Source organism: Streptomyces sp. NPDC093252, from assembly GCF_040683675.1.
Taxonomy (GTDB): Bacteria; Actinomycetota; Actinomycetes; order Streptomycetales; family Streptomycetaceae; genus Streptomyces.
In genome coordinates this window covers 79,899-195,241 of sequence record NZ_JBFBEM010000018.1, presented here as the reverse complement: position 1 = coordinate 195,241, position 115,343 = coordinate 79,899, and the positions used below count along the sequence as shown (strand labels likewise).

The window sequence follows — 115,343 nt, the reverse complement described above, 5'->3', positions numbered from 1 at the left end:
GGTCAGCGGGTAGTTGGTGCGGTCCCGTGCGGAGACGGTCCGGACGCCTTCCAGATGCTGGGGCCGGGCGTTGTCCGTGCCGGTGCGGCTGCCGTGGTGCCAGTAGTTGAAGAGGGAGGTGAAGAGCGGGGTGTTCCCGGCGACTCCGGCGGCCTGCTGGGCGACCGCCAGGGGGGCGTGCTCGTGCTCCAGCAGGGCCGCCAACTGGTCCCGCATCGCGTGCACCGCGGCGCGCACACCGACGCCGCCGGTCCGGACGCGGACCGGGAGGGTGTTGATGAAGGGGCCGAGGACGCGGTCCGCTCCGGCGCCCGCGTTCATCCGGCCGAAGAGCACGGTCCCGAAGACCACGTCGTCGCGCCCGGAGAGGGCCGCCACCACGCGGGCCCACACCACGTGCAGGACGGTCGCCGGGCTGACGCCCAGGTGCCGGGTCACCTCCTGGAGCCGGTCGACGGCTGCCGCGGACAGGGGGAAGGATCCGGTGGCCACTCCGCTGCCGTCACGCCGCACATCGAGCAGCCCGTACGGCGCCGTCGGTTCCGTCACATCGCCCAGGAGCCCGGCGAAGAACCGCTCGTGCTCGGCGCGCGGGACCCGCCGGGTCTGCGCCACGAAGGCGCGGAAGGGCAGGGCCGGTGTCAGGTGCTCGGTCTCGCCGGTGAGCACCGCTCGCAGTTCGCGCAGCAGTACGTCCTTGCCCAAGTGGTCCTGGAGCATGTGGTGCATGCGGATCAGGGCCAGCCAGCGGCCTTGCGGCAGGGCTGTCAGGTGGAGGTCCATCAGCGGAGCGCGGCCCAGGTCCATCGCCAGTCCCGCCGCGGCGAGGAGGGCGTCCGAGGCCGTCGCCGGGTCGGGGTGGTCGAGGGCGGGGTCGAGGGTGTGCACGGTGATGGTGAGTTCCGCGTGGCGCCGGACGACCTGGACGGGTTCGCGCAGGCCCTCCCAGACCACCCCGGTCCGGTAGATGTCGTGCCGGTCCACCACCTGCTGGAGTGCCTGGGTGAACTCGTCCAGGCGGGCCCGTGAGTCGAACTCCATGGTCCGCGCGGTGACGTACACGTCCGCGCCCTCGTCGGCCATGAGGTGGTGGAAGAGCATGCCTTCCTGGAGCGGCGCGAGCGGGTAGATGTCGGCGATGTTCGGTGCGCCGCCCTCGACCGAGGCCACCACCACGTCGATCTCGTCCTGGTCCAGCTCGACCAGCGGGAGCATCTCGGAGGTGAGGTGCCGGGCGTCCGCCGGGATCAGGTTCTCCGGCACCTCCACCGATCCGGCGCCCGCCGTCCGCGCCAGCCCGGCCGGGGTCGGCGACTCGAACAGCGCCCGCACCGACACCGGTACACCCCGGGCGCGCAGCCGCTCCACCAGGGACACGGCGACCAGTGAGTGCCCGCCGAGGCGGAAGAAGTCGTCGTCGACACCGACCGACTCCAGTCCGAGCACCTCCGCGAACACCGCGCAGACGGTCTCCTCCTGGACGGTCGCCGGGGCCCGGCCCGCACCCGTGGCGTACTCGGGCTCCGGGAGGGCGCGGCGGTCGAGCTTGCCGTTGGCGGTCAGCGGCAGCTCGTCCAGGGTGACGAAGGCGGACGGGACCATGTACTCGGGCAGTCGGGATGCCACCAGGTCGCGCAGTGCGTCCACGTCCTGGGCCTGGGCCTGGAGTACGACGTACGCCACCAGTACCTCGTCCCGAGCCACTACGGCGGCCCGGGCGACATCGGCGTGCGTCAGCAGCACGGTCTCGATCTCACCGGGCTCGATCCGGAACCCGCGCACCTTGACCTGCTGGTCGGCGCGCCCGTCGAACATCAACTGCCCGTCCGGCGTCCACCGGGCGAGGTCCCCGGTGCGGTACATCCGCCGCCCGCTGTCGAACGGCGACGCGACGAACCGCTCCCCGGTCAGCCCCGGACGGTTCACGTACCCGCGCGCCAGCCCGGCACCCGACACATACAGCTCACCCGTCACCCCGACCGGCACCGGCTCCAGGCCGTCGTCCAGCACATACACCCGCGTGTTGGCGATCGGCCGCCCGAACGGCACCTGCCCGGCCCGCCCACCGTCCACGTCCCCGATGGCCGCGATCACCGTGCTCTCGGTCGGTCCGTACGCATGCACCAGACGCCGGCCGGCCGACCAGTCCCGTGCCAGCGCCTCACTGACCGCCTCGGAACCCACCACCATCGGACCCACATGTGCCAGATCGGCCGGGTCCAGGACACCGAGCAGCGACGGCACGACGCTGGCGGTCGTCACACCCTCCAGCTCCGCCAACCGCCGCGGCTGCTCCCGCTGCTCCTCACTCGCGATCCACAGCGACGAACCCGACGACAACGCCACCGCCACATCCAGTACGGAGGCGTCGAAACTGAACGACGCGAACTGCAACAGGCCCTCACCCGGACCCGCACCCATCACCGACCCGAACACCGACACCAGATTCGCCAGACCGGTGTGCGGGACCGCGACACCCTTCGGTGTCCCCGTGGAACCGGAGGTGTAGATCACATAGGCCAGGTCGCCGGCGATACCGGGGGCGTCCGCCGACTCGCCCGGCTGATCCAGGTCCTCCACCCCGAGGACCAGTGAGACACCGGCGTCCGTGAGCATGAACTCCACTCGTTCGGAGGGGAGTTGGGCGTCGACCGGCAGGTACGCCGCCCCCGCCTTCCACACACCCAGGATGCCGACGATCATCTCCGGGCCGCGCGGCAGCCGCAGCCCCACCACCGACTCGGGGGTGACACCCCGGCCGCGCAGAGCGTGCGCCAGCCGGTTCGCCGCCGCGTCGAGGTCGCCGTACGACAGCTCCGTGCCCCCGCCGACGACGGCCGGGGCGTTCGGGGTGGTCACTGCCCAGTGCTCGAAGAGTTCCACCACCGAGGCGTCCGGTACGTCGGTCGTCGTGTCGTTCCAGTCCCGGAGCAGGCGGTCGCGTTCGCGGGGGGCGAGGACGTGGACATGGTCCAGGGCGCTGTCGGGGCCGGTGGCGAGGGCGCGCAGGACGTTGTCGGTGGTCGTGGCGAGGAGTCGGCCCACTTCGGTGGCGTCGATGGGGGCCACGGCTTCGACGGTGAAGGTGAAGCTGTCCGGGCCGAGGTCGTTGACGGCGACGGACAGGGGGTAGTTGGTGCGCTGCCGGACGAGGACGCTGCGGACGCCGTCCATGGCCGCCTGCTGGTCGGTCGCGTCGGCGCTGTGTTCGGTGCCGTCGGTGGTCGTGGTGGTGTCGGTGGTGTCGGTGGTGGCGGTGGAGCCCAGGCCGCGGTCCGCGTAGCGGTAGTTGAAGAGGGAGGTGAACAGGGGGGTGTTGCCGGTGATGCCGCTGGCCTGCTGGGCGAGGGCCAGGGGGGCGTGTTCGTGTTCCAGGAGGGCGGCGAGCTGCTCGCGCATGGCCTGGACGGCGGCCCGGACGCCGGTTCCGGCGGTGCGGACGCGGACCGGGAGGGTGTTGATGAAGGGGCCGAGGGCCCGGTCGGCGCCCACCCCGGCGTTCATCCGGCCGAAGAGGAGGGTGCCGAAGACCACGTCGTCGCGGCCGGAGAGGACGGCGAGGACACGGGCCCACACCACGTGCAGGACGGTCGCCGCGCCGACGCCCAGGTCGCGGGCGGTCTCGCGCAGACGTACCGCCACCTCGGGCGGGAGGGGGACGACCTTGCGCACCACTCCGCTGCCGTCGCCCCGGACATCGAGGACGCCGAGGGGTGCGGTGGGTTCGGTGATGTCGCCGAGCAGGGCGGCGAAGAAGCGTTCCTGGTCGGTGCGGGAGACACTGCGGGTCTGGGCGACGAAGGTACGGAACGGGAGGGACGGTGCCAGGTGTTCGGCGCGGCCGTCGAGGACCGTGCGCAGTTCGCGCAGCAGCATATGGGTGCCCAGGTGGTCCTGGAGCATGTGGTGCATGCGGAGCAGGCCCAGGCAGCGGCCGTCGCCGGTCTCCGCCACATGGAGGTCCATGAGGGGGGCGTGTCCGAGGTTCATGGCGGAGCCGCCCGCGTCGACGAGGGCGTCGGCCCAGCGGGCGGGGTCGTCGGAGTCGACTTCGAGGACGTGGGTGACGACGGGGAGGTCGACGCGGCGCCAGACGACCTGGACGGGTTGCGGGAGGCCCTCCCAGACGACGGCGGTGCGGTAGATGTCGTGCCGGTCGATGATGTGCCGCAGGGCCTGGGCGAAGGCGTCCAGGCGGGCGCGGGAGGCGAACTCCACGACACGGACGGTGAGGTAGACATCGGTGCCCGAGCCGGCCATGAGGTGGTGGAAGAGCATGCCTTCCTGGAGCGGCGCGAGGGGGTAGATGTCGGCGATGTTGGCGGCGCCGCCGTCGACGGTGGCGGCGATACGGTCGATGTCGGGCTGGGTGAGGTCGACCAGGGGGAGCATGCCGGGGGTGATGTGCCGGGCGTCGGCGGGGATGAGGTTGTCGGGGACCTCGATGGAGGTGACGGCCGCCGCTCGGGCCAGTCCGGCGGGGGTGGGTGACTCGAAGAGGGCCCGGACCGAGACCGGGACGCCCCGGTCGCGCAGCCGCTCGACCAGGGACACGGCGAGCAGGGAGTGTCCGCCGAGGCGGAAGAAGTCGTCGTCCACGCCGACCGAGTCCAGGCCGAGGATCTCCGCGAAGGCGGCGCAGAGGATCTCTTCCTGGACGCTGGCGGGGCCGCGGCCCGCTCCGGTGGCGTACTCCGGGGCGGGGAGGGCCTTGCGGTCGAGTTTGCCGTTGGCGGTGAGCGGCAGTTCGGGCAGGACGATGACCGCGGCCGGGATCATGTGCTCGGGGAGGCGTCCGCGCAGGTGGTCGCGGAGGGACTCCGGGTCGATGGCGGTGGGGGTGGTGGTGGGGGTGGGGACGGCGTAGGCGACGAGGCGCTGGTCGCCGGCGGTGTCCTCGCGGACGACGAGCGCGGCCCGGGCGAGGTCGGGGTGGGTGAGGAGGGCGTTCTCGATCTCGCCGGGTTCGACGCGGAAGCCGCGGATCTTGACCTGGTCGTCGGCGCGGCCGTGGAAGACGAGCTGGCCCTCGGGGGTCCATTTGACGAGGTCGCCGGTGCGGTACATGCGCTGGCCGGTGTCGAAGGGGGACGCCACGAACCGTTCGCCGGTCAGCGCGGGGCGTCCGACATAGCCGCGGGCCACTCCGGCGCCCGCCACGTACAGCTCGCCGGTGACGCCGACGGGGACGGGCTGGAGGGCCTGGTCGAGGGCGTACATGCGGGTGTTGGCGAGGGGGGTGCCGATGGGGAGGGCGCCGCCGGTGAGGGAGGTGGGTGTCAGTTCGGTGGTGGCGACGCCGACGGTGGTCTCGGTGGGACCGTAGTGGTTGTGGACGCGGCGGCCGGTGGTGTGGGCGGCGGTGAGGAGGTCGCGTACCCAGCCGGGCGCGGCGGCTTCGCCGCCGAGGACGAGGGAGCGGGTGGGCAGCAGGGGTTCGTGGCCGACGGCCGCGGTGAGGGCGGCGAGGTGGGAGGGGACGACCTTGTAGGCGTCGATGGACCGTCCGGCGAGGGATTCGGCGACGGCCGCCGGGTCGGTGACGGTGTCGGCGTCCAGGACGTGGATCTGCCCGCCGGTGGCGAGGGCGGCGAAGACCACGGTGTTGCCGAGGTCGGTGACCTGGGCCTGAAGGAGGGCGTAGCGGGCCTCCGGGTCGGTCCAGTTGAGGCGGGCGGAGACGGAGGTCACGTAGTTGGCCAGGGAGCCCTGGGTGACGCCGACGCCCTTGGGCAGGCCGGTGGAGCCGGAGGTGTAGATGACGTAGGCGAGGGTGGCGGGGTCGGGGGTGGGGGTGGGGGTGGTGTGCCGGACCTCCGGGGCGGCCGGGGTCTCCGAGCCCCGCAAGTCCCCCGGGTCACCTGGATCCTCCAGGTCACCCAGGTCACCCAGGTCACCCAGGTCACCCAGGTCCTCCAGGTCTTCGAGGGCGATCGTGAGGATGGGCAGGTCGGTCGGGGTGTCGCGGGTGGCGAGGAGGAGGCGGGCGCCGCTGTCGGTGAGGAGGAACGCGGTGCGTTCCCGGGGGAGTTCGGGGTCGATGGGGAGGTAGGCGGCGCCGGTCTTCCAGACCGCGAGGGTCGCGGTGATCATCTGGGTGCCGCGGGGCAGGGCGAGGGCGACCACGGACTCGGGGCCGGCGCCGTGGGCGCGGAGGTGGCGGGCGAGGCGGTCGGCCGCCGCGTCGAGGGCGCCGTAGGTGGTCTCGGTGCCGTCGGCGTGGAGTGCGGTGGTGTGGGGGTGGGTGGCCGCGTGCTGCTCGAACCGGGCGAGGACGGTGGGGTCCTGGGTGTCGGTCGCGGTGTCGTTCCAGGTGTGCAGGACGAGGTGGCGTTCGTCGGCGTCGAGGACGTCGACGCCGGACAGGGGGGTGTCCGGGGCGGTGGTGACGGTGTCCAGGACGCGGGTGAACCAGTCGGCGAGGCGGGTGACGGTGGCGGCGTCGAAGAGGTCGGCGGCGGCGTTGACGGTGCCGTGCAGTCCGGCCGGGTGGCCGTCGGTGTCGTAGGTCTCGCGGAGGTGGATGTCCAGGTCGAAGCGGGCGGCGGTGGCGGAGCCTTCGAGGGGGTCGGCCTGGATGCCGGGGAGGGCGAGGATGCCGGGTTCCTGGTTGCGCAGGGTCAGCATGATCTGGAACAGGGGGTGGCGGACCAGGGAGCGTTCGGGGGCGAGGGCCTCCACGAGGCGCTCGAAGGGGACGTCCTGGTGGGCGAACGCGCCGAGGCTCGCCTCGCGCACCCGGGCGAGGATCTGGCGGAACCCGGGGTCGCCGGTGAGATCGGTGCGGATGACGAGGGTGTTGACGAAGAAGCCGACGAGGTCGTCGAGGGCTTCGTCGGTACGGCCCGCGACGGCGGTGCCGACGGGGATGTCGTGTCCGGCGCCGAGGCGGGAGAGGGTCACCGCGAGGGCGGCCTGGACGACCATGAAGGCGGTGGCGCCCTCGGCGCGGGCGAGTTCCGCGATCCGCCGGTGGGTGGCGGCGCCGACGCGGACGGGGACCAGGTGTCCGGTGTGGCCGGGGGCGGCGGGGCGGGAGCGGTCGGCGGGGAGGGCGAGTTCCTCGGGCGCGCCGGTGAGGGTGCGGCGCCAGTACTCCACCTGGGACGACAGGGGGCTCGCCGGGTCGTTCTCGTCGCCGAGGAGGTCGCGCTGCCACAGGGCGTAGTCGGCGTACTGGACCGGGAGCGGTGCGAAGTCGGGGAGTTCGCCGCGGGTGCGGGCGGTGTAGGCGGTGGAGAGGTCGCGGCCGAGGGGGGCGTGGGACCAGCCGTCGTTGGCGATGTGGTGGAGGACGAGAACGAGGGCGTGGTCGTGCTCGCCGAGGGCGAAGAGGGTGGCGCGGACGGGGATGTCGGCCGAGAGGTCGAAGGCGTGGCGGGTGGCGCGGGCGACGGCGGCGGGGAGTTCCGCCGGGGTGACCGGGGACACGGTGAGGTCCCAGTCGAAGGTGTCGGCGTCGAGGATGTGCTGGTAGGGGTGGCCGTCGGCGGTGCGGTAGACGGTGCGCAGGGGTTCGTGGCGGGTGAGGACGTCGCGCAGGGCGGCGGTGAGGGCGGGGATGTCGAGGGCGCCGGTCAGCCGCAGGGCGACGGGCATGTTGTAGGTGGGGCTGGGGCCCTCCATCTGGCCGAGGAACCAGAGGCGTTGCTGGGCGAAGGACAGCGGGGGGAGGGCGGGGCGGGCGGTGGGGCGCAGGGGGAGGCGGGTCGGTTCGGCGGGCTCGTCGGTGGCGGTGAGGCGGGTGGCGAGTCCGGCGGGGGTGGGGGTTTCGAAGAGGGTCCGGATGCGGATCTCGGCGCCGAGCCGGCCCCGGATGCGGGAGAGCAGCCGGATGGCGAGGAGGGAGTGGCCGCCGTGGTCGAAGAAGCTGTCGTCGACGCCGAAGGTGTCCAGGCCGAGGACCTGGGCGAAGATCTCGCAGAGGGCGGTCTCGGTGGGTCCGGCGGGGGCGCGGCGGGCGGCGGTGGCGGGGTCGTCGGGGTCGGGGAGGGCCGTGCGGTCGAGTTTGCCGTTCGGGGTGAGCGGGAGGTCGGGCAGGACGACGACGGTGGCGGGCACCATGTGGGCGGGGAGGCGCCGGGCGGTGAAGTCGCGCAGGTCGGTGTCCGTGGCGGCGCCGGGTGCGGTGAGGACGGCGTAGGCGAGGAGCCGGGTGTCGTCTCCGGCGGTGCCGGGACGGGCGATGACGGCGGCGCGGGAGACGGCGGGGTGGGCGAGCAGGGCGGCCTCGGCCTCGCCGGGTTCGACGCGGAAGCCGCGGATCTTGACCTGGGTGTCGGCGCGGCCCTGGAAGACGAGTTGGCCGTCGGGGGTCCATTTCACCAGGTCGCCGGTGCGGTACATCCGGTCGCCGCCGGGGCCGTGGGGGCAGGCGACGAAGCGTTCGGCGGTGAGGGCGCGCTGTCCGGCGTAGCCGCGGGCGAGGCCGGTGCCGGAGACATAGAGTTCGCCGGTCACGCCCGCGGGGACGGCGGTGAGGGCGTCGTCGAGGACGTAGAGGCGGGTGTTGGCGAGGGGTCTGCCGATGGGGACGGTTCCGGTGGCGAGGGCCGCCGGGGTGAGTTCGGCGGTGGTCACGCCGATGGTGGTCTCGGTGGGGCCGTAGTGGTTGAGGACGCGGCGGCCCGTGGTGTGGGCGGTGGTGACGAGGTCGCGCAGCCAGTTGAGGGGGGCGGCCTCGCCGCCGAGGACGATGGAGCGGGCGGGCAGGACGGCGTCGGGTCCGGTGTCCGCGGACAGGGCGGCGAGGTGGGAGGGGACGGCCTTGAGGTGGTCGATGGCGTGGTCGCGGAGGTGTCCGGTGACGGCGGCCGGGTCGGTGACGGCGTCGGCGTCGAGGAGGTGGAGCTGCCCGCCGGTGGCGAGGCTGATGAAGACGACGGTGTTGCCGAGGTCGGTCGTCTGAGGCTGGAGCAGGGCGTAGCGGGCGCCGGGGCCGGTCCAGTCGAGGCGCTCGGAGGCGGAGGCCACGTAGTCGGCGAGGGCCCCGTGGGTGACCATGACGCCCTTGGGGGTGCCGGTGGAGCCGGAGGTGTAGAGGACGTAGGCCAGGCAGCCGGGGTCGGTCTCGGCGGGCGGGGCGGGGTCGGTCTCGATGGCCGTCGTGAGGGCCTCGTCGATCAGGGCGACGGGGACGCCGGGTGCGTGGCCGGTGAGGGCGGGGGCGGTGGCGCGGTCGGTGAGCAGGGCGCGGGCGCCGCTGTCGGCGAGCATATGGGCGATGCGGTCGGGCGGGAGGTCGGGGTCGAGGGGCAGATAGGCGGCGCCGGTCCGCCAGACCCCGAGGATCGCGGTGATCATCTCGGCGCCGCGGGGCAGGCACAGTCCGACGACGGATTCGGCGCCGGCGCCGAGGGCGCCCAGGCGGGCGGCGATGCGGGCGGCGGACGCGTCGAGGGCGCGGTAGGTGGTCCCGGTGCCGTCGGCGACGAGGGCGGTGGCGTCGGGGGTGGCAGTGGCCCGGTCGTGGACGCGGTGGACGATCGCGCGGGGGGTGCCGGGGACGGCGGTGTCGTTCCAGTGGTGCAGGACGCGGTCGCGCTCGGCGGGGTCGAGGAGGTCGACGGCGCCGAGGCGGATGCCGGGGGTCGCGGTGACGGTGTCGAGGACGCGCAGGAACCAGGCGGCCATCCGGTCGGCGGTCGCGGCGTGGAACAGGTCGGCGGAGAGGGTGACCTGGGCGCGGAGTCCGGCCGGGTCGCCCCGGTCGTCGAAGGTCTCGCCGAGGGTGAAGTGCAGGTCGTAGCGGGAGGGCGGGGCCGCGGCGGCGTCCAGGTCGGGGCCGGTGGCGGGGTGGGCGCCGGGCAGGGTGAGTTCGGCGCGCTCGACGTTCTGCACGGTCAGCATCGTCTGGAACAGCGGGTGCCGGGCCAGGGTGCGGGTGCCGGCGAGTTCTTCGACCAGCCGCTCGAAGGGGACGTCCTGGTGGGCGAGGGCGCCGAGACCGGCCTCCTTGACCTGGGCGAGGATGTCCCGGAAGGCGGGGTCGTGGGCCAGGTCGGCGCGGATGACGAGGGTGTTGACGAAGGAGCCGACGAGGTCGTCGAGGGCGGCGTCGGAGCGTCCGGCGACGGGGATGCCGAGGGGGATGTCGGTGCCGGCGCCGAGCCGGGACAGCAGGACCGCGAGGGCGGCCTGGAGTGCCATGGAGGGGGTGGCGTTCTCGGCGCGGGCGAGCCGCAGCAGACGGCGGTGGATCTCGGCGGGGACGTGGAAGGGGACGCGGTGGCCGCGGTGGCTCGGTGCGGCGGGCCGGGGCAGGTCGGCGGGGAGCGCCAGTTCCTCCGGGGCTCCGTCGAGGGCGCGGCGCCAGTGGTCGATCTGGGTGGCGAGGAGGCTGCCGGGGTCGGCGGCGTCACCGAGGAGGTCGCGCTGCCAGAGGGCGTAGTCGGTGTACTGCACCGGCAGCGGGGTGAACGCGGGTGCCTCGCCCCGTGAGCGGGCGGTGTAGGCGGCCGACAGGTCCCGGCCGAGGGGGCCCATGGACCAGCCGTCGGAGGCGATGTGGTGCAGGACGACGACGAGGAGCCGTTCACCGTTCCCGGCGTCGAACAGGACGGCCCGGAGCGGGAGTTCGGTGGCGAGGTCGAAGGTGTGCCGCATGGCCCGGCCCGCCGCGTCGGCCAGTTCAGCGGGCGCGACGGGGACGACGGGGAGGTCCCAGTCGAGGTCGTGCGGGTCCAGGATGTGCTGGTACGGCTCTCCGTCGACGGCCGGGAACAGGGTGCGCAGCGATTCGTGCCGGGCGAGCACATCGCGGAACGCGTCGGCGAGGAGCGCGGCGTCGGTGCCGGCGCCGAGGCGGATCGGGGCGGCGATGTTGTGGAGGGCTCCGGTGCCTTCGAGCTGGGCGAGGAACCACAGCCGGCGCTGCGCGAACGACAGCGGGACGCGCTCGGGCCGCGGGACGGGGCGGACGGGGGTACGGGTGCGTCCGGTGGCGTCGGCGGCGAGCCGGGCGGCGAGTCCGGCGACGGTCGGGGTCTCGAAGAGGAGCCGCAGCGGGAGTTCGGTCCCGAGGTCGGCGCGGACGCGGGAGATCAGCCGGACCGCGAGGAGGGAGTGGCCGCCGAGGGCGAAGAAGCTGTCGTCGACGCCGACGGAGTCCACGCCGAGGGTGTCGGCGAAGGCGGCGCAGAGGCGTTCCTCCTCGACGGTGGCGGGGGCGCGGCCCGCTCCGGTGGTGTACTCGGGCGCGGGGAGCGCCGTGCGGTCGAGTTTGCCGTTGACGGTGAGCGGGAGGGCGTCCAGGGCGACGAAGGCGGCCGGGACCATGTGCTGGGGCAGCCTGGCCTCGGTGAAGGCGCGCAGGGCGTCGGGGTCGGCGGTGCTGCCGTCGCCGGGGACGAGGTAGGCGACGAGCCGCCGGTCGCCCGGGGTGTCCTCGCGGGCGACGACGGCGGCGGCCGTGGTGCCGGGGTGGCTGAGGAGGACGGCCTCGATCTCGCCGGGCTCGATGCGGAAGCCGCGGACCTTGACCTGGTCGTCGGCGCGGCCGAGGTAGACGAGCTGTCCGCCGGTGGTCCACTTCACCAGGTCGCCGGTGCGGTACAGGCGCTCGCCGCCGGTGGCGTGGGGGTGGGCGACGAAGCGTTCCCCGGTGAGCGCGGGGCGGCCGAGGTAGCCGCGGGCGAGCTGGACGCCGGCCAGATAGAGTTCGCCGCCCACTCCTGGCGGGACGGGGGCGAGGTGCTCGTCGAGGACGAAGACCCGGGTGTTGGCGACGGGCGTGCCGATGGGGACCGGGCCGGTGTCCTGGGCGGGGTCGCAGGCCCAGGCGGTGACATCGACGGCGGCCTCGGTCGGCCCGTACAGGTTGTGCAGCGCGGTGCCGGGGTGGGCGGCGTGGAAGCGGGTCTGGGTGGCGAGGGAGAGGGCCTCGCCGCTGCACACCACCCGCCGCAGTCCGGGCAGCGGGCCCACGTCGGCCTGGAGGAAGGCGTCCAGCATGGAGGGCACGAAGTGCGCCGTGCCGATGTCCTGGGCGCGGATGACCTCGGCGATGTACGCGGGGTCGCGGTGTCCGCCGGGCCGGGCCACCACCAGCGTCGCGCCCCACACCAGGGTGCCGAGCAGCTCCCACACCGAGACGTCGAAGACGGTGGGTGTCTTGTGCAGGACCCGGTCCCCGGCGCCGAGCCGGTAGTGGTCCCGCATCCACACCAGGCGGTTGACGACGCTGCGGTGCGACACGACCACGCCCTTGGGGCGTCCCGTCGAACCGGAGGTGTGGATGACATAGGCGGCGCTGTCGGGGTGGGGCGCGGGCAGGGGGTCCGCGCCGTGCGGGTCGTGGGCGGTGTCGGCCGCGACGGCGGCCACGGCCGCCGCGTCGTCCAGGACGACGGCGGGGGCGGCGTCCGCCAGCAGCAGCGCCACCCGCTCGGCCGGGTACTCGGGGTCGACCGGCAGATACGCGGCCCCCGCCTTGAGGACACCCCACAGGGCGACGAGCAGTTCGACGCCGCGTTCCAGGACGACGGCGACGGTCGTGTCCTCGCCCGCGCCGCGTCCGGCGAGGTACCGGGCGAGGCGGCCGGCGCGCGCGTCCAGTTCGGCGTAGGTCAGCTCCGTCCCCTCGTACACCACGGCGACCGCGTCCGGGGTGCGGCGGGCCCGCGCCTCGAACAGGGCGGGCAGGGTGAGCGCCTCCGCGTCGGGCCGTACGGGGGTCGCGGTGTCGTTCCAGTCGGTCAGGACCCGGCGCCGTTCGTCGGCGTCCAGGACGTCGACGCCGTGCAGCTTCAGATCGGGGTCGGCGGCGACGGCCTCCAGGACCCGTTCGAAGCGGCGGGCGATCGTCTCGGTCGTCGGGAGGTCGAAGAGGGCGTCGGCGGCGATGAGGTGGCCGGTGAGTCCGGCGGGGCGGCCCCGGTCGTCGTGGCGTTCCTCGATCATCGCTTCCAGGTCGAAGCGGGCCGCCGGAAGGTCCGACGGGAGGGCCTCGACGGTGACGCCGGGCAGGTCCAGGGTGGCCTGGGCCGCGTTCTGCACGGTCAGCATGGTCTGGAACAGCGGGTGGCGGTCCAGGGACCGTTCGACGGTCAGCTCCTCCACCAGCCGCTCGAACGGCACGTCCTGGTGGGCGTAGGCGCCGAGGCTCGTCCGGCGCACCCGGGCCAGCACCTCACGGAAGCCGGGGTCGCCGGAGAGGTCGGTGCGCAGCACCAGGGTGTTGACGAAGAAGCCGATCAGATCGTCCAGGGCCTCGTCCGTACGGCCCGCGACCGCCGAGCCGATCGGGATGTCCGTCCCGGCGCCGAGCCGGGACAGGGTCACGGCCAGCGCCGCCTGGAGCACCATGAACGGGGTCGCGCCCTCGGTGCGGGCCAGTTTCGTCAGGCGCCGGTGGGTGCGCGCCGGCACCGTGACCGGCACGCGGTGGCCGGTGCGGTCGGCGCGGGTGCCGCGCGGCCGGTCGGCGGGCAGGGCGAGTTCCTGCGGGGCGCCCGCCAACTCGCCTCGCCAGTAGTCGAGTTGGGTGGCGAGGCGGCCGGTGGGATCGGACTCGTCGCCGAGTAGCTCCCGCTGCCAGAGGGTGTAGTCCGCGTACTGCACCGGCAGCGGTTCCCAGCTCGGGGCCTCGCCGCGCAGCCGGGCGGTGTACGCCCGGGACAGGTCGCGGCCCAGCGGGCGGTGGGAGGAGGCGTCGGTGGCGATGTGGTGCAGCACCAGCAGCAGGACGTGCTCGTCCGGTGCCCGGGTGAGCAGTACTGCGCGGAAGGGTATGTCGCGGGCGAGGTCGAAGGGGGTGCGGGCCGCGGTCAGCGTGGCGGCGGGCAGTTCTTCGGGGGTGGTGGGGCGTACCGCCAATTCCCAGTCGATTTCCGCCGGATCGAGAATGCGCTGATACGGCTCTCCGGCTTCGGCGGGAAATACGGTCCGCAGGGATTCATGGCGTTCCAGTACGTCCCGCAGGGCCGCGGCCAATGCGGTGGAGTTCACCGGTCCGTGCAACGCCAGGGTGATGACGTTGTGGTAGGCGAGCCCCGAATTCTCGAGCTGAGAAAGGAACCAGAGTCGGCGTTGGGCGAACGACAACGGGATCATCAATGCCTCTCCTTTGTGCGTCGAACTCCACGCCAAGGCTCCGCATGGGCACCGATGTGCGCATTTCCGCGCTCCCCCGGCCCAGTCGGCCCGGTCATTTCAACGCATCCGGGGGCGGCGAACAAGGCTGAACAGGGGTGGTGGCCGCGGTTGCGGAGGAGAGGGGAGGCATTGCGGGGGCGGGCTGTTCAACCGGGCGAATGCGGCGGTTGAACGGGCCGGGCCGCCGATGCCGGGGGCGGCGGGAACGGGGCCGGCCGCCGGCGCCGGCAACGGCGGGAACGGGGCCGGCCGCCGCCTCACCGGGGGGTCCGGGAGGGCGGCGGCCGGGGGCCGTCCTGGGCGGGGTCCGGAGCGGGCACGCCGGGTGCCCGCATCGCCGTCAGCGCCCCTGGTTGCTCGGGTACTTCTCGTTGCAGGTGGAGTAGGCGGCGACCAGGTCCTCCTGGCTGTCGGCGCCCTCCTCCAGGGTGATGCGGGTGGTGCCGGGCTCCGGGTCCTTGGCGCTGATGCCCTCCTGACGCAGGCACTCGGCCTTCTTCACCGCGATGTCGTACGCCTCCTCGTCGACCTCCTCGGCGCCCTGCGGAGGGGCGAACTGGGCGCAGGCGGCCTGGGCCGCGTCGACGACGGCGGCGGAGCCCTGGGCGGCCTCGAACTGCGGGGCTCCGCCCTCCTGGTCCTCGGGGGCGTCGGGCACGTCCATGCCGTGCTCGCGGAGGCACTCGATGAACTTCTGCTGGCGTTCGACGTCCTGGGGGGACGTGGGGGAGGCATTGGTGGGCGAGTCCTCGCCGCCGCACGCGGTCATCCCGAAGATGGCGGCGGCGACGAGGGCGGCCGAGGCGAAAGCGTGTGTCTTCATGTCCACCAGAGTGGCGCTCGGGAGGTTTCCCCTCGGTGACCGTGGGCGTTAACCGGGGGCTTACGTAGGTACCGGGTGGGGTTCGGTGGGTGGGGGGTCGCGCAGTTCCCCGCGCCCCTGGAGGGGGTGGCTTTCCGTGGGTGGGGGGGTGGTCGCGCAGTTCCCCGCGCCCCTGGAGGGGTGGCTTTCCGTGAGTGGGGGGTATTCGCGCAGTTCCCCGCGCCCCTGAGGGGGTGGGGGGCTCGGTGGGTGGGGAGGGGAGGGGGTTGTAGGGGGTTGGGTTTCCGTGGGTGGGGGGTTGGTCGCGCAGTTCCCCGCGCCCCTGAGGGGGTGGTGGTCCCGGTGGGTGAGAGGTGCGGGACTGCTGGGGCAGGGTCACCTGAATGGCGGGGGAGATGTGCGGCGGGGTGCCCCCTCGTCCGCTCGGCCGGACGTGGGGGCACCCCTGGGTGACCGGTCTGGGGGAAGACCGGTCAGCTCGTGGCGAGCGCCTCCGTGGGAGTGAGGTTGGCGGCCCGGCGGGCCGGATACACGCCCGCGAGGGCCCCGATGGCGAAGGCCGCCAGCGCGCCGCCCACGATGGCGGAGCCGGGCAGTACCAGGGGCCAGTCCCGGTAGAAGGCGTAGCCCAGGCAGGTGGCCAGGCCGATACCGACGCCGGCGATGCCGCCGAGCGCCGAGAGGGTCACGGACTCGGTGAGGAACTGGAGCCTGATCTGGCCGCGGGTCGCGCCCAGTGAGCGGCGCAGGCCGATCTCCTGGCGGCGCTCCAGCACCGAGATCACCATGATGTTGGCGATGCCGACGCCTCCGGCGAGCAGCGCGATGGCGCCGAGTCCGAAGAACAGGGAGTTGAAGGTGCGCTCCGCGGCGGCCTGCGCGGTCAGCGCGTCCGAGGGCCGGGAGACCATCACCTCCTCCGGGTGTTCCGGGTTGACGGTGTAGGAGAGCACCGCGCGGACCGCTTCCACGGAGCTTTCGGTGGAGCGTTCGTAGAGCGTGGTGACCCGGCCGTCGAAGCCCATGCGGGTGGCGTAGTCCCAGCCGATCAGGGCGGAGCGGTCGATCTCGGGGGCGAGGGCGACATCGTCGAGGACGCCGACGACCAGGAACCACTGGCCGTCGATGTAGATGTGCCCGCCGGCGCGGTCGATGCCGAGCCGCTCGGAGGCGGTGGAGCCGAGGACCACCGCCGGGTACTGGCCGGTCGCCGAGTTGAGGAAGGCACCGGAGGCCACCGTGCCGTTGAGGGTGCCGAGGAGGTTGGTGCGGGCGGCCTGGACCGCGACGCCGCTGGTGGTCTTCGAGTCGATCTTGTCGGTGCGGCGGGCGGTGGCGTCCTCGACGAGGCCGGTGGCGGAGACCCCGGTGACGCCGGGGACGCGGGAGACCATGCCCTCGGCGCCGGTGGGCAGCTTGGACTGCTTGCCGGTGAGGGTCGTGCCGGGTTCGACGGTCAGCAGGTTGGTGCCCAGCGCCTCGATCTCGGCCATCAGCGCGGCCCGGCTGACCGTGCTGATGCCCACGAGGCCGATCATGGCGGCGACGCCGATGGCGATACCGAGCGCGGAGAGCACCGCGCGCAGCGGCCGGCCGCGCAGCCCGTCGATGCCGACGGCGGCCAGGTCGCCGGCCCGCAGGCGGGCCGGTTCCGGTAGGGGTTTCATGCCGGTACTCCCGTATCGGCCTGGATCCGGCCATCGCGGATCTCCAGGCGGCGCGGCAGTGAGGCCGCGACATCGAGGTCATGGGTGATCACCACGATGGCGGTGCCGTCGCGGTTGAGTTCGCGGAGCAGTTTCAGCACCCCGGCGCCGGAGGCGGTGTCGAGGTTGCCGGTGGGTTCGTCGGCGAGCAGCAGCGGCGGGTTGCCGACCACCGCGCGGGCGATGGCGACGCGCTGCTTCTCGCCGCCGGAGAGCTGGTGCGGGCGGTGGTCGAGCCGGTGCCCGAGGCCGACCCTGCGCAGCGCGGCGCGGGCCCTGCGGCGGCGTTCGCGCGGGGCGATGCCGTGGTAGAGGAGGCCGGTGGCGACATTGTCCATGGCGGACAGGTGCGGGGTGAGGAAGAACTGCTGGAAGACGAAGCCGATCCAGTGGGAGCGGACCGTGGCGAGGGTGCGGTCGGGCAGTTTCGCCGCGTCGTGGCCCTCGATGAGGACCCGGCCGGTGCTCGGCCGGTCGAGGGTCCCCATCATGTTGAGCAGGGTCGACTTGCCGGAGCCGGACGGGCCGAGGATCGCGACGAGTTCACCCGCGCGGACGGTGAGGGAGGCGCCGTGCAGTGCCTTGACCCCGCCGGCGTACTCCTTGCTGACGTTGTCGACCTCGATGACCGGGCTCTCGGCCGGGCCGAGGCCCCTGGGGACGGCGCGGGTGTCGTGGGACGGCTCGACGGCGGTGCCGGTGCGGTCGGTCATGACTCGGGCACCTGCACCTTCGCGCCGGCCTTCAGGTTGCCCTTGACCTCGACCTTGTCGCCCTCGAAGATGCCCAGCTCGACCGGGACCGAACGGACCGTGCCGTCGGCGTCGACTACGTTGACCTGGTACTTCCCGTCGGACGAGGCCAGCAGGGCGTTGATCGGCACCGCCAGCACGTCCTTGTGCTCCTCGCTGGTGAAGCCGACGGTGGCCGGGGCGCCGTCGAGATTGCCCGCCCCGCCCTTCTTGTCGAGGGTGATGTAGACGGGGACCGTGGCGTTCTCCGTGCCCTCGCCGGTCTGGGACTCGGAGTTGGTGTCACCGGCGGTGGCGACGGAGCCGATGGAGTCGACCGTGCCGGTGGTCTTCTCGTCGCCGGGCAGGGTCACCTCGACCTTGGCGCCCTCCTTGGCGAGGCTCTGGTCGGTGACGGGCAGGTCGACGGTGATCCGGCGGGCGGTGCCGCTGGCGGTGAGGACCGGGCCGGACGCCCGCGCGCCGAGGGTGGCCTCGACCTTCGTCACCCGGATCTCGTTGGACTGGATCACCACGTCGCCCGGCTTGACGATGCCGGTCTCGGTGACGCCGAGGTCCTCCTGCCACTCCTTGACGGCGTCGGCGGTCGCGGAGGTGAACTCCTCGTTCAGGGTGAAGGCGCCGCCGTAGCCCAGCTCGGTGAGGTTGCGCTCCAGCACCTCCACGTCCTCGCCGTCGTCCATGCCGTATTCGAGGTTCCGCCAGAACGGCGTCGACCCGTAGAACAGCGGTACGTCGTGGCCGTCGACGCCGTAGACGCGGTCGCCGCGCTGGATGACATCGCCGGTGCCGGGCAGCGCGGTGATGCGGCCGGTGCTCTCGGCGACGATGGAGCGGCTGGCGGAGTAGCCCAGCTCGCCGTCCACCTGGGTGGTGTTGACCATGTCGGTGGTGACGACCTCGGCGGTGGGCAGCGCCGAGGTGTCCGTGTCACTGCTCCCGCCGTCGTCCCGTGCCACGTAGAGGGCGCCGGCCGCGCCGACGACCAGGACCGTCGCCCCGGCGACCCAGGCCACCCAGCGGCGGCGGCGCCGGGGCGGCGGCTCTTCGTCGTCGTCGTCCGGGTCCGCGCGCTTCTCCAGGCCCCGGACGACCTCGGCCACCTCGCGCTCCTCGCGCCTGGCCAGGGCCCGCCCGGCCTCGGACTCCTCCCCGGACCGCAGCTCCCGCGCCTGCCCCTGGTCCGGCTCCCGGCCGGACTCCGCGTCCCGCTGCCGCACCGGGGGCGTGGCCTCAGACTCGATCATGGCTAAGCCTCCGATTGTTTCCCCCGGCGTCACCGCGGGCCGGACCGGAAAGGAGGTCTACGGTCGCCGGATCGGTGGGAGTTGACAAAATCTGCATGTGTTCAGCCTGGACCGCCGCAGGTTTCCCTGCGGTTACCGTGTCCCTTAACCCTCGCCTTATGGGGCGGATTGCGGCGCCCGTTCAACTGCGCCGACGCCGGGGTTGAACAGCGCGCGGCGGGCCCGGCCAGGGCATCGTGGCACCGGTACGGCTTATGGCCGCTGCGCACGCCCTGCGCACGCTTTCACTGCTTTCTCCTTCGCGGGTACGGTCGCTGACCGTCAGCCCCGGCCGGAAAGGAAAACTTCGTGGCCATGATGGGGGGCCCGCGCATGGGCCCGACGCCACTGGGCGTCGACAGCTCGATCACCAAACAGAGAATCAAGCCCGGCACCGTGCGCCGCATCGTTCCGTATGCCCTGCGCTACCGCTGGTCGTTGGCGGTGATCATGCTGACGACGGCCGTGAGCGCGACCATCACGGCGTCCAGTCCGCTGCTGCTCAAGATGATCATCGACGACGGTATCGCCCAGCGCCGCGACGGGCTGGTGATCGGGCTCGCGCTGGCCATCGCCGGGCTCGCGCTGGTCGATGTGACCGTGGTCTTCGTGCAGACCTGGTTCTCGGGGCGGGTCGGTCAGGGCATCGTCTACGACCTGCGGTGCCGGGTGTTCGAGCATGTCCAGCGGCAGCCGCTGGCGTTCTTCACCCGGGCCCAGACCGGGGCCCTGGTCAGCCGGCTCAACACCGATGTGGTGGGCGCCCAGCAGGCGATCACCACCCTGCTGTCGCAGGCGGTGTCCCTGGTGCTGACCCTGGTCCTCGTCCTCGGCATGATGTTCTACCTGTCGTGGCAGATCACCCTCGCCGCCCTGGTGATGGTGCCGTTCTTCCTGCTGCCCGCGAAGCTGGTCGGGCGCAGGCTCCAGCGGCTCACCCGGCAGGGCATGGGCCTGAACGCCGACATGGGCTCGATGATGAACGAGCGGTTCAATGTGTCCGGCGCGATGCTGGCGAAGCTGTACGGGCGGCCGGAGGACGAGGCGGGCCGGTTCTCCGACAAGGCGGCGCAGGTGCGGGACGTGGCGATCACCACGGCCGTGTGGGGCCGCATGCTGTTCATCATCATGACGCTGATCACCGGCATGACCACCGCCCTGGTCTACGGTCTCGGCGGGCTGCTCACCATCGACGGCGCCCTCCAGATCGGCACGCTGGTGGCCATGGTGACCCTGCTGACCCGGCTGTACGGGCCGTTGAACCAGTTGTCGAACATGCAGGTCAACGTGATGATCGCGCTGGTCAGCTTCGACCGGGTCTTCGAGGTGCTGGACCTGAAGCCGCTGGTCGACGAGAAGCCCACCGCGCAGCCGCTGCCCGCCACCGCCGCCGACGCCGACCGTCCCACCCCGGACATCGAGTTCGACACGGTGACGTTCCGCTATCCGACCGCCGACGAGGTGTCGCTCGCCTCCCTGGAGACGATCGCGCTGCCCGGCCCCGAGCGGCGGGACAACGCCGTCGTCCTGGACGGGGTGAGTTTCCGCGCGCCGTCCGGGAAACTGACGGCGCTGGTGGGTCCGTCGGGCGCCGGGAAGACCACGGTCACCCAGCTCGTGCCGCGCCTGTACGACCCCACCTCCGGGACGGTCCGCCTCAGCGGTCACGACGTCCGGGACCTGACCATGCGGTCCCTGAACGACACGGTCGGCATCGTCACCCAGGACGCGTACCTGTTCCACGACACGATCCGCGCCAACCTGCTGTACGCCCGTCCGGGCGCCTCCGACGCCGAGCTGATCGAGGCGTGCGAGGCGGCCCGGATCTGGCCGACGATCTCCTCCCTCCCCAACGGCCTCGACACCATCGTGGGCGACCGGGGCTACCGGCTGTCCGGGGGTGAGAAGCAGCGGGTGGCGCTGGCCCGGCTGCTGCTGAAGTCGCCGCCGATCGTGATCCTGGACGAGGCGACCGCGCATCTGGACTCCGAGTCGGAGGCGGCGATCCAGCGGGCCCTGAAGACCGCGCTGGCGGGCCGTACGTCCCTGGTCATCGCGCACCGGCTGTCCACCATCCTGGAGGCCGACCAGATCCTCGTCCTGGACGGCGGCCGGATCAGTGAGCGCGGCACGCACAGCGAGCTGCTCGCCGCCGAGGGGCTCTACTCCGAGCTGTACCGCACCCAGTTCGCCGTGCAGGGCGTGGGCGCCGTCACCGTACCGGGCCCTGCCGCGGGTCCCGTCCGCAACGGCCGCCCGAGGCGGCCCGAACACCACCGTCCCCGACCGAGAACCCCCGAGAGCGAAGGACTCTGACGTGCCGAATCCCTTCGAGGACCCGGAAGCGAACTACCTCGTGCTGGTCAACGACGAGGGCCAGCACTCGCTGTGGCCCGTGTTCATCGCCGTGCCCGACGGCTGGACCTCCGTGTTCGGTGAGGCCGGGCGGCAGGACTGCCTCGACCACATCGAGAAGTCCTGGACCGACATGCGGCCCAAGAGCCTGATCGAGGCCATGAAGGAGAAGTGACCGTGGACACCGCGGACTCGGATACCGACCCGGGCGCGGGCGCCGGGGCCTGGCGGCCGTACGAGATCAGCCCGGACACGGCCGGTACCGCCGACCTCACGGGCTGGCTCGACCGGACGGGCCCCCGGGCGCTGACCGAGTTGCTCACCGAGCGCAAGGCGCTCGTCCTCAGGGGCTTCGGGGTCGCACCGGACGCCGTGGACCCGCTGTTCGCCCGGCTGGTGCCGGACCGGCTGCCCTATGTGCACGGCAACTCGCCGCGCACCAAGGTGGGCGGCAACCTCTACACCTCGACCGAGTACCCCCAGCAGTACACGATCTCCATGCACAACGAACTCAGCTACGCGCACCGCTGGCCCACCCGGATCGCCTTCTACTGCGAGCGGGCCCCGGAGAGCGGCGGTGCCACCCCGGTGCTGGACGGGGAGCTGTGGCTCGGCTCGCTGGACGCGGAGGTCCGTGACGCGTTCGCGGGCGGTATCCGCTACGTCCAGAACCTGCACGACGGGCTGGGCTTCGGGAAGAGCTGGCAGGACACCTTCGAGACCGGGGACCGGACGGCGGTGGAGGCGTTCCTGCGGGACGCGCGCGCCGAGTGGGAGTGGACGGAGGACGGCCTGCGGGTCGTCCAGCTCCGCCCGGCGACGACCGAGCATCCGGTGACCGGGGCCGAGGTGTGGTTCAACCAGGCCGACCAGTGGCATCCGGCGGGCCTCGGCGACCAGGCGTCGGCGGAGCTGTACGACATCCTGGCGCCGGAGGAGTTCCCGCAGTACGTGACCTACGCCGACGGCACGGCGATCCCCGACGCGCACATCGAGCAGATCCTCCAGCGCGGCCTGGCCGGCGCGGTGGATGTCGACTGGCGGGCCGGGGACGTCCTGCTCATCGACAACGTCCTCCTGGCGCACGGGCGCCGCCCGTTCACCGGGAACAGGAGGGTGCTGGTCGCGATGTCGGACGTGTAGGTCCGGCATCCGCTTCCGTTTCCGTCTGTCTGTCTGTCCGGGCGCGGCCCCTGTGGTGAGGGGGCCGCGCCCGGTGTTTTTGTGCGGCGACCGGGAACCCGTCGGCCACCCGGAGGCCGGGGCCCGAAGCCGGGGCAGCCGCCCGTCCGGCAGGGCCGCTGCAAGCCCCGTGGAGCGCCGCACGGCGAGCGAGGCAGCGGGAGCCCGGCTGGCGCGCTCACGAGCCCCCAGGGCCGCGCAGGGCGCCTCTCGGGGCCACCGGACGGGCAGCGAGAACCCTGCCGCGCGCGCCGCATCCCGACCAGCCGGGCGGCACCCACCCCGCAAGCCCCGCGCGACCACCCCACCCAGCCGGGCGGCACCCACCCCACCAGCGCCGCGCGACGACCCCACCCACCCGGGCGGCGGAAGCCCCGCCCGTGCGTCACCGCACCCCCCGCACAGTCGCCGGAGGCCCGGCAGGCAGGGCGAAGGCCGGCCCGGGTGTCCCCGGCACCGGCCTTCGCCCCACCCCGTGCGCCCCCGCCCCTCAGCGCATCGGCCGCAGGCGCGGACGCGCCTCCGCGGGAGCCGGGGTGGTCGCGTTCGTGGCCATCCAGGAGGCGAGGTCGGCCGGGGTGGGGCGGTCGAAGAGGATCTGGATGGGGAGTTCCTCGCCGAGGGTCACCCGGACCCGGCTGACGAGTTTGGTCGCCAGCAGGGAGTGGCCGCCGAGGACGAAGAAGTCGTCGTGGACACCCACCACCGGCAGGGCCAGGATCTCAGCGAACGCGGCGCAGAGCGCCTCCTCGCGGGGGTCGGCGGGAGCGCGCCCCGTGCCCGCGGCGGCGGCCCGGTCGGGGGCCGGGAGGGCGGCGCGGTCCAGTTTGCCGTTGGCGGTCAGGGGCAGCGCGTCCAGGACGACGACGGCGGACGGCACCATGTGCGGCGGCAGTTCCCGCCGGGCCCGGCGGCGTGCCGTCTCGGCGAGGGCGGTGGGGTCGGTGCCGGGGTCGGCCGGGGTGACATAGGCGACGAGCTGCCGGTCGCCGGGGACGTCCTCGCGGACGGCGACCGCGGCGGCGGCCACCTCGGGGTGGGCGGCGAGGACGGTGCGGACCTCGCCGGGCTCGACGCGGAACCCCCGGATCTTGACCTGGTCGTCGGTGCGGCCGAGGTACTCCAGGACGCCGTCGGGGCGGCGGCGTCCGCGGTCGCCGGTGCGGTACATGCGGGTGCCGTCGCCGAAGGGGCTGGCGACGAAGCGTTCCGCCGTGGTGCCGGGGTGCCCGACGTAGCCGCGGGCGAGTTGTTCGCCCGCCGCGTACAGCTCGCCGGGGGCGCCCGCCGGGACCGGTTGGAGGGCGTCGTCGAGGACGTAGAGGGCGGTGTTGGGGACCGGGGTGCCCAGGGGGGCGCCGGGGGTGGGGCCGAGGGGGCCGGTGGTGATGCCGATGGTGGTCTCGGTGGGGCCGTAGTGGTTGAACACCGCCCGGCCGTCGGCCGCCCGGAGGAGCTGGGCGACCCACTCGGGGGGTGCGGCCTCGCCGCCGAGAATCAGGGTGCGGTGCGGGAGGAGCCAGCGCAGGTCGCCGGTGGCGCCGAGCGCGGCGAGGTGGGAGGGGACCATCTTGACGTGGTCGATGCGGTGCCGGGCGAGATAGCCGGTGACGGCGAGGGGGTCGGCGACATCGGCCGCGTCCAGGAGGTGGAGTTCGCCGCCGGTGGTGAGGGCGGCGAACAGGACGGTGTTGCCGAGGTCGGTGGTGAGGGGCTGGAGGAGGGCGTAGCGGTCGCCGGGGTCGCCGAGGCCGATGCGGGGCGGGACATGGGTGACGTAGTTGGCGAGGGCGGCGTGGGTGACGGCGACGCCCTTGGGGCGTCCGGTGGAGCCGGAGGTGTAGATGACGTAGGCGAGGCCGCCGGGGTGGGCGGCGGGCTCGGGCGGGGTGCCGGGCCCGGCGGCGAGGGCGGCGGCCACGGCGGGGTCGTCCAGGGCGAGGGTGGTGAGGCCGCCCATGACGGGCATGTCGTCCAGGAGGTCGGTGGTGCCGATCAGGGCGACGGCGCGGCTGTCGGTGAGCATGTGGCCGAGCCGGGCGGCGGGGTAGGCGGGGTCGAGGGGGAGGTAGGCGGCTCCGGCCTGCCAGACGCCGAGGATCGCGGCGATGGCGTCGGCGCCGCGCGGCAGGCACAGGGCGACGACGCTCTCCGGGCCGACGCCGAGGGCGCGCAGATGGTGGGCGAGGCGGCGGGCGCGCAGCTCCAGTTCGCGGTAGGGGGTGGCGGTGGAGCCGTGGACGACGGCGGTGGCGTCGGGGGTGCGGGCGGCCTGGGCGGCGATGAGCTGCGGGACGGTCCGTCCGGCCTTCGGTGCCTCGGTGCGGTTGCCCTCGGTGGCGAGGCGCAGCCGCTCGGCCGGGTCGAGGACGGGGACGGCGGTGAAGGGGGTGCCCGGGGCGTCGGCGAGGGTGGTGACGAGGTGGTCCAGGCAGGTGTGGAGGAGGTCCTGGATGCGGGCGGGCTCGGCGGGCGCGACGGCGTCGACGGTCACGGAGAAGCCGGCCGCGGTGTCCCGGACGATCAGGGTGACGGGGTAGTTGGTGCGTTCCTCGGAGTGGCGCACGGTGATGCCGTCGAGGCCGGTGCCGGTCTCGGTGAGGGGCAGGCCGTGCTGGTAGTTGAGGATCGTGGTGAACAGGGGTCCGCCGGGCGGTACGGCGCTGGCCCGCTGGGCGAGGGCGAGCGGGGCGTGCTCGTGCTCCAGGAGTTCGGCGAGGCGGGCGCGCAGCTCGGTCAGGGCGGCGTCGGTGGGGCCGCCGTCGACGCGCAGCCGCAGGGGCAGGGTGTTGAGGAACAGTCCGGCCGCGCGGTGGGCGCCGACCCCGGCGTTCATCCGGCCGGTGAGGACGGTCCCGAACACCACGTCGTCCCGGCCGGAGACGGCGGCCAGCACCCGCGCCCAGGCGAGGTGGAAGAGGGTGGCGGGGCTGACGCCGAGTGCTCGGGCGGTCGCGCGGAGCCGGGCGGCGAGCCGGTCGTCCACGGCGCGGTCGGCGCGGGTGACGGCGGCGCCGTCGCCGCGCACGTCGAGCAGGCCGAACACGGCGGTGGGTTCGGTGACATCGCCGAGCAGGGCGGCGAAGTAGCGCTCGTGCTCCTCGGCGGGGGTGCCGAAGCGGGCCTGGGCGACGAGGTCGCGGTAGGGCAGGGGCGGGGGCAGATGGTCGCCGCGGCCGGTGAGGAAGGCGCGGACCTCGTCGAGGAGGAGTCCGACGGTGGTGTGGTCGCCCATCATGTGGTGGACGCGCAGCAGGACGAGGCGGGGGCCGTCGCCGGGTTCGGTGAGGACGTGGACGCGCAGCAGGGGGGCGCGGTCCAGTTCCATCCAGGTGCCGCCGGCGGCGAGGAGCTGGGCGACGGGGTCGCGCGCGGGGTCGCGGGTGAGGTGGGTGACGGGGACGGGGGCGTGACGCCAGACGACCTGGACGGGTTCGCGCAGTCCGGCGGAGAGGATCGCCGTGCGGTACACGTCGTGCCGGTCCACGACCCGCTGGACCGCGGTGAGGAAGGCGTCCAGGCGCTGGGCGGTGTCCAGTTCCAGGACGACGGACCGCAGATAGACGTCGGTGTCGCCGTCGGCGCGGGCGAGGTGGTGGAAGAGCATGCCCTCCTGGAGCGGCGCCAGCGGGTAGATGTCGGCGACATTGGCGGCGCCGCCGTCGACGCGGGCGCAGATCAGGTCGGTCTCGTCCTGGTCGAGTGCGGTGAGCGGCAGCATGGCGGGGGTGAGCCGGGTGGCGCCGTCGGGGATGAGGTGGGGGGCGACCTCGACCGGTTCGGGTCCGGCGACGGTGGCGAGACCGGCCGGGGTCGGGGTGAGGAACAGGGCGCGGACGGACACGGACAGGCCCCGGGTGCGCAGGTCCTCCACGAGGGCGACGGCGACCAGGGAGTTCCCGCCGAGGGTGAAGAAGTCCTCGTCGGGGCCCACCACGTCGAGCCCGAGGACCCGCGCGTAGGCGGCGCAGAGGATCTCCTCCTGTACGGACCCGGGGGCGCGTCCGGCGGCGCCGCTCGCGGCCCGTCCGGGTTCGGGGAGGGCGGCGCGGTCGAGTTTGCCGCTGGGGGTGAGGGGGAGTTGGGGCAGGACGACGAAGGTGGCGGGGACCATGTGCTCGGGGAGGCGCTGGGCGAGGTGGTGGCGGGCCCGTTCGCCGAGTCCCCCGCTGTCGTCGTCGGGGTCGTCGGGGACGAGGTAGGCGACCAGTCGGGTTCCGCCGGTGAGGTCGTCGCGGGCGGTGACGGCGGCGGCGGCGACGGCGGGGTGGACGGCGAGGGCGGTCTCGATCTCGCCGGGTTCGACGCGGAAGCCGCGGATCTTGAGCTGGTCGTCGGCCCGGCCGGCGAACTCCAGCCGTCCGTCGGTGCCCCAGCGGGCCCGGTCGCCGGTGCGGTACATGCGCTCGCCGGTGGCGAACGGGCAGGCCACGAAGCGTTCCCCGGTGAGTGCGGGCCGGTTCACATAGCCGCGCGCGAGACCCGCGCCCGCGAGGTACAGCTCACCGGGGACGCCCGCGGGCACCGGTTGCAGCCAGGTGTCGAGGACGTAGGCGCGGACGCCGTCGAGGGGGGTGCCGATCGGGACGCGTCCGCTCGCGATGTCCTCGGGGGTGAGGCGGGTGGTGGTGGCGCCGATGGTGGCCTCGGTGGGCCCGTAGTGGTTGTGGATCGCGCGGTCCCCGGCCGCCGCGAGGAGGTCGCCGACCCAGGCGGGCCGGGCGGCCTCGCCGCCGAGGATCAGGGAGCGGGCGGGCAGGACGGCGGCGGGCCCGGCGTGCGCGCAGAGCGCCGCCAGGTGCGAGGGGACGGCCTTGAGGTGGTCGATGCGGTGCTCGGCGAGATGGGCGGCCACGGCGGCGGGGTCGAGCACGGCGTCGCCGTCCAGGACGTACAGGGTGCCGCCGGTGGCGAGCGCGCCGAAGAGCAGGGTGTTGCCGAGATCGGTGACCTGGGGCTGGAGCAGGGCGTGGCGGGTGCCCTCGCCGCCGAGGCCGAGGCGTTCGGGTGCGGCGGCGGCGTAGTGGGCCAGGGCGTCCTGGGTGACGGCGACGCCCTTGGGGGTGCCGGTGGAGCCGGAGGTGTAGACGACGTAGGCGAGCCGGCCGGGCCGGGGCGCCGGCCACCGGGCCGGGGCGGGGGCGGGGGCGGTCATCTCGTCCAGGGTGACGATCCGCACCTGTCCGGCGGGCTGGTCCTCGACGAGTTCGGCGGTGGTGAGGAGGAGGACCGCGCGGCTGTCGCGGAGCATGAACGAGGTGCGCTCGACGGGCTGGTGGGTGTCGAGCGGCAGATAGGCGGCACCGGCCCGCCAGACGCCGAGCAGCGCGGTGATCGTGTCGGTGCCCGGGGGCAGGCAGAGCGCGACCACCGACTCGGGGCCGATCCCGGCGGCGGTGAGCTGCCGGGCGAGGGCCTCGGCCCGCTCCCGGAGCGCCGCGTAGGACAGGGCGGTGCCGTCCTGGTGGACGGCGGGGGCGTCGGGGGTGCGGTCGGCCTGCGCCCAGAACCGTTCGAGAACGGTCGGCGCGGGGGCCGGGGCCGGGCCGCCGCTCCAGTCGGTGAGGACGCGGGCGCGTTCGGCGCCGTCGAGGAGCCCGGCCTCGCTGAGGCGCAGACGGGGGGTGTCGGTGACGGTCCGCAGCAGGCGCAGCAGTTGTGCGGCGAGGCCGTGGGCGAAGGCGGGGTCGAACAGGTCGGCGGAGGCGGTGACCGAGCCGGTCAGTCCGGCGGGGCGGCCGTCCGCGTCGACGTTCTCGTTGACCATGACATCGAGGTCGAACTTGACGCCGGGGCGGGCGCCCTCGACCGGCGCCACCTCGATACCGGGCAGGTCCAGCGCCACATCGGCGGTGTTCTGCATGGTGAGGACGGTCTGGAAGAGCGGGTTGCGGGCGACGGAGCGGGCCGGGGCGAGTTCCTCCACCAGCTTGTCGAAGGGCACGTCCTGGTGGGCGAAGGCGCCCAGGGTGACCTCCCTGACCCGGTGCAGGATCTCGCGGAACTCGGGGTCGCCGGTCAGGTCGGTGCGGATGACGACGGTGTTGACGAAGCAGCCGACGAGGTCGTCCAGGGCCTCGTCGGCGCGTCCGGCGACGGCGGAGCCGATGGGGATGTCGGTGCCCGCCCCGAGGCGGGACAGCAGCACGGCGAGCGCGGCGTGCAGCACCATGAAGACGGTGACGCCCTCGGCGCGGGCGAGTTCGGTGATCCGGGCGTGCAGGTCGGCCGGGGCGTCGAGGGGGGCGTCGTGGCCCCGGTGTCCGGCGACGGCGGGGCGGGGCCGGTCGAAGGGCAGGGCGAGTTCCTCGGGGCTGCCGTCGAGGGCCTCGCGCCAGTAGGCGGTCTGCCAGGCCATCAGGCCGTCGGGGTCGTCGTCGGCGCCGAGGAGGGCGCGCTGCCAGAGGGTGTAGTCGGCGTACTGCACGGGCAGGGGCCGCCAGTCGGCGGGGCGGCCCTGGCTGCGGGCCGTGTAGGCGGTGGACAGGTCGCGGGTGAGGGGGCCCATGGACCAGCCGTCGGCGGTGATGTGGTGGACGACGACGGCCAGGACGTGGTTCTCGGCGCCGAGCGCGAACAGCCAGGCCCTGATGGGAGGTTCGGTGGTCAGGTCGAAGGCGTGCCCGGCGGCGCGGGCGACGGCGCCGGGGAGGTCCTCGGGGGTGGTGAGTTCGAGCTGCGGCTGTCCGGCGAGGGTGTCGGCGCCCACGATGTCCTGGTGGTGCCGGCCGTCGGCTATGGGGAACCGGGTGCGCAGCGCCTCGTGCCGGACGAGGACGTCGCGGAACGCGGCGCTGAGGGCGTCGCGGTCCAGGGGGCCGGTCAGGCGCAGCACGATGGGCGCGTTGTAGGTGGTGCCGCGGCCTTCGAGCCGTTCCAGGAAGAGCAGCCTGCGCTGCGCGAAGGACGGCGGGACGAGATCGGGGCGGGTCTGGGGGACGAGGGCGGGGCGGCGCGCGGGGGTGGCGGTGCCAGTGGCGGTGGTCCCGGTCCCGGTCTCGGTTCCGGCCTCGGTCTCGGTCTCGGTCTCGGTCTCGGTCTCGGCGAGGTGGGCGGCGAGTCCGGCGGGGGTGGGGACGCGGAACAGGTCGCGCATCTCCAGCTCGGTGCCGAGGGCGGCGCGGACACGGGAGATGAGCCGGGTGGCGAGCAGCGAGTGGCCGCCGAGTTCGAAGAACCCCTCGTCGGGGCCGACCGCTTCGAGGCCGAGGACCTCGGCGAAGATCCCGCAGAGGATCTCCTCCTGCGGGGTGGCCGCGCGGCCGGTGCCGGTGGTGCGGCCGGGGGCGGGGAGCGCCCGCCGGTCGATCTTCCCGCTGTGGGTGAGCGGGAATTCGGGCAGCACCACGAACGCGCCGGGCACCATGGGCGCGGGGAGGCGGCCGGTGAGGAACGCGCGCAGCCGGCCGGGCAGATCGCCGCCGGAGCCCGGCCCCTGGCCGCCGCGGGCGTCGGTGACATAGGCGACCAGCAGACGGTCGCCGGACCCGGCGTCGGGCTCGGGGTCGCGGGCCACGACCACGGCCTGGGCGACATCGGGGTGGCCACCGAGCACGGCCTCGATCTCGGCGGGTTCGACCCGGTACCCGCGGATCTTGAGCTGTCCGTCGGCGCGGCCCACGAACACCAGGTCGCCGCCGCCGGTCCAGCGCACCCGGTCGCCGGTGCGGTAGAGCCGCCCGCCGCCGCCGTCCGGGTCGGCGACGAACCGCTCCGCGGTCAGCGCGCCGCCGCCGGTGTAGCCCCGGGCGAGGCCGGGACCGGCGACATACAGTTCGCCGGTGGCTCCGGCGGGCACGGGCTCCAGGAAGTCGTCCAGGACCAGGACGCGCGCGCGGGCGACGGGGGTGCCGATGTCGGGCGCGGTGCCGGGCACCAGGGGGGCGGACAGGGTGGCGCAGATGGTGGTCTCGGTCGGGCCGTAGGCGTTGACCAGGTCGCGTCCGGCGGCCCAGCGGTCCACCAGGTCGGGGGTGAGGGCCTCGCCCGCCGACACCAGGGTGCGCAGCGAGGGCAGGTCGGCGGGTTCGAGGGCGGCGAGGACGGCCGGCGGCAGGGTGGCGTGGGTGACGCCGTGCCGGGCCATCACCCCGGCGAGACCGCCGCCGGGGAGCAGGTCGTCGGCGGGGGCGGTGACGAGGGCGGCGCCGGTGCCCAGGGCCATCAGCAGTTCCCAGGTCGCCGCGTCGAAGCCGATCGACGCGAACTGGAGGACCCGGCTGCCGGGGCCGACGCCGAGCCGGGCGGCCTGGGTGGTGACCAGGGCGGCCACGCCCGCCTGGGTGAGGGCGACGCCCTTGGGGCGTCCGGTCGACCCGGAGGTGTAGATGACATAGGCGAGCTGGCCCGGCCGGGCCCGGTGCGGCGGGCGGGTGGCGGGCCGGGCGTCGATCGCGGCACGCACCCCGGGGTCGTCCACGGCGAGCGCCAGCAGGCCCTGCGCCGGTAGCTCGTCGAGGAGGTCGCCGCTGGTCAGCAGGGCCACGGCGCCGCTGTCGGAGAGCATGTACGCGATGCGTTCCAGGGGCTGGCGGGGGTCGATCGGCAGATATCCGGCGCCGGTCTTCGCGACGGCGAGCAGGGTGGTGACGAGGTCGGCGCCCCGGTTGAGGACGACGGCGACCACGGACTCGCGGCGCACCCCGAGCCCGGTCAGATGGTGGGCGAGCCGGTTGGCCCGCGCGTCGAGTTCGGCGTACGTCAGGAGGTGCCCGTCGGCGATCAGGGCGGGCGCGTCGGGGGCCAGGTCGGCCTGGACGTGGAACAGCTCGGGGGCGGTGAGCGCCGGGACGGGGAGGGTGTCGGCGGGGGGCGCGGGGTGCTCGTCGGTGTCGTAGAGGCGGAGGGCGCCGACGGGGGTGCCGGGTGCGGTGGTGGCCAGTTGGTCCAGGACCCGCCGGAAGCGGCGCAGCAGATCGCCGGCGGCGCCGGGTCCGTGGCGCTCGCCGTTGACGTCGACGTCGATCCGGACCGTGCCGTCGGCGGTGTCGGTGGTCTGGTCGTAGACGTTGATCTGCCGGTCCTCGGTGGGGCCGTGGGTGAGGTTGTGGACGGTGACCGCGGCGGTGCCGAAGCGGGGCGGGTAGCCGTAGCCGAGGATGTTGACATTGAGGTCGAACAGGGCGGCGGCACCGGCCGGGTTGAGTTCGCGGGCCAGGTCCTCGTAGCGGTAGCGCTGGTGGCGCAGGCCCTCGCCGATCGCGGCGGCGGTGCGGCGGACCACCTCGGCGACGGTCAGGGCCGGGGTGAGCCGCAGCCGGATCGGCATGACGTTCGAGGTCATGCCGACGACCCGCTGTTCGCGGCGCCCGATCCGGCCGAGGACGGGGACGCCGAGGACGATGTCCCGGGCGCCGCTGACCCGGTGCTGGTAGACGGCCGCGGCGGCGACGACCAGGGCGGCGAACCCGGTCCGCAGCTCGCGGGCGGCGGCCCGGACCCGTGCGGTGTCGTCGGCGGGCAGGTCGGCGCTCGCGCGGACCGGGGTCCCGGCGCGCGGCGCGCCGCCCTCGGCGCGCTCCTCGGCACCGGCCAGCGCCGTCGTCCAGTGGGCGCGGTCGCGGGCGTGGGCGGGCGAGGCGCGGTAGGCCCGTTCGGAGTCCACCAGGACCGAGGCGGGGTCGGTCGGGTCCGGGTGGTGCTCGCGGCCCGCGAGGAGCGCCGCGTACGCCTCGGCGACCCGGGCGGTGGCCAGGGACGCCCCGTGCCCGTCCGTGACGAGGTGGTGGGCGCGGTGGTACCAGAGCACCCGGCCCTCACCGACGACGAGGACGGCGACCGCGCACAGCGGGCCGGTCAGCACATCGACGGGACGGCCGTACTCCGCGCGCATCCACGCCCGGGCCGCCGCCTCGGGGTCGGGTTCGGTGCGGAGGTCGACCAGGTGCACCGGGACCTCGGCGGCCTCGTCGACATACTGCCGGGGCTCGCCGTCGACGAGGACGAAGCGGAGCCGGTAGGCGTCGACCCCGGCGAGCGCCAGCCGCAGCGCCCGCACCAGGAGGTCCGGGTCCACCCCGCCGTCGATGTCCAGGTACTCGGCGACATTGAGGACGACCTCGTCCCGCGCGACCTGCTGGGCGTACCAGATGCCGAGCTGGGCGGAGTTCAGGTGCCACGGAGCGGTGGCCTCGGCGGAGGTCATCGTCCCTCACCCGCCGACCGGAACCGGGACCCGCTGTCCGACACGTCGATTGGAATCGGCACGGGCCGTCCTCCCCGAAAGGTGAATGCTGGCGAATGGTGCCGGGCACGGCGTCGGAATCGGCCACGGCCGTGCGCGTGCCCGGCGGGGAGGTCCGCGGCACATCACGGGACTTCCCTGAGCGGTCGAGGTGGAAAAGGGGGGCGTGGCCCGCCGGGTACTGAACCTTCCGCGCCATCTTCGCCAGGGCCGTCAGGAGCGTCAACAGACACCCGCCGCCTGCGCGTTCGGGTGTTCAACCGCGGCGGCGCCACGGTTAAACAGCGGACGGCTAGGAATACGGACAGGTACTCGCGCAGACTTTCCGGGTCTTGGGGCCGCCACTGCCGCCGGCGGTGGGAGGAATCGACCGGGGAGTGGATTTCTGGTGATGGACACAGCCGCCGGGAAAACCGCGGAGCATGTTCCACCGGAGCGTCCGGCACTGCCGCCGGAGATCGCGGAACTCACCGATCCCGGCCATCGCGAGGACCCGTACCCCTATCTGGACCGGCTGCGCGAGCGCTCCCCCTACAAGCCGTTCGACGGGCTGGTCGTGGTGGGGCGGCACACCCAGATCTCGTCGCTGCTGCGCGACCCGGCGATGAGTTCGGCCCGGGACCGGGCCACCCTGGCGCCGACCCCGCGGGGGCCGCGCACCCTCAACTTCATCCATCTCGACCCGCCCGACCACACCCGCTACCGCCGGCTGGTGGCGGGCGCCTTCGCGCGCCGGCAGGTCGCGGGCCTCGAACCCCGGATCCGGGAGATAACCGCCGGCCTGATCGCGGCGGGCGCGGAGTCCGGGACGTTCGACGTGGTGGCGGGCCTCGCCTATCCCCTGCCGCTCCAGGTGATCTGCGAACTGCTGGGCGTCCCCTTCGAGGACCGGCAGCAGCTCCAGGACTGGACGGGCGTCCTGTCCGAGGAACTGGAACCGCCGCTCGGCGGGGCCCCGCAGCCGCCGGCCCGGGAGGCGACCCGGGCGCGCGCCGGGTTCGTGGCGTACTTCCGCACGCTGATCGAGGCCCGCCGCGCCCACCCCCGCGACGATCTGATCTCGCACCTCCTCCAGGTCGAGGAGCACGGCGAGCAACTGGACGACGCGGAAGTCCTGGCGACCTGTGTGCTGCTCCTCAACGCGGGCTACGAGACCACCGTCAACCTCATCGGGAACGCGGTGCTGGCGCTGCTGCGCCATCCCGACCAGTACGCGCGGCTGCGCGCGGACCCCGTGCGCAGGGCCCCGGCGGTGGTGGAGGAGGTCCTGCGCTACGACGCCCCGGTCCAGATGACCACCCGGGTCGCCCGCGAGGCCGGGTCGATCGGCGCGGCGGAGCTGCGGCCCGGGGACACGGTGCTGCTGTTGCTGGGGGCCGCCAACCGGGACCCGGAGGTCTATCCGGACCCGGCCGCCTTCGACATCGACCGCACCCCCGCCGCCCCTCATCTGACGTTCTCGGCGGGCCCGCACTTCTGTCTCGGGGCGGGACTGGCCCGGCTGGAGGGGGCGGTCGCCCTGGAACTCTTCGCCACTCATCTGGACGCGCCCCGGCTGCGCCCCGGCGAACTCGTCTACCGGCCCAATCTCAATCTGCGGGGCCCGGCCCGGCTCCCGATCGCCCTGGACGCCGTCCGCCCCGGCCGGGTGCCCGGCGCCCGGTCCGCCGCCCCCGCCGAAGGACGTTCCCATGACGCATGACCAGACGCACGACCCGACACATGACCAGAAACACGACCTGACGAACGACCGGACGTACGACCTGACCGACGCCCCCGACATCGTGACCCTGTTCCGCCAGCAGGTGGCGGCCCGGCCGGACGCCGAGGCCCTCGCGTATCTCGCCGACCCCGCCGACCTCGACGGCGGGGTGCGGCGCTGGTCGTACGCCCGCCTCGAGCAGGAGGCCCGGATCCGCGCCGTCCGGCTGCGCGCCGCACTGCCCCCGGGCTCCCGGGTGCTGCTGCTGCACCCGACCGGGCTGGAGTTCGCGGCGGCCCTGTTCGGGTGCCTGTACGCCGGGATGATCGCGGTACCGGCCCCGCTGCCGGGCGGCCACCGTCACCACCGCAGACGCCTCGCGGCCATCGCCCGGGACTCGGGCGCGGCGGCCGTGCTGACCACGGCGGACCAACGCACCGAGGTCGTCGAGTGGGCGGCGGAACTGCCGGGCGAGCCGATGGCGGTGATCGCGGGGGACCTGCCGGAGCCGGATGCCGGGGACCTGCTCGCCGCCGCCGCGCCGGACGGGTGGCGGCCGGTGCCGGTGGACCGGTCGACGGTCGCCGTGCTCCAGTACACCTCGGGCTCGACCGGCGACCCCAAGGGCGTGGTGCTCCGGCACGACCACATCCTCTTCAACGCCGCCGTCGGCTCGCCCCCGCTCGACTTCACCGGGCAGGTCGGCGGCTGGCTGCCGCTCTACCACGACATGGGGCTGTTCACCCAGATCGTCTGGCCGCTGCTGCTGGGCGGCCGTTCGGTGCTGATGGCGCCGATCGCGTTCATCCGGCGCCCGGCCCAGTGGCTGCGGATGATCGACGCCTTCGGTGTCGGACTCTCCTTCGCCCCGAACTTCGCGTTCGACCTGTGCACCCGCAAGGTCCGCGAGCAGGATCTCGCCGGACTCGACCTGTCCCGCTGGCGGGTGGCCGGCTGCGGCTCGGAGCCGATCGACGCGCGGGTCCTGGCCGCGTTCGCCGAGCGGTTCGCACCCGCGGGCCTGGACCCGCACGCGGTGACCGCCTGCTACGGCATGGCGGAGACCTCGGTGTACGTCTCGGTCGGGCGCCCCGGGCCGCTGCGGAGTCACCCGGTCGATCTGGAGGCGCTGGCCCGGGGCGAGTTCACCCCGGCGGCCGGTGGCGGGGCCACCCGGGAGATCGTCGCCTGCGGCCGTCCGGACGCCTCCTACGACACCCTGATCGTCGATCCGGAGACCCGGGAGGTCCTGCCGGGCGGGCGGCTGGGGGAGATCTGGCTGCGGGGGCGGAGCGTGTCGTCCGGCTACTGGGGGCGCGACGACAACGCCGACGTGTTCGACGCGGCGACGGCGGACGGCAGGCGCGGCTTTCTGCGCACCGGGGACCTCGGTGTGTTCAGCGGCGGGGAGCTGTATGTCCACGGGCGGCTCAAGGACCTGATCATCGTGCACGGCCGCAATGTCTATCCGCAGGACATCGAGTACGAACTCCGCGCGCAGCACCCGGAGCTGGGCCGTACCGGGGTGGTCTTCGCCGGTCCGGGGGCCGACCCCGGCGCCCCCGACGCGTCCGTGGTCGTCACCCATGAGGTGGTCGGCATCCCGGCCGACCGGCTGCCCGCGCTCGCCGCCGAGATCCGGCACACGGTGGGCCGCGAGTTCGGGATCGCCGTCGCCACCGTCGCCCTGGTGAAGCCGGGCACGGTCCTGCGGACCACGAGCGGCAAGGTCCGCCGCTCGGCGATGCGGGACCTGTTCCGGGAGGGCCGTCTGGTCTCGCTCCACCAGGACTAGGGCCTGTCCGGACGATCCCGGCGACAGGCCCTCACACTGACGCGCCCCTCTTCCCGCCGCGCACCCGAGGAGACATCACCGTGCACCCTCCGACGACCGGTCCCACGACGGACCCCATGACGGACGACGGCACCGAGGCCGGGCTGCGCGCCTGGCTCCGCGCCTATCTCGCCGAGGAGCTGAGGCTCACGCCCGACGAGATCGACCCCGACCAGCCCATGTCCGTCTACGGTCTGGACTCCGTCCGGGCCATCACCCTGATCACCGAGGCCGAGGACCACATCGGCTGCGAACTCGACCCCAACGCCCTGTGGGAGTACCCCACGGTGGCCGCCTTCGCCGGTCTGCTCGCCGAGCACGCGGCACGGCTGCGTCCGGCGTCGTCGTAGACCTCAGGAGGCGGTGCGGCCGGTCGCCGCGTCCGCGCAGTACAGCCGGTGCCGTCCGCCGTCCGACGCGGCGAAGAGCACCCGGTCGGCGCCGAGCGGCACCGGCCTGCCCACCTCCCCGGCGCCGCCGCGCCACAGCTCGCGGCCGTCACCGACCGCGGCGATCTCCCGCCCGTCGCCGGTGAACACCTGCTCCGGGCCGACGGCGAAGTCCCAGGGCGCGAGGGACCGGCCGTCCCGCCCCCGCACCACCTGCCGGACCGGGCGCCCCCGGGCACCGGCCCGGACCGCGTGCAGCACGGGATGCGCGGTGCCCGGCCCGCCCAGCGGCCGGGCACGGGTCACGGCGTACACCCAGCCGTCCGCGCCGACCGCGGTGTCCAGCAGCAGGACCCGCCGCCACGGCGCGACCGACACATCGAGCACCGGCTCCGCCGTCGCCCCGGATCCGTCGCGGCCGAAGAGCCGGATCCGGGCGCGGAGCACGTCCTCGAACAGGATCCCGCCGCCGTCCACCAGCTCGGGGCTGCCGTACACGCGTCTCAGGGCCCCCTCGGGGAAACGGATCCTGGACACCTCCTCCCCCGTGTCCGAGGCCCGTACGGACAGTTCCTGCTGCTCCCAGACGGGGAAGACGGCCCCGTCGACGGGCCCGCCCGGGTCGAGGAGCCGACCGTAGGCACCGCGCCAGAGTCCCTCGCCGGTACGGGTGTCCAGCGCGCGCGGGGCGTCGGCGCCGACGATCACCCGGTCCCCGCGCACCAGGACACGCCCCAGGTGGGGGAAGACGCGCTCCCACAACCGCTCCCCCGACCTCGCGTCCACCCCGGCGAGCACGCTGCCCTCCTTGGTGGAGTGGCTCCACAGCAGCACGACCGTCCCGGCGCCGAACGCGGTGGTCCGCGGGTCCTGGCCCCGGAGCGTCCAGCGCACCGCGCCGCTCGCCGTGTCCAGCGCCGCGAACCCGGCCGGCAGCGGCAGCACGACGACCCCGTCCGCGCCCACCGCCTCGGCCGGCACCGGCCCGGCGAGCGGATCACTGCACCACAGGATCCGGCCGCCCCCGGCGTCGAGGGCGGCGACCCGGCCGCCGTCCACCGGCACATACACCCGGGACCCGACGACACCGGGCGTCCCCACCTCCCCCGCCCGCAGGGTCCACAGCCGACCGTCGTCCACGTCGACGGTGAGGGGCACTCTGGCATCGGGCACGGCGGGGGCTCCTCCGGAGCGAGACGGGTCGGGTCCCCGGAGGGTAACGGGGCGGCCGGCCGGGACCGCGAGGGGGACATGCCTGGGCACCGGGCCGGGAGCTGGGGCGGGGCCCGGGTGGGGACCCAGGTGGGGTCTGGGTCGGGTCCCAGGCGGGGTCTGGGTCGGGGGACCCAGGTGGGGCCCGGGTCGGGACCCAGGTGGGGCCCGGGCATCGGGCCGGAACCGGGGCCTGGGCCGGGCCCGCCCCTCGCGGCCGACGACAGGTGGTGCCGGGCGCGTCCGGGTCGCGCCGACCGGCACTCACCGGCGCCGCAGCCGCGCGGCGTCCCGGCGGTGCCGGTACCGTCCCTACGCGATCCCCGCCGTCACATACCGTTTGCCCTCGGCGTTCTCCACCAGGATCTCCTTGACCCGGTCGGCGGGGACCGCCGCCGAGCCGTCCAGGTTGGCGCCCTTCTCGGCGCTGCCGACGTGCCAGCTCCCGGCGATCTCGCGGGTGCCGTCGTCGGCGACGACGATCAGGCGGCACAGTTCCCCGGCGGGGATCCCGCTGACGGCCGCGTTGACCCGGACCCAGTCGCTGGCCGGGGTCACCCGGACCGCCATCCGGGCGCCGGTCCCGGAGTCGGTGACCGAGGCGACCCTGACCCCGGGGACGGGGGCGGGGACAGGGCCGCTCGCGGTGACGGTGGGGCGGGGCGGCGGCTGGACGGCGTCGTTGCGTTCGGCCGCGCCGCCGAGGAGGAAGCCCGCGCCGAGCAGGGACACCGTCGTGACCACCGCAGCCGCCGCGAGGGCACCCCGGCGCCGGATGTCCGACCGGGTGCGCTCCTCGGCGACCGCGCGCAGGGTCCGCCGGAGCATCAGATCACCGCCCTCGGGCGGCCCGTCGAGAAACGCCTCGGGCGGGACCTCGCCCAGCGCTCCCTTCAGTTCCCTCAGTGCGTCCAGTTCCACCCGGCACTCCTCGCACTCGGCGACATGGCCGTCGACCTCGCGGATCTCCCCCTCGTCCAGGGCGCCGAGTGCATAAGCGCCGAGCAAAGCGCTGTCGTGCTGCTGGGTGCTCATGCCGCCGCCTCCTTCAACACCATCAGCCGGGCGCCCCCGGGGTTGTCCGCCCCGTACAGCTCCCTCAGTTGTTTCAACGCATAGTGTGACCGGGATTTGACCGTACCGGCCGGTATTCCGAGGACCTCGGCGGCCTCGCTGACCGTGCGGCCCTGGAAGTAGATCTCCATCAGGACGTCCCGGTGGTCCGGGGAGAGCCGGTCCAGGGCCGCCATGACCACCATCGAGTCGACCACCGTCTCGGCGAGGTCGTGCTCCTCGGGGACCTGGGTGGTGGTCTCGGGGACCTCGGGCGGGCGGGCCGCCCTGGCGCGGATGCGGTCGGTGATGATGTTGCGGGCCACGGTGAGCAGCCAGCCCCGTACCGAGCCCTTGCCGTTGGCCAGTTTCTCCTGGTTGCGCCAGGCGCGGATCAGGGTCTCCTGGACGATGTCCTCCGCGGCGGCCCGGTCGCCGGTCAGGCGTTGGGCGTAGGCCAGCAGGGCTCTGCCGTGTTCCTCGTAGAGCGCCCGGACCACCACCTCGTCACTCGTCTTCTGCCGGGCGCGCGACCACAGTGCCGCCATCCGCTCACTCCGTCCTTGGCCGGTCCGATGTGCGGGACACGGACGCCGGGGCCCGGCGGTTCAACGCGGTCCGTGCGGGCCGCCGTTCAGCAGGCCGCGCCCTCGTTGAGGCACTGGGCGATCCGCTCGCGCCGGGCGTCCGTCATGACGGTGATGAACAGGGCGTGATCGGTCTTCGGGTGCCGTTTCTGCTCGGGGAAGGAGTCCACCGCGTAGGGGACCCCGGGGGGCAGGTCGTAGGCGAGGGTGAGGCGCAGCCGGGGGACGGGGAAGGTGGCCGGGGGGCAGACGCCGCCCGCCGCGGGGAAGACGAGGTGGGTGCGGTGGTTGTCGCTGTCGGGGGTCAGTCCGTTCCAGCAGCTCGGGAACTCCAGGGTGCGGGTGGTGCGCTCGCCGTCCGGGCAGCGGGGGTAGAGCGTGGTGTGCCGGCCGGGGCTGCCCGAACAGCCCCACCGGGCGCGGACGTCGGCGTCGGTGGTGGTGGCGGCGACCGGGTCGCCGGTGACGGCGCGCAGCCCGGCGGGCTGGGGGACGACCTTGCCGACCGGGTTGCCCAGGAACTCGACGCGGACCTCGGTGGGTGTGAGGATCCGGCCGGTGTTGCCGTGGAGCCCGCCGCCGTGGGCGTCGGCGTCGGCGCCGGGGGCGTCCAGGCGGCGCAGCACCGGCCAGTAGTAGGCGGAGCGGTCGCCGTCGGCGCAGGTGGTGCCCGCGGCGGCGAGGGAGGCGTCGGTGGAGCGGGCGTCGGTGCTGGTGTTGCCGATGTAGTCATGGGTGTGGTGGGCGCCGCCGACCAGGCCGGGGGAGATCACCACGTTGTCGGTGTTGCGGTGGCCGCGTTCGTTGCGTCCGCAGTCGACGGTGACCCGGCCGGTGGACGCGTCGGGGCCGAGGGCGGGCCCGGGGTCGGCCGGGGGCAGCGCGGCGGCGGCGATGTACTGGTCGGCGGGTGGCGCGCCGGGGGCGCCCGGAGGCCGGTCGGCGCCGAGCGCCACGACGCCGAGCGCCACGACCAGGAGCGTCACGGCGGCCGTGACGGCGACCGCGCTCCTCGTCGGCTTCTTCCGCGGACCGGTACGACTCTGGAACCCCACCCGTACAGGGTTCCAGCTTCTGAACGGCGGTTCAATAAAATCCGAACAGCCCGTGAATCTCTGCCCGTTGAACCCTTCCGCCGCCGCAGCCGTGTCCGTCCGGGCACCCGCCGAACCCGCCGAACCCGGCGATTGCGCCGAACCCGGCGAAACGGCGAGCCCGGCGGATCGCGACGACAGACGGGAGGAACCGTGGCCGAGATCTTCGTACCCGGCGAGGAGGTGGAGCGGGTGGGTGCGCTGCTGGCCCGGGTGATGGGCCTGATCGACACGCAGAACTCCGGCTTCGACGCCCGCGCGGTGGGCGCCCCGATGGTCAACGCGGGGCTGGAGTTCGACCGTTCCTGGGACGACGGGCGGGTGCGGCTGAAGAAGAACTGCACGGCCCTCAAGGACGCCTGCGACGTGGTGCTGAAGTCGTTCCGGGACCTGGACACCGACATGGGCAACCAGCTCACCGACGCGCAGAACGGAAGCGGCGGGACCGCTCCCGGAACCCCGGCCCCGGCTCCGTCCCCGTCCCCGTCCTCGGAGGAGACCTTCTCCGCCGAGGCGACCGCGGGTTCGGTGATCGCGTGACGGCGGCCTCGGCCGGGGAGGACGGCCGCCCGCAGGCCGGGCGCGGCGAGCCCGACTCGTTCACCCTGGCCGTGCCGGACACCTGGACGCTGTACGACCTGCACGGCGACGGGCTCGCCCGGGCCCGGGTCCGGGTGCTGCGCGAGGCCCGCGACCAGGGTGAGCGGGACCGGATCAACCGCCTGTTCCGCGGCGCCCGGCGGATCATGGTGTCGGCACGGCAGCGCGGCGCCCTGTACGCGGCCGGCACGACCACCCTGTACGAGGACGGGCTGCTGATGGCCGGGGTGATGGTCTTCCGGGTGACTCCCCCGCCGGGGCACGACTTCTCGGCACGGGAGCTGGCGGCGCGGTACTCGGCCGCCGGGGAACGTGAGCGCGGCACGCGCACCGGGGAGCGCGGACGCGGCCCGCGCACCGGGGAGCGTGAGCGCGGCGCGCACCGCCGGTTCACCGTGCACGAGCTGCCGCACGCGGGCCCGGCGGGGCGGCTGACGGGGCTGGAGACGGCCGACCCGACGGGTGACCTCTCGTACCGGCTGCTGGCGGTGAACACGGTGGTGCCGGTGCCCCGGTCGCGCAGTTCGGTCGTCATCAGTTGCTACAGCCCGAATCTGCCGCTGGCCGGGGAGCTGTACCGGGTCTTCGACGCGATCACCTCGACGTTCCGGTTCACGTATGTGCGGGAGGGGCCGGTGTCCTAGGAGCTGTCCACGGCGTCGATGTCCGGCAGTGCAGGGATGACTTCACGAACGGGCTGGTCCGGACCGCGCCGCGTCCGGGCTCTTTACGGCCGTCTCCCCTTCGGGGAAGTTCTTCACCTTGAAGACGCTTTTGATTCAGCCAATGTTCATCCAATGACCGGGCGTGCGAGCGCCGGGAGAGGGCGGGGCGGGATGGCCACGGAGACAGGGACCGCGCCCGCGCCCCCCGAGCCCGCCCCGCCGGAGGGGTCTGCGGAGTCACGGGCGCCGCTCCAGCCCCTGGATCCGTCCGTCATCCGCGCCGCCGTCGGCCCGGCCGTGCTGCGTGGCGCCCGGCACTCCTGGCAGCCGGAGGACCTCGACTGGGACCGGCTGGAGCCGGACCGGCTCACCGCACTGGACCGGTCGGCCGTCCGGTTCATCACCTTCGTCGAGGATCACATCCCCGGGTATCTCGACTGGCTGCTGACCCGGTTCCCCGCGACGGGCGCCGAGCGGGACATCGTCGCCTTCCGCGCGCACCGCGAGTACTTCCGCTTCTTCGTGACCTGGGCCCAGGAGGAGGAGCGGCACGCCTCCGCGCTCACCCGCTACCAGGTGGCCTCCGGTATCGCCGCCGACGAGGACGACCTGCTCACCGAGCTGGCCCGGGAGTGCGCGAAGCCCTTCGAACTGCCCTACGACCACCCGCTCCAGGCGTTCACCTACACCCTGATCCAGGAGAAGGCCACCCAGCTCTTCTACCAGCGGTTCCTGGCCACGGTCCGGGAACCGGTGCTGCGGGACCTGCTGCGGCTGATGGCCCGCGACGAGGCCCGGCACTTCGCCCTCTACTCCCAACTGGTCACCGGATACATCGCACGCGACGGCGCGGGGACGGCCCCGTATCTCAAGGATGTCGTCGCCACCTTCCGGATGCCGCTCGCGACGACCCTGACCGGATACCGGCGCTGGTCGTACCGGCTGGCGAACACCCTGGACTACGACCACCGGGAGGCGTACGCCGCGCTCGCCCGGCTCATCGGCGACTTCGTGGACCGGCCGGGCGCGGCCGGGGGCGACGACGTACTGGAGCTGATCGACGCGCTGGGGCGGCTGCCGTGAGCGCCGACGCGGCGGGCCCGGCGACCGGGCCGCCGGACGCGCCCGTGGAGCCCGTGGAGCCCGTGCTGCTCGCGCTGGCGGACTGGGACGGGCTCGATCCGGACCCCGCGCGCACCGCCCCCGCCGAACGCGCCCTGACGGCCGGTCTCCCGCCCTGGCGGCGCCGGGAACTGCTCATCGGACGGCTCACCGCCCGCGCCGCGCTCACCCTGCGCCACGGCGACCGCGCCGCCCGCGCCGAACTGCTGCGGGACAGCGCCTCCAAGGCACCCCGACTGCGCGGGCTGCCCCGCACCACCGTCTCCCTCTCCCACACCGGCGACCGGGTCGCCGTCGCCGTCGGCTCCGCGCGGCACCGGGCCGGGGTGGACGTGGAACGCTCCGGCCGCTGCCGCCCCGCCCTCCTCCGCCGGGTCCTGGCCCCCGGCGAGGCGCCGCTCCCCGGGCAGGACCCCACCGTCCACTGGGCGCTCAAGGAGGCCGCGTACAAGGCCGTCCTCGGCCGGTGGGCCGGACTGCGCGCCTACCGGGTGCGCTGGACGCCGCACGGCCCGCGCATCACCGCGCCGGCCGGCCCTCCACTGACGGGACGCGTCTGGTGCTGGGACGGGACGGTGGTGGCGGTGGTGATGGGACCCGGCAGGTACGGCGGCGGCCCGCACGACCGGAGCACCGGTCCCGCCGCCGGTACCGGGACGCCCCCGCCCCGACCGGCGGCGACCGTCGCCCCCACCCTCCTCGACCCCCGCCCCTGGAGCACCACAGGATCCCCCGCCGCACCGACCCCCTTCACTCCCTTCGCCCCCTTCGCCCTCCTCGCCCCCGTCACCCCTCTCACGCCACCGATCGGACACCCCGCATGAGCGCTGCCGCCCCCTCCCCGGCCCTGACCTCCGCCCTCACCGCCGTCCGCACCTGTCTCGCCGCCGAGTTGGACATCCCGGCCGCCCGCATCGCACCGTCCGACCAGCTCGACCGGCTCGAACACGCCGACTCCGTCCGGCTGATGGAGGTCGTGGCACGGCTGGAGGACCGGTACGACGTGGAGTTCGACGACGACCGGGTGCGGGCCGCGGACACCGTGGCCGATCTCGCCGCCCTGGTCGTGGACGCGCTGGAGGCGGAGGGCCGATGACCGCTCCGGTGACCAACCGGCACTACGACCGGCCGCCCGAACTCTTCGAGCTGTTCCTCGACCGCCGGATGAAGTACACCAGCGGCCTGTACACCGAGGGCACGGAGTCGCTCGACGAGGCCCAGGAGGCCAAGCTGCGTTTCATCGCCCGACTGCTCGGGCTGCGCGGCGGTGAGCGCGTGCTGGACATCGGCTCCGGCTGGGGCAGCATGGTGCTGTTCCTCGCCGCCGACCTGGGGTGCGAGGTGACCGCGGTGACCCCCTCGCCCCGCCAGGCGGCGTTCATCCGGGCGCGTGCCGAGGCCGCCGGGGTGGCCGGGCGGGTCACGGTCGAGGCGACGCCGTTCGAGCGGGCCGTGCTGCCGGAGGGGGCCTTCGACGCGGTGAGCGCCGTCGGGGTGCTGGAACACCTCCCCGACCACACCCGGGCCCTCACCGCCATCCGCCGCCTGCTGAAGCGGCGGGGCCGGGTCTACGCGTCCTCGTCCTGCTACCGCAGCGCCGCCGACCGGGCGGAGTACGCGACGCGCCCGGCCAGCGAGCACGCCGTGGAGGTGTTCGGGTACACCGCGATGCCCACCCTGTCGGGGCTCGTCGCGGCCTTCGAGGACGCCGGGCTCACGCTCTCCTCCCTCACCGACCTGACCGCCGACTACCGCCGCACCATCACCGCCTGGCAGCAGCGGATCGCCGCCCGGCGGGAGCGGATGGAGGTCATCGAGCCGGGCTTCGCCGACGAGCTGGCCCGCTACCTCACCACCGCGAACGCGAGCTGGGGCTACACCGCCAAGCACTACGCCCTGAGCGCGGTCAAGGGGCGCAAGGGTGAACTGCTCCTGCCCGGCGGGGCGGCGGCGACCGAAGGCCCCGGGGGATGACCCCGCCGCCCCGGGAAGCGCGGGCGCCCCACCCCGCCGCAGCTCCCACTGTCGCTCCCACCGCCGCTCGCGCCGCCGCTCCCACCGTCGCCGTCATCGGCTCCGGCATCGCCGGGCTCACCGCCGCGTACGTCCTCGCCCGCGAGCGCCGGGTCACCCTGTACGAGGCCGAGGACCGGCTGGGCGGACACGCCCACACCCATCTGGTGGGGGCGGCGGACACCCCCGTCGACTCCGGTTTCCTCGTCCACAACCCGGCCAACTACCCCCTTCTCGTACGGCTCTTCACCGAACTGGGCGTCCGCACCCGGCCCTGTGAGATGTCCCTGTCGGTGGGCTGCGAGGGGTGCGGGCTGCGCTATGTCAGCGGCAGCACCCTGCGGACCGTCCCGGAGCGCCCCGCCGGTCTCGACCGGGCCACCTGGCGCCGGGCCCTCACCGAGAAGGCACGGTTCAGCGCGGCGGCCCGCCGCGCGCTGGCGGAGCCGGAGCCGGAGCCGGAGCCGGGGGCGGAGCCAGGGACAGGGACGGGGACAGCCCCGGGCACGGACCCGGTGACGGACCCGGGCACGGACCGGGGGACGGACCGGGGGACGACCCTCACCCTCGGCGAGTTCATCGAGAAGGAGGGCCACGACGACTACTTCGTCCGGCATCTGGTCCTCCCCCTGGTCTGCGCCGTCTGGTCCTGCGGGCCGCGCGCCGCGCTGCGCTACCCGGCCCGCTACCTCTTCCGGTTCCTGGCCCAGCACGGGCTGCTCGACGGCGGCCCGGCGACCCGCTGGCGCACGGTGGTGGGCGGCTCCGCGGACTATGTGCGCCGGATCGCCGCCCGGGTCCCCGAGATCCGCGCCGGGAGCGCGGTCACCGCCCTGACCCGGACCGCCCGGGGCGTGGAGGTGACCGACGCGCACGGCCGCGGCGCGCGCTACGACCAGGCGGTGCTCGCCACCCACCCCGCCCAGGCGCTGGCCCTGCTCACCGACGCGACCCGGCCGGAGCGGGAGGTGTTCGGAGCGATCGGCTACCTCCCCAGCGAGGTCCTGCTGCACACCGACGCCCGGCTGCTGCCCGACGACGAACGCGACCGGGCCTCCTGGAACCACCACCAGCTCCGCTGCGCCGCCGACGATCACGAGGTGAGCACGAGCTACCACCTCAACCGGCTCCACGGACTGCCCGCCGACCCGGACTACGTCGTCACCCTCAACGCGGCCGTCCCACCGGCCCCCGGGAGCGTCCTGGCCCGGATGCGCTACGAACACCCCCTCTACTCCCCCGGCATGCTCGACGCCCGGCGACGGCTGCCCGCCCTGTCCACGCCCGTCCTCGCCTACGCGGGCGCCTACCACGGCTGGGGGTTCCACGAGGACGGCTGCCGCTCGGGCGTCGCCGCGGCCCGGACGCTGGGGGTGGACTGGTGAGATACCGCTGCACGGTCGTTCACCACCGGGTCGAGGGCGGCCGGTACTCCTTCCGGTACCGGCTGCGGATGTGGCTCACCGACCTCGACGCCCCCGACCGGCGCGGACGCCTGGCCCGGTTGCTGCGCGAGGTCCGCCCGGCGGACCACCTCGGCGACCCGGCGGGACGGCTGCGCGACAACGTCGACCGGTTCCTGCGCCACCACGGCATCGATCTCGCCGGGGGCCGCGTCCTGATGCTCTCCCAGGCCGCCGGGCTCGGGTACGTGTTCGACCCGGTGACCGTGTACTGGTGCCACGACCCCGGTGGCCGGATCGTGTGCGTGGTCCTGGAGGTCCGCAACACCTTCGGCGACCGGCACTGCTACCTCGTCCGGCCGGACGCCGACGGGCCGGACGGCCGGACCGGCTCCCGCTTCGGCAAGGAGCTGTACGTCTCCCCGTTCTTCCCCCGGGACGGCCACTACGCCGCTCTCGCGCACCTGGGCGAGACCACCGTACGGCTGCGGCTGAGCCTGTACCGGGGCGGGGACCGGCCCGCCCTGGTGGCCACCCTCACCGGGGTGCGGGAGCCGCCCGGCGCCTGGCGGGACGCGCTGGCCACCCTCACCAATCCGGCGGCGGCCCGCTGGACGACCGTACGCGTCCACTACCAGGCCCTGCGGCTGCGCCGCCGGGGTCTGCCCCGGTACCGCCGCCGCACCCACCCCCCGCAGTCCGGGGTCCACCCGCCACGGCCCCCGTCCCCCGACCACGCACCCCAGCACAGGCACAGGCACAGGCACGGAGGTGGCGCCCGATGAGCGTCGAACCCGCGGCGCCGCCCCGCGCGGCCCCCGCCCCGACCGCCGCGACCCTCACCGAGGCGCTGCGGCACACCGCCCGGCACCACCCCGGCGCGGCCACCCACTACCCCGGCACCGGCACCTCCCTCACCGCCGCCCGGCTCGACACCCTGGCCGACCGCTACGCGGCCGACCTCCGCCGCGACGGCGTCGGCCCCGGCGACCTGGTGGGCCTGGTGCACGGCACCGGCCCGGAGTTCCTCGTCTGCCTCTTCGGCGTGCTGCGCACGGGCGCGGCGGCGACGGTCCTGCCGGTGCCGAACCGCTCCTCGGACACCGCGCGGGTGGTGGAGCGGATCGGGCGGATCGTCGCGGCGGCCGGGATCCGGCACCTGATCGTGGACAGCGCGTCGCAGGACCTGGCGACCGCGCTGGCGTCGGCGCGGCCGGGCCCGGCCCTGCTGCGCCCCCGCCCCGGGGAGCCGCACGCGCCCTCCGCCCCGCCGCCCGGGGCGGGGCCCGGCCCCGACGACCTCGCCGTCGTGCAGTTCACCTCCGGCACGACCGGCCGCCCCCGTGGGGTCATGCTCAGTCACCGGGCCGTCCTCGCGGGTCTGCGGGCCATCGTCGGCTCCGCGGAGATGACCCCCGACGACATCCTCGTGCAGTGGATCCCGACCTACCACGACATGGGCCTGTTCGGCCTGCTCAGCCAGGTCCTGAACGGGGCCGCCTCGTACGTCGTCGACCCGCTGGCGTTCCTGCGCGACCCGCTGGGCCTGCTGAGGCTGCTCAGCGAGCACGGCGGCACCCTCACCACCGGCCCGGACTTCGGATACGCGATGCTCGCCGGCGTGGCCGCGCGGCGCGGCACCGAGGGCCTCGGACTCGGCCGGATGCGGCTGGCGTTCAACGGGTCCGAACCCATCCGGGCGTCCGGCCTGGGGCGGTTCCAGGAGAGCCTGGGTCCGGCCGGGTTCCGGCCGCAGGCCATGTTCCCGGTGTACGGCCTGGCCGAGGCCACGCTGGCGGTCGCCTTCCCGCCCCCCGGCACGCCACCCCGGGTCGTGCACGCCGACCGCGACGCGCTCGCCGAGGGCGCCACCGTACGGCCGCTGCCCCCGGACCATCCGCGCGCGAAGGCCCTGGTGTCGGTCGGACGGGCCGTGCACGGCATGGAGCTGCGAATCGCCGTCCCCGGGACCGCCGAACCCGGGACCGCCGACCTCGGGGCCGCCGACCTCGGGGCCGCCCTCGGAAGCGCCTCCGGGGCGGCCGTCGGCGAGATCCAGATCCGGGGTGCGGCGGTGACCAGCGGCTACTACCGCGACCCGGCGGCCACCGAGGCCCTTTTCCAGGACGGCTGGCTGCGCACCGGGGACCTCGGGTTCGTCCTCGGCGGCGACCTCTTCGTCACCGGCCGCCGCACCGAGATGGTGATCGTCCACGGCCGCAACTACTTCCCGGAGGACGCCGAGGACGCCGCCGCGGACGCCCCCGGTGTCCACCGCCGCCGCTGCGCCGCCTTCCGCACGGAGCGGGACGACACCGAGTCCATGGGCATCGCCGTGGAGACCGCACTGCCCGCCGAGCACCATGCCGAGCTGCGCCGGGAGGTGTACCGGCGGGTGCGCGCGGCGCTGGGCCTCGCGGCGATCGATGTCCACCCCGTGCCGCCCGGCTGGATCACCCGCACCACCAGCGGCAAGCCCCAGCGCCTGCTGGCCCGCAGACGCCTGGAGGACACCCCCGCACCCGACCCAGAACCAGCTCCCGACCCCGAACCCGAACCCGCCCTGCCGGGCCCTGTGAGGACCTGATGACCGCACTCCCCGACAGCCCGCCCAGCAACGCGCACTACGACCAGGCCCCGGAGATCTTCGAGGCGTTCCTCGACCGCCGGATGAAGTACACCAGCGGCATCTTCTCCCAGGGCGACGAGTCCCTGGACACGGCCCAGTTGACGAAACTCCGCACGGTCGCCGGTCTGCTCGGGCTGACCGGCGGCGAACGGGTGCTGGACATCGGCTCCGGCTGGGGCAGCATGGTCTGCCATCTCGCGGGCCTGGGCTGCGAGGTCACCGGGGTCACCCCGGCCCCGGCCCAGGCCGCGTACATCCGGGCGCGCGCGGCCCGGGAGGGCGTGGCCGACCGGGTCACCCTCGCCGAGTCCTCCATCTACGCCACCGACCTGGGCGGCGCCCGCTTCGACGCGGTGACCCTCGTCGGGGTGGCCGAGGCGCTGCCCGACCTGGACGCGGTGCTGCGCCTCGTCGCCCGGCATCTGCGGCCGGGCGGCCGGGTGTATCTGTCCGCCGCGTGTTTCCGCAGCCGGGAGCACTTCACCGAGTACACGGACCGTCCGGCGAGCCGCCATGTCGCCGAGACCATCTTCGGCGGGGGAAGCCTGCGCCCGCTGTCCGAACTCGTCGCCTGCTGCGAGGACGCCCGGCTCAGCGTCATCGGCTGCCACGATCTCACCGAGCACTACCGGCGCACGATCGACCACTGGATCGCCCGGGTGTCGGCGGCCCGGGACACGATCGACGCCCTGCGTCCGGGCTACAGCGACGAACTCGTGCGCTACCTGCGCACCTCGAACGCCGGATGGGGCCACACCACCCGCTACTACGGCCTGGTGGCGGCCCGCTCCCGCGACGGCGTGGCGATCCCGGTGGGCTGAGCGCTCCGCGCGCGGCGGGGGCCCTTGGGCGGGGGCCGGGTTCGGTCCCGGCCGGTACGGGCCCCTCGGCGCGGGCCCGCTTCAACCCCGGCCCGGTACCCGGAGGGTGACCCAGTGGCTGTCGCCGAGGTGGGCGTGGGCGCGGCCGGGGGTGGTGTCGGTGTTGAGGAGGCCGACCGGGACGCGCTCGCCGAGGAGGTCGCCGTCGCCCCATTTGCGTGGGGCGAGCAGGGCGCCGCAGCGGTTGCGGCGGACGTGGGTGTGCCAGCCGGGCAGCACGCTGGACAGGCCCTCGTGGTCACCCGCGACGAGCAGACCCCAGCCGTCACCGGCGGTGCCCCGGGCGAGGGCGCCGAGGTCGCCGTCGAGGTCGCTGTCGAGGAGGAGTTCGGCGTCGTCCACGACGACCGCCCCGGCGGGGCTGTCCACCTGGCCGAGCGCGGCCCGAAAGTCGGCCACCGGCACCCGGGCGTCGGTGAACACCCGGACCACACCGGGCGTTCCGGCGAGGTCGCGCAGGGGCGAGGAGCGCGGGGCGACGACGACGATGCCGGTCCCCTGGGCCAGCAGGGAGCGGGCGCCGGTCATCAGGACCGTGCTGCGCCCCGAGCGGGGCGGCCCGGCGATCAGGCAGGACGGGACGCGGGACAGGTCGGGGCCGACGGCGGCCATGTCGTCGCCGCCGACGCCGAGCATCGTCCACAGCGGGGAGACCCCGGCCGGACGGCGTTCCCAGGCGTCCTCGAAGGTGAGGGTGTCGGGCAGGTCGTCCACCCGGAACGGGCGCGCCGCCCGGGGGACATCGGCGTCGCGGGACGCGGTGCGGTCGGCGAGCGCGCGCAGGTCGGCGGCCTGGGCGGCGCCGGAGGGGTCGGGGCCGATCAGGGCGATCTGGGCGGTGTGCCCGCCGCCGGTCACGACGACCCGGCCGGGCGGCATGTGGTCGGGGACGGTACGGGGGGTGAGGCCGAGGAGGGAGTAGTCGCCCCGGTCGTTGAGGCGGGCGACGAGTTTGTGCTCGGTGCTGCCCGCGTACCGGGTCTGGGTGAGCAGCCGGTCGCCGGAGGCGATGACATGGACGCCCGCCGCGGGGCCCTCGCGCAGCAGCAGCGTCAGCTTCTCCAGCACGCTGCCCTGGTCGTAGGCGCTGTAGTCCCGCTCGAACGCCTCGAACCGGTCGATGAACAGGACGAGATGGGCGGGGCGCTGTCCGGCGGGGAGCCGGCGGCGCAGTTCGGTGAGGTCGGCGGCGCCCTCGCGGCCGATGAGGGTGCGGCGGCGGCCGGTCTCGGTGGCGAGCCGGGACAGCAGCCGCACCACCCGGTCGGTCCGGGTGCGGTCCACGACGGCACCGGTGTGCGGCAGCCCGGCGAGGGCCTGGAGGGCGCCGGTGCCGCAGTCCAGGCCGTAGAGGTGGACGTCGGCGGTGCTGTGCGCGGTGGCGAGGGCGGCGCCGAGGGTGCGCAGGGTCTGGGAGCGTCCGGCGCGGGGGGCGCCGATGAGGAAGAGGTGGCCCTGGGTGTCGAGGTCGAGGAGGAGGGGGCGGCGGAGCTGTTCCCCGGGGAGGTCGATCAGTCCGTAGGGCACCGGGGGCAGCCCGCCGGGGACGGGGGCGGTCTCATCGGTCGCGTGGGTCGCATCGGTCTCGTCGGCCAGGTCGGCCAGGTCGGCCAGTTCGGCCAGGGTGAGGAGGTCGGGCAGGGGCGGCAGCCAGGGGCGGCGCGGGGCGGGGAGGTCGGGCAGGGTGGCGGCGGCCTCGCGGACGGCGCCGACCAGGACCGCCAGATCGGTGACGGGCTGCACGGCCGCCGCCGCCGTCGTCATCCGTTCGGTGCCGGGCTCGCGCGGGGGCGGCGGATCGCCCAGGGTGTCCCAGTGGATCTCGGTGAACCGCGGTTCCCGGCGCTCCTGCTGGGGTGCGGTCTCCTCGGTGCGCCTGCCGCCGATGCGGCCGGTCTGGAACGGCAGCAGCGCGGCATGGCCGAGGCGGGCGTAGGCGCGGCCGGGGGTGCGGGGGGAGAGGGTGCCCGCGTCGGGGGCGTCGATGATGTCGCGGCTCTCCCCGGTGTCGGTGGTGCGCAGCGCGATCCGCAGAGTGGTGTTGGCGCGGATGTCGGCAGTGACGGCACCCGAGGGCCGCTGGGTGGCGAGGATCAGATGCAGTCCGAGGGAGCGGCCCCGCTGGGCGATGTCGACCAGCCCCTTCACGAAGCCGGGCAGTTCCCGGACCATCGACGCGAACTCGTCGATGACCAGCACCAGCCGGGGCAGTGGGGCCGGGCCGCCCGGGTCGCGGGTGCGGCGGTCGGTGTAGTCGTCGATGTCCTTGGCCCCGGCGGCGGCCAGCAGGTGTTCGCGGCGCTTGAGTTCGGCGCCCAGGGACACCAGGGCGCGTTCCACGAGATGGGGGTCGAGGTCGGTGACCAGGCCCACGGTGTGCGGCAGGTCGGCGCACTCGGCGAAGGCGCTGCCGCCCTTGTAGTCGACCAGCACGAAGGTGAGTTCGTCGGGCCGGTTGGCGACGGCGAGGGACGCCACCAGGGTCTGGAGCAGCTCGGACTTGCCGGAGCCGGTGGTACCGGCGATCAGGGCGTGCGGCCCGTCGGCGGCGAGGTCGACGGCGAACGGCCCGTCCACGCCCTCCCCGAGGACGGCCCGGGTGGTGCGTCCGCCCCCGGCCCAGCCCGCCGCGACGGCCCCGGCGGTGGGCGGTTCCAGGGCGAGGACGTCCAGCAGCCGGGCGGAGCCGGGCAGCAGGGTCTCCTCGTCGTCGTCACCGACATCGCGGACCGGGGCCACGGCGCGGGCCACCCCGAGCGCCCAGGCGGCGCCGGGGGCGTCGGTGAGGGCCTCCTCGACGGGATCGGCGGCGTCCTGCTCCAGGCGCAGCCGGCCGTGCGGTCCGGCGACGGCGACGGCCCGGCACTCCTCGGGCAGCAGCCGGGCCTCGTCGTCCACGCAGACGAAGTACACCCCCACCGCGGGGCCCTCGCGCAGCAGCGGGATCACCCCGGGCAGGGCGCGCAGCCGCCGGGCCCCGTCCAGGACCACCAGGATGTCGGGTTCACCGGCCGCGCCACCGCGCGCGGCCCGGTTCCCGGGAGCCTCGGTACGGGCCTGGACGAGCGCGGCGAGTTCGGCGATCCGGCGGCCGGTGGACTCGGCGGTGGTGCCCGGTCCGAGGCGGCCGTCGTACGGGGCGGTGTGCGGGAGCCAGTGCGTCCAGGCCCAGCGGTCGGCGTCGCCGGTCCGGTCACGGCTGCCGGACAGCACGCAGATCCGCAGGTCGGCGGGGCTGTGCAGGGCGGCGCACTGGGCGACGGCCCAGCGGGTCAGCGGTACGGCGGGCGCTCCCCCGGCGATGCCGAGGACCCCGGCGGTGCGCAGCGGCACGGTGACGGGGACGGCGTGGGTGGTGCGGGTGATGCGCTGCCGGTGCTCGGGTTCGGCGGGGTCCTGGAGTTCCAGGAACGCGGGGCGGTCCCCGGCGCCGAGGCGCAGCAGCAGGAAGTCGGTGTCGCGCCGGCGGCGTTCCCACAGGCGCTGGCGGGGGCCGGTGGTGATGAGGGTGACGGCGGCGGGGTCGGGGCAGGCGGTGCGGCGCTGCCGCTGTTCGGCGAGGACGGCGGCGGTGACCTCCTCGTCCAGCTCCGCCCTGCGCCGCTCGTACTCCTCCCGTTGCTCCTGGTGGTCGTCCTTGCCGCGGCGTTTGTGGGAGAGCTGGCCGACCAGGGCGATGACCGGGGAGAGCAGTCCGAAGACCAGGTAGCGGGCGTTGTTGAAGACCAGGACTCCGGTGAAGGACATCAGCAGCGGCGCGAAGACGAGGGCGAGCTGGAGGGGGTGCCGGGGCGGTTTCGCGGGGGGCTGGGGCAGCCGGAAGCGGTGGTCGACGGGTGGGGGGAGCAGCCGGGGCGGGCGGTTGTAGTCGAGGGTGCCGTCCTGGGCGGGCTGGACGGCGGCGTCGGGGCGGGTGGGCAGGGCGAGTTCCAGCAGCACGGGTCCGGCGGTGAGGACGCCGCCGACCGGGAAGGGGGTCCAGTCGGCGGCGGGCCGGGCGTCCAGCAGGATGCCGTCCGGGACGAGGGCGCGGGCCTCGGCGGTGCCGTCCGCGGCGATCCGCAGACCGGCGGCGACGGCGGGCATGCCGTCGGCGGTGAGGCGTACGGCGCAGGATGCGGCGGCGCCCGCGGTGTACTCGCCGGGCGGCAGCCGGAACACGGCCCCGGCGCCCGCGCCGCCCACGGCCCGCAGTTCGAGGACGCCCTCGGGTTCGGCGGGCGGCAGCGGCAGGGGCGCGCCCAGACCGAGCACCTCCCCGGTCCGCAGGCCGAGTTCGCCCACGGGCCGGTCGGCGGGGAGCGCGTCGGGGCCCCGGTGGAGGGCGGGGGCGCGGGTGCCGAGACGGTCGCCGAGAGCGGTAGAGATCTCCCCGGCGGGGGTCGCGGGGTCGGCGTCGATCAGGAAGTCCGCGCTCTCACCCCCCGAGGGGTCGATCGCGGTGACGGTGAGACGCATGACGCTCCTCGGGCCTGACGGGGGCGGGGACGGGGTGGGAGTGGACGGCGGCGGGGTGCTGGGCCGGGTGGTCTCCCAGGGAGCGGCGGGGGAGGTGCCGCCCCCCGGGAGACGTACAAGGTGCGGGGGCTACCCCGCGGTGAGGTTGTTGCCCATCGTGCGGTCGAGTTCGCCGAAGCCGTCACCGACGCCCTTGACGTACTGGGCGATGCCCCGCAGGCCCTCCATGGTCTGCTCGCAGCTCTTGTTGAACTGCTGGTAGAAGGGGATGAACTTCTGCTCCGAGGTCTCGGTGCGGTAGCCGGTGGCGACCAGGTTGTCCAGTTCGCGGTTGATCTCCTCCAGCAGGGCCAGGGCCTGCTGGTACTGGTTCATGTTCTTCAGCGAGGTCTGCGCGGTGATCAGGTCGTCGACGAAGTACTGGGCCATGGGGGATCTCCTCCGTGCGAGGTGGTGGCGGTCGGTGGGTGAGGGGCGCGCGCGTGCGCACCAGGTACACGTGGGTGCCGGAGAAGCGGTTCACTCCGGCGGTGACGGGGGTGCCGGGGGTGGCGACGGGTTGAGATTCGCCGTGTCGGCGTTGTTGTTGAGGGCGCCGAGGACCTTGGTGGGGATGGCGGCGAGCGGGGTCTCCAGGCCGTTCGTCTTGAAGCCGTACTGGTTCTCCAGCTTCTTGCCGTACAGGCCCGTACCGAGGCCGTTGAACATGCGGACGAGGGCGTTCTCCAGGGCGTCCGGGGCGTTCATGTTCTGCTGTTCGACCTGGTAGAGGACCGTGAACATGTTTCCGACGGTGTTCTTGAGGAGGCTCGTCACGGCCTCGTAGGCGTACTCCCGCCACGCGCTGGGCGGCAGCGGACCGTTGGTGTGGGCGTCGTAGGCGTGGGACGGCGCGTGCTGTTCGTTGAAGGAGCCGCCGGGGTCGAGTGCGACGGTGGTGCCGGTGCCGTCCGTGACCTTGATGGCGCCGCTGTCGCCGACCGCCACGGTGAAGGTGCCGCCGTTGGGTCCCTGGGTGGTCACGGTGCCCTGTACGCCGTCGCCGCCGACGGTGAGGGTCGTGGTCTGCCGGTCGTTGACGCTCTGGAAGACGGCGCCGCCGTCCGGGGTGTGGGTGACGGTGACCCCGTTGCCCGGGTCGGTGACGGTGGCGGTGCCGCTGTTGTTGCCGAAGGCGACGGTGGTGCCGTTGCCGCCCGGCGGCGGGGTGAAGGCGGCGGGGGTGCCGGGGTCGACGGTGACACCGCCCGGGGCGCCGCCGGTCAGGGTGGCGGCGGGTGGGCTGCCGGAGGTGACCGCGCCGCCGTTGCTGAACGGGTTGCTCTGCGGCAGGGGCCGTCCCTCGGGTCCGGCGGGGCCCTCCGGCCGGACGACACCGGGGCCGGTGAGGGTGCCGTCCTGCTGGACGGTGACCGTGTCCCCGGGGTCGGTGGAGCCGGGCACCGACAGCTCGAAGGAGCCGTCGCCGTTGGCCTTGACCACGATGCCGTCCGCGGTGGTCGTGGCCCCGCCGCCACCCACGGGGAGCTGTACGGTCGGCGCGCCGCCGGGGTTGTGGGTGGGGCCCACCGTGAACACCGGGGGCACCTTGGGCGCGTCCCGGTTGCCGGGGTGGGCGGGGCCGTCCAGGACGGTGGATTTCTGGCCCGGCGTCAGGGCGCTCTCGGCGTGGGGGTCCTGGGTCTTGCCGATGGTGATGTCCCCGGTGTCGACGGTGGAGGGCCCGCCGAAGGCGTTGCTGTGGCCGATGCTCCCGGCGCCGCCGAACGCCGGGACGGTGATCGCGCCCTTGCCGTCGCCGGTGACCGTGCTGACCTGGGTGTCGCCGGGGGCGGTGCCGACCGGGTTGCCGCCGGTGTCGACGGTCTGTCCGCCCACGGTGTTCCCGGACGGCCCGAGTCCCACGGGTCCGCCGGGGGCGAAGGTGCCGGTGGCGGGGCCGTGCCGGACGTCGACGACACCGTCCGGGCCGCCCCGGGGGCCGGGGTGGTGGGTGACGGTGGAGCCGGGGTCGGCGACGGGGTCGCTGCCGGGGGTGGTGACGGTGATGCCGTCCGCGCCGTTGGTGAGGGTGTTGCCGCCGCCGGTCAGGGTGGGGAAGCCGAGGGGGCCGGTGTGCGGCGGGGTGATGACCCGGCCGCCGGTGTGGTCGGCGGTGAGGGGGGCGCCGTGCGGCAGGTTGGTCACGGTGACCGTGCTCGCGCCGCCCCCGGTCACGGTGTGGGTGATGCCGGTGGGGCGGTGGACGGTCGTGGTGGTGGTGCCGTCCGGGCCGGTGGTGAAGGTGGTGACGGTGCCGCGATCGGCGAAGGTGGTGGTGTCGCCGTCGGTGGTGAGGGTGCCGCCCCCGCCGTTGGTGACGGTGGCGGGGCCGGAGGTGGTGCCGCCGCCGTCGGGGTGACCGAGCGGGCCGACGGTGGCGGCGTTGCCGCCGGGGCCCTGCACGGTCAGGGTGCCGTCCGGCGCGGACTGCACGGCGGTGGGGGTGACCCCCTCGTCCACCTTGGGCACGAACACGGCCGCCCCGTCGCCGGGGGTGCTCACCACGACATCGGGGGCGAGCACCCCCTTGGGCGCGACGGAGGTCGGCTCCCCGGTGCCGGGGGTGAGGACGGCGGCCGGGATGCCGCCGGGGATCGTGCCGGGCGCGATGACGGCGTCGTTGCTCTGCACACTCCCCTCCTGGCCGACCCCGAAGTTCCCGTCGTTGCCGTGGACGACGGTGCCGTCCGGGGTGTGCACGGCCGTGGTGTTCGGTCCGGCGGGGGCCTGACTGGTGAGGTCGCCGCCCTCGGCGGTGGCGGACGCGGCCGGGGTGCCGCCCACAGCGGTCCGGGCGCCCGTCCCGGACAGGGTGGAGGTGGTGCCGTCCGAGGTGGTGACGGTGGCGGGGGTGCCCGCGCCGGGCGGGGTGACGGTCAGGGCCGGGTTCCCGGCCTGGGTGCCGATGGGGGTGACCGTGGTGGGTGCGCCCGGTCCGGTGGCGGTCTGGTTGGGCCCCTGGACGGCGGTGGTGCCGCCCTGCGGGACGGTGGTGACGGTGCCCCCGCCGGGCCCGGTGACGGTGGTGGTGACCCCGGCCGGGGTCTGGGTGCTGGTGAAGGGGCCGTTGACGAGGGTCGTCCCGGCCGGGCCCAGGGTGACGGTGGTGTGCTGGCCGGTGACGGTGATGGTGTTGCCGCCGTCCGCACCCACCCCGACGCCGACCGGCCCGAAGGCCACCGGGTGACCGGCGGTCGGCTGGGCCGGATGGGGGACGTCCTGGTTCTCGTGGTTCTGCACGGTCAGCGGCCCGCTCTGAGGGACGGTGATGTCCACCCCGTCCTGCGTCAGCACCGTGCTCCCGTCCGGCCCCGGGGCGTGCACGACGACCGGGTCGGCCGGAGGACCGGCGGTGACCGTGCCGTCGCCGGCCCGGCGGATGTCCCCGGTGTCGAAGGTGCCGTCCGCGCCGAGGGTGACGGGGGGTCCGGCGCCGGGTCCGGGGCGCACCACCTGGCCGTCCGGGCCGAAGCCGACGGCCCCGGCCGGGCCGGTGAGGGTGCCGGTGCCGTCGCCGGTCGCGGTGATGCCGGAGACGGTGACCGCGCCCGTGGGGTCGACGGTGACGGGGGTCGCGGTGCCGGGGGTGACGGTCAGGGTGGTGGCGGCGCCGTCGAACTGGACGGTGGTCGGGTGGGCGGTCCCGGTGTCCACGGTGAACCCGGTGCCGTCCAGGGTGACCGACGGCCCGCCCGGGGTGCTCACCTGGGCGGTGCCGTCGCTGGTGAGGACGGTGGTGGTCGTGGTGTCCACGACGGTGGCGACGACCGGCGGTTCGGCCCCCGGGGCGGGGGGCGGCAGGGCGCCGGGGGCCGCGGGGGTCGGCGGGAGGGTCACCTGCTGGCCGTTGCCGCCGTCGGTGAAGGTGACGGTGCCCTTGCCGTCGACGTCGATCCGATTGCCGTCGAAGGTGACCCGGCCGGGGGTGTGGGCGTCGGCGCTCAGGGTGTGGCCGGGGCCCGGGTCGAGGGTGATGGTGCCGGTCGCCGGGTCGTGACCGGCCAGCGGCGGGCCGTCCGTCCCGCCCCGCTGCGGATCGAACAGGGTGGTCACACCATTGCCGTTGCTGACGACGACGGTGTCGGTGGTGACGGTGTTGGACTCCCCGTCCCCGGCGGCGCTGAGCCCGCCGTCGCCGGTCGTGACGCCGTTGCCTTCGAGGGTGAACCTGATGGGACCGGGTCCGGGACCGGTACCGGGATCAGTACCGGGATCGGGGGCAGGGGTGCCGTCCGGCTGCGCGGGCGGGGCATCGGGGACGGGCGGCGGGGCATCGGGGACGGGCAGGGCACCGGGGACGGGGTCGGGAGCCGGGGGGAGCGTGTCCCCACCGCCCACCACCGGCTCCGGCGGCGCGGGGCGCGGGCCGGTGATGACGGCCGAGTCACCCGCCGCGGTGATCTCCCCGAACGGACCGGATGTGGTGAAGCCGCCGTCCGGGGTGAGGGTGGTGCTCAGGTCGTGTCCGACGCCGACCGGGGTGGTGACCGTGGTCGTCGTACCGTCCGAGACGACCGTGTCGCCGCGCGGGGAGGTGATGGTGTTGGTCCCGCCCGTGGTCTCGGAGGTGAAGCCGTCCGGGGTGGTGGTGGTCGTGGTGGTGACGACCGGCGGGGCCTGCGCCGGGTCCGCGGGCGGTTTGGCCGCCCCCGGGTCGGTCTTCGTCTCCGTCGTCAGCCCGTCCGGGGTCGTCACCACGGTGCTCACCGCTCCGGTTCCGGGGGTGGCGGTCGTGGTGCTTCCCAGGCCGTGGAAGGAGACCTTCTGGGGCAGGCCGGGGCCGTTGACGAAGAAGAGGTTGGTCAGCCCGAAGGAGCCGTCCGGGGCGAAGCCGAAGCTGCCCTTGGAGAACACCTTGTCGATGTTGCTCTTGAACTTGCCGTCGACGGTGAAGGCGTTCTTGATGTTGTTGGCCAGGGTGGTGCTGCCGAACCCGGCGATGCCGCCGCCGATCGCGCCGCCGATGGCCCCGCCGATCGCGGCCCCCTTCACATCGAAGGGCTTCTTCTCGATCGCGGCGGTGATGCCTGCGGCCAGGAACCCCAGGGTGAACTCGGTGGCCGTCTCGATGGCGATCTTGACGGAGGCGGCGCCCAGCGGACTGACCTTCAGCCCCGCGATGCCCTTGCCGAGCGGCGCGAAGAACGTCCGGAACGCCGTACTGCCCTGGAGGATCAGCGCGACGGCCTTGCCGATCAGCCCATTTCCCTTGCCCAGCTTGGACAGGAACGCGGCGGCCGAGGCCAGTTTGGCGGCACCGGCCCCCAGCTTGCCCAGCGCGCCCAGGAACGCGGCACCCGGCAGCAGCGTGAAGACACCGATGAGGAGTTCCCCGATGTCGATCTTCCCGGTGCCCAGCATCCGGATCAGGCTCACCGCGAGCAGCACCGCGCCCAGCAGCAGCCCCAGCGCCGGGATGAACACCGCGATGATGCCGACGACGATCCCGGCGATGATCTCGATCAGCGGATTGTCGGTCAGGAACTCACCGAGCTGTGCCAGCACGTCCCGCGCCGGAATGGCCGCCTCGGCGGCGTCCAGCAGGACCCCCGACGCGTGGGTGGAGGCGCTCTCGCGTACGTCCCGGGCGTCCTGCGCGAGCCGGGTCGCCGCCGCCAGTTCCTGCTGGGCGGCGTCGACGCGGGCCCGCTCCTCGTCGTGGGCGGTGACCTGCTCCGGGGTGGCCTCCGCCGGAAGCGCCGCGACCTGGGTCCTCGCCTGCGCCTCCACCGCAAGCCCCCGGTCGATGGCCTCGTCCAGCATGGACTGGGCCCGCTCCAGTTCCCGGGCGTAATGGTTGTAGGCGTCGGCGGCCATGGTGAAGGAGACCTGGACATGCCCGAGCATCACCGGGACCTCGCCCACCCGTTCCTTGAGGGCGGTCATGGACTGGCCGGTGCCCCGGGCGACGGCGCCGTCCCCGCGCAGCAGGTCGAGCCCTTCCGCGGCCTGTTCGCCGATGTGCCGGTAGGTCCCGGACAGCGTCAGGATGCCGTCCGGGTCGCCGGGGGCGGGGTCCTCCCCGAAGCCCAGGATCTCCCAGCCCGTGGTGTGTCGTCGCGGCATCTGTACGGCCTCCCGGTGTCCGATCTGCTCACCGCGCCAGGCACGTACGGGCACCGTCATCCGGTTCAGCCGGGCACCGGGTGAGCCGGGGTTGAACCGTTTCGACGGTCCGTTCCGGGTGACCCGGGGTTGAACCGTTGCGGCGGTCCGTTCCGTGTGGTCCCCGACGCGCGCCGACGGCGCGCGGGCGCGGCGGGCCGGTGCGGACCGCGCGAGCGTGCGGCCCTGCGGAATCCCCCGGCACACGGCCGCACGGAACCGGCCCGCCGCGCGGACGACGTGCGGAGGAGGCACAGGACGCATGCGCGACGATCCGAGACGGACGCCCGTGACACAGACGCGGGGTGGGACGGGGCCGGGAGCGGCGGCCCGGGGCGGGAAGGGGCCGGGAGCGGCGGCCCGGAGCGGGACGAAGCTGGGAGGAGCGGCCCGGGGTGGGACGAGACCGGGAGCGGCGGCCCGGAGTGGGAAGGGGCCGGCGGCGGCCCGGTGCGGGGCGGCGCTGCTGGCCGCCGCCGTGCTGCTGCTGCCGGTGGAGCGGGCCGCCGCCGCCGGTGCCGGTGCCGCGCCGGAACGGGCGGGCGGTGTGCTGCGGACGGCGGAGCTGACCAAGTTCTATGTGGTCAGGGCGCCGGAGGAGAACGGCGGGAAGGTGGACGGCCTCCAGGACATCGCGGGGCGGGTGCTCGGCGACCCGGACCGCTTCCAGGAGATCCTGGTGCTGAACACGGGCCGGGTGCTGCCGGGCGGTGATGTCTTCGTCAGCGCGGAGCAGTTGGTGCCGGGGTTCGCGCTGCGGCTGCCGACCGACGCGGAGGGCCCCGGGGTGCAGTTCGGGGAGCTCCCCGAGGAGGCGCCGGGCGCGGGACAGCGGTCGTCGGCGGCTGCGCAGCCGCCCTCGGCGAACCGTTCCGGTGGGCCGTTCGGCGGGGGCGGGAAGGTGCCGGTCGGGCTGGTGGCGGGCGGGGTGGCCGGGGTCGCGGCGCTGACCGTGGCGGTGCTGGCGCGTCGCCCCCTGACCCGCTGGCTCCGTGCGCTGGGGCGGGCTGCCGCCCGGGGGGCGCGGGTGCTGCGGCCGAGGCTGCCGCGCCCGCTGGCGGTGGCACTGCGGCGGCGACGCCGGTCCCGGCTGGCGCGGCGGCTCGCGGCGGACACCCGGACGCCCGTCATAGTGCGGTCCGCGCTGGACGAACTGGTCCGCGCGGGCGGGCCCGAGGCGCCGATGCGGGTGTACTCGGTGCGCGCGGACGGCGAGGGACTGCTGGCGTCGGTGTCGGGCGGGACCCGGGCACCGGCCCCGTGGACGGCCCACGCCCCGCACGACTGGCGGCGCACGGGCCTGCCGTCCGCGCCGGGCTGCGAGCCGCGCCGGGAGGGCCCCGGCGGGTCGGCGACGCGGGCCACCGCTCTGGAGGTGCGGGGCGCGGTGGCCGAGTACCGGCCGGAACCGGCACCCGGCGATTCGGACCCCGCGGAGGCACGGCGGCTGACGCTCCCCCATCTGGCGCGGGTCGGGGTGGACGCCCGGGACGCGCAGGTGATGGTGGGGCTGGGGCAGCTCAACGGTGCCCTCAGCGTCCGGGGCGATCTGCGGGTGGCCCGGGACACCCTGACCGCGCTCGCGCACGGACTGCTGGAACTGCCCTGGCAGAACACGGTGGTGGTGGCGGTGGACCCGGACCCCGACAGTCTGCCGGGACTGCACGGCCTGGTCCGGGTCCGTTCCCTGGCCGAGGTGGAGGACCGGGCGCCCGCGCGGGTCTTCGAGGCGGCCGAGGCACTGGGCCTCGGACTCGTCCGCGCGCCCGCGCGCCCGGACCGGATCACCGGCTTCCTGCTGATGATGCGCCCGCCCCGGGACTCCGCCGAGGCCCGCGCCCTCGCCGGACTCGCCGCGCCGGAGGGCGGCTGGAGTGTGCTGTCGGTCGGCGACGTCCCGGGCGCGCACTGGCGCTGGCACGCCGAACCGGAGGGCACGGTAGATCTGGGCGTCCTGGGCCTGCGGGTGACGGTACCGACGGCACCGGCACTCACGGCCGACCGGGTGTGACGAGACGTGCACTCAACTCCCCTTCCCCTTCGGGCAGTTGCCACGAGCCGGTGAACCGGCCCGCGCGGAGGTCCGTGTTGAGGGCAGGACCGGCCACGGACCCGGCGGGCGCGGACGACGACGGCACCCGCCTCGGCCCCGTCCCGGTACCCACCTCGGCCCCGTCCCGGCGGCCGGCGGCCTCCTCCCCGGCCGCCGGGACGGCACCCCGGAGGCCCCGGGGCCGCGCACAGCGGCAGGGGGCCGCGGATCCCCGACCGAGAAGAAGCCCAAGAGGCCCCAAAAGGCCACAAGAGACCCCAGGAGACTTTCAGAGATGAGGACAGTCATGCGGAACTGGCGGAGCGCGGTGTGGACGGCGACCGGTACGGCGGCGGCGCTGGTGCTGCTGACCGCCTGCGGTGGCGAGCAGAGCGGCGGCGCGTCCCCGCAGGGTGCGGGGCAGTCGCCGGTCGTGGCGGCCGGGACGGGTGGGAGCCCGGACGCGAGTGGCAGCCCGGACACGGGTGCCCGGCCCAGTACGGCGGGCAGGCTGAGTGTGTGGGAGAGCGAGAAGCTGGGGCCGGTGGTCACGGACAGCGCGGGCTTCACGCTGTACCGCTTCGACAATGACACCGCCTCCCCGCCCCGGTCGAACTGCGACGGCGACTGCGCGACGGCCTGGCCCCCGGTGCCCGCGGCGGACGTCGAGGCGGCGGCGGGGATGGACGCGGACCTGGTGGGCGAGGTGACCCGCGCGGACGGCTCCCGGCAACTCACCCTGGACGGCTGGCCGCTGTACCGGTTCGCGAAGGACACCCGGCCGAAGCAGACCAAGGGGCAGGGGGTGGGCGGCACCTGGTTCGCGGCGGGCCCGGACGGCGGGAAGGCGCAGCTCGTGGACACGGGGAAGGACGACGGGAAGGAGGATCTGCCGCCGCTGTCGGTGCGGAAGGACGCCGAACTGGGCGAGATCGTCCGGGACGGCGAGGGGCGGACCCTGTACCGCTTCACCAAGGACAGCGCCTGGCCCATGAAGTCGGCGTGCACGGGTGCCTGCCTGGAGAAGTGGAAGCCCGCCGCCATGCTGGACAAGGCCGAGCTGGGGCGGATCGAGGGCATCGACCCGGAGAAGGTCATCGCGTTCGAGCGGCCGGACGGCACCTCCCAGCTCACCCTCGACTGCTGGCCGCTGTACTGGTTCACCGGGGACAAGAAGCCCGGCGACACGGCGGGGCAGGGGGTCGGCGGCACCTGGTTCGCGGTCCGGGCGGACGGCGGGCTGGTCAAGTAGCGCGGCGGCGCGCGGCTGTTCAGCGAGCGGACAACGGAAGGGCGGTTCCCCCGGGGGGAACCGCCCTTCGTCAGCGGAAGACCTGCCCGCGTACGGCGCCCTCGGGGAAGTCGTCGGTGTGCAGGCTGACGTAGAACCCGCCCGGCTCGGCGGCCAGTCGGCGCAGGGTGGCCGGGTCGGTGACGGGGGCGCTGCCGGACAGGGCGATGATCGTGCCGGGCAGTGGGGAGGTGAACAGCGGGACGGCGACCTCACCGTCCTCGCCGAGTTCGCCGCGCTGGACCTGGGCGCGGATCGGCGGGCGCAGATTGACCCAGGCGAGGGAGTAGCCGAGGGCCGTCCCGTCGGGGTCGAGGGAGACATGGGTGACGGCGTCGGGGTCGCCGGCGGTGCCGAGATCGGCCTCCTGCCCGCCGTCGGCGAGGGCGCTGAGGGTGCCGCCGGGGATGACGCCGAGCGGGTCGACGGGGGTGTCGGAGAGGGTGACGGGTCCGCTGAGGGTGCCGCCCGGGGCCCCGGCGGCGGTGAGGACGACGGTGAAGTCGGCGGGGCGGCCCCGCAGGTCCTCGGCGAGGGCGGGGTCGTCGAGGGTGAGCTGCCCGGCGGCGGCACGGGCACTGTCGGGCAGGGGTGACCCGAAGAGCGGGACGGCCGTGCCGGTGCCGCCCTCGGTGCGCTCGATCCGGGCCGCGCCCGGGGCGTCCATGCCGCTCCAGCTCAGGGAGAAGGTGACGCGCCGCCCGGTGACCTTGGCGAGGACGGCGGCACGCGCGCCCCCCGCGCCCGCACCGAGCCGGGCCAGCAGGGACGTGCCGGGACCGCCGGGCTCGGCACCGGGCGAGGCGCTGCCGAGGGCCTCCGGCAGCCCGGTGCCCCGACCGCCGCCCTGCGCGCCGCCCGGCGGACCGGTCCCCCCGGTCGGCGCCCCGCACGCGGCCAGGGCGGCGGTGAGCAGTACGGCTTCGGCACGGATGAGAAGCCTGCGCATGATTGCTGTCCTCACGGTGAACGGTCGGGTGGGGTACGACAACCCGGGTCCGGGCACACGGAGCACGCGCGGCTGGGGGGAGGGGTTCAACGGGAAGGGGGTTCACCGGGGAAGCGGAAGGTGGTTCACCGGGGAAGCAGGAAGGGGTTCAACGGGGAGGCGGAAGGGGGTCCCACGGGGAACGCCCCGACCGCCCGATCGAGGGGATCGATCCCGCCCCTACTTCACCACGACATGGTCCCCGCTCGACGCCTTCGCCCCGGAGGTCGAGTTCCCCCCGTAGTTCCAGCGCCAGGACCCCGACCCGGTGGCCTTCACCGTGGTCTTCAGCGCCCCCGAACCGCTCGACGTCACCTTCTTGACGGTCTTGTACGAGGACGTGCCCGCGGCCTTGAACTGGAGGCTCACCGTGCGGCCCCCGTACCCCTGGTATGTGTGGGTGTCCCAGTTGGCCCGGGTGACCCGGCCGGTCACGGTGATCGTCCTGCCCTTCGCGACCGGCTCCGGCGACACGTTCACTGTCACCCTCGTGGCCCGCTTGATCTGCAACGGGACACCGACATCGTCGATGTCATAGGCGTCACCGACGAAGAAGACGCCGGCGGCGGTCTTCCAGGCGCCCGCGTCCTCGTTTCAGCCTCTGGGCCCGAGCAACGGCCTTGCCCAGGCGCCCAGATCGTCCGGGGAGTCACCGATGACGTCCGCGTGGTAGGTCTCCGAGCCGATGCCGACGGCCAGGACGAGCCCCCGCGACCACAGCAGACGCGTCCGCACGATACGCGCGTCCCCGGTGAAGACCGCGCGCAGGAAGGCGCCGAGATGCCGTTTCCGCACCTCTTCGAAGGTGAAGTCGTCCAGCAGGACGCGGACCCGGTCCCTGCGGGATCCCATGCCGTCCACGACGACGTTGACCCCGTTGCCGCGCACCTCGCCGCTCCAGAACGCGAGAGCGGAGCCGTCCCAGCGCACCTCGATGTCGGGCTCCGGGACGCCCAGGCCCCTCAACGCCGCCCGCAGGTCCGCCACTTCCGGCAGATCGCTCTCGTCGGCCTCGCCCGGCGCTCCCCGGTCTCCCATGGCGCCCCACCGTACTCCCCCGCCCTGAGCGGCGGTGTCCCGGTGGCGGCACCGCGACCGAGTCCGCCCGCCGGGTCGGCGGACCGACCCGGCGCCCTCGCGGGGAGGGTGTGTCCGACGGATCTCCGCCCCCTCAGGCTCCGGGCACCGCCAACCGATGGAGTCTCAGCGCCAGTTGGATCTCCAGTACGCGTGCCGGGCTCTGCCAGTCCTCGCCCAGGAGGCGGCCGACGCGTTCCAGGCGCTGGGAGACGGTGTTGACATGGACGTGGAGGGCGTCCTTGGTGCGGGCCGGGCTCATCGCGGCGGCGAAGTAGGCGTCGAGGGTGGCCAGCAGGTCGGTGCCTCTGCGGTCGTCGTAGGTCACCACGGGGCCGATGGTGCGGCCGACGAAACCGGCGATGTCGCGGTCGCCCGCCAGCAGCAGTCCGAGGAAGCCGAAGTCCTCGGCGGCGGCTCCGTCGCCGGTCCGGCCGAGCAGGCGCAGGGTCTCCAGGCAGCGGCGGCTCTCGGCGTAGGCGGCGGCGACCGTGTCGGGGTGGGCGGCGAGGTCCCGGACGGGGGCGGAGGCCCCCACCGTGACGGCCTCGCGGACGGCGGTGCCCAGCCGTCGGGCGGCGCGGCGGGCGACCCCGGTGGCGGTGTCGCCGTCGGGCAGGGGGAGCAGCAGGACCGTGCCTCCGTCGCGGGCGGCGGCGAGGCCCTGCCGGGTGGCGGCCAGATGGGAGGCGGCGGACCAGAGCCTGCGGCGGGCGGCGGCCTCCTCGTCGGCGTCGCCGCCCGTGCCGTCGAGCCGGGCGGCGAGGACGACATGGGTGGCGTCGAGGTCGGCGCGCAGCCGGGCGGCGCGCTCGCGCAGCAGCCGGGCGTCGCGGTCCCGGGCGTCGAGGAGGTCGTCGAGGAGTTCGCCGCGGACGCGCTGTTCGGCCTCGGCGGCGGAGCGGCGGGCGAGGAGCAGCAGGGAGGTGACCATGGCGGCGCGCTCCAGGGTGCGCTGGTCGACCGGGTCGAGTGCGGGGTGGCCGCGCAGCACGAGGGCGCCGAGCAGTTCGTCACCGGCGGCGACGGCGGCGATCCACTCGTCCCGGTGGCGGACGGCGTGGCCCTGCGCGCGGGAGGTCTCCAGGGGTGCGGCGGGGGTCGCGTCGGCCTCGGCGAAGCGGACGGTGCCCTGGAGGACCTCGGAGACGGCGGCGGCCACGTCGTGCACCCCGCCGCCGCGCAGGACCAGCTCGGCGAGCCGGTCGTGCACCTCGGAGGCGCGTTCGATGACGGCGCTGCGGTCGCGGATGATCTCGTTGGCCCGCTCCAGTCCGGCGAGGGCGGAGCGGGTCTCGGTGAGCAGATGGGCGGTGTCGATGGCGGCGGCGGCGAGCGCGGCGAAGGAGCCGAGGAGGGCGATCTGCTCCCGTTCGAAGACCCGGGCGCGGCGGTCGGCGGCGAACAGCACGCCGATGACCTGCGGCCCGAGGGTGAGGGGGACGCCGAGGATGGCCACCAGGCCCTCGTCGTGGACCCCCGTGTCGATGGCGGTGGTGTGGCGGAAGCGGTCGTCGTGGAAGTAGTCGTCGGTGACATAGGGCCGGGCGGTCTGGGCGACCAGGCCGCCGAGCCCCTCGCCCATCCCCAGCCGCAGTTGCTGGAAGCGGGCCGCGACGGAGCCCTCGGTGACCCGCATATAGGTGTCGCCGCGCTCGGGGTCGTGGAGGCTGAGGTAGGCGACATCGGTGCCGAGCAGGGAGCGGGCGCGCTGCACGATGGCCCGCAGGACGGCGTCCAGATCGCGCGGCCCCGCGAGGTCGTGGGCGGTCTCGAAGAGGGCGGACAGCTCGGCCTCGCGGCGCCTGCGGCCCTCCAGCTCGGTGCGGACGCGCAGGGCGCGCCGTCTGGCGGTCTCCAGCGCGGCCAGTTGCTCGGGCGGGCGGCCCTCGGCGCGGGCCAGCAGCAGGGGCTGCTCGTAGGCGTCGGCGGGGGCGCCACGGGCCAGCAGGTCCAGGAACGGCGCCTCGGCGCCGCCCACCGGTGCTGCGGCGGCGGTGCGCTCGGCGGACTGCGGGTGATCGCGGTGCATGTGCCCAGGATGACCCATCCGCCGCGCGGCCCGTCAGCCCTGTGGAAAACTCCGCGCGACCCCGCCGCCCGGCCTGTGGACAACCGGGGTGTGCGCAGGTCAGTGCGCGGTCCAGCCGCCGTCGACCACCTGGGAGGTGCCGGTGATGGAGGACGCCCACGGCCCGCACAGATGGGCCACGGCCTCGGCGACCTCGTCCGGTTCGATCAGCCGTTTCACCGCGCTGTCGCGGAGCAGCACCTCGGTGAGGACCCGCTCCACGGGGATGCCGTGCAGCTCGGCCTGGTCCGCGAGCTGTTTCTCGACCAGGGGGGTGCGGACATAGCCGGGGTTCACACAGTTCGAGGTGACACCGTGGGGTGCGCCCTCCAGGGCCGCCGTCTTGGACAGTCCCTCCAGTCCGTGCTTGGCGGCGACGTACGCGGATTTGTAGGGGGAGGCGCGCAGTCCGTGGACGGAGGAGATGTTGACGATGCGGCCCCAGCCCTGGCCGTACATGTGGGGCAGGGCGCCGCGGATGAGGCGGAAGGGCGCCTCCAGCATCACGGTGAGCACCGTGTGGAAGACGTCCGGGGGGAAGTCCTCGATGGGCCGGACCAGTTGGAGTCCGGCGTTGTTGACGAGGATGTCGGTGCCCTCGGCGGCCCGCTCGGCGGCGTCGAGGTCGGTGAGGTCAAGGACCTGGGGTGCGACCGGGCCCGGCAGTGCGGCGGCCGTGGCGGTGAGGGCGTCGAGCCCGGCCGCGTCCCGGTCGACGGCCCTCACCTCCGCACCGGCGGCGGCCAGCCGCAGCGCGCAGGCGCGGCCGATCCCACCGGCGGCACCGGTGACCAGGGCGGTCCGGCCGCGCAGGTCGGGCGGGGTGGAGTCGGGATGGGAGCGAGAACGGGGGGCGGGGGTGGCGCCGGGTGGGGTCATGATCCGACCCTAGGGCGCACTCACCCCCGCTCCCATGGGGTCAGCGTCCACACCTCACAGGGAAGTCATGGGGTCGAACCATGTGGGCGCCTCGGCCATGGCCTGCTTGATCCGCAGCACCCCGAACTCATTGAGGTCCGGCAGCGAGTCCACCGCGAACCAGCCGACGTCCAGCGACTCGTCGTCGTTCACCCGGGCCTCGCCGCCCACCGCGCGGCAGTGGAACGTGATGTCCATGTACTGGCAGACGTCCCCGTTGTCGTACCGCACCGGTGACAGGGCCTGGACGACGACCACCCGCTCGGCGACGCAGCGCACCGCGGTCTCCTCCTCCACCTCGCGGACCGCGCAGGCCGCGGGCTGCTCGCCCGGGTCCGGGATGCCGCCGATCAGCGACCACATGCGGTTGTCCGAGCGCCGGTTCAGCAGCACTCTGCCCGCGTCGTCGAAGACGACGGCGGTGACCCCGGGGAGCCAGAGAAGCTGATGACCGGCGGACTCGCGCAGGGTGGTGATGAAGTCAGGGGTAGCCATGGCCCCGACCCTAGCGGCCCGGTTCGCCCGGTCCCGTCCGGTTCAAGGGGCGTACGGCGGTCGTACGGCTACGCGCCACCCGCGCGCCGCCCGCGCACGCCCGAGGTGATCGCCCAGCCGAGGCCGCCCGCGGCGACCAGCAGCAGCGCGATCTCGGGCAGCACGCCGAGCGTGGTGGCGGGCGTCCGGGAGGACCGCAGGGGCACCTCCTGGACCAGGGTGTCGGCGACGAACATGCCGGTCCGCTGGGTGATGGTGCCGTCGGGCAGGATGATCGCGCTGACCCCGCTGGTGACCGGGACGGTGACGGTCCGGCTGTGCTCGACCGCGCGGACCCGGGACATGGCGAGCTGCTGGTAGGTCATCTCACTGCGGTCGAAGGTGGCGTTGTTGCTGGGCACGGAGACCATCTGGGCGCCGTCGAGGACCTCGGAGCGCACCGCCCAGTCGAACGCGGCCTCGTAGCAGGTGACCAGGCCCACGGTGGTGCCGGCCATGCTGAACACCCCGGGTTCGCTGCCCCGGCTGAAGTCCTGGGCGACCATGCTGGTCCACTCGCTGTTGAGGGCGCCGATCAGCGACCGCAGCGGCAGATACTCGCCGAACGGCTGGATCTGCCGTTTGTCGTAGGTGTCGACGGGGCCCCGCTCCGGGTCCCACAGGATCTGCTCGTTGAGGAGCCTGCCGTCGCGCCGGACGACCCCGCCGACCGAGATGGGCACCCCGATCGCCTGAGCGGCCCGGTCGATCACCGCGCGGGCGTCGTCGTTGGCGAAGGGGTCGATGTCGGAGGAGTTCTCGGGCCAGAGCACGAAGTCGGGCTGCGGGACCTCCCCGGCCGCCACCCGGGCGGCGAGGCGCTCGGTCTCCCGGGCGTGGTAGTCGAGCACCGCGCGGCGCTGGGCGTTGAAATCGAGCCCCGCGCGCGGGACGTTGCCCTGGACCACGGCGACGGTCGCGGTGCCGTCCTCGGCGTCGTCGCTGACCAGGGGCCGGGCGGCGACCGCGCCCAGCACCGGGACGGCGACACCGAGCAGGGCCACCGCGGCCGTTCCCCGGCGCACCACGCGCGTACGGCGGGTTTCGAGGGCGACACGCAGGACGTCGTGGAGGCCGAAACCGGCCAGGACGACGGCGAAGCCGAGGACCGGGGTGCCGCCGACCGCGGCGAGCGGCAGGAACACCCCGTCGGCCTGGCCGAAGGCGATCTTGCCCCAGGGGAAGCCGCTGAAGGGGACCCGCGCGCGGGCCGCCTCCCCGGCGATCCACACGGCGGCGGCCCACACCGGCCAGCCGGGCAGCCGGGACACCCCGGCGACGCCCGCGCCGACCAGCGCGACGAAGAGCGCCTCGATCGCGACCAGGGCCAGCCAGGGGCCGGGGCCGACCTCCACACCCGTCCACACCAGCAGGGGCAGCAGGAAGCCGAGGCCGAAGAGGTAGCCGAGGCCTAGGCCCGCCTTCCAGCCGCGTCCGCGCAGCACCCAGCCGAAGCCCGCGAAGGCCGGCAGCGCCAGCCACCACAGGGTGCGGGGCGGGAAGCTGACATAGAGCAGCACTCCGGAGAGGGCCGCGACGGCGGGCGGCACCAGACGCGCGAGCCGGTGGCGCACGACGGGCGCGGGCTGCGGTTCGGCCTGGTCCGATTCGCCGGAGGGGGGCGCGGTGACGGTCACCCGGGGAGTGTACGGCGGCTTCCTGGGCGCCCGACAGGACGGTCCGGGGCGCGGGACCGGGTCGGACCGGCCGGAGTGGGCACGGAGGGGCTTCCCCGGGCAGCGGCGCCGAACCGGCGGGCGTCCGGACGCGGGAGCAGCGACGGCGCCCTCCGCCGGAGAAGGAGCGGGGAGCTGGAGAGGGAGCAGGAGAAACAGCGGCGTACACACTTTCCGCATAGTTCGTCACCGCTCATCCACAAAGCGCCGGTCAGCCGTTACGGTGTGCCGGAGCCCCGGGGCGCGCGGCCGTGATCCGGCGCGGGCGGCCGGGGCCGGGGAGAGGGTCCGGGGGGACGGGTGGGATCCACGAGAAGCGTGTCCGCGATCGGCACGGCGGCGGAGGACGACGGACACGGTGTCTCCGACGCGGCCGGAATGGCCGTCCTGGGCGGCTGCGCGCTCTGGTCGCTGATCACCGCCGCCGTCCAGGGAGGGCGGCCCGAGGGGGCGCTGCTGGCGGTGCTGGCGGTCACCGCCGGGCATGCCGCGGGCCGGATCGGCGGGGCGCTGCTGCCGGTGGCCGCCCCGGGTGCGGCGGCGCTGGCCGGGATCGCGCTCCCGGTGACCCTGCCGCAGCTCGCGCCGGGACCGCGGCCGGGACCGCCGCTGGGCCACCTCGGCGCGACGGCGGCCCTGCTCACCCTGGCCGCCGGCGCGGCCTGCTGCGCCGCCTGGGAGGCGTCCGCGCCCGCCGCCCGGCTGCTGCTGCGGCTGCTGGCCCTCGGCGCGGCGGTCACGGCGGCGGCGCTGGGTTCGGTCACCGGCGCGGTCGCCTGTGCCGTCGTGCTGCTGGCGTCGCTCGCGGCGGGCCGGATGCGGCGGCGCGGCCCCGGCGTCGCGGGGCTGGCGCTGGCGGCGGCCGGAGTCACGGCGACGACCTGGGCGGTGGCGGCGCGGGTGCTGCCGGACGGGCTCGCCCTGTCCCTGGAGGGCCCGCTCACCGCGTACCGCGTGGAGCTGTGGCGGGAGGCGCTGCGGCTGGTGGAGGGGGAACCGCTGCTGGGCGTGGGACCGGGCCGGTTCGGTGAGCTGGGTCCGGCCCCCGACACGCCCCTGGCCGCCGACGGCAAGGCGCACTCGGCGCTGCTCCAGCAGGCGGCGGAGCAGGGGGTGATCGGGGTGGCGCTGCTGGGGGCGGCCTTCGGCTGGGTGCTGCTGGCCCTGTGGCGGACGGCCCGGCCCACTCCGGTGGCGCTCACGGCGGGGGCCGCGCTGACGGCGGTCGCGGCGGTCGCGGCCGTGGGCAACGCGCTGAGCTTCACCGCCGTGACCGTGGGGGCGGGCCTGCTGGCGGGCCTGGCGACCGCCCGCCCGCTACCGGAGCCGCCCGGCACGGCGGACGGCGGGGGCAGCGGGGGGCGGCGGGGGAACCGGGGCGCTCCGGGTGGGCCGTACGGGTGAGCCGGGGTCGGTGGGCTGGGGTCAGCGGAACAGGGTCAGAGGGCCCTGGTCGGTGGGCCGGGATCAGTGGACCGGGTCGGTGAGCCGAGCCGGTGGGCGGTACGGGTGAGCCAGGTCAGTGAGCCAGGTCAGTGAGCCGAGGGCAGTGAACCGCGATCAACGACCCACGTTCAGTGAGTCGAGGGCAGTGAACCGCGTTCAGCGACCCGCGTTCAGGAGCCGCGATCAACGACCCGCGATCAATGAGCCGTGTCCGGGGTGCCCGCGCGCAGCCGGTCGCGGATCACCCGGACGGCCGCCTCCGCGTCGTCCACGGTGATGGTGAAGGTGTGCCCGTCCCACAGCCGCAGGACCAGGCCCTCGCCCTGGCGCACGACGACGGCCGTGCCCTTGTCGGGCCGCCAGCGGTAGCCCCAGCCGCCCCAGTGGCGCGGGGTGACGTGCTCGACGAAGTCGGCGCCGACGACATGGGAGAGCGGGATACGGCGGCGCGGCACGCCGATGTGGCCGCAGCGCACCTCCAGGGAGTCCTGGTCGACCCTCAGGGCCACACTGACGAAGGCCAGGGTGCCGAAGAGGACCAGCAGACCGGCCGCGATGCAGCCGACCACGGACATCACCAGGGGCGCGGAGCCGGACGTCCAGGCCGAGTCGACGGCGAGTTGGACACCGAGCGCCACACAGGCGGCGCCGACCAGCGCCAGCAGCCACTGCACACGGTTGGTGGCACGGCCGGTCCAGACGTCGGGGTGCGCTTCACGCGCGTCCTGGGGGTCGTCCCTCATGCCTTCGAGACTACTCAGATTCCCCTGCGCGGGTACCGGCGCGCACCGTGCGAATGCTCCGGACGGAGTCCACGGAAGTTCCGCGCGAGGGGCCCACCCGGGTCCCGCGGGGGCCCCGCCCGGTACCGGGCTCTATGGGGGGCGGCCCTTTCGGCGTTACCGGGCACCTATGGGCGCCCTCTCGGGGTTACCGGGCCCCTATGAGCGCCCCTTCCGCGTTACCGGGCCCCTGTGTGCGCGCTCTGCGGCAGCCGCGTCGGCGTGCCCGCCACCCCGAGGAGCCGTCCCTCCGCGTAGGCGAGGGCCGCCTGGGGGAGGGTGCCCGCCCGGCCGCTGAGGAGGACGGTCAGGGAGCCGGTGGGGGCCGCGTCGGGGGCGGGGGCGGCACCGATCCGGCGCAGCGCTTGGGCGGCCACCGCCCCGGCGGAGCCGTGCAGGGCCACGGGCGGGGCACCGGGGCGGCGCAGGGCCCCGCGGATCCGCTCGGCGACGAGTTCGTAGTGGGTGCAGCCGAGGACGACGGTGCCCGCCCCGGGCGGGGTGAGGGCGGCGGCGGCGCCGATCGCGGCGTCGATGGCGGCCTCGTCGGCGTGCTCGACCGCCTCGGCCAGCCCCCGGCAGGGCACCTCGGTGACGGTGACCCCGTCGGCGAAGTCGCCGATCAGCCCGCGCTGGTAGGGGCTGCCGGTGGTGGCGGGGGTGGCCCAGATGGCGACGGGGGTGCCACCGGCGGCGGCGGGCTTGATCGCGGGGACCGTGCCGATCACCGGCAGCGCGGGCTCCAGGAGGTCCCGCAGGGTGTCCAGGGCGTGCACGGTCGCGGTGTTGCAGCCGACGATCAGCGCCTCGGGGCGGTGCGCGGCGGCGGCGCGGGCGACGTCCACGGCGCGCCGGGTGAGGTCCTCGGGGGTGCGCGGGCCCCAGGGCATGCCGTCGGGGTCGAGGGAGAGCACGAGATCCGCGTCGGGGCGGAGGCGTCGTACCGCGGCGGTCGCCGCCAGCAGGCCGATGCCGGAGTCCATGAGCGCGATCTTCACCCGGCCACGATAGACGATGGGCCGTGTCGGGCCGGTGCCGTGGGGCAGACTGCGCGGGTGACCGCCTTCGCCTGGATCGCCGCCGGATCACTCGCCGCCTGGCTGTGGCTGCTGCTGTGCCAGGGCTTCTTCTGGCGCACCGACGTCCGGCTGCCGCCCCGCCGGGACCCGGAGACGTGGCCGTACGTGTGTGTCGTGGTCCCGGCGCGGGACGAGGCGGAGGTGCTGCCGCTGAGCCTGCCCTCGCTGCTGGCGCAGGAGTACCCGGGGCGGGCCGAGGTGATCCTGGTGGACGACGGCAGCAGGGACGGCACCGGGGAACTGGCCCGGGAACTCGCCGCGGAGCGGGGCGGACTGGCGCTGACCGTGGACGTGCCGGGCGAGCCGCCCGCGGGCTGGACGGGCAAGCTGTGGGCGGTGCGCCACGGCATGGCACTGGCCCGCGCGCGGGGGCCCGCGTTCCTGCTGCTGACCGACGCGGACATCGCCCATGCGCCGGACAGTCTGCGGGAGCTGGTGGCAGCGGCCCACGGTGGGGGCTACGACCTGGTGTCGCAGATGGCCCGGCTGCGGGTGGCCAGCGGCTGGGAGCGGCTGGTGGTGCCCGCCTTCGTCTACTTCTTCGCGCAGCTCTATCCGTTCCGGTGGATCGGCCGCAAGGGCGCGCGGACGACGGCGGCGGCGGGGGGCTGTGTCCTGCTGAGCGCGGCGGCGGCGCACCGCGCGCGGGTGCCGGACTCCATCCGCCAGGCGGTGATCGACGATGTGGCGCTCGCCCGCGCGGTGCGGCGCGGCGGCGGGCGGGTCTGGCTGGGGCTGGCCGACCGGGTGGACAGTGTCCGGCCGTACCCCCGACTGGGCGATCTGTGGCGCATGGTGTCGCGCAGCGCCTACGCCCAACTGCGCCACCGGCCGACGCTGCTGGCGGGCACGGTCGCCGGACTCGCCCTCGTCTATCTGGTGCCGCCGGTCGCCGCCCTCGCGGGCGCGGCCACCGGCGCCACCGCGACCGCGCTGCTGGGCGGCGCGGCCTGGCTGGTGATGACCGGGACGTACGTCCCGATGCTCCGCTACTACGCGCAGCCCCTGTGGCAGGCACCCCTGCTGCCGTTCACCGCCTTGCTTTATCTGCTGATGACGGTGGACTCGGCGGTGCAGCACTACCGGGGGCGCGGCGCGGCCTGGAAGGGCCGTACCTACGCGCGCCCGGACGCCGTCCCCGAGGAGGGCTGAGCGCCGGAGCGGCTACTTGCGGCCGGGCGTCCAGTTCATGCCCCAGCCGTAGGCGTGGTCGACGGTCCGCTGGGGGCTGACACCGCGCTCGGGCACCAGGTAGCGGGCCTCGCGCCGGACGACGAGATCGCCGCCGTCGCTGCTGATCAGGGCGAGCGCGCACACCGTGGACGGGACCGTGCACTCGTCCAGCGAGAAGTCGATCGGCGCGCCGAACTGCGGGGTCAGGGTGACCGTGGCGTGCAGATCGGCGAAGGAGCGGGCGCCCTCGTAGATGGTGACGAAGACGAGGATGCGGCGGAGATACTGCTGGAAGTCGAGGTTGACGGTGAGGTTCTCGCCGCCGGAGACCGCGCCGGTGCGGTCGTCGCCGTCGAGGTGGATGAACGGCGGCCGGTCCAGCGCCCCGTAGGCGTTGCCGAGGGACTGGACGACGCCCTTGGTGCCGTCGGAGAGTTCGAACAGGGCGCACAGGTCGAGGTCGAGGTCGTTGTGCAGGGCGACGGCGCGGCCGAGTTTGCCGCCCCAGCCCTTGAACTGCTTGCGGACCTCCCAGTTGAGGTTGACCCGCAGCGCGCCCGAGGTGCCGCCCTGCTTGCTGAGGGAGACGGTGGGGGCGGACTTGGTGAGGGTGACCTTGCTGAGGCTCACGGGCCGCGCGGACGCCGCCGGGGCGGGCGGCACGGCGGGTTGCGGCGGGGTCAGGGACCGGCCGGGCTGCGGCGGGGTGACGGACCCGGTGGGGGGCGGCGGGGTCAGGGAGCGGGCAGGCGGCGGTGGGGTCAGGGAGCGGGTGGGGGCCGCGGACTGCGGGCGCGCGGGGGGCGGCGGGGCGGCCTGCTGCTGGGGTTCGTCGACCGTGATGCCGAAGTCCGTGGCGAGGCCCTCCAGCCCGCGGTCGTAGCCCTGGCCGACGGCGCGGAACTTCCAGGCGCCCTGGCGGCGGTAGAACTCGCCGAGCACGAAGGCGGTCTCGACGGTGGCGCCGGTGCTGTCGAAACGGGCGACGACGGCATCCTGGCCGCTCTCGCGGACCTCCACGGCGAGGTCGGGGACCTGGCCGAAGGTGCCGCCATCGGCGGAGGCGGCGAGGACCACGGTCTCCACGGCGGGCTCCACGCGCGTGAGGTCCACGGTCAGGGTGTCGGTGACCCGGCCCCCGGCGGTGCGCTTGCCCTCGTGGCGGACGGCGCCCGAGGCGTGCGCGGCCTGGTTGTAGAAGACGAAGTCGGCGTCCGAGCGGACCTTGCCGCCCACCAGCAGCAGCGCCGAGGCATCCGCGTCGGGCACCCCGGCACCGGCCCGCCACCCCACGTCGATCCGCAGTACCGCCGTCGGCACCGGAACGTTCGACCCTTTCGGCATTGACATGTCCGCCCCCCTCTTGTGCGTGGCGCCGCGCGGCGCTCCGGACGTCGCTGGATGTCGCCGGTTTCCGTGCGACCAACCTATTCCCCGGGGCGGCGGGACGCCCACGGGGCGGACATGAACAGCGGTGGTCAACCGCCGGTAACCGGCCGGGAACTGAGCCTTTACACGATTCGAACGCGCACCGCTGCCCTTTTTCCGCATGTTCGCTCGCATTGGGGATCCGAGGTCACGGCCGACACGGAAAACAACCCTCTTATCGGTCTCCACAACCAGCACATCGTGGGCTTAACTTATGTGCCATGACCTCCCCCCGCTCCACCTATGGCGGCGGCTACTACTCCGCCTCCTTCCCGGACACCCCGATCTACGACTCGCTCGTGGCCGAGCGGGGCACCCCGCAGATCGCCCCGATCCGGGTCCCCGCCGCGTACGACACGGGCAGTCATCTGCCCGCGCTGCCGTCGGCCCTGCCCGCCCTCCCGGCGGGCCCGTCCCAGCCCTCCTACGGCTACCCGCAGGCGCAGCAGCCCGCGCCGCTCCAGCAGGCCCCCGCGGCGTACATCCCGCACCAGGCGACCGCGCCGCGCGGCTACCCGGGCCCGCAGCCGCAGCCGCCCCGCCCCGCCGCTCCCGGCGTCACCGGGTACGAGGCGATGCGCCCGGCCGCTCCCCGGCCCGCCGCCCCGGGCGGTTACCAGGACCCGTACAACAACCAGCAGTACCGCGGCTACTGATCCCCGCCGCCGGTTGTCGGTGCCGCCTGGCACGATGGCCGTATGGGGAACGCGGGGAACGCGCGACTGCTGTCGCTGCACATCCATCCGGTCAAGGCGTTCCGGGGCATATCGCTTCCGGAGTACGCCGTGGAGCCCTGGGGGCCGGCCGGTGACCGACGCTGGGTGCTGATCGACGACGGGGGAAAGGTCGTCACACAGCGGCAGCAGCCACGTCTGGCGCAGGCCGCCGCCGAGCCGCTGCCCGGTGGCGGCGTCCTGCTGTCCGCGCCCGGCCGGGAACCCCTTTCCGTCGCGGTACCGGAGCCGGAGCCGTCGGGGACGGTCACGCTGGAGATCTTCCGGGACAAGGTGGAGGGGGTCCCGGCGGACGGCGCGGCGCACGCCTGGTGCAGCGCCTTCCTCGGCGCCGACGTCCGGCTGGTGCACATGGACGACCCGGCGGTACGCCGTCCGGTGGACCCGGAGTTCGCGCTGCCCGGTGAGACGGTGAGCTTCGCCGACGGCTATCCGCTGCTCCTGACGTCCGCCGCGTCGCTCGACGCCCTCAACGCACTGATCGCCGGGGGGCCGCATGCCGCCGAGGGCCCGCTGCCGATGAACCGCTTCCGGCCCAACGCGGTGGTCTCGGGGACGGATGCCTGGGCCGAGGACGGCTGGTCGCGCCTCGCGATCGGGGAGGTGCGGTTCCGGGTGGCGAAGAAGTGCGGGCGGTGCGTGGTGACGACCACCGACCAGGACACCTCGGCGCGCGGCAAGGAGCCGCTGTTCAGCCTCGGCCGCCATCGCCGGATCGGCGGCAAGCTGGTCTTCGGCCAGAATCTGGTGCCGCTCGACCGCGGCACGATCCGGGTGGGCGACCCGGTCCGGATCCTCGCCTGAGGGCTCCGCCCGAGGCCACCACACCGCCCGTGTACCGCCGCCCGAACGCCGCCGGACGGATACCGCCGGATGCCGCCGGATGCCGCCGGATGCCGCCAGACGGACGTACCGCGCGATCCCGGCGGCGGGCCTCTCTTCAACCCCAGCACGACGCACTTCCGGCACGATTCACCCCCCAGCACCGACGCCCCCCGGCCCAACGCACCGCGCAGCACGACGCCCCCACACAACGCCCAACGCACCGCGCAGCACGACACCCCCGCCCAACGCACAACGCACAACGCACCCCCACCCCAACGCACCCCCGCCGTCGCGGGAACCTCCGCCGGGACTCCGCCCGTTGGACGGGCGAGGGGCTCACGGGGGTGATTTCGCTCTCTCTTGTCCCGGTCCGCACGGCGCCGGGCGCCGAGTCGGGTTATCACGGATCGAGGAAGGGACCGGACGGATCGGGGAAGGGGGTGGCGTACGGTGCGAGCGATCCGAGGGCTCTGGCGCTGGCGGCACAATCCGCTGCGCCGGACGACCGATCTCGTGGAGTGCTGGCTGGCGCTGGCGGCGCTGCTGCTGATCCTGGTGGTGGCGCCCGTGTCCGGCGTCCTGGCGGGGACGGCCGCGCAGGACGCCCTGGACCGGTCGATGCGCGAACAGCGCGACTCCCGGTGGGAGGTGACGGCGACGGTGGTGCGGGAGCTGGACCGCAGCGTGCTGGACATCGACCCCGAGGCCGCCGCCTCGGACACCCGCACCAGAGTCCTCGCCGACTGGACGGCACCCGACGGCGGTGAGCACCGCGGCCCGGCGCTCACCCCACTGGAGTCGCCCGAGCCCGGCGACCGGTTCACGCTGTGGACCGACGAGACCGGCCGGACGGTCGCGCGCCCGCTGGATCCGGCCACGGCCACCACCCACGCCGTGCTCGCCGGGTTCGGCGCCGCGCTGGTGGCCGTCGCCCTGCTGGAGGGCGGCAGACGGCTCGCGCTCCGGCGGCTCGTCAAGGGCCGCCACGCCCGCTGGGACCGGGAGTGGGAGCGCGCGGGCCCCGACTGGGGCCGTACCGGCACGGGCAGTTGACGCCCTCCGGCGGGGCGGCGGCCACCCCCGGCCGGCCTTCCGGCTCTGGTCAACCCACCGCCCGCGCGCACGCTACGGTGGTCCGGCCGAACCCTTCGGCATCAATCCCGCGTACGACGAGGTGGGGGCAGAGCAGCGCCATGGCACAGGGCACGGTCCAGGTGACGCACACCGGCACCTCGCGGTGGCGGCGCCGCACAGGTGAGTACACCTCGCTCGCCGCCGCCCTGGAGGCCGCGGCCGACGGGGACGTTCTCACCGTCGCCCCCGGCACCTACCGGGAGAATCTCGTGGTGCAGCGCGCGGTGACGCTGCGCGGTCCCGAGGGCTCCCCCGGCTCGGTGCGGATCGCCCCGGTCGACGGGGTGCCGCTGACCGTGCGCGCCTCCGCGGTCGTCCAGGATCTGCTGGTCGAGGGCCAGGACGCGGCGGCGCCCGCGCTGCTGGTCGAGGAGGGCACCCCGGAGCTGACGGACCTGCGGGTGGTGACCCGGTCCGCGTCCGGGATCGAGGTGCGCGGCGGCGCCCGGCCGACGGTACGGCGGTGCACGGTCGACAATCCGGCGGGCATCGGCATCGCCGTGCTCGACGGCGGGGGCGGGGTGTTCGAGGAGTGCGAGGTGGTCGCGGCCGGTCAGGCCGGGGTCGCCGTACGGGGCGGCGGGCACCCGCGGCTCGACCGCTGCCGGATCCATCACGCCTCGGGCGCCGGACTGAGCGCGACCGGCGAGAACTCCGCGCTGGAGGCGGTCGGCTGCGAGATCTACGAGGTGCGGGGCAGCGGTGTGCAGATCACCGCCCGCGCCACCGCCCATCTCACCGACTGCGATGTGCACCGCACCACCGCCGACGGCGTCACCCTGGACACCGACGCCGTCCTGACCCTGGCGGACTGCCGGATCCACGACATCCCGGAGAACGCGGTCGATCTGCGCTCCCGCTCCGTGCTGACGCTGACCCGGACCAGTGTCCGGCAGTTCGGCCGCAACGGACTGTCGGTGTGGGACCCGGGCACGCGGGTGGACGCCAACCAGTGCGAGATCTTCGACTCCACCGGCGACTACCCGGCGGTGTGGGTCAGCGACGGCGCCACCGCCGTACTGGACTCCTGCCGGGTGCACGACGTGCCGGACGCGCTGTTCGTGCTGGACCGGGGCTCGCGCGCGGATGTCGTGGACAGCGACCTCTCCCAGGTGCGCAATACGGCGGTCTCGGTGAGCGACGGCGCCACCGCGCAGCTCGACGACTGCCGGATCCGGGACGCGGCGACCGGCGCCTGGTTCCGCGACCACGGCAGCGGCGGCACGCTCAGCAACTGCACGGTCACCGGCACCCAGACCGGGGTGATCGTCACCAAGGGCGCCGACCCCACCGTCGAGCGCTGCACGGTCGACTCCCCCGCCGAGGCCGGTTTCTATGTGTCCGCGGGCGGCCGGGGCACCTTCACCGGCTGCCGGGTGACCGGCAGCGGCGGCTACGGCTTCCATGTCATAGACGGCTGCCGTACGACCCTGCGCAAGTGCCGTACGGAGCGGTGCGCGCGCGGCGGGTACGAGTTCGCGGACGCCGGGACGGACGGCGCGGGCGCGGGGCCGGTGGTCGAGGACTGCACCAGTGACGAGAGCGGCGGCATACGGGCCCCGGCGGCGGCCGAGCCGGTGGTCCGGCAGTCGGCGGCGCACACCCCCGGGCTGCTGGGGGCGATCCCCGGCCAGCGCACCGCCGAGCCCGAGCCGTCCCCGGCGCTCGCGCCGCCCGCCGGGCCGGAGCCGCCCTCCCGCACCTCCCAGGCCGTCCTCGGTGAACTGGACGGGCTGGTCGGCCTGGACAGCGTCAAGCGCGAGGTGCGGGCGCTCACCGACATGATCGAGGTCGGGCGGCGCCGTCAGCAGGCCGGTCTCAAGGCGGCCTCCGTCAAGCGGCATCTGGTCTTCACCGGTTCCCCCGGCACCGGCAAGACCACGGTCGCCCGGCTCTACGGCGAGATCCTCGCCTCCCTCGGGGTGCTGGAGAAGGGGCATCTGGTCGAGGTGTCCCGGGTCGATCTGGTCGGCGAGCACATCGGGTCGACGGCGATCCGCACCCAGGAGGCGTTCCAACGCGCGCGGGGCGGGGTGCTGTTCATCGACGAGGCGTACGCGCTGTCGCCGGAGGACGCGGGCCGGGACTTCGGCAAGGAGGCCATCGACACGCTGGTGAAGCTGATGGAGGACCAGCGGGACGCGGTCGTGGTGATCGTCGCGGGCTACACGGCGGAGATGGAGCGGTTCCTGTCGGTCAACCCGGGTGTGGCGTCCCGTTTCTCGCGGACCATCACCTTCGGCGACTACAACCCCGACGAACTGCTGCGGATCGTGGACCAGCAGGCCGAGGAGCACGAGTACCGGCTCGCCGAGGGGGCGCCGGAGGCGCTGCGGACGTACTTCGCCCGGATCCCCAAGGGCCCGGCCTTCGGCAACGGGCGCACCGCCCGGCAGACCTTCGAGGCGATGGTCGAGCGGCACGCGAGCCGGGTGGCGCAGCTCGCCGAGCCCAGCACGGACGATCTGTCGCTGCTGTTCGCGGAGGACCTGCCGGAGCTGCCGTGACGTTCACCGCCGGAGGGGGACCGGTGGACGGAGCGTGAGGTGGCGGGCGGGCGCGGGCGGTACTTGACTGGGATGAGGCCCAGGGCGTGTCCGACGGATCTGCGCGGCGCCGCGACGCCCGGCACGCCCTGGAGGCACCGCCCCGCCGGGAGGCTCCCATGTCCGCGCCCACCGCCCCCTTCGACCCCACCCGCGTGGCACATCTCGGCGGCCGGTTCGCCCCGGTCACCGAGGAGGTCGACGCGGTCGACCTGGAGGTCACCGGGAGCCTGCCCCGCGCGCTGGACGGCGTCTATCTGCGCAACGGCCCCAACCCCCGCTTCACCCCCATCGGCAGCTATCTCTACCCCCTCGACGGCGACGGCATGGTCCACGGGGTGTGGCTGTCCGAGGGCCGCGCCCGCTACCGCAACCGCTTCGTCCGCACCCCCGCGATGCGCGCCGAGGAGCGCGCCGGACACGCCCTGTGGGGCGGCCTGGAGTCCCTGATCACCCCGGACGCCGACGAGGTCGGCGAGGACCTCGCCCACTCCTTCAAGCCGCTGCCCGACATCAATGTCGTCCGGCACGCCGGGCGGCTGCTGGCGCTCGCCGAGTCGGACTGCCCGTTCAAGCTGGGTCCGGACCTGGACACCCTGGGCCGGGAGACGTTCGGCGACCGCCTGCCCGCCGGGATCACCGCCCACCCCAAGACCGACCCGGTGACCGGGGAGATGGCGGTGTTCTGCTACGCGCTGGAGCCGCCGTATCTGACCTGGTCGCTGCTCGGTCCGGACGGCGGGGTGCGGCGCGGTCCCACGGCGGTGCCCGGGGCGGACGAGCCGCAGATGATCCACGACATGGCGCTCACCGAGCGGTATCTGGTCCTGGTGCTCGCCCCGGCCTACTTCGACCTGGACGCCGCCCTGAGCGGGGGCTCCCTCCTCGCCTGGCGGCCCGAGCGCGGCACCCGGGTCGCCCTGATCCCCCGGGACGGCGGCCCGGTGCGCTGGGCGACGGACGAGGCGTTCTGGGTCTGGCACACGGTCAACGCCTATGACGACCCCGCGGGCGGCGGACAGGTCGTCCTGGACTACGTCCAGTGGCCGTCCCTGTCCCTCGGCGACGGGGACGACGGCGGGAGCGGCGGGGCGGGCCGGGCGACGGCCACCGCCCATCACGGGCTGACCCGCGCGGTCCTCGACCCGGCCGCCGGGACCGTACGGCGGACGCAGTTGGACGACTCGCGGGTGGAGTTCCCCCGCGTCGACGACCGGACGCTGTCGCGACCGCACCGGTGGCTGGCGGTCGCCGCGGACAGCGGGCGGGGCCTGGATCTGCTGCCGGGCGAGTTCGACGCCCTGCGCTGGTACGACGTCGGCGGCTCCGGAACCTCGACGCGGCGGTGGAGCGCCGGGGATCTGTCCGTGGGCGAGCCGGTGTTCGCGCCGGTGCCGGGCGCCACGGACGCCGGACACGGCTACTGGCTGACGTTCGCCACCGACCGCACCGACGGCAGCAGCAGACTGCTGATCCTGGACGCCGAGGACCCGACACAGGGCCCGGTCGCCCAGATCCGCATCCCGGTCCGGGTCCCCCTGGGCCTGCACGGGGCGTGGCTGCCCACGGAGGAGTGAGGCAGGGTGGGTCTCTACCGGGCGCCGGGTGGGCCGTAGCGAGCGGCGGGTGGGCCTTAGCGGGCCCGCGGGTGGGACGCAGCGGCCCCGCGGGTGGACCGTAGCGCCCGACGGGTGGGCGGCACCGGCCTGTGAGTGGGCTGCACCGGCCCGCGGGAGGGCCGTAGCGCGCCGGGCGAGCGGCACCGCGCACCAGGGTGCGTCACCCCGCCCGACGGGCGAGCCGCATCGCCCACCGCACGTGCCACCCCGCCCCCCGAGCGCGCCGTACCGCCCATCGGGCGAGCCGCACCCCTCCCGACACGAACCGCACCGCACACCGGACCGGCCACACCCCTCCCGAGACGAACCGCACCGCACACCGGGTGAGCCGCACCGTTCCCGAGGCGAACCGCACCGCACACCGGACCGGCCACACCCCTCCCGAGACGAACCGCACCGCACACCGGGTGAGCCGTAGAACCCGCCGGGCGAGCCGGGAAGCCCGCCGGGTGAGCCGCCCCGCCCGACAAGCGAGCCCCACCCACCGCTGGGCGAGCCCCAGCCCACCCCACGCTTGGCGAGCCCCAGCCCACGCCGGGCGGAGCCCCACCCCGCTCCCACCGGGCCGCCCCGGCCGTCCGGTGGGCCGGTCGGGCGGTCCCGGAGCGGTCGCTGGTGCGGCGGGGCGCGGAGGGCGTGGTCGGGCGGCAGCATGGCCCGGCAGGTCCGGACCGCCGACGCCGCCGACCATCCCTGGGGGACGCTGATGCCGAAGGCGCCGTCACGGCCCGAGGTCACGGGGGCGGTCCGGCGCGCGGTGCGGGTCACGGTCGCGGCGACGGCCGGGTTCTACCCCGCCCAGCATCTGCTGGACCAGCCGGTCGTCGCGGTCTACGCGCTGTTCTCGGCCATCGCCTTCGGCGCGCTCTCGCCGCTGCCCGGCTCCGGCCGTACCCGTGCCCGGACGGTGCTGCGGGCGGTGCCGGCCGCCGTCGCGCTGGTCGTCCTCGGGACGGTGCTGGCGGTGGCGACCTGGGCCGCCGTGGCGGGCATGCTGGCCGTGGCGTTCGTGCTGACGTTCGGCGCGGCGTGCGCGCCCCGGTTCGCGGCCGTCGTGCCCGGCCTCCAGCTCTGCTACATCCTGGCCTGCTTCCCGCCGTACGCGCCCGGCACCGTCCCCGAGCGGCTGGCCGGGCTCGCGGTGGGGGTCGCCGCGCTGGCGCTGTGCGAGGCGCTGCTGCTGCCCGCGCCCCCGCAGCCGTCGTACGCCGACCGGCTGGCCGAGTCGCTGGATCTCGCGGCGCGGGCGGCGCGGCGGCTGACCGGGGCGCCGGGCGCCGACCGGGAGGCGGCGGCGCGGCTGCGGGCCGAGGGCCGGGAGCTGCGGTTCTCGCGGCAGCCCGGGGGGAGCCGCCCCACGGGAGCGGGGCGCCGGGACCGCGCGCTGGCGCAGGCCGGTTCGGCGACCCGGCGACTGCTGGACCAGCTCGCCGCGCTCACCGAACTCCCGCCCGGCCCCGTGGACGTCGCCGCGCAGAGCCTGCTCCGGGGCACGGCCGCGACCTGCGCGGACACGGCGGGGCTGCTGCGGGGGCGGCGCCCGGCGGCGGGGCCGGAGGTGATCGTCGAGATGACGGACCGGTTCCTGGTGGAGCGGGCGCGGCTCGGGCGCTGCCCCGAGGGTGCCCTGCACGCCCTGCTGCGGCGGCGGTCGACGGTGCTGTCCGTCGCCGTCTCGGCGGTGACGGTACGGACCGCCGCCTCCCTCGCGAGCGGGGGCCGCCGCGCGGTGCCGGGGCTGCCGCACGAGCAGTTCTGGTACGCAGCGCTGCCCGCGCGCCGGCTGTGGCTGGTCCGGATCGCCGGGAACCTGACCCGGAACTCGGTGGTGTTCCAGAACGCCGTCCGGACGATGCTGGGGCTGGCGCTGGCCCGGCTGGTGGCGGGGTCGTTCGAGCTGACGCACGGCTTCTGGGTGCTGCTGGCCGTGCTCACCCTGGGGCGCACCACGGCGGGCGCCACCTGGTCCGCCGTCCGCTCGGCGGCCCTCGGCACCCTGCTGGGCGCGGTCGCGGCGGGCGTCCTGGTGATCGGCGCCGGGAACGCGACGGCGGTCTACGCGGTGCTGCTGGTGCCGACGATGCTGCTCGCGTTCTCGGTCGGGCCGGTGGGCGGACCGGCGTGGGCGCAGGGCCTGTTCACGCTGGTGGTGTCGATGGCGTTCGCGCAGCTCGCGCCGGTGACCTGGCGGCTGGCGGAGGCACGGCTGGTGGATGTGCTGACGGGCAGCGCGATCGGGCTGCTGTGCGGGCTGCTGGCCTGGCCGTCGGGGGCGCGGGCGGAGATCCGGCGGGGGGTGGCGGCGCTGCTGCGGACCGCGGGGCCCCTGGTGCGGGCCACGGCGGACGCGGTGACCGGCGCGGGCGGGCGGCGCGGAGAGGTCGCGGCGGGGATGCTGTGGCTGACCCTGCACCGGCTCCAGATCGCCGAGGCGGCGTACGCCCAGTACCGGGCGGAGCCGGTCTCGCACCCGGGTGACGACGACGGCGACGGCCCCGACTGGCTCGCCGCGCTCAACTACGGCTCCCGGGTGCTGATCGGCGCGTACTGGCTGCCGCAGGAGCGGGGCGGCGGTCCCCGGGGGTTCCCGCCGGGGGTGCGGGAGTGGGCGCACGAGACGGCCGGGCGGATCGCGGCGGCGGGGGAACGCGCGGCGGACCACCCGGAGCCGAGGGGGGAGCCGCGGCTGACCCCGCCCCCGCTCCCGTGGTCCGAGGCCCGCGAGGGCCCGGCGACGGCCCTCTCCCAACTGGTCGACATGGAGGTCTGGCTGCACGCCCTGGCGAGGGACCTGGAGACGGCGGGGGCGGGTGCCGGGGGTGGGGCCGGGGGATCGACCGGGGTGGACACCGGGCGCCTGGAGGGCGGGAGACCGCAGGACGGCGGACCGGACGACGCGCAGCCGGACGACGGAAAACCGGCCTGAGGGGGCACGACAGCGGGTTCCGGCCGCGTTCGTGCGCTCATGAGGGCCGCGTTCGTGCGCTCATGAGGGCTGCCCGCGTGCGCTCATGAGGGCTGCTCGACCACGGCGGCGGCCACCACCAGGTCCTGCCATGACATGCCCACACTCTTGAAAAGCCTTGGCCGCAGGGGCTTGACGTGCACCGCTCCGCGTACCAGCTCGGACAAGTTGCCTGCGATCGCCTCGGCACCGATGGCGCCGGAACGCAGAGGGATCAGGATGTCGCCCGCTTCGCTCAGCGCCGCGGCACGGGCGTCGACGACCACTGTGGCCCGGGCGACGAGTCCGGTGTCCACCTCTCGGGCCGTCGGTTCGTGCGACCCGATGGCCGCGACCACCGTGTGGGATGCGATGGCCGCGGCCGGGAACAGGGGCGTACGCGAGGTCGTGCAGCAGGCCACGATGTCGGCGGTCGCGACGGCTTCCGGGGGCACCGCCTCCGCGTCCAGGCCGGTCTTCCGGCAACGCTCGACCAGCTCCGCCGCCCGCTCCGGGCGAGGCGCGACGACACCGACCGAGAGAATGCGGCGCACGGCCCGGATCGCCTCCACGTGACCCCATGCCTGTGGTCCGGCCCCGAAGACGACGAGCCGCTCCGCGTCCGGGACCGCCAGATGGTCCACGGCCACGGCGGACACCGCGGGGGTGCGCAGCAGGGTCAGGGCGGAGCCGTCGATCAGGGCTGTCGGGCGAAGCGTGGCCGCGTCCATCAGGAGATAGGAGGCGATGATGCGCGGCTGCCCGCGGGCGGGGTTGCGGGGGACGACTCCAGCGATCTTCACTCCGGTGTACGAGGCTGTCGTGGAGGGCATCAGCAGCAACTGGCCCGCGTCGACGTCGAGCACGGTGCGGGGGATGTCCGCTTCGGGGTCCAGCCCCGCGCGCAGGGCTTGTTCCACTGCGCGGACGGCTTGGGGCATGGGCAGTCGGCGCGCCAGTTCGTCGGCGTCGATCAGCGGCAGTGCTGTGGGGTTCACGCGCTCAGTTCCTTCAGCACGTGTGAGGTCTTCTCCAGGGCGGCTGCCAGGTGGGCCGGTTCCTGCCCGTAGGTGAACCGCAGGTGGTGCTCGGTGCCGAAGTGGGCGCCGGCGCCGACCAGCACGCCACCGCGGGCGTGCAGTGCCTCGGCGACCTCGGTACTGGACAGGTCCAGGCGGTAGCGGACGAAGGCCAAGGAGGTCGCCTCGGGCGGCACGGCCGACAGCAACTGGTCATGGGAGGCGATCCACTGCTGCATCTGGGTCCAGCTCTCGCGGAGGAAGCCGCGGTAGCGGTTCAGCAGCCGAGTGCGGGTGACGGGAGTGAGCGCCAGTTCCGCGAGGGCCATGGCCGGTCCGGCCGCGGAGACCGTGGTGTACTCGTGCCGTTGGCGGAGCTTCGGCATGAGCGCGGGTGGTGCGATCAGCCAGCCGAGACGCAGACCTGGCATGCCGAATGCCTTGGAGAGGCTGCCGACGCACACGACCCGGTCGTACCGCCCCCAGAACGTGGGGCTGGCCTCCTCGGTGTGGAGTTCGGTGCCGCGGTGCACTTCGTCGGAGAGGATCCAGGCGCCCGAACGGTCCGCGAGGGAGACGATCGCCCGTATCTCCTCCTCGGTGAGGACGGTGCCCGTCGGATTACTGGGGGTGGTCACCGAGATGGCCCGGGTGTCCGGGCGGACCATGTCCGCCAGCGCGTCGATGTCGGGTCGCCAGCCCTGCCGCGGATCCAGTGGGAATTCCTCGACGACGGCGCCCTGGTTGAGGGCGGCACCCCAGACCTGACGGTAGCCGGGTGACATCGTCACCACATGGTCCCCGGGCCGGATGAGGGTCTCCACGGCGACCGTGTTGGCCTCCGCCGCCCCGACCGTGACGATGACCTCCGGGGCGTGGTCCGGGCTCCCGGTGTGCCACTGCGCTATCAGCGCGCGCAACGGGTCGGTGCCGCGGGTGGGGGGGTAGCTCAGCTCGCTGTCGAGAAGCCGGTTCAGGGACTGTTCACTGTCCACGAGATCGCGCAGCCGGATCGGCCGGCAGCCGCTGTCGGCCAGACTGTAGGCGGCCGTGGGTCCCAGTCGCCCCTGCCATTCCAGCAGTTCGAACGGGGTGAAGGTCATGGATGTCCTCACGGATCGAGCGGAATGGAGCGGAATCGAGCGGACTGGAGCGGACTGGAGTGGAATGGAGACGACGCGGGCGCGGCTACTCGGCGCTGTCCACCTTGGCCGGATCACGCTCGACGACCGGGCCGAGGACGGAGTCGATGCGACGCATCAGCGCCGGCTCGATACGGACACCGGCCGCCTTCGCGCTCTCGCCGATCTGCTCCGGCCGGGAGGCTCCCACGATGGCCGCGGCGACGTTCGGGTTCTGGAGCGTCCAGGCGAGGGCGAGCTGTGCCTGGCTCAGGCCCAGTTCCCGGGCGATCGGGGCGAGTTGCTGCACCCGCTCCAGCACCTCGTCCCGCAGGAAGGTCCTCACCCAGCCGGCACCCACCTCGTCCGTGGCCCGCGATCCCGTCGGCGGAGGATGCCCGGGCCGGTACTTGCCGGTGAGCACCCCTTGGGCGAGCGGCGACCAGACGATCTGGCTGAGCCCCTCGCGTGCGCACAGGGGCACGATCTCCTCGTCGATGACACGCCAGAGCATCGAGTACTGGGGCTGGTTGGACACGAACCGGTCCAGGCCCAGTTCGCCGGCGAGTTTCACGGCCTCTGCGATCTGGTCCGCGGTCCACTCCGAGACGCCGATGTAGAGGACCTTGCCCTGCCGGATGAGGTCGTCGAAGGTCTTGAGGGTCTCCTCCAGCGGTGTCCGGTGGTCGAAGCGGTGCGCTTGGTACAGGTCGACGTAGTCGGTGCCGAGCCTCGTCAGCGAGCCGTTGACGGCCTCGGTGATGTGCTTGCGGGACAGGCCGCCGTCGTTCGGTCCGGGGCCGGTCGGGAAGAACACCTTGGTGGAGATCACCAGGGACTCGCGACGCAGGCCGTTCAGTGCCTTGCCGAGTACGGCCTCGGCGGCGGTGCCCGCGTAGACGTCGGCCGTGTCGAACGTGGTGATTCCGGCGTCCAGCGCCGCGTGGACGCACTGGACGGCCCGGTCGTCGTCGATCTGGGCGCCGTGCGTGAGCCAGTTGCCGTAGGCGATCTCGCTGACCTGGAGTCCGCTACGACCCAGTTGCCTGAATTTCATCCGTAGTCCTCATCCTTACTGCCGGCATCCTCACTGCCGGCATCCTCACCGCTGTCGTCCCCGCGCGGAGGCAGGAGTGTGATCCGCACACGGTTGTCGTGGAAGACCGCTCCGCCGCCCATGTCCGCGTCCCGCTCGTCGACCGTGGCGTTCGGGCCGGAGCCGCCGGTCAGCTTGGGCCAGTGGCCCTTGGTCGTCATGGCGACGCCCGGGCGTACGACATCGTCGATCCTGGCCAGAGCCTCGAAGGCGCCCCGGCTGTTGGCCACCTGGACGCGGTCGCCGCTCGCGATGCCGCTCACCACGGCGTCCTTCGGGTGCAGCACGACATACGGCGGTCCGGCCCGGCGGCGCAGCGCGGGCTTGTTCCCGAAGACGGTGTTGAGGAAGAAGTGGTTCGCCACGGAGAGCAGGACGAAGGGGAACGACTGTGCCCGTCGGGTGTCGTGCGGCTCGGTCGCCGGAACGTATCCGGCCACGGCGTCGAAGCCGTCCGCCCGGGCGGTCTCCGACAGGAACTCCAGTTTCCCGCTGGGGGTGGGGAATCCGTCCGCGAAGGGCACATGACCCTTCGGGTAGGAGAGCCGCGCCCATCCTCGGTCGCGCAGTGTGTCCACGGTGATGCCGGCCAGGGACGGGTGCCGGGAGTCGAGGAGCGCGCTCGCCAGTTCCTCGTCGCTGGCGTACAGCGCCGGTTCCGTCAGTTCCATGGCACGGGCCAGGCGCCGGAAGGTCTCGGTCGTGGACAGGCACTCCCCGGGCGGGGCGACCGCCGGTTCGTTCCAGGTGAGGTACAGATGGCCGTAGCCGTCGTGCACGTCCAGGTGCTCGGGCTGCATGGTGGCGGGCAGCACCAGGTCCGCGTAGTCGGCGGTGTCGGTCCGGAAGTGGTCCATGACCACGGTGAAGAGGTCCTCGCGGGCCAGGCCCTGGCGGATGCGGTTCTGGTCCGGGGAACTGGCCACCGGGTTGGCGCCGTAGACGATCAGTGCCTCCACCGGCGGATCGGCCGTCTCCAGCAGCCCTTCGGCCAGCCGCGTCATGGAGAGGCTCCGCACGGGACGGCTCAGCAGGTCGTCCCGGTGGAGGGCCTCGCGGTTGCCGCCGAAGTAGCCGTCGGTCGAGTAGAGCAGACCGCCGCCGGGACGCTGCCAGTCGCCGGTCACGGCGGGCAGGCAGGCCAGCGCCCGCAGTGCCGCGCCACCCCCGGCGTGACGCTGGATGCCCTGCGACACCCGGATGGCGGTGGGCCTGCTGCCGGCGATGCGCCGTCCGAGCCGGACGATCTCCTCCTCGGTCAGCCCCGTCTCCCGTGCCGTGCGCTGCGGGCTGAACTCCAGCACTCTTCTCCGGAACGCTTCCCATCCCACGGTGCGGGTGTCCAGGTACGCCTGGTCCTCGGCACCCTCCTGGAGGACCACGTGCATGAGGCCCAGGGCGAGGGCCGCGTCCGAACCCGGAAGGGGCGCGAGGTGCTCGTCGGCCTGGGCCGCCGTACGGCTGCGGACCGGGTCGATGACGACGACATGCGCACCGTCGCGCCGCGCGCGCTGGATCACCTTCCACAGGTGGTGGTGCGTGGTGAGGGGATTGCTCCCCCACAGCAGGATCAGCCGCGAGTACTCCAGATTCTCCGGGTCGATCCCGGTACTGGTGCCGAGGGTGTACCGGAGTCCGGCGAGACCGGCGATCGAGCAGATCGTCATGTCGTGGCGCGAGGCGCCCAGTACGTTCCAGAGCCTGCTGCCGGCCCGCCCCTGAAGGCCCTGGAGAAACCCGAGGGTTCCGGTGCCCTGGTACGGCCAGATCGCCTCGCCGCCATGGCGTTCGATGGTCTCCGTCAGCCGCCGCGCGATCTCATCGAGGGCACTGTCCCAGCTCACGCGCTCGAACCGGCCCTCGCCCTTGCGGCCGACGCGCCGCAGCGGGTGCAGCAGGCGGTCGGGCGCGCGGGTGTGCTCCAGGAACTGGTTGACCTTCACGCACAAGGTGCCCCGGGTGTAGGGATGGTCGGGGGTGCCGCGCAGCGCGATGGCCTCGCCGTCCTGGACCGTCACTTGCCAGCTACAGCCGTCCGGGCAGTCCAGCGGGCACGCTCCGGGGACCTGCGTGAGACTCATGGGCCCTCCCGTCCGGACGGCCCCGGCGCCGGGCGCAGGGCGGCCAGTTCCGTGCGCAGCGAGGACGAGAGAACGCCCCGCATCACCTCCCGCGCGGTGCCGGTCAGGCTGACCCGGCCGTCCCCCGCCACACTCACCTCGACCTCACCCCCGGGCATACGGACCCTCACCTCCCTGCCGACGAGGCCGCGCGCATGGGCCACGGCCGCCGCGGCGCAGGCGCCGCTCCCCGAAGCGGGCACCCGGCCGGCGGCCCGCTCCCAGACCACCGCCTCCAGTGTGCCGTCGCCGGGTACGCGGACGAACTCCACGTTGGTGCCCTCGGGATAGCGGGCATGCCAGGCCAGAGCGGGGCCCAGGCGCTGAGCGAGTTCCCCGTCGACCCGGTCCCTGAACACGACGGTGTGCGGAACGCCGAGGTGCAGATCGGTGACGGTGACCACCGTGTCCGGCCCCTCACCGGCGAGAGCGAGGGGGACGGCGACGCTGCCGGCGCCGCTGTGTCCGTCGCCCTCCACGGTGGTGAACCGCGGCAGCCCCATGCCCACGCGCACCAGGCCGCCGGCGAAGTCCACGATCCGGACCTCCGCGTCGCCGCCCTTTGTCCGCACCGCGAACGGCTTGCCCGCACGCCACTCCTCGACGTGGTGCTCGGCGAGGTACAGGGCGAACATGCGCAGTCCGTTGCCGCTCATCCCGCATTCGCTGCCGTCCGCGTTGAAGACGCGCAGCGGTACCGGGGTGTCGGGCCCGGGGGGTTCCAGCGGCCCGAGGAGCAGCCCGTCGGCCCCTGCTCCGTAGTGCCGGTCGCAGAGCAGGCGGACGGCCTCGGGGGCGGGCTCGGCGCCGAGGACCGTCTCGCCGCGTCCGGGGTCGACGAGCAGATAGTCGTTGCCCAGCGCCTGGTACTTCACGAAGTCGCCCATGAGCCGACGGCCGCGGCGGGTCAGTTCTTCGGGCGGTTGGCGAGGGCCGCCTCGTCGTGCTCGTCGCCGTACCACTTGTCCTTCCAGCGGGAGAAGGCGACGATCACGATGTCCCGGTGGCCGGGCCCGCCGTCGGCGGAGGTCACGTCCGTGACGTCGTGCTGGAGCGCCCGGTCGTCCAGGAGGACGGCCCGCCCGGCGGCCAGCGTGCCCGTCCAGAACGGCGCGTCGGCGCCCGGCTTCCACAGCCTGGTCTCGCTTCCCCCGACGTTGTTCCGCCGCAGCACGGCGATCATGACGTACTCGTGTCCGTCGTGGTGCACACCCTCCGGAGTCAGCGGTCCGGGGCGCTCGCCGTCGGCCCGTGTGCGGTTCTGATGGACGTTGATCTGCCAGTCCTCACCGCGGTCCAGCTCCATCGCGTCCGCACCGAGTGTGATCACCGGGGTGAAGTCGGCGAGGATGGTCTCGTAGGTGCGGCGCATACCACCGCCCACGTTGTTGAACTTCTTGTACGTGGTGTAGTCGCGCTGGGGCAGCTTCTCGTAGAGCCAGCCCTTGTCGCGTCCGGGTTCCGGCGTGAGCCGGTACTGGGCGAACCGCTTGAACCGGGTGCCGTTGCCCATGTACGGGTCGAGCGGGAGGTCTTCGTAGCTCTGGAGTGTCTCCGGTGTGGCCGGAGGGAGATCGATGATCGAGAATCCTTGCGGGCCGAGCGCCATGACGCGGAGCCTTTCCTGTCGGACCGGTCAGTGAGCGACGAGATCGGGCATGCGTTCGTCGAGGTAGCGGGCGGAGGAGTTGAGCCGCCACAGTGTTCCTCGGGTGATCGCGCGCCGCATGCGCTCCGACTCGGCGGCCGGGACGACCACGTTGTGGAACCAGCCGGCCGCGTGCCGGGAGTCGATGGTGATGTGCAGCTTGTGGTACACGATGCCGACATCGGGCAGTCCGAGCCGCTCCCAGGCGTGCACGACCTGCACGAAACGGTCGGGCGCCAGCCACTCGGTCATTCCCAGGAATCCGACGGCCTCCGGGTAGAGCTGCCGGTAGCGGCAGAGAAGCACGGCGAGATTTCCGGACAGCAGCGCGTTGGCGGTGAGTGACCGCTCCAGTTCGTCGGCGGGAATGTCGAAGACGCGGAAGATCTGGTTGAAGAGATGGGTGTGGACCTGTGACGGGTCCCCGTTTCCCATCTCGTCCCAGAAGTTCTCGGCTATCTCCAGCTTCGCGGCGCCACTGGTACCGACCTGCATCATGGCGAGAAGATCGTCGAATCGCCCGTCGACGACCGATTCCTGGATCACATAGTTCCGCAGGTCGTCTTCGGTTGCCTGATTCCGGATGAACTCCCGGTAGTACGGGTGCTTGTAGACCCGGTGTTCACGGGCGAGTCTCTTCAGCCACGAGAGGAACGCGGAGGGTTCCGTCGGCGCGGCGTCGAGTGTGCCGGGCTCCAGCATGGCGTCCTCGGTGGCCATGGTGGCCTGTTCGAGCAGCCGGAGTACCTCTTGAACGACGACGGAACCCTCGGCGGTGGGCGCCTCGGAGAGTTGCGTCGAGAGCCCGTAGAGACGGGAGAGCAGCAGTTGCTGACCGTAGAAGGCTCCCTGATCACCCGCTGTGGAGTGAGCGTTGAGTTCGCTGACGGCTTTCCGGAGATCCGCCCGCTCATCAGGAGTGAGTGAGGCGTCGAGATCCTGCGCGGAACGATTCAGCAGCGCGGATATCTCCTCAACCACCGGATAGACCTCAACGCGCGGACAGACCTCAACGCCCTTTTTCTGATCCGGTAAGTGCGCTCCTGTGCTCACACCGCCTCCTGTCGTGTACCGACTCTCCATGCCAGGCGGCATGACCGGCAGGACTGCCTGCGGAACGCTAACTTTTCCGTTGTCAAGGAGCTACATCACAACGGAAGGTTGACGTGATGAGAGGTCTTGACACTGCTGGTAGGAAGTCGCGTGGCCGCTGAACACCGATGGCGTGATACGCGTCGTCCGCCACCGGTTGTCAGGGCGGGTGGCGGCCCCGCAGCGGCCCGCCACCCGCCCTGTGCGTGGTGCTCGGGCGTCAGTCCTTCGTCGGCATGGCCGGGCGCGACCGGCGCCGGCCGTGGACGGCATCCGGGTCGGCCGTCCCCCGGGAAGCCGCCCGGCCCACTCCCTCGTCGGCGACGAGGAAGAAGACCGCGCACAGCAGCAGGGCCGTGCCGGTCAGAACGATCGCGTTGAGCCGCTCGTCGAAGACCAGGATGCCGATGACCGCCGCGGTGAGCGGCTCGACCAGGGCGACCACGGACGCCGTGGTCGCCCGTACGGCGCGCAGGCCGGCGAAGAACAGCGTGTACGCCAGGGCCGTGGGCGCGGCTCCCAGGTAGAGGATCAGGGCCAGGGTCCATGCCGGTCGCTCCATGGCGGGCGGCAGGCCCTCCAGCAGAGCCATCGGCAGCAGGCAGACCGTGCCGACCGCGAAGCCGGTGACGGTGGACTCGAACGCCCCACCGGCGTTCTCCCGGCCGGAGAAGCGGCCCAGCAGCGTCACGCCCGCGTACCCGGCGGCGGAGAGCAGCGCGTATCCGATGCCCAGGAGCGGAGCCGGGCCGGTGCTCCCGTCAGCGCCCCCCATCAGCAGCACCAGGCCGGCGATGCCGCTCGCCACCGCGGCGGTTCCGGCGAGGCCGGTGCGCTCGCCCAGCGTGAGCCGGGCTCCGACCGCGACCAGGACCGGGCCCGAGCCCAGGGTCACCACCGTGGCCACGGTCAGCCCCGCCTGCTGCACGGCGGCGAAGTAGGCCGTCTGGTACACCGCCAGCCCGAAGCCGGTGATCAGGGCCCGCCGCGGGTTCGCGGCGAACGTCGCGCGCAGCGACAGCGCCGTCTCCGGCCGCCGGGACCGTCGCACCAGGTGAGCTGCCACCAGCAGCCCGAGTCCGGTCAGGAACCTCCAGAAGGAAACGGAAACGGGGCCGATTCCGCCGACGTCGTACAGTTCGGCGGCCACTGCACCGCCGGTGCCCCATGCTGTGGCCGCGATCGCGACGTAGAGAACACCCTGCCGAACGGACAGGGCGGAAGAGGACTGCACCTGAGGTCTCCTCGATTGATTGCCGGCACGATGTCCGCGTGGGCAACCCGCACGGCCACCCCGGTAACCCATGGATGGCTCGGCTTGTCTGCCCGCCTCAGGCGGCGGGCGGCGGAGGCGTCAGAAACGGCGGCATCCGATCACCTTACCCACGTTGTCCCTGCCGTGCGGGCTGAGCGAGGCGATCTCGTCGCCGCTCAACTCCCGGCCCTGTGCGGCCGTCCGGCGCGGTGTGTGTCGGTCGTGCCGACGGTGGTGGAGAGGATGATGCCGCCCGCCATCGGGGCGCGTAACTCACCCTGCTTCTCACGGAGTTCGGGAGCGCGGGGTGCCGTCTCCGCCGAGGTGCGGCCACTGAGTGAGGTGAGCCGCTCGCGCCGCCGAACGGTGAACCCACTCGCGGCAGCGGGGAGGCGGGCCGGCCGGCAGCGGCCCGCCGGACCGGCAGCCCCGGCAGCCCCGGCAGCCCCGGCAGTTCACGGGAACGGACACCCGGCCAGGAGCCGGGACCGGCGACCGACACCAACGGGCCACACCCCCAGGAAAAGCCCCCCACCCCGCCCGGAGGGCTACCGCTGCGGCCGTTGCCCCGGTACCTCCGGGCGCAGCCGGGCCAGGAGGCGGGCGCGTTCCTCGGCGAAGGCCGGGTCCGCCTGGTAGTCGGAGTGGCCGAGGATCGGGGCGGGAAGGGGGTGCAGATCGGTGCGGCCGTAGGCGAGCGGGTCGGCGAGGGCGGCGCGGTCGACCTCGGGGCCGCAGTCGCCGGGCAGCCGGATGGGGCCGCCGATCGGGTCGGTGACCCGGTACAGATTGCGCCAGCAGTCGACGTCCTCGTGCAGCGCGCCCAGCGCGGCGGAACCGAAGTACGCGGGGAACCAGCGCCCGTACAGCCGCTCCAGCGGGGAGCCGTAGGTCAGCAGGGCGACCCGGTGACGTACCTCCGGGGTGAGCTGCCAGGCCGCGGCGGAGGCGAGGACGCTGCCCTGGGAGTGGCCGGAGATGACCAGGCGCCCGCCGGTGACCTCGGTCCAGGTCGCCATCCGCCAGGTGAGGTCGGGGACGGCCCGCTCGGCGTAGCAGGGCGGGGCGAAAGGGTGGGCGGCGCGCGGCCAGAAGGTGCCGACGTCCCACAGGATGCCGATGGTGCGCCGCGCGGAGGGGTCCTTGTAGGCGCGGCGGCCGGAGGCGACGAACAGTATGAAGCCGAGCCCTATCAGCCAGGACCCGAGCGCCTGGGCGGTCTCGGCGGCGCCCTGCACGAACGGGTGGACACCGGCCGCCGCCTGGGCCGGGGTCTCGTCGGTGGCCAGCGCCCCGGCCAGCGCGCCCGCGCCGAGCACCAGGGTCACCAGCGCGGTCACGGCGACGAGCATGGGGGCCCGGTCGGTGAGCGTGGCCATCGCGCGCGTACGGGCGATCCGGCGGGTGCGGCCGTCGTCCGCGGTCTCCTTCGGGTAGTCGTCGGCCACCCCGGACTCCTCGGCGCGGGCCAGCCGCAGGGTGCCCCGGGCCAGCCGGAGCACGACGAGGAGCAGGACCAGCAGCAGCGGCGGGATCACGGACGCCTGCCAGGTGAGCAGGACGGGCGGGCCGGGGATGATCGCGCCCGTGCCGTCCAGCCAGTCGGCGACGCGCTGGGAGATGCCGCCGGAGAACACCCCGCCGAGCGCGCAGGCCAGCAGGGCGACGGCCGGGCCGCCGAAGCCGCGCATGGCGCTGCGGGGTTCGGGACGGGCCCGGTGCAGGAGGTGCGCGACGACGCACAGGGCGAGCGCCAGCAGCCCCTGGAGCAGGGTGAGCGCGCCGAACACGGTGTCGCCGGGCAGGCCCCGGGCGGACTGCCAGCCGGGGCGCGCCCAGCCCGCGTGGAGCACGGCGAGGAGGAGCAGGGCGACCGCGGCGAGCGGCAGCCGGCGCACCAGGTGGGCGTCGAGTTCGCGGTCGATGCGGCGCTCGCTGCGCCCCCGGCGGCAGACCACCCACAGCACGGCGGCGAACCCCGCCGTCAGGGCGGCGCCGAGCAGGATGCCGAGCAGATCGAGGACGACGGGGCCGCCGGTCCCCCGGTCGTGCCGCAGGGTGGTCCCGACGAGGGCGGCGGCCACGGTGAGCAGTCCGGCGGCGGTGTGGGCGGCCCGCAGCCGGGCGACGAGGCGCCGCCCGAACCAGAAGCCGGGCCGCCCCAGCGCGGTGGTGGCGCTCTCGGCGGGGATCCGGGGCCGGTGCGGGGACACCGACGGCTCACCCGGCCCGGCCGCGTCCGCTTCCTCGGCCTTCTCGTCCTCCTCGGCCGCCGCGTCCGGTGATCCGGTGTGCCTCGGGCGCGCCGACTCGTACGCGCTCCAGGTGCGGTGGGAGAGGTACCACAGGAGCCCGACCAGGGCGGCCGGGACGACGGCGGCCAGGGCGAGGCGGCGCCCCGGCAGGCTCCACCAGCCGTCCCCGGAGAGGTCCGGGGAGAGGAAGCCGAGCCAGGAGTTGCGCTCGGCGCAGGCGCGGGTGCCCGCGCACTGCCAGGCGGCGAGATCGAGGGCGACCTCGCAGGCCGCGGCGGCCATCAGCACCGTCAGGGAGAGCCCGGTGAGCCGCACGAGGAGCCCGTACAGGCGGACCGTGCGGGTGTGGCCGCGGGTGGGCGGGCGCATCCAGTGGGCGAGGTTGGCGACCATGAAGGGGAGCAGCAGCAGCCACAGGGCGCGGGCGCCGTTGCCGGAGGTGAGGTTGGACCAGACGTACGCCTCCTGGACGGGCTCGCCCGGGGGCCGGTCGGTGCGGTGTTCGGCGTCGAGGTCGCCGGTGCGGCGGAAGACGGCGGCGATGTCGTCGCCGGTGACCCGTTCGGTGCGCGGGTCGTTCAGCATCTTCTCCGGCGTCGCCCCGCCCACTCCGTGGACCAGGAGTTCCAGGGCGATGGCGGTCCCGCCGCCCGTCACCGCGGTCCCGCCGCCCGTCACCGCGGTCGCGGCGGTCGCCGCCGCCCGTTCCTGTGCGCGTTCCACTGCTGTGTTTCCCCCGAGCTGTGCCGTGGCGGTGCCGTCCGGCGGGTGGGTGGGTGCGGGGCTCAGGATCTCCGGGGAGCCGTCCGCGCGCCCCTGTCGTCACCGAATCTCCCCGATCATTGTGACGGACCGACCACGGCCCGGACACGGAGTGGACACCCGGTGTCGCCGCCCGGCCGGGGCGCCGGTCGGTGGCGCCGGGGCGGACGACCCGTGCGAGGATGGAACGCCCCACGCCCCTGACCGGTGTCCCTGGCGTCGCAGCAGGTGCGAGGGGGTGTCCGAGGGACCGGCGGCGAAAGGACCGGAGCGTACGTGAGTGAGAATCAGAACCTCCTCGCGGAGCAGCGGCGTGCCCTGATCCTGGACGAGGTGCGGCGCCGGGGCGGCGTCCGGGTGAACGAACTGACCCGCAGGCTCGGGGTCTCCGACATGACCGTGCGCCGGGATCTGGACGCGCTGGCCCGGCAGGGCGTGCTGGAGAAGGTGCACGGCGGCGCGGTCCCCGTGGTGGAGGCCAGCACCCATGAGCCCGGTTTCGAGGCGAAGTCGGGTCTTGAGCTGAGCGCCAAGGAGGACATCGCGCGCGTCGCCGCCGACCTGGTGGCCCCGGGCGCGGCCATCGCCCTGTCGGGCGGTACGACGACCTACGCGCTGGCGCAGCGACTGCTGGACGTGGCCGATCTGACCGTGGTGACCAACTCGGTGCGGGTCGCGGATGTCTTCCACGCGGCGCAGCGGTCCTCGGGACCCCGCCCGGGCGCGGCGACGGTGGTGCTGACCGGCGGGGTGCGGACCCCGTCCGACTCGCTGGTGGGTCCGGTCGCCGACCAGGCCATCGCGACGCTCCACTTCGACGTCCTGTTCCTCGGGGTGCACGGGATAGCGCCGGAGGCGGGGCTGTCGACGCCGAATCTCGCGGAGGCGGAGACCAACCGGCGGCTGGTGCAGTCGGCGCGGCGGGTCGTGGTGGTGGCCGACCACACCAAGTGGGGGACGGTGGGGCTGAGCTCGTTCGCCTCCCTGGCGCAGGTCGACACGCTGGTCACGGACGCGGGGATGGGGCCGGAGGCGCGCGCCGAGATCGGGGAGCACCTGCGGCTGGTGGTGGCCGGGGAGGCGGACCCGCCCGGCGGGGCGGACATCTGACGGGCCGCCCACGTATGCCTGCCGGGTGGACGTCACCCATGTGCCGGGCGCCCGCGCGCCGGCCGAGGAGCGGCGGCTGGAGCCGGTGCCGGGCGGCGGGAACACCTGCCGGCACCCCTCCCGGTAACGCCCCTCACCCCACCCACTCCCCCGTCCGCAGCACCCTCTCGATCACCGTCGTGTACGGCGCGATGTCCAGCCCCTGTTCGGCGAGCCAGGTGTCCGAGTAGTACTTGTCGAGATACCGGTCCCCCGGGTCGCACAGCAGGGTGACGACGCTGCCCCGGCGCCCCTCCGCGACCATCTCGGCGACGATCTTCAGCGCGCCCCACAGCCCGGTCCCGGTGGAGCCGCCCGCCTTGCGGCCGACGGCCCGCTCCAGGGCGCGGACGGCGGCCAAGCTCGCCGCGTCCGGCACCTTCATCATCCGGTCGATGGCACCGGGCACGAAGCTCGGCTCCATCCGGGGGCGCCCGATGCCCTCGATCCGGGACCCGGAGTCGCAGGTGACGCCCAAGTCGCCGGTGGTCCAGCCCTCGAAGAAGCAGGAGTTGTCGGGGTCGGCGACACAGATCCGGGTGTCGTACTGCATGTAGTGCACATAGCGGGCGATGGTCGCCGAGGTGCCGCCGGTACCGGCGGTGGCGACGATCCAGGCGGGTTCCGGATGGCGCTCCCGCTCCAGTTGGCGGAAGACGGACTCGGCGATGTTGTTGTTGCCGCGCCAGTCGGTGGCGCGTTCGGCGTAGGTGAACTGGTCCATGTAGTGGCCGCCGGTCTCCGCCGCGAGCCGGGCGGACTCCTCGTACACCGTACGGGGGTCGTCCACGAAGTGGCACCGGCCGCCGTGGAACTCGATGAGGCGGCACTTCTCGGCGCTGGTCGTACGGGGCATCACCGCGATGAAGGGGATGCCGATCAGCGCGGCGAAGTACGCCTCGGAGACGGCGGTGGAGCCGCTGGACGCCTCGATGACCGGGCGGCCGGGCCGGATCCAGCCGTTGCACAGGCCGTAGAGGAAGAGGGAGCGGGCGAGGCGGTGCTTGAGGCTGCCGGTGGGGTGGGTGGACTCGTCCTTGAGGTAGAGGTCGATGCCCCAGGGCTCGGGGAGCGGGAAGCGGAGCAGATGGGTGTCGGCCGAACGGTTGGCGTCGGCGTGGACCTTGCGGACGGCTTCTTTGAGCCAGTCGCGGTAGCCGGGGTCGGTGCGGTCGACGTCGAGGGTCGCTCCGGGCCGGGTCTGCTCAGGGGTGCTCACGGCGGGCTCCTTACGTTGCGCGCCGACGCTCTGCCGCGCGGGCGGCACTTCGATCATAGGCATGCCCGGCAGCGCTTCTCACCTGCATAAACGCATCTTTGGGGGGCTCAAAGCGATGGCTGGGGCCGCTGTGGCACGGGGCCGGGGGCCGGCCGGCGGGGGCGCATTCGGCCCAGTGCTGCGGCCGGCGGGCGGGAAGCCGCCGTACGCACTGGTGCGCGAGGGCGGGCGGGGGCAGACTGCACCGCGCGGGATCGGCTCGTACGGCCGTACGGTCGGTGCGGGGCACGCCGTACCGTGGAAGCGGTGGTCCCGTGGGCCCCGGCCGGGCGGTCGGCGGGGGCGTGGGGAGCGAGGGGGCGACGGGAATGGCGGAGCCGGAGTTCACGGCGAGCGGGGTGCGGATAGGCAGGCGGCTGCGGTCGCTCACCCGGGCCGGTCAGGTCCGGATCCGGGGCGGCAGGCTGGAGTTGCTGACCAGCTACGGCAGCGAGATCGACAGCGCGCCGGTCCAGGCGGTACGGGCGTCCCGGCCGTGGTTCGCGCCCGGGGACCGCGCGCTGGCGGATCTCAACGGCACCCGCTATCTGCTGACCCTCGGCGACCACGATCCGGCCCCGGGACAGCCGGGCCCCCCGGCGGCAGGCCGGTTCATCGAGGCGGTACGGCGGGCAGCGGGGCGTGACCGCTGAGTCACCGCCGGGTCACCATGAGTTGCGGTACCGCAGGTGCCGGGTCACGCTTGACTCACCTCACTCAGGGTTTTCCGGCGACAGCGCTGCGAGCCAGCCCGCCGGGCACCACAGCAGGCGGGTCGCCGCGCGACGGCGGTCCGCCGGCTCCGAACTCCGTGTTCTTCCGGGCCTCAACGTCGGGGAGTCGCAGCCGTGATCAGTCACCCGAGCAGACACTGCGCAGTGGAGCTCCAAGCCCTGCCGGCGCGGATCGGCCAGGTCCGCAGAATCGTTTCAGCGCAATTGCGCTACTGGCATCTCGACCCGCTGATAGACCGTGCCTCGCTCGGTGTCACCGAGCTGCTGAGCAATGTCCACCGGCACGCCCAGCCCGACAAGACCTGCACCGTGGAGATCGAGCTGCGGCTCGACCGGCTGACGGTCTCGGTGCACGACCACGATCCCCGGCTGCCCGAGCTGGCCGAGGCCGATCCGCTGGCCACCTGCGGCCGGGGCCTCGCCATGGTGGCCGCCGTCAGCGAGAGCTGGGGCGCCCAGTTGGACGGTGAGCGCGGCAAGGTCGTCTGGTTCACCCTGCCCACCCCCGCCCGCGCGGTGACCGGGCCCGCACACCCCGCCCACCGCCCGGTCGCCGAACCGGCGGCCCTCTTCGCGGAGGTGCTCGCGGAGGTCTTCGGGGACGCCGAACCCGCCGACCTCACCACCGACGCCCACGCCCCCGGACACGCCCCCGCCCACTTGGCGGTTCCCGGCTGATCCGACGGGGGCACCGGCCGGTTACTGGGGCGATCCCGGCGCCGGGGGCGGTCCCGGTCCCCGGGGCGGGTCCGTGGCGCGGGGCGGGTTCCGGACACGGGGCGGGTCCGGGGCAAGGGGCAGTCCGGGGCACGGGTCAGTCCAGGGCACGGCGCAATCCGGGGCGCGGGCGTGGATGACGCGGCCGACCGCGAGGTGCCTGCGCCGCATCGGGACAGGGACGGGGACGGGCGTGGGGACCGGCACCAGAGGACTTGCACGGGCGCGGGGACCGGCACGGGCAGAGGGACCTGCACGGGGCACCCGCACGAGGACGGGCACAGGCACAGGCACAGGCACGGACACGGGGAGCGGCACAGGCATCCCGTGCCCCTGGCACCGACGGCGGGTGCCCGCCCGCCAAGGGGCCCCTGAACGCCGGGCACCAACCGCAGGGCAACGCCCGCCACACCCCCTCCCCCCTCCACCCCTCCCCCCGCGTCTCGCGCCCCGCTCCGCCGTGAGACACTCCCCTCGGGTCGGGTCCCCCGTATGCCCCTTCCCCCCTCTCACCTGCCCTTTCGTGCGTACCGGATGCCCCTTGGGGCCCACTTCCCGCCGGGTGGGGCAGGACCCCGCACGTCTCCCCCGCACCTTATGTTTTCCTGACATTCAGAGTTGGTTCGTCAGCGTTTTGCTCTTTGTTCACCTGGCAGGTACCGGCCAAGTGCCGTACGAGGCAGGCCACTTGTGGGCCGGGATCTAACCGAACGCGGGGGCTGTCCCTACTATCGGGTCCCCCCACAACGTCCCGCACGACACCCTCAAACCCTCAGGAGTCACCATGCTCAAAACGGCGTCCCGCGCCGCCCCACCCCCCTTGGTGGTGGGCAGCCGGGACCACGACCCCGAGCACGGGGACCGCCCCGTTCCCGCGCCCAAGTCCGGCCGCAAGGCCAAGGAACGGGAGCGGGCCCGGCTGACAGCGGCGTACGCGGAGCTGCTCCAGGAGATCCGGGTGGCCCAGACCGGGGTACAGGTGCTGCTCGCCTTCCTGCTCACCCTGGCCTTCACCCCCCGGTTCGCCATCATCACGCCCATGCAGCGGTATCTGTACGTGGCCGATCTGCTGCTCACCTCCGTCGCCGCCTCGCTGCTCATCGCCCCGGCGCCCTTCCACCGGCTGGTGCACGGGCGGGAGTTGCGCAAGCAGTTGCTGGACACCTCGGCCAAGCTGGCGTTCTGGGGACTGATCGCGCTGATGCTGGCGATGGTCACGTCCCTGCTGCTGATCCTGGACGTCGTCCTCGGTCTGCATCTGGCGACCTGCCTGGCCGGGATCACCCTGACCTGGTTCGCCGTGTTCTGGTGCGGACTGCCGTACTGGAGCCGCCGCCGCGCGCGGCCCCGCGCGGCACCCGCCCCGCAGGTGAAGATCCCACGGCAGTCCCCCCGCAACACCGTGGATGAAGTGCCCGCGCGACACTCCGCCTAGGCGGACCCAGGATGCCCCGGGCGGCGCCGGCCCGGCTCGCGACCTCCGCAACACCCCGGCGAATCCCCCACACCCCACACTCCGCTTCCCGGCACCGCACGACGGAACCGGAACCGCTTCCCGGTACGGCTCGACAGGACCGGGACCGCTTCCCGGTACGGCTCGACAGGACCGGGACCGCTTCCCGGCACGGCTCGACGGGAACGGCACGGACCGCGTATCGCGCACCGCGCCCTCCGGCAAGCTCGCCAGGAGCCGCACAGCCCGCGCACTCCGCAGCCGCACCCCTCCGCTTGGGGGTGCCACGGAGCCTCCGGACCCAGGCCCCACCACCACCGCCACCGCTCCCAGGGCACCCGGCGCCCACGCCCCACGCACGCGAACGCAGTCACCGCCGCCGGACCCCCTGCGCCCCCCCCGGAGACATCCCCCTACTCCGTCCCGATGGCCCGCAGCACATCCAGCCGTGCCGCCCGCGCCGCGGGCCGTACGCCCGCCAGTGCCCCGGCCGCCAGCCCCACCACCACGACCGCCGTCAGGTGCAGCGGCGGCACCGCGAAGGTGAAGGCGCTGTCGCCGCCGCCGTCGGAGGCGCGGACCAGGACCCAGCCGAGGAAGGTGCCCAGGGCGAGGCCCCCGGCCGTGCCGAAGGCGGCGATCAGGACGGACTCCCAGCGGACCATGGCCCGCAGTTGGGCCCGGGTCTGGCCGACCGCGCGGAGCAGGCCGAGTTCGCGGGTGCGTTCGTGGATGGCCAGGGTGAGGGTGTTGGCGATGCCCAGCAGGGCGATCAGTACCGCGAGCGCCAGCAGGGCGTAGACCAGGGTGAGCATCATGTCGATGCCGCTCGCCGAGGACCGGGCGTACTCGTCGCGGGTCTGCGCGTCGGGGCCGCCGAAGCGGTCGGCGGTGCGCTCCACGGCGGCGGTGGCGGTGGCCGGGTCGACACCGTCGGCGAAGGAGACGGCGACGAGGGTGTCGGCGTCCTGCGTGCGGTGCGGGGCCCAGGCGTCGCGGGTGATGACGTAGTCCCCGGCGAGTGCGGACGCACCGTAGACCGCGCGGACCGTGAAGGGCCGCCGGGTGCCGTCGGTGAAGGCGAGGCGGAGGGTGTCGCCGGTCGTGACGTTGTGGCGGTCGGCCTCCGTCGCGGTGAGGGCGATGCCGTCGGTGCCGAGCCCGGAGAGGTCGCCGCGGACCGTGCCGAGGTCGAGGACCCGGGCGAGGGCGGCCGGGTCGGTGACGGTCAGCGCGCGTCCGTCGCCGTTCACCTCGGCGACCCCCCGGCCGAGCCCCACGGCGGTGTCCACCTCGGGCAGCCGGGCGATCTCCGGGGCGAGCCGGGGGCTCAGCCCGCTGCCGCCCGCGCCGAACCCGGGGGTGCCGATCGCCACGTCCCCGGCGAAGGAGCGGGAGACGGTCCGGTCCATGGTCGCCTTCAGCGAGGCCCCGAACACCGTGAACAGCGACACCACCGCCACGCCGATCATCAGCGCGCTCGCGGTGGCGGCCGTCCGCCGGGGGCTGCGCAGGGCGTTGCGGCGGGCGAGTGTGCCGGTCACCCCGCGCAGTCGGGCGGCCGGAGCGCCGAGGATCCGCACGGCCGCGCCGGAGGCGACCGGTCCGAGGACGACGAAGGCGGCCAGGGTCAGGACGGCACCGGTACCGGCGAGCACGAGGGACGGGGTGGCCAGGACGCCGGTCAGGGTGGTGGCCGCCGCGACGGCGAGCAGGGCGCCCCCGGCGAGGGCACGCGGGCGGGAGGCACCCGAGGTGTCGACGGCGGTGTCGCGCAGCGCGGCCAGCGGCGCGGTGCGGCCCGCGCGGACGGCCGGGAGCAGGGCGGAGCCCACGCAGACCACGACGCCGACCGCGAGGGGCAGGGCGAGCGAGAGCGCGCCGATCACCAACTCGCCCTCGGGGAAGGGGAATCCGATCGCCGGGAACAGCGCCTGGAGTCCGGCGGCGATACCGGCGCCGCCCGCGAGTCCGGCCAGGGAGGCGGCGACGGCGACGGCGGTGGCCTCGGTCAGGGTCATGACGGTGATCTGGCGGCGGGCGGCGCCGAGCGCGCGCAGCAGGGCGTTCTCGCGGGTGCGCTGGGCGACCACGATCGCGAAGGTGTTGTGGATAGAGAAGGTCGCGACCAGCAGGGCCACGCCGGAGAAGACCAGCAGGAAGGTGGTGAAGAGGCTCAGGAACCGGCCGGAGACCATCTCGGTGTTCTCCTCGGCCAGTTGTGTGCCGGTGATCGCCTCGGTGCCGGACGGCAGCACCTCGGTGAGCCGCTCCACCAGGGCGTCCTGGCTCACCCCGGCGGCGGCCCGGACGCGGATGTCGGTCGCCTCGCCCGGCCGTGCGGTGAGATACCGCCCGGCGTCGGCGAGGGTCATACCGGTGTAGGTGACCTGGGCCATGCCGTCCGCGCCGCCGAAGGTGGCCAGGCCGACGACGGTGACCTCGACGGGGTCGGGGGTGCGCAGCACGGTCCGGTCGCCGAGGGTGAGTCCGCCGCGGTCGGCGGTGGCCTCGTTCACCACGACCTCGCCGGTCCGCTCGGGGGCCCGTCCCGCGGTCAGCCGGTAGGGGTTCAGGCGGGGGTCGGTGATCCAGTTCCCGGCCAGGGTCGGGGGGCCGTCGCCGCCGATGGGTTCGCCGTCGGCGCCGAGGAGCTGGCCCGCGCCCTCGACGCTGGGTACGGCGGCGGCCACGCCGGGCACCCGCTCGACGGCGGTCGCCAGGTCGGCCGGGACCGGCCGCCGGACGCCCTGACTCCCGCCCGGGGCGGTGATGGCGTCGGCGCCGCGGACCACGGCGTCGGTGCCGCGGGTGGCGTTGCCGAACATGGTGTCGAAGCTCGCTCTGAGCGTGTCGCCCATGACGAGGGTCCCGGCGAGGAAGGACACACCGAGGAGGACGGCGAGGAAGGTGCCCGCGAAGCGCCGTCCGTGGGCGCGCAGGGAGGAGCGGCCGAGCCGCAGCAGGATCGTCATGACGGCACCTCGAAGGCTTTCATCCGGTCCAGGACCCGGTCCGCGCTCGGTGCCCGCATCCGGTCGACGAGCCGTCCGTCCGCGAGGAAGACGACCTCGTCGGCGTGGGCGGCGGCGACCGGGTCGTGGGTGACCATGACGACGGTCCGGCCCATGGTGCGGACGGCCGCGCCGAGCAGGGCGAGCACCTCCCCGCCGGAGCGGGAGTCGAGGTTGCCGGTCGGTTCGTCGGCGAAGACGACGTCCGGGCGGGCGGCGAACGCCCGTGCCACGGCGACCCGTTGCTGCTGTCCGCCGGAGAGTTCGGCGGGCCGGTGCCGGAGCCGGTCGCGCAGCCCGACGACATCGATCAGCGCGTCGATCCACTCGGGGTCGCCGGACCGCCCGGCGAGGTCCAGGGGCAGGGTGATGTTCTCGGCGACGGTCAGGGTGGGCACCAGGTTGAACGCCTGGAACACGAACCCGATCCGGTCCCGGCGCAGCAGGGTCAGCCGCCGGTCGTCCAGGGCGCCCAGTTCCGTGTCGCCGATCCAGGCGGCGCCGGAGCCGAGGGTGTCGAGTCCGGCGGCGCAGTGCATCAGCGTGGACTTGCCGGAGCCCGAGGGGCCCATGATCGCGGTGAAGCGCCCGGCCGGGAAGCCGACGCTCACCCCGTCCAGGGCCCGCACCTCGGTGTCGCCTCGCCCGTACACCTTCACGGCGTCGACGACCCGGGCGGCGGTCGCGGTGGTCGTCCCGGTCGTCGTCACCGGCCGCCCCTGTCCGTCGCCGTCCGGCCGAACTGCTCGTCCAGGACGCACAGCCGCCGCCCGTACTCGTCCTCGTCGATCTCGCCCGCCGCGAACCGGCGGCCGAGAACGGCGATCGGGGAGTCCCCGGCGGGCCGGGTGTCCTGACGGCCCTCCCCCCACGCTGTGCGCCGCAGCACGCCCACCGCGCCGATCACAACGGCCGCCCAGATCAGCGGGAACAGCAGGATCCAGGGGCCGGGCCCGCCACCGCCCCAGTCTGCGAGGGTCTGCATCTCAGGTCATCTCCCAGGTCGATTGGTCACCGATGCCCTGAGCCTCGCTCCGCGGGGGGTGCCGGGGCGTCGTACGGCCAGCGGCCGTGCGGCTACCTCCCGGGGAGTACGCGGGGCCCGCCGGGCTGCTTCCCCGGGCTGTGCCGCCGGAGACGGGGGCTCACCGAGGAGACCCGGGCTGGCGAGGCACGCGCCGACCCGGCCGCCGACCTGACGTACCTATGACCACTGCTACCTACTCAACCCCTCCTTTAATTGACCGATCGTTCTTGTATCGCCTAAGGTCGTCCCCATGGCCAGGACCAAGGAATTCGACCCCGACGCCGCCCTCCAGTCCGCCCTGGAACTCTTCTGGCGCAAGGGCTACGAGGCCACCTCCATGGCCGACCTCGTCGAGCATCTCGGCATCGGCCGCGCCTCCCTCTACGCCACCTACGGCAACAAGCGCGACCTCTACCTCAAGGCCCTGGACCGCTACAGCGAGGCGCGCGCCCCCGGCCTCACCCGCGAGCTGTCCCGGCCGGGCCCGGCGCTGCCCGCCGTACGGGCGCTGGTGCGCCGGTTCGCCGAGGAGAGCGCGGACGAGGCGTACCGCCCGCGCGGCTGCCTGGTCACCAACACGGCGGCGGAGCTGGCCCCGCACGACCCCGGGGCGGCCCGGCGGGTCGAGCTGAGCTGGGGGCACACCGAGACCCTGCTGCACGCGGCACTGCTCCGCGCCCAGGCACAGGGCGAGCTGGCCGGGGACCGCGATCCGCGCGCCCTCGCCCGGATGCTGCTGGTGCTGATGCAGGGGCTGCGGGTGGTGGGCAAGGCGTCCGACGACCCGGCCCGGGTCCGCGACGCGGCCGAACAGGCACTGGCGCTGCTGGACTGAATCCCGGCCCGCACCCCGCTTCCGGGGTAGTGGCTGCTGCCCTTATATTGGACCGATCATTCTTGAAAGAAGGTCGTATGCGCGCCCCCATCGGCGCGGTCGCGCCGGACCGGCAGCGGCCCGGCGCCGCCCGAGTGTTCCCGCTCCTCGGCTCCCTCCAGGTCACCCTGATCTTCACGCTCGCCGCCCTCGCCGTCCCGCTGCCCGAGATAGGCCGCCGATTCGCCCTCGGCCGGGACGAGTTGATCCTGCTCAGCGCGGCCTACGGACTGACCTTCGCCGGTCTGCTGCTGTTCGGCGGACGGCTCGCCGACCGGTACGGGGGACGGCCCGCGCTGACCGGCGGGCTGTGGCTGTTCGCCGTCGCGTCCGTCGCCGCACCGCTCGCCCCCGGCTACGAGGCGCTGCTCGCGGCGCGCTTCGCGCAGGGCGCCGGCGCCGCGGTGATCGCCCCCGCCGCGCTGGCCGTGCTGCGCACCCTGCACCCCCGCCCGGCCGACCACCGCCGGGCGATGGCCACCTGGGGCGGTCTGTCGGTGCTCGGCGCGACGGCGGGCCATGTGCTCTCCGGGGTCGTCTCCGCGCTCTCGTCCTGGCGCTGGGCGCTGGTGGTGCCCGCGGTGGTGGCGATGGCGGGGCTGGTCCTGGTGCCCCGGATCCTGCCCCCGGGCGCCGGAACCCCGCGCCCCGGCGGGCTCGATGTGCGCGGCGCGGTGCTCGCCACCGGCGGGCTGGTCGCGGCCAGTTACGGACTGGTCGTCACCGACGCCCGGCCCTGGGGGTCGGCACAGGTACTGGTGCCGCTCGCGGTCGGGGCGGTCCTGCTGGCGCTCTTCGCAGTCGCCGAACGCCGGGCGCGCGATCCGCTGCTGCCGCCGGGGTTCCTGCGCGACGGGCGGCGCGGGCCGGGTCTGCTGGCCACCGCGCTCACCGCGGCCGGGACCAGCACGGTGTTCCTCCTGTTCTCCCTGTACCTCCAGGAGGAGCGGGGCTGGTCGGCACTGCGCACCTCGGCCGCGTTCGTCCCGTTCGCCCTCGCCCTGCTCGTCTCCGGGCGCGCGGCCGGACGCCTGGTCGCGCGGTACGGGCCGGGTCCGGTCACCGGGGGCGGACTGGCCCTCGCCGCCCTGGGACTCGCCCTGCTCGCCGCCACCGGCCTCGACCCCGGCATCCCGTACGGCTACGGCGTGCTGCCCGGCTTCGTGCTGCTGCCGGCCGGGGCCGCCGCCTCCTTCGCGGGGGCCGCCGTACTCGCCACCGACCGGGTGCCCCCGGAACGGGCCGGGCTGGCCGGGGGTGTGCACAACACCGCGATGGAGACCGGTCCGACCGTCGTCTTCGCGGTCCTGCTCGCGGCCGGGAGCGACACGGTCAGCCTCGCGGTCGCGGCGGTGGTGTTCGCGGTCGCGGCGGCGGCGCTCCGCTTCGGGGCGGGGGCGCTCCGCTTCGGAGCGGGATGACCTCACGCCCCGTTCCTCTCTCCACATCACTCGACATCACTCGACATCAGTTGACATCAGTTGACATCACTTCACGAAAGGCAGTTCACCCATGTCTCAGCATCGTTTCGGCGGGCGGTCCGTGCTGGTCACCGGAGGGGGTTCCGGGATCGGGCGGGCCATCGCGCTGGCGTTCGCCGCCGAGGGGGCGAAGGTCGTGGTGGCCGGGCGGGGCCGGGCCGCGCTGGACGAGACCGTCGCCCTGGTGCGGGCGGGCGGCGGCACGGCGGTCGCGCAGGTCGCCGATGTGTCCCGGCACGCCGAGGTGGAGGCGCTGACCGACGCGGTGACCGAGCGGTTCGGGTCGCTCGACGTGGCCGTGAACAACGCGGGCGTCTTCCAGGGCGGCCCCGTCACCGAACTGTCCGAGGCGGACTGGCGGCAGGTCCTCGACATCAATGTGACCGGCGTGCTGTTCTCGATGGCCGCGCAGATACGGCGGATGCGGGACCAGCCCGGCGGCGGGGCCATCGTCAACGTCTCCTCCAACCTCGGACGGCACCGGCAGTGGCCCGGCACCACCCCCTACGCGGCCACCAAGGCGGCCGTCACCTCGCTGACCCGGGGCGCGGCGCTGGAGCACATCGCCGAGGGCGTGCGGATCAACGGGGTGAGCCCCGGCGCGTCCGACACCACGATGTCGCTGCACGGCGGGGAGTCGGAGGATGACCGGGCGGCCCGGATGAAGGAGGAGTCGCCGCTGGGCCGGATCTCGACCACGCCGGAGGTGGCGGCGGCGGTGCTGTATCTGGCTTCGGACGCCGCCGCGTCGGTGGTCGGCGCGGATCTGGTGATCGACGGCGGGGTGTCCCTGTAGGGGTCCGGCGGGGCGACCGTTCAGGCCGCTGCCGCGAGGGCGCCGAGCGGGTCGTCCAGGACCGGCTGCCAGGCCAGTTCGGCGGCGCCGACCAGGCTGTTGTGGTCCAGGGTGCAGGGCAGGATCGGCACCACCCCGCTGCGGCCCCACAGGCTGCGGTCGGCGACCACCGCGCGCAGCCGCTCGGGGTGGGCGTCCAGCAGGGTGCGGTGGAGTCCGCCGAGGATGATCCGGTCGGGGTTGAGGATGTTGACCAGCCCCGCGAGGCCGAGGCCCAGCCGCTCGACCAGGGTCTCGACGGCCGCCCGGACCCCGGGGTCGTCGGACTCGTGCAGGATCAGGTCGTTGGCCTGCTGGAGCAGCGACACCACGGGGCCGGGGCGGCGGCCCGCGGTGGTGAGCAGGGCCAGCGGGTCGGCCTCGACGTCCAGGCAGCCGCGGCTGCCGCAGTGGCAGGGGCGGCCCTCGGGGTTGACGGTGAGATGGCCGACTTCGAGGGCCAGGCCCGCGCTGCCGGTGTGCAGGCGTCCGTCCAGCACCAGCGCGCCGCCCACCCCTCGGTGTCCGGTGGCCACGCACAGCAGATCGCGCGAGCCGCGCCCGGCTCCGTGCCGGTGTTCGGCGAGCGCGGCGAGATTGACGTCGTTGGCGGCGAAGGCGGGCCCGGTGATCCCGGCGGCCCGCACCTGATCGGCGAAGATCTCCCGGACCGGGGACCCGGCGGGCCAGGCCAGGTGCAGGGGGTTGAGGGCGAGGCCCTCGGGCTCGGCGACGGCGGAGGGGACGGCGAGCCCGGCGCCGACACAGTGCCGGCCGGTCTCCCGGAGCAGCGCGGCGCCCGCCTCCACGACCTGGCCCAGCACCTTCGCCGGGTCGGCGGCGACGGCCTCACAGCCGGGGGCGGTGGCGACGATCCGGCCGCCGAGTCCGACCAGCGCGGCCCGGAAGCCGTCGGCGTGCACCTGGGCGGCGAGCGCGACCGGGCCGTCCTCGGCGAGGGCGAGGCGGTGCGAGGGGCGGCCCTGGGAACCGGCGGCGGCCGTCGGGCGGGCGTCGACCCGGATCAGGCCGAGCGCCTCCAGTTCGGCGGCGACGGCTCCGGCGGTGGCGCGGGTGACGCCGAGTTCGGCGGTGAGCACCGCGCGGGTGGGTGCCCGTCCGGTGTGCACCAGCTCCAGCGCGGGGCCGAGCGCGCCGCGCCCCCGGTCCAGCCGCGTTCTCGACGTGGTCCCTTCCCCCGGCCGCCGGGGGTCCGCCTTGCCGCTCATGACGGCGAGTCTGCCATGATCCGCCGACCGACCGGAGCGGGGCGGCGATCCGCCGTGGCACGGGGTGGCGCCGGGGTGGCCGGGGGAACGCCCTGCGGGCGGGGCGCCGTCGGAGGGGGGACGCCAGGGCGCCCGGGGCGAACGCCCTGCGGGCGGGCCACCGGAGCACCCGCACCGAACACCCGACAGGCGGGCCACCGGCCCACGGAACCACACCGGGACATGCCCCCCTCGGCAACCGGACCACCGCAACGACCGGGACGCTCGCCGGGCGGGCAGACCACCGCAACAACCAGGACGCCCGCCCGGCAGGCAGACCACCCCAGCAACCACGACGCCCACCCCAAGCGACCAGCGCACTCACCCGGCAACCGGGCCACCGAGGTGACCGGCCGGAGGCCCCTCCCTCCCCCCAACCCCCTGAGCTGCGGTTCCGCTAGCCTTGGCGGCGATGAGCGACCGTATGACGACCCCGTGGGGCGCGTTCGAGCTGTCCCGGTTTCCCGAGGACCCGCGTGACCGGCTGCGTGCCTGGGACGCCGCCGACGCCTATCTGCTGCGGCATCTGGCGGCCCGGGAGACCGGCCCGGCCGGCGAGGTCGTGGTGGCCGGCGACCGCTGGGGCGCCCTGGTCACCGCCCTCGCCCAGTTCGGGCCGACCCAGATCACGGACTCGTTCCTCGGCCAGGAGGCGACCCGGGCCAACCTCGCCCGCGCCGGGGTGCAGCCGGGCACGGTCCGGCTGCTGACCACGCAGGATCCGCCGCCGGAGCGGATCGACCTGCTGCTGGTGCGGGTGCCGAAGAGCCTGGCGCTGCTGGAGGACCTGCTGCTGCGCCTCGCGCCCGCGCTGCACGAGGGCACGGTGGTGATCGGCACCGGGATGGTCAAGGAGATCCACACCTCCACGCTCACCCTGTTCGAGCGGATCCTCGGACCGACCCGCACCTCCCTCGCCGAACAGAAGGCCCGGCTGATCCACTGCACCCCGGAACCCGGCCGGGTGCCGCCCGCCAACCCGTGGCCGTACCGCTACGCCCTGCCGGACGGGGTCGGACCGGCCTCCGGGCACACCGTCGTCAACCACGCGGGCGTCTTCTGCGCCGACCGGCTGGACATCGGCACCCGGTTCTTCCTCACCCACCTCCCGGACGTCCGGGGCCTGCGCCGGGTGGTGGACCTGGGCTGCGGCAACGGTGTGGTGGGGACGTCGGTGGCGCTGGCGAACCCGGACGCCGAGGTGCTGTTCGTGGACGAGTCGTACCAGGCGGTGGCGTCGGCGGAGGCCACGTACAAGGCGAACGGGGTGCCGGGGCACGCCGAGTTCCGGGTCGGGGACGGGGTCGCCGGGGTGGCCTCCGGGAGCGTGGACGTGGTGCTGAACAATCCGCCCTTCCACGCCCATGCCGCGACCACCGACGCCACCGCCTGGCGGATGTTCACCGGGGCGCGACGGGTGCTGCGGCCGGGCGGGGCGCTGTATGTGGTGGGCAACCGGCATCTCGGGTACCACGCGAAGCTGAAGCGGGTGTTCGGCAACAGCGCGGTGGTGGCGAGCGACCCGAAGTTCGTGGTGCTGCGCGCGGTCCGGCGCTAGCCGACCGGGGTTTCAGGCGCCGGGCGCCGGGTCCAGTACGGCGATGAGCGACGCCACCGTCCGCGCCATCGCCTCCCGGCCGACCGCCAGATAGGTGCGGGAGTCGACGGCCCGGGGGTGGGCGGCGAGGTACTCCCGGATCGCGGCGGTCATCGCGGCGTTGAGGGCCGTGCCGACATTGACCTTGCTGATGCCGCCCGCGACGGCGGCGGTCAGTTCGCCGTCCGGGACGCCGGAGGAGCCGTGCAGCACGAGCGGGATGCCGAGCGTGCCGGACAGGCGCTTCAGCAGGGCGTGGTCGAGGGCGGCGGTGCGCTCGGTCATGGCGTGGGTGGTGCCGACGGCGACGGCGAGGGCGTCCACCCCGGAGTCGGCGACGAAGGCGCACGCCTGGCGGGGGTCGGTGCGGGCGCCGGGGGCGTGGGCGTCCAGCGGGGGGCGGCCGTCCTTGCCGCCGACCTCGCCCAACTCGGCCTCCACCCACAGCCCCTGGGCGTGCGCCCAGTCCGCGGCGGCGCAGGTGGCGGCGAGGTTGTCGGCGTAGGGCAGCCGTGCGGCGTCGTACATCACCGAGCTGAAACCGGCGTCCGGGGCCTGGCGGAGCAGCCGGTCGCTGATCACATGGTCGAGATGCAGGGCGACCGGCACGCTGGACCGCTCGGCGGCGGCGACGGCGGCGCGGGCCAGCGGCAGCAGCCGTCCGTAGCGGAACTCGACGGTGTTCTCGCTGATCTGGAGGACGACGGGGCGGCCGGCCAGTTCGGCGCCGGCGATCACGGCCTCGATGTGCTCCAGGGTGATGACATTGAAGGCGCCGACGGCACCGCGGGCCGCGGCGGCGCGGCCGACGAGGTCGCCGGTGGTGGTCAGGGGCACGGCGGAATCCCTTCCGGGCGGGAGCGGGGCGGGCCGGTCAGGGGGTTCAGGGGGTGAGGATCACCGAGCGGGTGAGGTGGCGGGGGCTGTCCGGGTCCAGGCCGTGCGCGGCGGCGACGGCGACGGCGAGGCGCTGCGCGCGGACCAGTTCGGCGAGCGGGTCGAGGCGGTCGCCGGGCACCCAGCGTCCGCCGGTGGCCCGGACCTGGTCGGCGAGTCCGTCGGGGGCCGGGCCGAACATCCAGGTCGCGCCACCCTCGGTGG

At 74.4% G+C, this 115,343-nt stretch carries 72 protein-coding genes and 1 pseudogene (2 of these 73 cut by a window edge); 34 read left to right on the top strand and 39 right to left on the bottom strand.

Annotation, left to right across the window (positions count from 1 at the left end; translation table 11 throughout):
• The 5 genes from AB0O01_RS32130 to AB0O01_RS32110 all read right to left on the bottom strand — a co-directional run.
• On the bottom strand, window positions 1-14,052 hold part of the coding region annotated (locus AB0O01_RS32130; RefSeq protein ID WP_365318939.1) for a non-ribosomal peptide synthase/polyketide synthase (this coding region is incomplete at its 3' end). The annotated region extends 11,131 nt beyond the left edge of the window; 14,052 of 25,183 annotated nt are visible.
• 382 nt (window positions 14,053-14,434) lie between these two features.
• A complete protein-coding gene (locus tag AB0O01_RS32125; protein WP_365318937.1) occupies window positions 14,435-14,917 on the bottom strand; it encodes a hypothetical protein in 483 nt (160 codons plus the stop codon).
• Window positions 14,918-15,390: 473 nt separating this feature from the next.
• Complete coding sequence (locus AB0O01_RS32120; RefSeq protein ID WP_365318936.1) at window positions 15,391-16,584, bottom strand: ABC transporter permease; 1,194 nt, start codon at window positions 16,582-16,584, stop codon at window positions 15,391-15,393.
• The gene (locus tag AB0O01_RS32115; protein ID WP_365318934.1) at window positions 16,581-17,336 is read right to left on the bottom strand and encodes an ABC transporter ATP-binding protein; all 756 of its coding nucleotides are present in this window, start codon (window positions 17,334-17,336) and stop codon (window positions 16,581-16,583) included. Before AB0O01_RS32115 ends, AB0O01_RS32120 begins: the two co-directional genes overlap by 4 nt.
• Window positions 17,333-18,622, bottom strand: a complete 1,290-nt coding sequence (locus AB0O01_RS32110) for a peptidoglycan-binding protein (protein ID WP_365318932.1) — start codon at window positions 18,620-18,622, stop codon at window positions 17,333-17,335. The genes AB0O01_RS32115 and AB0O01_RS32110 overlap by 4 nt, the downstream gene beginning before the upstream one ends.
• A gap of 354 nt (window positions 18,623-18,976) precedes the next feature.
• Here AB0O01_RS32110 and AB0O01_RS32105 point away from each other — a divergent pair, with 354 nt between their 5' ends.
• From AB0O01_RS32105 to AB0O01_RS32095, 3 genes are read left to right on the top strand one after another with little or no spacing between them, the layout of a single operon-like run.
• Entirely contained in the window at window positions 18,977-20,977 is a 2,001-nt protein-coding gene (locus tag AB0O01_RS32105) for an ABC transporter ATP-binding protein (protein ID WP_365318959.1), read from the top strand.
• 1 nt (window position 20,978) lies between these two features.
• On the top strand, window positions 20,979-21,191 hold the full coding sequence (locus AB0O01_RS32100; protein WP_365318930.1) for an MbtH family protein: 213 nt from the start codon (window positions 20,979-20,981) through the stop codon (window positions 21,189-21,191).
• 2 nt (window positions 21,192-21,193) lie between these two features.
• The gene (locus tag AB0O01_RS32095; protein WP_365318928.1) at window positions 21,194-22,159 is read left to right on the top strand and encodes a TauD/TfdA family dioxygenase; all 966 of its coding nucleotides are present in this window, start codon (window positions 21,194-21,196) and stop codon (window positions 22,157-22,159) included.
• 529 nt (window positions 22,160-22,688) lie between these two features.
• Here AB0O01_RS32095 and AB0O01_RS32090 read toward each other — a convergent pair.
• Window positions 22,689-32,342, bottom strand: a complete 9,654-nt coding sequence (locus tag AB0O01_RS32090) for an amino acid adenylation domain-containing protein (RefSeq protein WP_365318926.1) — start codon at window positions 32,340-32,342, stop codon at window positions 22,689-22,691.
• Between the two features lie 430 nt (window positions 32,343-32,772).
• Between AB0O01_RS32090 and AB0O01_RS32085 the strand changes: the two genes are divergently transcribed.
• From AB0O01_RS32085 to AB0O01_RS32075, 3 genes are all read left to right on the top strand, one after another.
• A complete protein-coding gene (locus AB0O01_RS32085; protein ID WP_365318957.1) occupies window positions 32,773-34,083 on the top strand; it encodes a cytochrome P450 in 1,311 nt (436 codons plus the stop codon).
• Window positions 34,073-35,878, top strand: a complete 1,806-nt coding sequence (locus AB0O01_RS32080; RefSeq protein WP_365318924.1) for a fatty acyl-AMP ligase — start codon at window positions 34,073-34,075, stop codon at window positions 35,876-35,878. Before AB0O01_RS32085 ends, AB0O01_RS32080 begins: the two co-directional genes overlap by 11 nt.
• 80 nt (window positions 35,879-35,958) lie before the next feature.
• Window positions 35,959-36,267, top strand: a complete 309-nt coding sequence (locus AB0O01_RS32075; protein ID WP_365318921.1) for an acyl carrier protein — start codon at window positions 35,959-35,961, stop codon at window positions 36,265-36,267.
• A gap of 3 nt (window positions 36,268-36,270) precedes the next feature.
• Here the strand turns inward: AB0O01_RS32075 and AB0O01_RS32070 are convergent, their stop codons facing one another.
• From AB0O01_RS32070 to AB0O01_RS32055, 4 genes are all read right to left on the bottom strand, one after another.
• Window positions 36,271-37,479 (bottom strand): PQQ-binding-like beta-propeller repeat protein, encoded by a 1,209-nt coding sequence (locus tag AB0O01_RS32070; RefSeq protein WP_365318919.1) that lies wholly within the window; start codon window positions 37,477-37,479, stop codon window positions 36,271-36,273.
• 351 nt (window positions 37,480-37,830) lie between these two features.
• Window positions 37,831-38,553, bottom strand: a complete 723-nt coding sequence (locus tag AB0O01_RS32065; protein ID WP_365318917.1) for a zf-HC2 domain-containing protein — start codon at window positions 38,551-38,553, stop codon at window positions 37,831-37,833.
• Window positions 38,550-39,119 (bottom strand): sigma-70 family RNA polymerase sigma factor, encoded by a 570-nt coding sequence (locus AB0O01_RS32060; RefSeq protein WP_365318915.1) that lies wholly within the window; start codon window positions 39,117-39,119, stop codon window positions 38,550-38,552. Before AB0O01_RS32060 ends, AB0O01_RS32065 begins: the two co-directional genes overlap by 4 nt.
• 86 nt (window positions 39,120-39,205) lie before the next feature.
• Window positions 39,206-40,213 carry a DUF1996 domain-containing protein gene (locus AB0O01_RS32055; RefSeq protein WP_365318914.1) on the bottom strand — a complete coding sequence of 336 codons (1,008 nt, stop codon included), beginning with the start codon at window positions 40,211-40,213 and terminating at the stop codon, window positions 39,206-39,208.
• Between the two features lie 192 nt (window positions 40,214-40,405).
• Between AB0O01_RS32055 and AB0O01_RS32050 the strand changes: the two genes are divergently transcribed.
• From AB0O01_RS32050 to AB0O01_RS32005, 10 genes are all read left to right on the top strand, one after another.
• Window positions 40,406-40,792, top strand: coding sequence for a hypothetical protein (locus AB0O01_RS32050; protein ID WP_365318913.1), 387 nt, complete (start codon window positions 40,406-40,408; stop codon window positions 40,790-40,792).
• Window positions 40,789-41,496, top strand: a complete 708-nt coding sequence (locus AB0O01_RS32045) for a hypothetical protein (RefSeq protein WP_365318912.1) — start codon at window positions 40,789-40,791, stop codon at window positions 41,494-41,496. The genes AB0O01_RS32050 and AB0O01_RS32045 overlap by 4 nt, the downstream gene beginning before the upstream one ends.
• A 192-nt stretch (window positions 41,497-41,688) precedes the next feature.
• Window positions 41,689-42,600 (top strand): acyl-ACP desaturase, encoded by a 912-nt coding sequence (locus AB0O01_RS32040; protein ID WP_365318910.1) that lies wholly within the window; start codon window positions 41,689-41,691, stop codon window positions 42,598-42,600.
• Complete coding sequence (locus AB0O01_RS32035) at window positions 42,597-43,463, top strand: 4'-phosphopantetheinyl transferase superfamily protein (protein WP_365318909.1); 867 nt, start codon at window positions 42,597-42,599, stop codon at window positions 43,461-43,463. Before AB0O01_RS32040 ends, AB0O01_RS32035 begins: the two co-directional genes overlap by 4 nt.
• Window positions 43,460-43,735, top strand: a complete 276-nt coding sequence (locus AB0O01_RS32030) for an acyl carrier protein (protein WP_365318907.1) — start codon at window positions 43,460-43,462, stop codon at window positions 43,733-43,735. Before AB0O01_RS32035 ends, AB0O01_RS32030 begins: the two co-directional genes overlap by 4 nt.
• Window positions 43,732-44,613: a class I SAM-dependent methyltransferase gene (locus tag AB0O01_RS32025; protein ID WP_365318906.1), complete on the top strand. Its 882-nt coding sequence runs from the start codon at window positions 43,732-43,734 to the stop codon at window positions 44,611-44,613. The genes AB0O01_RS32030 and AB0O01_RS32025 overlap by 4 nt, the downstream gene beginning before the upstream one ends.
• Window positions 44,610-46,037, top strand: coding sequence for an FAD-dependent oxidoreductase (locus AB0O01_RS32020; protein ID WP_365318904.1), 1,428 nt, complete (start codon window positions 44,610-44,612; stop codon window positions 46,035-46,037). Before AB0O01_RS32025 ends, AB0O01_RS32020 begins: the two co-directional genes overlap by 4 nt.
• Window positions 46,034-46,840, top strand: coding sequence for a DUF1365 domain-containing protein (locus tag AB0O01_RS32015; protein ID WP_365318902.1), 807 nt, complete (start codon window positions 46,034-46,036; stop codon window positions 46,838-46,840). The genes AB0O01_RS32020 and AB0O01_RS32015 overlap by 4 nt, the downstream gene beginning before the upstream one ends.
• Window positions 46,837-48,642, top strand: coding sequence for an AMP-binding protein (locus AB0O01_RS32010; RefSeq protein WP_365318900.1), 1,806 nt, complete (start codon window positions 46,837-46,839; stop codon window positions 48,640-48,642). Before AB0O01_RS32015 ends, AB0O01_RS32010 begins: the two co-directional genes overlap by 4 nt.
• Window positions 48,642-49,505 carry a class I SAM-dependent methyltransferase gene (locus AB0O01_RS32005; protein ID WP_365318898.1) on the top strand — a complete coding sequence of 288 codons (864 nt, stop codon included), beginning with the start codon at window positions 48,642-48,644 and terminating at the stop codon, window positions 49,503-49,505. The genes AB0O01_RS32010 and AB0O01_RS32005 overlap by 1 nt, the downstream gene beginning before the upstream one ends.
• Window positions 49,506-49,586: 81 nt before the next feature.
• Here AB0O01_RS32005 and AB0O01_RS32000 read toward each other — a convergent pair whose 3' ends face one another.
• From AB0O01_RS32000 to AB0O01_RS31990, 3 genes are all read right to left on the bottom strand, one after another.
• Window positions 49,587-54,023 (bottom strand): FtsK/SpoIIIE domain-containing protein, encoded by a 4,437-nt coding sequence (locus tag AB0O01_RS32000; protein ID WP_365318896.1) that lies wholly within the window; start codon window positions 54,021-54,023, stop codon window positions 49,587-49,589.
• Window positions 54,024-54,152: 129 nt separating this feature from the next.
• Entirely contained in the window at window positions 54,153-54,452 is a 300-nt protein-coding gene (locus AB0O01_RS31995; RefSeq protein ID WP_365318894.1) for a TIGR04197 family type VII secretion effector, read from the bottom strand.
• 90 nt (window positions 54,453-54,542) lie between these two features.
• Window positions 54,543-60,131 (bottom strand): hypothetical protein, encoded by a 5,589-nt coding sequence (locus AB0O01_RS31990; protein ID WP_365318893.1) that lies wholly within the window; start codon window positions 60,129-60,131, stop codon window positions 54,543-54,545.
• Between the two features lie 328 nt (window positions 60,132-60,459).
• Between AB0O01_RS31990 and AB0O01_RS31985 the strand changes: the two genes are divergently transcribed.
• Entirely contained in the window at window positions 60,460-62,181 is a 1,722-nt protein-coding gene (locus tag AB0O01_RS31985; protein ID WP_365318892.1) for a hypothetical protein, read from the top strand.
• Window positions 62,182-62,509: 328 nt separating this feature from the next.
• Window positions 62,510-63,454 (top strand): SCO0930 family lipoprotein, encoded by a 945-nt coding sequence (locus AB0O01_RS31980; protein ID WP_365318955.1) that lies wholly within the window; start codon window positions 62,510-62,512, stop codon window positions 63,452-63,454.
• Between the two features lie 70 nt (window positions 63,455-63,524).
• On the opposite strand, the gene AB0O01_RS31975 is transcribed toward AB0O01_RS31980, so the two are convergent.
• From AB0O01_RS31975 to lnt, 7 genes and pseudogenes are all read right to left on the bottom strand, one after another.
• Complete coding sequence (locus tag AB0O01_RS31975; protein ID WP_365318890.1) at window positions 63,525-64,442, bottom strand: CHRD domain-containing protein; 918 nt, start codon at window positions 64,440-64,442, stop codon at window positions 63,525-63,527.
• A gap of 219 nt (window positions 64,443-64,661) precedes the next feature.
• A pseudogene (locus AB0O01_RS31970) lies at window positions 64,662-65,075 on the bottom strand (hypothetical protein); the annotation flags it as partial.
• Window positions 65,076-65,519 (bottom strand): hypothetical protein, encoded by a 444-nt coding sequence (locus tag AB0O01_RS31965; protein WP_365318888.1) that lies wholly within the window; start codon window positions 65,517-65,519, stop codon window positions 65,076-65,078.
• Window positions 65,520-65,652: 133 nt separating this feature from the next.
• On the bottom strand, window positions 65,653-67,590 hold the full coding sequence (locus tag AB0O01_RS31960) for a GAF domain-containing protein (protein ID WP_365318887.1): 1,938 nt from the start codon (window positions 67,588-67,590) through the stop codon (window positions 65,653-65,655).
• A gap of 99 nt (window positions 67,591-67,689) precedes the next feature.
• Entirely contained in the window at window positions 67,690-68,508 is an 819-nt protein-coding gene (locus AB0O01_RS31955; protein WP_365318885.1) for a 3-hydroxybutyrate dehydrogenase, read from the bottom strand.
• A 54-nt stretch (window positions 68,509-68,562) separates the two neighbouring features.
• Window positions 68,563-69,042: an NUDIX domain-containing protein gene (locus AB0O01_RS31950; RefSeq protein ID WP_365318883.1), complete on the bottom strand. Its 480-nt coding sequence runs from the start codon at window positions 69,040-69,042 to the stop codon at window positions 68,563-68,565.
• Between the two features lie 68 nt (window positions 69,043-69,110).
• Window positions 69,111-70,718: an apolipoprotein N-acyltransferase gene (gene lnt, locus AB0O01_RS31945; protein WP_365318881.1), complete on the bottom strand. Its 1,608-nt coding sequence runs from the start codon at window positions 70,716-70,718 to the stop codon at window positions 69,111-69,113.
• A 417-nt stretch (window positions 70,719-71,135) separates the two neighbouring features.
• Between lnt and AB0O01_RS31940 the strand changes: the two genes are divergently transcribed.
• Window positions 71,136-72,161 carry an O-antigen ligase family protein gene (locus tag AB0O01_RS31940; RefSeq protein WP_365318954.1) on the top strand — a complete coding sequence of 342 codons (1,026 nt, stop codon included), beginning with the start codon at window positions 71,136-71,138 and terminating at the stop codon, window positions 72,159-72,161.
• Between the two features lie 239 nt (window positions 72,162-72,400).
• Here AB0O01_RS31940 and AB0O01_RS31935 read toward each other — a convergent pair whose 3' ends face one another.
• Together AB0O01_RS31935 and AB0O01_RS31930 are read right to left on the bottom strand one after the other, a co-directional pair.
• Entirely contained in the window at window positions 72,401-72,946 is a 546-nt protein-coding gene (locus AB0O01_RS31935; protein WP_365318880.1) for a hypothetical protein, read from the bottom strand.
• Between the two features lie 218 nt (window positions 72,947-73,164).
• A complete protein-coding gene (locus AB0O01_RS31930; RefSeq protein ID WP_365318878.1) occupies window positions 73,165-73,983 on the bottom strand; it encodes an aspartate/glutamate racemase family protein in 819 nt (272 codons plus the stop codon).
• Between the two features lie 39 nt (window positions 73,984-74,022).
• Between AB0O01_RS31930 and AB0O01_RS31925 the strand changes: the two genes are divergently transcribed.
• Complete coding sequence (locus AB0O01_RS31925; protein WP_365318877.1) at window positions 74,023-75,216, top strand: glycosyltransferase; 1,194 nt, start codon at window positions 74,023-74,025, stop codon at window positions 75,214-75,216.
• Window positions 75,217-75,228: 12 nt separating this feature from the next.
• Here AB0O01_RS31925 and AB0O01_RS31920 read toward each other — a convergent pair whose 3' ends face one another.
• Window positions 75,229-76,581 (bottom strand): TerD family protein, encoded by a 1,353-nt coding sequence (locus AB0O01_RS31920; protein WP_365318952.1) that lies wholly within the window; start codon window positions 76,579-76,581, stop codon window positions 75,229-75,231.
• A gap of 305 nt (window positions 76,582-76,886) precedes the next feature.
• On the opposite strand from AB0O01_RS31920, the gene AB0O01_RS31915 reads away from it, so the two are divergent.
• The 6 genes from AB0O01_RS31915 (at window position 76,887) to AB0O01_RS31890 (ending at window position 86,449) form a co-directional block, all read left to right on the top strand.
• Window positions 76,887-77,321 (top strand): DUF6643 family protein, encoded by a 435-nt coding sequence (locus tag AB0O01_RS31915; protein WP_365318875.1) that lies wholly within the window; start codon window positions 76,887-76,889, stop codon window positions 77,319-77,321.
• A 42-nt stretch (window positions 77,322-77,363) separates the two neighbouring features.
• The gene (locus AB0O01_RS31910; protein ID WP_365318873.1) at window positions 77,364-78,203 is read left to right on the top strand and encodes an MOSC N-terminal beta barrel domain-containing protein; all 840 of its coding nucleotides are present in this window, start codon (window positions 77,364-77,366) and stop codon (window positions 78,201-78,203) included.
• Between the two features lie 471 nt (window positions 78,204-78,674).
• Window positions 78,675-79,277, top strand: coding sequence for a hypothetical protein (locus tag AB0O01_RS31905; protein WP_365318872.1), 603 nt, complete (start codon window positions 78,675-78,677; stop codon window positions 79,275-79,277).
• Between the two features lie 140 nt (window positions 79,278-79,417).
• Entirely contained in the window at window positions 79,418-81,865 is a 2,448-nt protein-coding gene (locus tag AB0O01_RS31900) for a right-handed parallel beta-helix repeat-containing protein (RefSeq protein WP_365318870.1), read from the top strand.
• A gap of 158 nt (window positions 81,866-82,023) precedes the next feature.
• Window positions 82,024-83,481 (top strand): carotenoid oxygenase family protein, encoded by a 1,458-nt coding sequence (locus AB0O01_RS31895; RefSeq protein ID WP_365318950.1) that lies wholly within the window; start codon window positions 82,024-82,026, stop codon window positions 83,479-83,481.
• Window positions 83,482-84,175: 694 nt separating this feature from the next.
• Window positions 84,176-86,449: an FUSC family protein gene (locus tag AB0O01_RS31890; protein WP_365318868.1), complete on the top strand. Its 2,274-nt coding sequence runs from the start codon at window positions 84,176-84,178 to the stop codon at window positions 86,447-86,449.
• Between the two features lie 83 nt (window positions 86,450-86,532).
• Here the strand turns inward: AB0O01_RS31890 and AB0O01_RS31885 are convergent, their stop codons facing one another.
• From AB0O01_RS31885 to AB0O01_RS31845, 9 genes are all read right to left on the bottom strand, one after another.
• Window positions 86,533-87,465, bottom strand: coding sequence for an ornithine cyclodeaminase family protein (locus AB0O01_RS31885; protein WP_365318867.1), 933 nt, complete (start codon window positions 87,463-87,465; stop codon window positions 86,533-86,535).
• Entirely contained in the window at window positions 87,462-88,589 is a 1,128-nt protein-coding gene (locus tag AB0O01_RS31880; protein ID WP_365318866.1) for an aminotransferase class I/II-fold pyridoxal phosphate-dependent enzyme, read from the bottom strand. The genes AB0O01_RS31885 and AB0O01_RS31880 overlap by 4 nt, the downstream gene beginning before the upstream one ends.
• A gap of 85 nt (window positions 88,590-88,674) precedes the next feature.
• Window positions 88,675-89,664 (bottom strand): aldo/keto reductase family protein, encoded by a 990-nt coding sequence (locus AB0O01_RS31875; RefSeq protein WP_365318864.1) that lies wholly within the window; start codon window positions 89,662-89,664, stop codon window positions 88,675-88,677.
• Entirely contained in the window at window positions 89,661-91,784 is a 2,124-nt protein-coding gene (locus AB0O01_RS31870; RefSeq protein WP_365318862.1) for a molybdopterin-dependent oxidoreductase, read from the bottom strand. The genes AB0O01_RS31875 and AB0O01_RS31870 overlap by 4 nt, the downstream gene beginning before the upstream one ends.
• Entirely contained in the window at window positions 91,781-92,710 is a 930-nt protein-coding gene (gene dapF, locus AB0O01_RS31865; RefSeq protein ID WP_365318860.1) for a diaminopimelate epimerase, read from the bottom strand. Before dapF ends, AB0O01_RS31870 begins: the two co-directional genes overlap by 4 nt.
• A gap of 20 nt (window positions 92,711-92,730) precedes the next feature.
• Complete coding sequence (locus AB0O01_RS31860) at window positions 92,731-93,432, bottom strand: 2OG-Fe dioxygenase family protein (protein WP_365318858.1); 702 nt, start codon at window positions 93,430-93,432, stop codon at window positions 92,731-92,733.
• Between the two features lie 27 nt (window positions 93,433-93,459).
• Window positions 93,460-94,452, bottom strand: coding sequence for an iron-containing redox enzyme family protein (locus AB0O01_RS31855; protein WP_365318856.1), 993 nt, complete (start codon window positions 94,450-94,452; stop codon window positions 93,460-93,462).
• A 331-nt stretch (window positions 94,453-94,783) separates the two neighbouring features.
• Complete coding sequence (locus tag AB0O01_RS31850) at window positions 94,784-95,797, bottom strand: EamA family transporter (protein WP_365318854.1); 1,014 nt, start codon at window positions 95,795-95,797, stop codon at window positions 94,784-94,786.
• 569 nt (window positions 95,798-96,366) lie between these two features.
• Complete coding sequence (locus AB0O01_RS31845; protein ID WP_365318949.1) at window positions 96,367-98,751, bottom strand: hypothetical protein; 2,385 nt, start codon at window positions 98,749-98,751, stop codon at window positions 96,367-96,369.
• 360 nt (window positions 98,752-99,111) lie between these two features.
• On the opposite strand from AB0O01_RS31845, the gene AB0O01_RS31840 reads away from it, so the two are divergent.
• On the top strand, window positions 99,112-99,945 hold the full coding sequence (locus tag AB0O01_RS31840) for a DeoR/GlpR family DNA-binding transcription regulator (protein ID WP_365318852.1): 834 nt from the start codon (window positions 99,112-99,114) through the stop codon (window positions 99,943-99,945).
• A 133-nt stretch (window positions 99,946-100,078) separates the two neighbouring features.
• On the opposite strand, the gene AB0O01_RS31835 is transcribed toward AB0O01_RS31840, so the two are convergent.
• On the bottom strand, window positions 100,079-101,203 hold the full coding sequence (locus AB0O01_RS31835) for a PLP-dependent cysteine synthase family protein (protein WP_365318850.1): 1,125 nt from the start codon (window positions 101,201-101,203) through the stop codon (window positions 100,079-100,081).
• A 368-nt stretch (window positions 101,204-101,571) separates the two neighbouring features.
• Between AB0O01_RS31835 and AB0O01_RS31830 the strand changes: the two genes are divergently transcribed.
• The 3 genes from AB0O01_RS31830 to AB0O01_RS31820 all read left to right on the top strand — a co-directional run bounded on the left by AB0O01_RS31830 (window position 101,572) and on the right by AB0O01_RS31820 (window position 104,128).
• Complete coding sequence (locus AB0O01_RS31830) at window positions 101,572-101,895, top strand: hypothetical protein (RefSeq protein WP_365318849.1); 324 nt, start codon at window positions 101,572-101,574, stop codon at window positions 101,893-101,895.
• Between the two features lie 195 nt (window positions 101,896-102,090).
• Window positions 102,091-102,654, top strand: a complete 564-nt coding sequence (locus AB0O01_RS31825; protein ID WP_365318847.1) for an ATP-binding protein — start codon at window positions 102,091-102,093, stop codon at window positions 102,652-102,654.
• A gap of 823 nt (window positions 102,655-103,477) precedes the next feature.
• A complete protein-coding gene (locus AB0O01_RS31820; protein WP_365318846.1) occupies window positions 103,478-104,128 on the top strand; it encodes a DUF6328 family protein in 651 nt (216 codons plus the stop codon).
• Window positions 104,129-104,559: 431 nt separating this feature from the next.
• Here the strand turns inward: AB0O01_RS31820 and AB0O01_RS31815 are convergent, their stop codons facing one another.
• From AB0O01_RS31815 to AB0O01_RS31805, 3 genes are read right to left on the bottom strand one after another with little or no spacing between them, the layout of a single operon-like run.
• Window positions 104,560-107,121: an ABC transporter permease gene (locus AB0O01_RS31815; RefSeq protein ID WP_365318844.1), complete on the bottom strand. Its 2,562-nt coding sequence runs from the start codon at window positions 107,119-107,121 to the stop codon at window positions 104,560-104,562.
• Entirely contained in the window at window positions 107,118-107,870 is a 753-nt protein-coding gene (locus AB0O01_RS31810; protein ID WP_365318842.1) for an ABC transporter ATP-binding protein, read from the bottom strand. The genes AB0O01_RS31815 and AB0O01_RS31810 overlap by 4 nt, the downstream gene beginning before the upstream one ends.
• The gene (locus AB0O01_RS31805) at window positions 107,867-108,145 is read right to left on the bottom strand and encodes an SHOCT domain-containing protein (protein WP_365318840.1); all 279 of its coding nucleotides are present in this window, start codon (window positions 108,143-108,145) and stop codon (window positions 107,867-107,869) included. Before AB0O01_RS31805 ends, AB0O01_RS31810 begins: the two co-directional genes overlap by 4 nt.
• 292 nt (window positions 108,146-108,437) lie before the next feature.
• On the opposite strand from AB0O01_RS31805, the gene AB0O01_RS31800 reads away from it, so the two are divergent.
• The 3 genes from AB0O01_RS31800 (at window position 108,438) to AB0O01_RS31790 (ending at window position 111,338) form a co-directional block, all read left to right on the top strand.
• Window positions 108,438-109,022, top strand: a complete 585-nt coding sequence (locus AB0O01_RS31800) for a TetR family transcriptional regulator (protein WP_365318838.1) — start codon at window positions 108,438-108,440, stop codon at window positions 109,020-109,022.
• 77 nt (window positions 109,023-109,099) lie between these two features.
• Window positions 109,100-110,482, top strand: a complete 1,383-nt coding sequence (locus AB0O01_RS31795) for an MFS transporter (RefSeq protein WP_365318836.1) — start codon at window positions 109,100-109,102, stop codon at window positions 110,480-110,482.
• 91 nt (window positions 110,483-110,573) lie between these two features.
• On the top strand, window positions 110,574-111,338 hold the full coding sequence (locus tag AB0O01_RS31790; protein WP_365318834.1) for a glucose 1-dehydrogenase: 765 nt from the start codon (window positions 110,574-110,576) through the stop codon (window positions 111,336-111,338).
• Window positions 111,339-111,358: 20 nt separating this feature from the next.
• Here the strand turns inward: AB0O01_RS31790 and AB0O01_RS31785 are convergent, their stop codons facing one another.
• A complete protein-coding gene (locus AB0O01_RS31785; RefSeq protein WP_365318832.1) occupies window positions 111,359-112,606 on the bottom strand; it encodes an ROK family protein in 1,248 nt (415 codons plus the stop codon).
• 463 nt (window positions 112,607-113,069) lie between these two features.
• On the opposite strand from AB0O01_RS31785, the gene AB0O01_RS31780 reads away from it, so the two are divergent.
• Window positions 113,070-114,203, top strand: a complete 1,134-nt coding sequence (locus AB0O01_RS31780) for a methyltransferase (protein ID WP_365318948.1) — start codon at window positions 113,070-113,072, stop codon at window positions 114,201-114,203.
• Between the two features lie 12 nt (window positions 114,204-114,215).
• On the opposite strand, the gene AB0O01_RS31775 is transcribed toward AB0O01_RS31780, so the two are convergent.
• Both AB0O01_RS31775 and AB0O01_RS31770 read right to left on the bottom strand, forming a co-directional pair.
• Entirely contained in the window at window positions 114,216-115,079 is an 864-nt protein-coding gene (locus AB0O01_RS31775) for a class II fructose-bisphosphate aldolase (RefSeq protein ID WP_365318830.1), read from the bottom strand.
• A gap of 46 nt (window positions 115,080-115,125) precedes the next feature.
• Window positions 115,126-115,343, bottom strand: the 3' end of a protein-coding gene (locus AB0O01_RS31770) for a sugar isomerase (RefSeq protein WP_365318828.1). Its footprint extends 667 nt past the window's final position; the window shows 218 of its 885 coding nt (coding positions 668-885); its start codon lies beyond the right edge, outside the window — the gene reads right to left on this strand; its stop codon occupies window positions 115,126-115,128.

Bases quoted from the DNA above. Each gene is read 5' to 3' on its own strand.
- AB0O01_RS32125 (WP_365318937.1), bottom strand. From the start codon at position 14,917: ATGAAGACACACGCTTTCGCCTCGGCCGCCCTCGTCGCCGCCGCCATC.
- AB0O01_RS32120 (WP_365318936.1), bottom strand. From the start codon at position 16,584: ATGAAACCCCTACCGGAACCGGCCCGCCTGCGGGCCGGCGACCTGGCC.
- AB0O01_RS32115 (WP_365318934.1), bottom strand. From the start codon at position 17,336: ATGACCGACCGCACCGGCACCGCCGTCGAGCCGTCCCACGACACCCGC.
- AB0O01_RS32110 (WP_365318932.1), bottom strand. From the start codon at position 18,622: ATGATCGAGTCTGAGGCCACGCCCCCGGTGCGGCAGCGGGACGCGGAG.
- AB0O01_RS32105 (WP_365318959.1), top strand. From the start codon at position 18,977: ATGATGGGGGGCCCGCGCATGGGCCCGACGCCACTGGGCGTCGACAGC.
- AB0O01_RS32090 (WP_365318926.1), bottom strand. From the start codon at position 32,342: ATGACCTCCGCCGAGGCCACCGCTCCGTGGCACCTGAACTCCGCCCAG.
- AB0O01_RS32085 (WP_365318957.1), top strand. From the start codon at position 32,773: ATGGACACAGCCGCCGGGAAAACCGCGGAGCATGTTCCACCGGAGCGT.
- AB0O01_RS32080 (WP_365318924.1), top strand. From the start codon at position 34,073: ATGACGCATGACCAGACGCACGACCCGACACATGACCAGAAACACGAC.
- AB0O01_RS32065 (WP_365318917.1), bottom strand. From the start codon at position 38,553: ATGAGCACCCAGCAGCACGACAGCGCTTTGCTCGGCGCTTATGCACTC.
- AB0O01_RS32060 (WP_365318915.1), bottom strand. From the start codon at position 39,119: ATGGCGGCACTGTGGTCGCGCGCCCGGCAGAAGACGAGTGACGAGGTG.
- AB0O01_RS32040 (WP_365318910.1), top strand. From the start codon at position 41,689: ATGGCCACGGAGACAGGGACCGCGCCCGCGCCCCCCGAGCCCGCCCCG.
- AB0O01_RS32030 (WP_365318907.1), top strand. From the start codon at position 43,460: ATGAGCGCTGCCGCCCCCTCCCCGGCCCTGACCTCCGCCCTCACCGCC.
- AB0O01_RS32025 (WP_365318906.1), top strand. From the start codon at position 43,732: ATGACCGCTCCGGTGACCAACCGGCACTACGACCGGCCGCCCGAACTC.
- AB0O01_RS32020 (WP_365318904.1), top strand. From the start codon at position 44,610: ATGACCCCGCCGCCCCGGGAAGCGCGGGCGCCCCACCCCGCCGCAGCT.
- AB0O01_RS32010 (WP_365318900.1), top strand. From the start codon at position 46,837: ATGAGCGTCGAACCCGCGGCGCCGCCCCGCGCGGCCCCCGCCCCGACC.
- AB0O01_RS32005 (WP_365318898.1), top strand. From the start codon at position 48,642: ATGACCGCACTCCCCGACAGCCCGCCCAGCAACGCGCACTACGACCAG.
- AB0O01_RS32000 (WP_365318896.1), bottom strand. From the start codon at position 54,023: ATGCGTCTCACCGTCACCGCGATCGACCCCTCGGGGGGTGAGAGCGCG.
- AB0O01_RS31995 (WP_365318894.1), bottom strand. From the start codon at position 54,452: ATGGCCCAGTACTTCGTCGACGACCTGATCACCGCGCAGACCTCGCTG.
- AB0O01_RS31990 (WP_365318893.1), bottom strand. From the start codon at position 60,131: ATGCCGCGACGACACACCACGGGCTGGGAGATCCTGGGCTTCGGGGAG.
- AB0O01_RS31980 (WP_365318955.1), top strand. From the start codon at position 62,510: ATGCGGAACTGGCGGAGCGCGGTGTGGACGGCGACCGGTACGGCGGCG.
- AB0O01_RS31975 (WP_365318890.1), bottom strand. From the start codon at position 64,442: ATGCGCAGGCTTCTCATCCGTGCCGAAGCCGTACTGCTCACCGCCGCC.
- AB0O01_RS31965 (WP_365318888.1), bottom strand. From the start codon at position 65,519: ATGGGAGACCGGGGAGCGCCGGGCGAGGCCGACGAGAGCGATCTGCCG.
- AB0O01_RS31960 (WP_365318887.1), bottom strand. From the start codon at position 67,590: ATGCACCGCGATCACCCGCAGTCCGCCGAGCGCACCGCCGCCGCAGCA.
- AB0O01_RS31955 (WP_365318885.1), bottom strand. From the start codon at position 68,508: ATGACCCCACCCGGCGCCACCCCCGCCCCCCGTTCTCGCTCCCATCCC.
- AB0O01_RS31950 (WP_365318883.1), bottom strand. From the start codon at position 69,042: ATGGCTACCCCTGACTTCATCACCACCCTGCGCGAGTCCGCCGGTCAT.
- AB0O01_RS31940 (WP_365318954.1), top strand. From the start codon at position 71,136: ATGGCCGTCCTGGGCGGCTGCGCGCTCTGGTCGCTGATCACCGCCGCC.
- AB0O01_RS31935 (WP_365318880.1), bottom strand. From the start codon at position 72,946: ATGAGGGACGACCCCCAGGACGCGCGTGAAGCGCACCCCGACGTCTGG.
- AB0O01_RS31920 (WP_365318952.1), bottom strand. From the start codon at position 76,581: ATGCCGAAAGGGTCGAACGTTCCGGTGCCGACGGCGGTACTGCGGATC.
- AB0O01_RS31915 (WP_365318875.1), top strand. From the start codon at position 76,887: ATGACCTCCCCCCGCTCCACCTATGGCGGCGGCTACTACTCCGCCTCC.
- AB0O01_RS31910 (WP_365318873.1), top strand. From the start codon at position 77,364: ATGGGGAACGCGGGGAACGCGCGACTGCTGTCGCTGCACATCCATCCG.
- AB0O01_RS31900 (WP_365318870.1), top strand. From the start codon at position 79,418: ATGGCACAGGGCACGGTCCAGGTGACGCACACCGGCACCTCGCGGTGG.
- AB0O01_RS31895 (WP_365318950.1), top strand. From the start codon at position 82,024: ATGTCCGCGCCCACCGCCCCCTTCGACCCCACCCGCGTGGCACATCTC.
- AB0O01_RS31890 (WP_365318868.1), top strand. From the start codon at position 84,176: ATGGCCCGGCAGGTCCGGACCGCCGACGCCGCCGACCATCCCTGGGGG.
- AB0O01_RS31880 (WP_365318866.1), bottom strand. From the start codon at position 88,589: ATGACCTTCACCCCGTTCGAACTGCTGGAATGGCAGGGGCGACTGGGA.
- AB0O01_RS31875 (WP_365318864.1), bottom strand. From the start codon at position 89,664: ATGAAATTCAGGCAACTGGGTCGTAGCGGACTCCAGGTCAGCGAGATC.
- AB0O01_RS31870 (WP_365318862.1), bottom strand. From the start codon at position 91,784: ATGAGTCTCACGCAGGTCCCCGGAGCGTGCCCGCTGGACTGCCCGGAC.
- dapF (WP_365318860.1), bottom strand. From the start codon at position 92,710: ATGGGCGACTTCGTGAAGTACCAGGCGCTGGGCAACGACTATCTGCTC.
- AB0O01_RS31860 (WP_365318858.1), bottom strand. From the start codon at position 93,432: ATGGCGCTCGGCCCGCAAGGATTCTCGATCATCGATCTCCCTCCGGCC.
- AB0O01_RS31830 (WP_365318849.1), top strand. From the start codon at position 101,572: ATGGCGGAGCCGGAGTTCACGGCGAGCGGGGTGCGGATAGGCAGGCGG.
- AB0O01_RS31820 (WP_365318846.1), top strand. From the start codon at position 103,478: ATGCTCAAAACGGCGTCCCGCGCCGCCCCACCCCCCTTGGTGGTGGGC.
- AB0O01_RS31815 (WP_365318844.1), bottom strand. From the start codon at position 107,121: ATGACGATCCTGCTGCGGCTCGGCCGCTCCTCCCTGCGCGCCCACGGA.
- AB0O01_RS31805 (WP_365318840.1), bottom strand. From the start codon at position 108,145: ATGCAGACCCTCGCAGACTGGGGCGGTGGCGGGCCCGGCCCCTGGATC.
- AB0O01_RS31800 (WP_365318838.1), top strand. From the start codon at position 108,438: ATGGCCAGGACCAAGGAATTCGACCCCGACGCCGCCCTCCAGTCCGCC.
- AB0O01_RS31795 (WP_365318836.1), top strand. From the start codon at position 109,100: ATGCGCGCCCCCATCGGCGCGGTCGCGCCGGACCGGCAGCGGCCCGGC.
- AB0O01_RS31790 (WP_365318834.1), top strand. From the start codon at position 110,574: ATGTCTCAGCATCGTTTCGGCGGGCGGTCCGTGCTGGTCACCGGAGGG.
- AB0O01_RS31785 (WP_365318832.1), bottom strand. From the start codon at position 112,606: ATGAGCGGCAAGGCGGACCCCCGGCGGCCGGGGGAAGGGACCACGTCG.
- AB0O01_RS31780 (WP_365318948.1), top strand. From the start codon at position 113,070: ATGACGACCCCGTGGGGCGCGTTCGAGCTGTCCCGGTTTCCCGAGGAC.